General features: G+C 68.2%; 43 protein-coding genes and 1 pseudogene. 23 read left to right on the forward strand and 21 right to left on the reverse strand.

The features are described 5' to 3' along the window. The 4 genes and pseudogenes from DMC61_RS39895 to DMC61_RS39910 form a co-directional block, all read right to left on the reverse strand. Positions 1–128 (reverse strand): annotated as a pseudogene (locus tag DMC61_RS39895) (2-oxoacid:ferredoxin oxidoreductase subunit beta); the annotation flags it as partial. Between the two features lie 1103 nt (positions 129–1231). Then, complete coding sequence (locus DMC61_RS39900; RefSeq protein ID WP_125695606.1) at positions 1232–13639, reverse strand: hypothetical protein; 12408 nt, start codon at positions 13637–13639, stop codon at positions 1232–1234. 131 nt (positions 13640–13770) lie between these two features. Continuing rightward, complete coding sequence (locus DMC61_RS39905) at positions 13771–15048, reverse strand: LuxR family transcriptional regulator (protein WP_125695607.1); 1278 nt, start codon at positions 15046–15048, stop codon at positions 13771–13773. Between the two features lie 19 nt (positions 15049–15067). After that, the gene (locus tag DMC61_RS39910) at positions 15068–16210 is read right to left on the reverse strand and encodes an ester cyclase (RefSeq protein ID WP_125695608.1); all 1143 of its coding nucleotides are present in this window, start codon (positions 16208–16210) and stop codon (positions 15068–15070) included. 82 nt (positions 16211–16292) lie between these two features. On the opposite strand from DMC61_RS39910, the gene DMC61_RS39915 reads away from it, so the two are divergent. After that, complete coding sequence (locus tag DMC61_RS39915; RefSeq protein WP_158634170.1) at positions 16293–16928, forward strand: TetR/AcrR family transcriptional regulator; 636 nt, start codon at positions 16293–16295, stop codon at positions 16926–16928. Between the two features lie 332 nt (positions 16929–17260). On the opposite strand, the gene DMC61_RS39920 is transcribed toward DMC61_RS39915, so the two are convergent. After that, entirely contained in the window at positions 17261–23236 is a 5976-nt protein-coding gene (locus DMC61_RS39920) for a hypothetical protein (RefSeq protein ID WP_125695610.1), read from the reverse strand. A gap of 835 nt (positions 23237–24071) precedes the next feature. On the opposite strand from DMC61_RS39920, the gene DMC61_RS39925 reads away from it, so the two are divergent. The 5 genes from DMC61_RS39925 to DMC61_RS39945 all read left to right on the forward strand — a co-directional run bounded on the left by DMC61_RS39925 (position 24072) and on the right by DMC61_RS39945 (position 38410). Further along, positions 24072–35312, forward strand: a complete 11241-nt coding sequence (locus DMC61_RS39925; RefSeq protein WP_125695611.1) for a hypothetical protein — start codon at positions 24072–24074, stop codon at positions 35310–35312. A gap of 16 nt (positions 35313–35328) precedes the next feature. Next, on the forward strand, positions 35329–35526 hold the full coding sequence (locus DMC61_RS39930) for a hypothetical protein (protein ID WP_125695612.1): 198 nt from the start codon (positions 35329–35331) through the stop codon (positions 35524–35526). 675 nt (positions 35527–36201) lie between these two features. After that, positions 36202–36513, forward strand: a complete 312-nt coding sequence (locus tag DMC61_RS39935; protein ID WP_125695613.1) for a hypothetical protein — start codon at positions 36202–36204, stop codon at positions 36511–36513. Positions 36514–36548: 35 nt separating this feature from the next. After that, positions 36549–37796, forward strand: coding sequence for a nucleotide sugar dehydrogenase (locus tag DMC61_RS39940; protein ID WP_125695614.1), 1248 nt, complete (start codon positions 36549–36551; stop codon positions 37794–37796). Positions 37797–37873: 77 nt separating this feature from the next. Continuing rightward, positions 37874–38410: an EF-hand domain-containing protein gene (locus DMC61_RS39945; RefSeq protein ID WP_125695615.1), complete on the forward strand. Its 537-nt coding sequence runs from the start codon at positions 37874–37876 to the stop codon at positions 38408–38410. Between the two features lie 43 nt (positions 38411–38453). Here the strand turns inward: DMC61_RS39945 and DMC61_RS39950 are convergent, their stop codons facing one another. Genes DMC61_RS39950 through DMC61_RS39975 form a run of 6 tightly spaced genes read right to left on the reverse strand, consistent with a single transcriptional unit; the run spans position 38454 to position 43843 of the window. Beyond that, entirely contained in the window at positions 38454–38855 is a 402-nt protein-coding gene (locus DMC61_RS39950) for a hypothetical protein (RefSeq protein WP_125695616.1), read from the reverse strand. Further along, entirely contained in the window at positions 38788–39732 is a 945-nt protein-coding gene (locus tag DMC61_RS39955) for a Gfo/Idh/MocA family protein (protein WP_125695617.1), read from the reverse strand. Before DMC61_RS39955 ends, DMC61_RS39950 begins: the two co-directional genes overlap by 68 nt. Further along, positions 39729–40778: an Ldh family oxidoreductase gene (locus DMC61_RS39960; RefSeq protein WP_125695618.1), complete on the reverse strand. Its 1050-nt coding sequence runs from the start codon at positions 40776–40778 to the stop codon at positions 39729–39731. Before DMC61_RS39960 ends, DMC61_RS39955 begins: the two co-directional genes overlap by 4 nt. Then, positions 40775–41995: a M20/M25/M40 family metallo-hydrolase gene (locus tag DMC61_RS39965; RefSeq protein ID WP_125695619.1), complete on the reverse strand. Its 1221-nt coding sequence runs from the start codon at positions 41993–41995 to the stop codon at positions 40775–40777. Before DMC61_RS39965 ends, DMC61_RS39960 begins: the two co-directional genes overlap by 4 nt. Further along, on the reverse strand, positions 41992–42810 hold the full coding sequence (locus tag DMC61_RS39970; RefSeq protein ID WP_125695620.1) for a sugar phosphate isomerase/epimerase: 819 nt from the start codon (positions 42808–42810) through the stop codon (positions 41992–41994). The genes DMC61_RS39965 and DMC61_RS39970 overlap by 4 nt, the downstream gene beginning before the upstream one ends. Further along, on the reverse strand, positions 42800–43843 hold the full coding sequence (locus DMC61_RS39975; protein WP_370456453.1) for a Gfo/Idh/MocA family protein: 1044 nt from the start codon (positions 43841–43843) through the stop codon (positions 42800–42802). Before DMC61_RS39975 ends, DMC61_RS39970 begins: the two co-directional genes overlap by 11 nt. A gap of 160 nt (positions 43844–44003) precedes the next feature. Between DMC61_RS39975 and DMC61_RS39980 the strand changes: the two genes are divergently transcribed. From DMC61_RS39980 to DMC61_RS40030, 11 genes are all read left to right on the forward strand, one after another. Next, positions 44004–45137, forward strand: a complete 1134-nt coding sequence (locus DMC61_RS39980) for a DegT/DnrJ/EryC1/StrS aminotransferase family protein (protein WP_125695622.1) — start codon at positions 44004–44006, stop codon at positions 45135–45137. Further along, positions 45134–46255: a DegT/DnrJ/EryC1/StrS aminotransferase family protein gene (locus DMC61_RS39985; RefSeq protein ID WP_125695623.1), complete on the forward strand. Its 1122-nt coding sequence runs from the start codon at positions 45134–45136 to the stop codon at positions 46253–46255. The genes DMC61_RS39980 and DMC61_RS39985 overlap by 4 nt, the downstream gene beginning before the upstream one ends. Further along, a complete protein-coding gene (locus DMC61_RS39990; RefSeq protein WP_125695624.1) occupies positions 46255–46896 on the forward strand; it encodes a class I SAM-dependent methyltransferase in 642 nt (213 codons plus the stop codon). The genes DMC61_RS39985 and DMC61_RS39990 overlap by 1 nt, the downstream gene beginning before the upstream one ends. Beyond that, positions 46893–47816 (forward strand): UbiA family prenyltransferase, encoded by a 924-nt coding sequence (locus DMC61_RS39995; protein ID WP_125695625.1) that lies wholly within the window; start codon positions 46893–46895, stop codon positions 47814–47816. Before DMC61_RS39990 ends, DMC61_RS39995 begins: the two co-directional genes overlap by 4 nt. After that, positions 47813–49102: an NAD(P)/FAD-dependent oxidoreductase gene (locus tag DMC61_RS40000; RefSeq protein WP_125695626.1), complete on the forward strand. Its 1290-nt coding sequence runs from the start codon at positions 47813–47815 to the stop codon at positions 49100–49102. Before DMC61_RS39995 ends, DMC61_RS40000 begins: the two co-directional genes overlap by 4 nt. Before the next feature lie 69 nt (positions 49103–49171). Next, positions 49172–50650: a class I adenylate-forming enzyme family protein gene (locus DMC61_RS40005; protein ID WP_125695627.1), complete on the forward strand. Its 1479-nt coding sequence runs from the start codon at positions 49172–49174 to the stop codon at positions 50648–50650. Further along, positions 50641–51432: a class I SAM-dependent methyltransferase gene (locus DMC61_RS40010; protein ID WP_125695628.1), complete on the forward strand. Its 792-nt coding sequence runs from the start codon at positions 50641–50643 to the stop codon at positions 51430–51432. Before DMC61_RS40005 ends, DMC61_RS40010 begins: the two co-directional genes overlap by 10 nt. Then, positions 51429–52802, forward strand: coding sequence for a CoA transferase (locus DMC61_RS40015; RefSeq protein WP_125695629.1), 1374 nt, complete (start codon positions 51429–51431; stop codon positions 52800–52802). Before DMC61_RS40010 ends, DMC61_RS40015 begins: the two co-directional genes overlap by 4 nt. Next, positions 52799–54262: a class I adenylate-forming enzyme family protein gene (locus DMC61_RS40020; RefSeq protein ID WP_125695630.1), complete on the forward strand. Its 1464-nt coding sequence runs from the start codon at positions 52799–52801 to the stop codon at positions 54260–54262. Before DMC61_RS40015 ends, DMC61_RS40020 begins: the two co-directional genes overlap by 4 nt. Positions 54263–54264: 2 nt before the next feature. After that, a complete protein-coding gene (locus tag DMC61_RS41880; RefSeq protein ID WP_233595106.1) occupies positions 54265–54675 on the forward strand; it encodes a carboxymuconolactone decarboxylase family protein in 411 nt (136 codons plus the stop codon). Beyond that, the gene (locus tag DMC61_RS40030; RefSeq protein ID WP_233595103.1) at positions 54672–56369 is read left to right on the forward strand and encodes an FAD/NAD(P)-binding protein; all 1698 of its coding nucleotides are present in this window, start codon (positions 54672–54674) and stop codon (positions 56367–56369) included. The genes DMC61_RS41880 and DMC61_RS40030 overlap by 4 nt, the downstream gene beginning before the upstream one ends. Here the strand turns inward: DMC61_RS40030 and DMC61_RS40035 are convergent. The 6 genes from DMC61_RS40035 to DMC61_RS40060 all read right to left on the reverse strand — a co-directional run bounded on the left by DMC61_RS40035 (position 56354) and on the right by DMC61_RS40060 (position 61709). Next, positions 56354–56656 carry a hypothetical protein gene (locus tag DMC61_RS40035; RefSeq protein WP_125695633.1) on the reverse strand — a complete coding sequence of 101 codons (303 nt, stop codon included), beginning with the start codon at positions 56654–56656 and terminating at the stop codon, positions 56354–56356. The genes DMC61_RS40030 and DMC61_RS40035 overlap by 16 nt on opposite strands. Before the next feature lie 15 nt (positions 56657–56671). Further along, positions 56672–58099 carry an aldehyde dehydrogenase family protein gene (locus tag DMC61_RS40040; protein WP_125695634.1) on the reverse strand — a complete coding sequence of 476 codons (1428 nt, stop codon included), beginning with the start codon at positions 58097–58099 and terminating at the stop codon, positions 56672–56674. Next, complete coding sequence (locus tag DMC61_RS40045; protein ID WP_158634171.1) at positions 58038–58973, reverse strand: oxygenase MpaB family protein; 936 nt, start codon at positions 58971–58973, stop codon at positions 58038–58040. The genes DMC61_RS40040 and DMC61_RS40045 overlap by 62 nt, the downstream gene beginning before the upstream one ends. Positions 58974–58999: 26 nt before the next feature. Further along, on the reverse strand, positions 59000–59890 hold the full coding sequence (locus DMC61_RS40050; RefSeq protein WP_125695636.1) for a hypothetical protein: 891 nt from the start codon (positions 59888–59890) through the stop codon (positions 59000–59002). 324 nt (positions 59891–60214) lie between these two features. Beyond that, on the reverse strand, positions 60215–60943 hold the full coding sequence (locus DMC61_RS40055) for a hypothetical protein (protein WP_125695637.1): 729 nt from the start codon (positions 60941–60943) through the stop codon (positions 60215–60217). Positions 60944–61091: 148 nt separating this feature from the next. Further along, positions 61092–61709: a LysE family transporter gene (locus DMC61_RS40060; RefSeq protein WP_125695638.1), complete on the reverse strand. Its 618-nt coding sequence runs from the start codon at positions 61707–61709 to the stop codon at positions 61092–61094. Positions 61710–61958: 249 nt separating this feature from the next. On the opposite strand from DMC61_RS40060, the gene DMC61_RS40065 reads away from it, so the two are divergent. Continuing rightward, positions 61959–62645 carry an SDR family NAD(P)-dependent oxidoreductase gene (locus DMC61_RS40065; RefSeq protein WP_125695639.1) on the forward strand — a complete coding sequence of 229 codons (687 nt, stop codon included), beginning with the start codon at positions 61959–61961 and terminating at the stop codon, positions 62643–62645. A 376-nt stretch (positions 62646–63021) separates the two neighbouring features. Here the strand turns inward: DMC61_RS40065 and DMC61_RS40070 are convergent, their stop codons facing one another. Both DMC61_RS40070 and DMC61_RS40075 read right to left on the reverse strand, forming a co-directional pair. Then, entirely contained in the window at positions 63022–63414 is a 393-nt protein-coding gene (locus DMC61_RS40070) for a hypothetical protein (RefSeq protein WP_125695640.1), read from the reverse strand. A gap of 29 nt (positions 63415–63443) precedes the next feature. Further along, a complete protein-coding gene (locus tag DMC61_RS40075; protein ID WP_125695641.1) occupies positions 63444–63878 on the reverse strand; it encodes a hypothetical protein in 435 nt (144 codons plus the stop codon). A 470-nt stretch (positions 63879–64348) separates the two neighbouring features. On the opposite strand from DMC61_RS40075, the gene DMC61_RS40080 reads away from it, so the two are divergent. The 5 genes from DMC61_RS40080 to DMC61_RS40100 all read left to right on the forward strand — a co-directional run bounded on the left by DMC61_RS40080 (position 64349) and on the right by DMC61_RS40100 (position 70058). Beyond that, positions 64349–65914, forward strand: a complete 1566-nt coding sequence (locus tag DMC61_RS40080) for an amino acid adenylation domain-containing protein (protein WP_199750222.1) — start codon at positions 64349–64351, stop codon at positions 65912–65914. Further along, entirely contained in the window at positions 65911–67200 is a 1290-nt protein-coding gene (locus tag DMC61_RS40085; protein WP_125695642.1) for a hypothetical protein, read from the forward strand. Before DMC61_RS40080 ends, DMC61_RS40085 begins: the two co-directional genes overlap by 4 nt. 25 nt (positions 67201–67225) lie before the next feature. Next, positions 67226–67990: an enoyl-CoA hydratase-related protein gene (locus tag DMC61_RS40090; RefSeq protein ID WP_125695643.1), complete on the forward strand. Its 765-nt coding sequence runs from the start codon at positions 67226–67228 to the stop codon at positions 67988–67990. A 656-nt stretch (positions 67991–68646) separates the two neighbouring features. Then, positions 68647–68970, forward strand: coding sequence for a hypothetical protein (locus tag DMC61_RS40095; RefSeq protein WP_125695644.1), 324 nt, complete (start codon positions 68647–68649; stop codon positions 68968–68970). After that, positions 68970–70058 carry a WXG100 family type VII secretion target gene (locus tag DMC61_RS40100; RefSeq protein ID WP_125695645.1) on the forward strand — a complete coding sequence of 363 codons (1089 nt, stop codon included), beginning with the start codon at positions 68970–68972 and terminating at the stop codon, positions 70056–70058. Before DMC61_RS40095 ends, DMC61_RS40100 begins: the two co-directional genes overlap by 1 nt. Here DMC61_RS40100 and DMC61_RS40105 read toward each other — a convergent pair whose 3' ends face one another. Together DMC61_RS40105 and DMC61_RS41280 are read right to left on the reverse strand one after the other, a co-directional pair. Then, positions 70059–76136 carry a hypothetical protein gene (locus tag DMC61_RS40105; protein WP_125695646.1) on the reverse strand — a complete coding sequence of 2026 codons (6078 nt, stop codon included), beginning with the start codon at positions 76134–76136 and terminating at the stop codon, positions 70059–70061. Between the two features lie 103 nt (positions 76137–76239). Next, positions 76240–90813 carry a hypothetical protein gene (locus DMC61_RS41280; protein ID WP_233595105.1) on the reverse strand — a complete coding sequence of 4858 codons (14574 nt, stop codon included), beginning with the start codon at positions 90811–90813 and terminating at the stop codon, positions 76240–76242. Positions 90814–91065: the final 252 nt, after the last annotated feature.

The raw sequence follows: 91065 nt of genomic DNA on the forward strand, positions 1-91065 counted from the left end.
TCACCGCAGCCGGGACACCAGCGGACCTCCTGGTCCGACTTGTAGTCCTTCGCCTTCTGCGGTTCGGTCTCGGTCGGCACAAGGTCCAAGCCGCCGAGGGTGGGGATCCCCAGGTCGATCGCGGTCATCAGGACGTCTCGTACGCCGATTCGGATAATTTGCTGTTCAAGGCGCAGGTATTGATCGATGCGAGAGATTTACGATGCCGCTTCACAGATGAAGGTGTTGCGATCGGTGCGTCATGGCTGTGATCGGGGACGCTCTGGCGCGAGTCTTGGTGCGATTCGTTCACAACCTGAGTCGCCACCTTGCGGACGCCGCGGCAGCCAGTTTGTGACGTCTCACCATTTACGGCTTCACACATGTGCCGCTCCTCGGCTTTTCCAGGACGAACGATTCTCGGCGTTGGTGGGCGCGGCCTGGGGTGGTGGCCGTCAGACGATGATGCGGCATGGTGGCTGCGGCGGCCTGAAACTCTGGACAAAAGTGCAAAGATCATCAATGAATGGACGGTTGGCCTCCATGCGTCACCCGTGCTTTCGATGTTGTCGGAACGACAACTTGGCCTGAAGTGCCTCCGTCCACCGGCGTGGACGCCGAGGCGAGGGATCGAGTCAACCGCTCTCCCTGACAGGCAGGGCCGCGGCCCGTATCGCGCCACCGCTGAAGAACCCCGGCCGTAGTCGTTGGGGTCAGCACCGTGGTCGAGTTCCGCGCCTGTCGGTATGCGGCTTTTCGCCGTTTCGGTGAGGTGGTAGAACCACATTTGCCGCTCGGCGGTCGCCTCAGCCGATTCGACTGCCTCGTCGGCAGCCACTGCGGGACTGGTGATCTCGGCACCTGCCGTACTCGGCTCATCATCCGCTCTCTCAGCTCCTCTCCGCTCGCAGGCCTCGCGGTGTCCTGTTGAGCGGCTCGACGGAAAGCGGGGGCAAGCCGCGACAGTGAGTGCGAAGACGCTGGGTCCCGGCGCCCCGCCGATGTTGGCGCCATGCAGGGAACCCGCGCGGCGGAGGCGATCGATCTCCACCTCGTGCTCACCGGGACACGCTGTGGTGGGTGACCACTGCGCTGATCGCGGTCCTCGTCCTCCACTGACAATTACGTTCCCACCACCTCCGCTCCAGCGTCGGTGACAACCTCCTCCCGACCGCTACGTTCGCCCCGCCGCTCTAGGTACGCGCGACCGGCTTCGAGGACGGAACGACGGTCGGGCCGGGCGAGTGTGAGGTCACCGCGGCCGGCTTGTGGTGATGATGCCGTCGGTGTTGATGGATTGCTGGTATGCCAGGTGGGAGATCCCGACGGGCTCGTCGGGGTCTTCTCTTTTGAAGGTTTTTTCTTTGCTGGTGAAGTCGTAGTGGTCGCTGTAGTCGACGAGGATGGCTCCGTGGGGGTTGGTGGTGGGGTCGAAGGCGTTGTCGAGGGCGATGTAGGCGTTGGCGCCGATGGTGGTGTGTTTGGCGGGGTTGTTTTTGTTGGGGAGGGTGACTTCGATGTCGAGGAGGACGGTGTTGACGCGGGTTTGGTCGATGCCGCCGGTGGGGAGGGTGGCGGAGTTGGCGAAGGCGGTGGAGTTGCCCGCGCCTTCGGCGGTGATCTGCTCGGGGTTGGCCCCGCGTCCGGCGTACATGTTGTAGGCGGGGTAGTGGGGGTGTCTTTGTTTCCAGTGTTTTTCGAGGTCGTGGCGTCCGTCTATCTGGCTGGGGACGATGTAGGTCTTGCCGAAGTGGGCGCCGGCGTAGATGCCGAGGACGCGGCCGTTGCGGAGCGTTGGTTGCCGGTCGTCGGGGACGGTGCCTGGTGGGTGGGTGAGGTAGAGGCCGAGTTGGCCGACGAGGCGTTGTTCGTGGGCGGCGACGTGTTCGGGCAGCACCTGACCGACGTAGACGGGTCGGTCGGGATCGGTCGGGCCCAGGGCTGCTTCGGTGATCGTGCCGGGGGTGGGGTTGGTGGAGGTGCGGACGATGCGGCGGATCTCGGCGGTGATGTTCTCTTCCAGGGTGCGGAAGATCCGGGTGAACGTGGCGGCGTCGGTGCGGGCGAGTTTGTGGTCGTCGGGGTCCGCGGCGATCCTTTTGAGGTTGTTCTTCCCGTTGACGATTTTCGCGGTGATCTTGTCGGCGTTGGCGCGGATCACCGGGTGGATGTCGCCGTCGGGTCCGGCGAAGCGGGGAGCGACTTTGTAGAGGGGGTCGGCGGGATCGCGCCAGTAGAACATGTCGTCCATGCCGTGGATGGGGCGCAGGCCGTAGTGGAAGGCGCGGGAGACGTAGGTGTCGGCCGGTCCTTCGGGGGCGGCGAGCTCGGTACGTCGTCGTCCTTGGTCTTCCCACACGATCCTGATCTCGCGTTGGGTCACGATCCGGCCGGACAGTTCTTCGGCCTGGGCGGGCGAGATCGCCCAGCCGGACATTTTCGCGATCCAGTCCCCGGGGTAGTGCGGGGCCCGGGCGGTGGCCCAGTCTCGGACCAGGCTCTGGGTGGTGATCGAGGTCGGTAGTCCCGCGCTGTCGCGAGTCAGGTCCAGGCCGGGCAGGCGGGTCGCCCGCAAATGTTCCAGCAGCGCCCACAGCGAAGGGTGGCTCCGGTTCTTCTCCGGGTCGAACCCGACGACGAGTTCCCGGATGTCGGCGGGGATCACGAACTCCGGCCCGCTCGTACCGGGCAGGGTCTTGCGCCGCTTCGACGGCCGAATCTGCAGCTGGGACACCTCGCCTCCCGGAGAGGTATCCGCTGTCGCCGCGTTTTGGCGAACCCTGGCCCGCCATCTCGACACCGTGGTGTCCGCGACGAGGCCACCGGAGCGTGCGGCGGCTTGGGCGGAACTCAGTTTCGCCGGTCCGGCGGCGGTGGCGAGCACCCAGGCTTTGACGAGGGCCAGTCCATAGTCGGGGAGCTTGCCGGCGGCGTCTGGGGTGAGTTGCTTTTCCGTGGCGTGGCTGTGGGTGAGGAGGAAGTGTTTGAGGTTGTCGTCGCCTGCTGCCGGGCGCCAGGCGCGTGCGGCGGCCAGGGCAGCCTCGTGGGGAGGTGGTGTTTCGACCGCGTTGACCGCCTCTTGGTGACGTCGCCAGCTCCGGATCGTCACGTTCGAAGCGAGGCCGCCGGCGTGTTCCGCGGCCTTGCTGCCGTTCAGGCTCCCGGGACCGGTGGCGGTGGCGAGTGCCCAGGCTTTGACGAGGGCCACTCCGTACGCGGGGAGTCTGCCGACGGCGTCTGGGGTGAGTTGCTTTTCGGTGGCGTGGTCGTGGGTGAGGAGGAAGTGCTTGAGGTTGTCGTCGCCTGCCTTGGGGCGCCAGGCGCGCGCCGCGGCCAAGGCTGCCTCGCTGAGGAGTGGCGCTTCGGCCGCGCGGACCGCTTCCCACTGACGCCTCCAGCTCTGGACCATCGAGTCCGTGGCCAGGCCGCCCGTGTACGCCGCCGCTTCGCTCGTGCTCAGTTTCGCCGGCCCGGCCGCGGTGGCGAGCACCCAGGCCTTGGCGAGGGCCAGTCCGTAGGCGGGGAGTTTGCCGTCAGTGTCCGGGGTGAGTTGTTCTTCGGTGGCGTGGTCGTGGGTGAGAAGGGAGTGTTTGAGGTTGTCGTCGCCTGCTGCCGGGCGCCACGCGCGCGCCGCGGCCAGGGTGGCTTCTCCAGGCAACCGCCGGTCGACGTCGGGCTGCCGCCAGGTGACTACCGTCGCGCGCACGAACAGCCCGCCCGAGTACGCCGCCGCTTCGCTCGTGCTCAGTTTCGCCGGCCCGGCCGCGGTGGCGAGCACCCAGGCCTTGGCGAGGGCCAGTCCGTAGGCGGGGAGCCTGCCGCCGGCGTCTGGGGTGAGTTGTTCTTCGGTGGCGTGGTCGTGGGTGAGGAGGAAGTGTTTGAGGTTGTCGTCGCCTGCTGTCGGGCGCCAGGTGCGCACGGCAGCCAAGGCCGCCTCACTCGGGGAGGTCTCGACGGCGTTGTCCTTTGCCCACCGGCGTCTCCACACGCGGACCGTGGACTCCGAGACGAGATCGCCGGATCGGCTCGCCACCTCCGCGGCCGACAGTCTTTCCTTGCCGGTGGCGGTGGCGATCGCCCAGGCTTCGACCAGGGCCCGTGCCCGGTCGGGGAGTTTGTTTCTCCTGTTCGGGGCGAGGTCTGCTCTGGTGGCGTGGCCGTGCGTGAGGAAGAAGTCCTTGAGATTGTCGTCGACGGTGATGGGGCGCCACTGGCGAACGGCGGCGAGGGTGGCCTCGCTGGGCGGGGGTCCGGGGTGCGGGGTGCTTACGATGCCGGTGGCCTCCGGGTGAAGGACGAGTGTCTCCGGCCGCGCCTGCCCACCGCCGGGTGAGACGGCGCCGGTGCGGTCGACATGGACGGGCGTATCGAAGAACCTCGCCTTGACGGTGATATGGGACAACGTCGGAACATCCCGGAAAGCGTTCTGGAGAAAGAATTCGGCGGCGGAGGTGAAGTCGCACGCGTACAGCACGACGCTGGTGATCGCGCTCCAGCTCACCAGTTCGACGGGCAGCGCGGCGAGCGTGTGGGCGAGCCGGGTGGGGGTACCGAAAACGAGCGGGCTGCCGGGAAGCAGGAAGTGGCCCTCGCGGTGGTGAAGGGCGAGTGGTAGCTCGCCGGGGTCGCGGTGGCGGGCGAAAGCGGCAGTGATGTTGCGAGTGTAAGCGGGGTCGACGAAGGCGACACCACTGTTCCGTGGCAACTCGATGACGGCGACGGAGTGGATCTTCGCGGTACCGCCCGCGAGGAGGGGCCCGGCGTCGATCGGCGACAGGAGGTGGAGACTTTCTCCAAGGTGGGTTTCGGCCACGGCACGCAGGGCTCGTTGAGATCCGGTGATCCGGTGCCGCCGCATCGACCGGACCAATTCCGTTGTCCGGCGCGGGCCGTCGAGCTCGGCGAACCCCGGGATCTTCCCCACGATCCAGTTGACGCGGTCGTGGATGAAGATCTCATGGGGGGACAGGTCCGCCGACAAGGTGGCTATCCGATCGCCGTGGCCGATCGCCTCGGTGATCGCCTCGGCGGCGAACCTCCTGAGCGCTTCCCGTGTGCCGACGACCCCGTTCTGGATCAGCCGGTCGACGAGTTCGTCGGGGCCTTCGGACTTGTGCGCCCATGCCGCGGCGTAGGCCACCGTCCCGATGGTGGCGAAATCGGCCGGAGTGCCGGCGTCGAGCCTCCTTCCGCGGAACGTCCATCCGGGCTGGAGGGTCAGGATCGCGCGGGCGCGGGCCAGCACACCGGGATCCGGCGGTGTGCTCGTCAACTGAGAAGTTCGCATGACGATCTGCTCGCGGATTTCCCGCACGCGTCCGGAAAGGTTGTATTCGAACGAACGCAGCATCTGCGAATCCACGTCGAGTCCGGGCTCGGTGAGAAGCAGCGCGTCGATCAGTTCGTCGACCCTCGGATCCTTGGCGTGGTCGCTCACTGGGAGAAGGGGATGGCGGCGCCGATCCCTTTCGGCGGCGGCGATGGCCCTCTCAGCCTCCTGGCGTCGTGTCGGTGTCCCGGCGAAACCGGCGTGCTCGCTCAACCGGGCGATCTCTAGTGGCCCGGCCTGCGGATGGTCGATCGCCAGTTGCCAGAGCACTGCATCGAGGTGACCTTCGTCGAAGTACCTCCCGACACCCCGGTAGGTGGGAAGCCACTGCGTGCCATCGTCCTGAGCCTGCCGCACCGCCCTCGTGATGGCCTGCGTGGCCTCGTTCGACGCGACGACGCCTGCCAGGGTCAGGTAACTGGCCAGAGTGGCGACACTGAGAGCACCGTGCTCGGCGACCACCTCGCGGGCCAGTTCGTCGATCTTCTGTCTCCGTGCTGTCGCGGAATCGGAACCGTACACGCGCCGAACGGGGTCGAAGGGCGGCTCACCGCGCTGGGCAGGTGCCTCGCCCTGCAGGTCGCGGGCCAGCTTCTCCAGGAACTGATGAGGACCGGTGATACGTCGCATACGCATATGCGAGATCAGTTCGTACACGCGGTCCGGGCCGCGCAGGGCCGGTTCGGACCGCAGGATGTCGAGAACACGGCTTCGGATGCTGTCAACGTCGGCGGCGTTGAAGATCGACAGGGTTTCGAGCCGATCGCCGTTGCGAGTCGCCTCGGTGATCGCCTCGCCGGCCAGCCGGTTCAATGCTTCGTACGATCCGGTTACGCCTTCCCCTGCCAGCCGGTAGACCAGTTGCCCGATGTCCGCGGTCTTGTCCACGCAAGCCGCGGCGTAGGCCAGCCTGGCGATCGCCTTCACGTCGGCGAGTACGTCGACGTCCAGCGTCCGGCCGGCGAACGTTCCGCCGGAGCGCAGGACCGGCACCGCGGACGGGGTGCCGGACGCGTTTCTCCCGGCCCTGACCACGTTGGTCAGGCTCTCCGGCTTTCCGGTGACGTTGTACGAGCGCAGGCGAGTCAGAATCGCCGCGTCGTCGGCTTCGGGGTCCGCGGCGTGGAGGCCGGCGATCAGCGTATTGATCGCGGGGCGGTGGTCGGGCCGGGTGATCGACAGTATCGGGTGCCGCCGTCGTTCACGCACCGCGGCCGCGATGGCTTGGGTCACCGCCAGGTGCAGCTCATCGCTTTCGGCGAAGCCGGCATCCCCGGCGAGGCGTGCGATTTCGGGCGCGGACAGTTGCTGATGGTCGACGACGAGCAGCCATAAGAAAGCTGTCAGCTCAGTGGGCTCGGCAGGCGAGAAACCTCGCCGATGGTGATATTCCCGTGCTTCTTGACCTCGATGAACAGGATGCCAGGCCAGCCCTTCGTTTTCGACCTGCTCCACCGCGCGGGTGATCACGGGGTCCATGCCGGTCTGTGACGCGGCTTCGCGCTTCAGGTGGTTCACCAAGAAGGTGCGACGGCTGCGAACACCCTGTTCGATGACGATTCTCCTGGCCATCTCTTCGATGGTCTGGCGTCCGAGGGGAAGCAAGTACTGCCCGGCCACCACCGCGGGCGCGGAAGGCAGATCCGGGATGCCTTGGATGTCGGCCGCGAAGCGTTTCAAGTCCTCCTGCGAACCGGTGACATGACGGATCCGGAGATGCTTCACGAACTCGTTCAGCCGCGCCGCCTCCCGCAATTCCGGCGAGCCGAACACGATACCCAGAGCGCGGTCCACCAGGGCGGGTTGCCGGGCGGGATCGGCCACGGACAACGGCCCGAGCCGGTCGCCGTTGCGGGTCGCGTCGTCCACCACGGCGCTGACCAGCGTCAGCATTTCCTCGCGCGGTCCGGTGACCCCCCGCGCTGACAGGTGGTCGGTCACTGCGCCGGCGTCGGCGTCCTTGTCCGACCACGCCGCCGCATACGCGATCCTCTCTATCACCCGGCGGTCCGAATGGACGGCGACGTCCCAGGACCGCCCCAGGAACGCCGGAGCCCGGCCGAGCCGGAGGCCGTCGTCCTCGGCGATCTTGAGCGCTTGCCGGGCATAGCCGCGCAATTCGGTGCGGGAGTTGGTGAATCCTGCTTTCTGCGCCGTCAGCGCCAAGTCCGGGACTTCGGCGTCGGGACGGGAAGTCACCTGCCAGGCCAACCACGTCGTCAGTTCATCGGGATCGTTCGGATCGAACACGCCCTTTCGGGATGCTCCGCGGTAAAGGGGAGCCCACAAGTCACCGGCTGCCTTGAGTTCGTTTCTCGCTTGTAGGGTCAGCGTCCGGTAGTCGTCGCGTCTGACTCCCTCGGCATCCTGCTGTCTGGTGAGCGGTGCCACGTCGTCGACGCTTATGTTGCCGAACTCAAGGAAAAGGGCTTTCGCCGTGTCGACGATTTTCTTCCGGGCGTCGGGAGTGAGCGCGTTCAGTCTTGTGGTCGCGTCGCCGGTCTCGTCGATTTTGCGCTTACGGCCCAGATGGAGGGTATCGGCGGGGAGGGTGCCGTCGTCGGCGGTATGGATCCTGCCGTCGGGGGCGATGAGGATGGGTTCACCCGGCCGGGCGGCGGTGATGGTGACGTGGCCGAGCACGGAGAACGCGGGATCGAGCATGAGCCGATTGAGGTGGGTGACGTGACGGGTGTCCAGGTCGCAGGCCCAGAGCCGGATTTCCTTGACCGCGCTCCAGACGACCAGTCGCGCGGGCAGGCCCGCCAAGCCGGCGAGGAACCGATCCGGTGTGCTGGGAACGACACCGGATCGGTATCCCGGCAGGAAGTAGTAGTCGTTCCGCTGCGCGGCGAAAAGGTCGAAAACGCCCTCCTGCTCGGGGACACGGGCATTGAGGATGTGGCGGCCGAAGGACTCGGTCACGAATCCGGCGCCGTGCCGGCGGGGGATGACACGGACCTCGTGCCCGCCGAAGTCGACCGGGACCCCGAGTTCGGGGCCGCCGGCGACGTGGGGTGTGGCCTGGGCGAGCAGGGCGCGCACGGTGTCCGCGTCTTCGCTCAGGTGGTTCCGCGAGCCGGTGGTGTTTCGTTGGCGCATGAGCCGGACGAGGTCAGGGGTGGTCAGTTCCCGGGAGTCGGGGTGGGCTATGGCGATTTCGAGGGTACGGCGGCGGATGGCTTCGCGATGGGTGGGCAGGTCGGCCGACAACCGCTGGAGCCGGTCACCATGGTGGTCGGCGAGCCTGACGACGGCGGCGACTATCCCGGCGAGGGCTTCCGGTTCGGCTATGACCCCGTTGTCTTCCAGCCGGCGGGCGAGTTCGGATGGGGTATCGGTCTTGTGGGCCCAGACCACGGCATAAGCGAGCTTTTCGATCGTGACACGGTCTTCGGGCACGTCGCTACGCAATGTCCTGCCGTAGAACGTCCCCTTCCGGTTGAGTGTCAAGGTGTTCGCGGCATCGACCTTCCGCGTTTCGTCAGGCGGATGCTCCGCCAGCGCCGCCTGCCGGTCGCGTACCGCTTTGCGGGTTCCTAGCCACGGCCCCAGCACGTTGTGCTCGTAGAGCCGCAGAACGGTGGCGTCGACGCCGAGTTCGGGTTCGGTGATAAGGACGGCATCGATGAGGGCGTGAACCTGCGGCGTGTCCTCTTCGGTCACGACGTGCACCAACGGATGACGGCGGCGGTCCCACTCCGCCGCGGTGATGGCCGCGCGCGCCAGCTCGTGCATGTCATGAGATCGGGTGAGACCGGCTCGCTCGGCCCGGTAGACGAGATCGGACGCGGTGTCATGGGGATGATCGACGGCCAGCAGCCACAACATCGCCTCGCGATGCCCTGGATCGTCCAGCTTGACGACCCCTTGATAGGTAGGACTCCACGACCAGCCTTCTCGCACGGCCTGTTGTTTCGCGGTGGTTATCGAAGCGTTGGTCACCGACCATTCCGCACCAGCCCGTCTCAGGAGTGGGCGCAACGTCTGGTTTTCCAGATCACCGTGTTCTTCGACGATTTTTCGAGCGGCTTCGATGACGGTCTGCTGGTGTCCGAGATCGCCGGGATTCGGCTTGCGCGCTCGGATGGCAGGGGCGAACCACGGAACGGTGGTGTGGGCGGCCAGGTCGTCGAAGGGAGTGCTCAGGAGGGCGTGCGCGAGCTTTTCCAGCGCGGTGTGCGGTCCTGAGATGTGCCGCATCCGCAGGTGCGCCACCAGTTCGCCCACCTCGCCGCGCGCATGCAACTCCGGGGTCGAGCGCAGGACACCGACCGCGCGGGCCAGCACCAGTTCCCGGTCGGCCTCGTCGATGATGGACAGTGTCTCCAGACGGTCACCGTTCGCGGTCGCATCGGCCGCCGCGTCACCGATCAACAGACGGAGGTCGCTCTCCGCGGCCGGGTCACCCCGGGTGACGACCCCAGCGTCCGCCAGCACCTGGCTTAGCCGCTCGATTCCCGCGAATTTGTCCATCGTCGCCGCGGCGTAGGCCAAGGTCCGGATCGAGGCATGATCAGCGAGTATGTTCGCGTCCAGCACGCGGCCCGCGAACCTCTTTTCCGTAGACAACTTCGGCAGTGCGGCCGTTCTGACGGAATTCGCCGACAGCCCGTGTTCTCGCCTGGCGTGGGCGATTTCTTTGTTGATCTCCTTTTCTGCACCATGAACGTTATAGTCACGCAAAGCCTTTTTGACCGACTGGTCGGTCCTGGACTGCTTGGCAGGATCACGGCCGGCGACGAGTGCGGAGATCAGGTCTCGAATTCCGTCGCGGTGCGCAGGGTCTGCGAGCGAGAGAGCCGGATGCCTGCGTCCGTCGCGCACAGCGGCGGCGAGGGCTTGTTCCGCGGCCGACTTGAGTTCCTCGTTGTTCGTGAAGCCGGCTTGGTAGGCGCGATGTGCCAGGTCCAGCGAGGATTCAGTGGGGTGATTGATCGCCAGCAACCAGAGGAACGCGGTCAGCCTGGTCGGTTCGTCCGGGGTGAAGCCCCGCTGCCGGTCGTAGCTTCGCCCCTCGCGACCTGCGTGAATCGGGTGCCATAGCCAGCCTTCTGCCCGCGCCTGCTCGAGCACCGGGTCCAGCGCCTGCTGCCAGAAGGTCTCTCTTTTGACTCCTTCCCGCGACACGGCCGCCAGCAAGGTGAGTTTGTCCGTATTCCCCCAGGTGGACACCACTTCCGAAGCCAACTCGCCGATGGCCGCCTTATCCTCTGGCTTGGCCATGTCGAGAACTCTCTCGCGGAGAACCAGAGGATCGAGAGAAAGCTCTTGGCCGCCGGCCGGTTCGGTGATGTCCTTTCGCCGCACTCGAGCGGCGAACTCCTCGACCGCGTCCTGCGGGCCGGTGATGTGCCGGATCCTCAGATGCTTGATCAGTTCGGACAGCCGTTCCGGTTCACGAAGGCGCGGAGTGCCGGAAACGATGACCAAGGCCCGGTCCATCGCCTCGCTCGCCTGCTCGGTATCCGTGACGGACAGCGTGACCAGCCGATCGCCGGCGCGGTCCGCGTTGGCCACCACGCCTCGCGCCAGCGTCTCCAGTTCCGCCACCGAGCCGGTCACCACGGCCTCGGCGATCAGGCGCGCGGCCAGTTCCTCCGCGGTCGCGGTCTTGTCCGACCAGGCCATGGCGTGGATGATCTTCTTGATCAGACTCCGGTCCGAGGCCACCCCTGTCGCCAGTAGTCGGCCTAGTGCCGCTGGCCCGCGGGGCGGGTCCCCCGGGCGATGACGGCGGCCGTCCTGGTCAGCGGCATCGATCGCCTTTCTGGCGAAAGCGGGCATCTCGGCATAGGGGGTGAAGCCGGCCAGCACCGCCTCACGCACCAGTTCCGGAGCGGAAACATCGGGGCGGCTGGCCGCCTGCCACCACAGCCAGACGGTCAGCTCGTCGGGCTCGGCCAGATCGAATCTTCCAGACCGGGACGCACCCGCGTAGTGCGGAGTCCACAGCTGTCCACTCGCTTTGAGTCTCTCGCGAGCGGCGGACACCGCTGCTGCGACGCTCGGCGCTTTCACCTCCGGGGGGAGTGACTCGCGGGGTACGAGTCGGCTCAGTTGTTGCGCCTCGATGCTGCCGTATCGATGGAGTGCGTCGTCGGCGGCGATGGCGAGTTGCCGTTGGGTTTCGGGGGCGAGGGTGCTGGTGGGAGTGTCGCGTTTGCGTTTGGGGCCGAGGTGGAGGACGGACTCGTCGGGTTCGGGGGAGGTGTCGATGGTGCGGACGTCGCCGTCGGGGTGGACGGTGATGGGTGTGCCGGCGTGGGGGAACGTGAGGGTGGTGGTGCCGAGGGAGGCGTGGAGAAGGGGGGAGAGGTGAGTGTGGTCGGTAGGGGTGAGATAGCAGGACAACAGTTCGATGGTGGTGTCGCGGTTCCAGGTGGCCAGGTGCGGCGGGAGACCGGCGAGTGCGGTGGCGAGGTGGTGGCGCGGCTTGGAGGTGGCGAGGTCGTCGCGGCCGGGCAGGACGAAGGTGTCGTTGTCGCCGCTTTCGACGAGGACTCGGTAGACGCCGGGGGTGGGCTCCGGGAAGGCCGCACGCACGTTGCCGGCGTGGAGATCGGAGACGAAAGCGACTCCACCGCGGCCCGGGAGCGCGACGGTCCGCAACGGCCGAGGGCTGTCCTGGCCGGTGTTGAGGTCGGCGGGATCGGGACGGCTCGGCGGTGCGGAGCCGGCGAGGAAGGCGGCTGTCGCAGAGGAACGCCCGGCCGTGGTGTGCTCCGCGGCCTGGGACAGGGCGGGAAGACCGGTGCTGCCGGGCTTGACCGTTCCGGAATCCGTGGCGGCCACCGCCGCTGGTGAGACAGGCTCCGCCGTCGCCGGTAGGCCGGTGGGTGCCGAGGTCATGGCCGATGCCGGCATCGAGGCCGTGGTGATCTCGGGTCGACTCGGCTGACCGGGGGTGACGGCGGACGGCAGTGCCGCTGTGATCGTGGACTTGCCCGACCCGGGAACACCGGCCGCCGATGCCTGCTCTGCGCGCTCCGTGGCGGCGAAGGGCGGTGCCGTAGCGATCGAAGCAGACGTCGCCGCTTCTGCGGATCCTGTCGGCGTTGTGGCGAATAAGGCGCCGAGAGCATGAGAACTGGTGTAGGCGGGTGTCTTGTCCGCGCGGAAGTCGGTGGCTTCCGTGGCGGTGTAGGGCGGTGGGGGTTCGGCTTTCTCCGGGGTGCCTGTGGTTTCGGTGGTGAACTTTTCGGGACCGGCAGGCTTTCCAGTGCCCGGGTCTGCCTTGGTGTCCGGTTCGTCCTTGGCGGGAATGGAGAAATCGGGCAGGACAGGCGGGTGAACGGAGTCGAGCGCGCCGCCGCCGCCGGTGGATCCGCCGCCGCGGCCGCCGCCGTAGCGGGACAGGGCGCCGAGCGCGCCGAGGGCGGGATTGCCGGCGGGGGCGCCGAGGGCGAGGTTGATCAGGGGTGCGGTGACGATGACGGTGATCATCTGGCCGGTGGCGTAGACGAGGTCGCCTAGGGCGGCGAGGGGGCCGTCGACGGCGGTGGTGACTTGGCCGATGGTGACGCCGTCGGCGAAGAGGCCGCCGGGCTCACGGGACGCGAGTCCGTCACGCAGATCGAACGCGATCTTGCGGATTCCGCCGGCGGCGGAATGGAACACCCCCGCGAACGCCCCGCCCAGTGCGCCCCCGGCCAGTGACGAGGTCAGTGATCGGGTGTCCCAGCCATCACGGTCACCGTCGGCGATCTGGCGGGCTTGGACGCCGAAGTCGGTGCCGCCCATCAACGCGGCGCCGAAAGCGGCGAATCCGCCGGTCTTGAGCGCGAGGTCTTTCGCGGCCTTGAGCAACGCCGCTTTGGTGGCTTGGGACAGGCCGCCGGTGACCGAAAGCTGCCCGAGCCGGGTGACCAGCGCTTTCCAGATCGCGGTCAGCGCCACCCGCGCGGCGGCGATCACCACGCCGGTGAACAGGGCACCGATCAGGGTGGCCAGCAGGTGCAGGACCGACGCCAGGGTGAACGCGGCGAACACCACGAACATCACCTTGGTCTTGTACACATCCGCGGCCGCGTTCTGGGCCATGCGCCCGAGCTCGCCCGAAGACTCCCGCAATCCCGCCACGCCGTCGGAGATCGTGGTGCTCAGGAAACGGGCGAAGAACTCCCCGGTGGCACCCTCCAAGACGTCCGGCACCGCGGTCCCGGCGGCCCGGCACGCGGCCTCGAACACCCCTGCCGCGTCCTCGAACGCCTCCCACGCCTTCCACAACGCGACCAGACCCTGATCGTCACTCTCCGGCCACGAGAGCCCCAGCGTGAACTCCAGGAATCGCCGGACATCGGCAGGAATGTGCACACCACCACTGCTCACCGCGGCGACACCCCTCCTGAAACGGCCCACGAATCATGCCGAAGCCATCATGCGAGGCGCTCGGGACGGTTACCGACAAGTAATGCTCGTTCGGCGGTAACTGGAGGGAATCACCTCGCTGGCCCGTCGGGTCAGTCGATGGTGATCCCAGGAGACAGCAGCTCTTTGCGTCCGGACACGCGGAGCTTGCGGTAGACGCCGGACAGATGGAATTCGACGGTTCGCACGGTCAGCCCGGCCCTCGCGGCGATCTCCTTGTTGCTGAGACCGGCCCGAGCCATGCCGGCGATACGGCGTTCCTGCGGGCTGAGCGTCCCCCGTGTGGGCGTTTCGCCCAATCTGCTCAGCTCAAGGCCGATTTTCTCGGTCGTCCGCCGGTCGCCGATCTGCCGGGACAGCTCCGCCGCGAGCGAAAGCTGGTCCGCCGCGCGGCTGAGTTCCCCGACCGCCATCAGTTCCCGGCCGAACGCCAAACGGACCGCGACGAGCTCGACACGGGCGCCCGCGACCTCGAGCAGGTAAACCGCGTCGGAAAGCAACGCGAGCGACTCGCCTCGATCGGCGACCATCGCCTTCACGTACAGCGCGTAGCCGAGACCGGCGGGGGTGCCGTAATGCTTCGCCGTTCGATGTTCGTCGTCGGCCAGTGAACTCGCCAGGTCCGGGCGACCGCATCCGATGGCGGCGAAAGCGGCCATGGCGCGCCAGTGGAGCACGGTGGGGAGGGCCATGTGCTCGAAGGCGGGCACGTTCCCACAGGCGAGGAAATCGGACAGCGCGCCTTGGCCGCGTCCTTCGGCGAGCCGGATGGTCCCCCGTGCGGCGAGTAACAGCGGGTGGTGGACGGTCGAGCGGCCGATCAGGCCGTCGAGGTCGTTTTCCCTGGCCGACTCCTTGGCCTTCTCCAGTTCGCCCGCCCGGACCAAGGTTTCGAGCTGCCAGGCCAGTGCGACGTGGCGAATACCGCGCGGAATTCCCGGGCCGACGAGGTTTTCGAGAGCGGTCCGGGCGCCGTCGAGGTCACCCGCCAGCCGGGCGATCTGGGCTCGGAGCAGCGGCCACATCAGGGTCGTGGGCGATCCCGCGGAATGAGTGGTCCGGGCGAGGCGGGCGCAATGCGCGTCGGCCGCCGGAAGCGCGCGGGCGATGAGCAGCACCGACATCGCGCGCCATACGCAGCGGAGGTCGTCTCCGCACGGTGCCGTGGTGAGCGCGCGATCGGCCAGCCGGGTCGCCAAGGGCCGGTCGAATCCCCGCATACCGACCGCCATGGCCTTGGCGGCGTGGCAATCGTGGTGCGCGGCCACTCTCGGCGTTTCCGGGGACTCCGCCTGCGCCGGAACCTCCACCGCGTGCGCCTGAACGAAATGCCGGTTCGTTTCGGTGCCGATCACAGAACGCGCTCCCATCGTGGACGAACACCATCGGCTAGCTTTGGACGCTTCCCGGCGCGGGTTTCGCCCAGGGAGACGAAATGACGCCGAGTTGAACGAGAGTGCCGAGCCAATCGGTCCCGACCCAGTCCCGGACGATGCGTCCGTCCTCGAATTCGAGGAAGTCGACGCCCCAGGTCGTGACGGTCCGCCCGGTGGGCGGCCTGCCGCGGAGGCCGCCGGTATCGGTTCCGGTGATGGTCCAGCGGACCGCGACCTGACTGGCGGAGGTGACCACCTGGTCGATGGTGACCTTCAAGTCGGGAAAGGCCGCGTGGTAGCCGCGGATGGCGGCGAGCTTCGCGGCTCCGCCGGTGAGTTCGGGGGCGGCGGGGGAGATGAAATCAGGATGGAAGAGGTCGTCGGCGGCGTCGTACCGCCGGTCGTTCCACAAATCCGTGTACACCCGCCGGGCGACGGTCTCGAGTCCTGAGCCCGTGACCGTAGGGGTTTCGGGAGCCGGTGTTCCGTGGATGCGGCGAGCGTGACGTGCGTAGGCGCGCGGTGCGAGGCGGGGCATGAGTATCCGGGCCGGCGCGGGGGCTCGGCCGAGCATGAGGGACACGACTTCGGGATCGCCTTCGTACATGAGCATCCCGAAGGCGAGCGCCGCCCGGGTCTTGGGCAGGGCGCCGATGCCGTCACGCTCCAGCTCCTGCCATTCGTCCATATCCAGGTGCCGCGCGGCCAGCGGCAGGATCCGGTCCTCTTCGTCGTTCAGGTGCTCGTCCAGAGCCTGGGACAGGAGCCTGAGTGTGTCGGCGAGCCGGCCACGCGTTTCGGTGTCGGCGCGTGCCACCCAGGCGGTGACCTGTTCTGAGACGGCGGTGAGGAGTGTGTGCAGCTGTTCGTGCTGGTGTTCCATCGCCGTCACGAGGGCATTCAGCTGGTCGGGCACCCGATGGTGGAGCTTCGGCCAGAGCAGCCGGTCTTCTCCGGTGTGGTGGTGATCGAGGAGGCGGATCAGGAATCTCAGGTGCTTCGCGACTCTCCGGACCTGGCGACGGTCACCGGCGGCGACGCGCTCGACGGCCGCCGGGGCGAGCCGGAACTCCCGCCGGAACGCCTGATGGGCGACGAGCATGTCGCGCACGTCCACGGCTGTGTCCGGCGGGGGTGGCTGGTGCGGGGTTGGCATGTCATCTCCTTGCCGAGATGCGGTCCAGTAATCCGCTGGAATGCCACTGTATTGAATCAGGGTGTGCTGTACCATCGCAACCGTGACCAAGGGTGCGGCGGGCAAGCCGCGGAGATATCGGTCCGCGCTTCGGGCCCGGCAGGTCGAGCAGACCCGGCAGGAGGTCCTCGACGCGGCGGTGGACCTGTTCGCCCGGAACGGGTGGGCCCGGACCACGGTGGGTGCCATCGCCACGGAGGCCGGGGTCGCCGTCGAGACGGTCTACAGCGGTTTCGGATCGAAGAAGGCCCTGCTGCGCGCCGCCATGGACGTCGCCATAGTGGGCGACGCGGAACCGGTTCCGCTCGTGGAGCGTGAGCCCTACCGCAAGCTGAGCGCGGAGCCGCCGGATCGCAGGCTGCAGGGTGCGATCGCGATCGCCGGGCAGATCTACTCCGGTCCCGTTTCCCGGCTCTGGAGAGCGTTGAACGAGGCGGCCGCCGGTGATCCCGAGGTGGCTGATTGGTGCACCGAGCTCGAAGCGGGGCGGCGGACGACCATGTCCGAAATGCTCGAACTGGTCTACGGGCGCCAAGCGGACGACCGCATCGTCGACATCGTGTGGGGTTTGGTCAGCATCGAGACCTATACGAAGTTCTGCGTCGAGCGTGGCTGGACGACCGAGCAGTGGCGGGATTGGGCGGCCGAGGCCGTTCGACTGTTCGCCGGCCGACCGTGACCTAGGCCGCCGCCCGCTCCCGCAGTGCGAGGAGCAGGGGTAAACGGGCAGGGCCGCTTCTTGATCAACTGCTGACGTTGGACCGATCGTGATCATGGAAGTACCGTCGCGCCAACAGTTTTCTTCCTGTTGCGCCGACGACGGAACGATCGGGGAGAACTCTGTGCTCGACGCTCGCGTGTCTGCCTGGTTCGGGTGTCGCGAAAGCCACTTTCGGGATGCTTGATGTCCTGAAAGTGGCTTTCGCGACATCGAGTGCTGCTGGAGCGCTTCGGGTCGACCCCCACAGGATCGGCTCGCGCGAGCCAATTGACGATCTTCGCTTACGGCCTTCACCGAGGCCCTGGAGCAGGCGCGAACATGAACGGCCTACTGAGCGCCGGTCCTCGGATCGTGAGGGTGAGGTGCCCGAGATCGGGATGGTTCTTCACGAGTTCGGCGAGTTCCTCGCGCAGCGGAGTGGTGGCGGAAGTCCAGATTTCGAGTTTGGTGAAGCTGTCCCAGTTGGTCAGTGTGAGGGCGAATGCGGCGGTGATGTCGAGAAGCCGCTGAGCGTCGGCCAGTGCGAGGGTGCCGTCAGAGCCGGGGACGAGGAAGGCGCCGTCCTCACGAGGGGCGACGAGGCGCAGGACCTCGGCCGCGGGCCGCGCCAAGGCACTGAGCACGGCGGGGGCGTCGGCGTCGGTCACGAAAGCGACACCGTTGTGCAGTGGAACGAGTCTCACTGATTCGCCGGCGACGGGGAACGGGATCGAATACTTTCCGGGTACCGGGCGGTCTGTGCGGACTTGGAGAACGGTCTCGGCATGCTTGAGCAGGGTCTCCTCGGGGCCGAAGATGCCGTTCTCGGTCATGTGTCTCATCAGTGCGAAGAATCGGTGGGGATTGTCGGGGTTGTGCAACGACCGGGAGTCCTCGTACAGCTTTCCGGACGTGGCCAGTGTTCTCGTCAGCTGGAGCACGAGGTCGCTGGTGCGCCGGTAGATCGCCTCGAGATCGGCCTCGGCGGTGGCATCGAGCGCGGCCGGGAGGGAGCCGGGGTTCCCCGAACGCAGGACGAGGGGCCTGGACGGTGACGCGGGATCGGTGCCGAGGGCGGCTTCGGCGATCCCCCGCAGCGTGGTCTGCGGACCGGTGATGTGATGACGCCGCATCTGCGCCGCGAGCTTGTTCACCGGGTACGGCGTCGCGGAATGCCGCAGCTGGGGGAATTTCGCCAGGATGTCGGAGGTACGTTCCCGGATGGCGTGGTGGTGCGTGGACAACGCGGCGGTCAGCGGGACGAGCCGGTCGCCGTGGCGATCGGCGCTTTCGATGACGCGCGCGACGAGCCCGGCCAGCACGTCGTGTGACCCGGTGACACCGTTGGCCGCCAGCCGGACGAGGATCTTGTCGGCGCTTTCGGTTTTGTGCGCCCAGGCCGCGGCGTAGGCGAGTTTTTCGATCATCACACGATCGGTGGGATCACCGGCGTCGAGCTTGTCGTCCATGAACGTCGGATCGGGCGTGAGCGTCAAGCGTTTTCGCGCGGCCGCGATGTCGCCTTCCTCGGGTGGGACATTGGCCAGTGCACGCTGCCGATCGGCGACCGCCACGCGAAGGAAATTCCTCGTACCTCGAAGGTTGAGGTCGTACAGGCGCAGAACGACGGCACCGGGATCGAGCCGGGGTTCGGCGATGAGGACAGCGTCGATCAGTTCGTGAACCGAGCTGTCCTTCATCCGGTCGGCGATGTTGAGGATCGGATGGCGCCGTCCATGCCGCTCCGCGGCGGCGATGACCCGCTTGGCTTCGGTGACGAGGCCCAACCGGCCGCCGAGCCCAGCGTGGAACGCCAGGCGCACGATTTCGATCGCCGTCGCGTTCGGATAGTCGACCACCAGCTGCCACAGCACGGCGGTGCGGTGTTCCGGGTCGGTCGATCCCGCGATCCCCTGGTAGGTGGGTTGCCAGAGCGAACCGTCGGCCTTGGCCAGAGTCACTTCGGCGGTGAGCGCCGGATGCGCCCAAGCATCCGTGGTCACGCCCTTGAAGCTCAGATAGCGAACCAGCTGTTCCCGGTCGATCCTGCCGTGTTCAGTGAGAACTTCTTTCGCCAGGGAGGAAAGGCCTACGGGATCTCTGCCCCAGTTGTGATCGGGCTCGGGCGGCCGGCGGAGACGGGCGAACGGCGCCTCATCGAGTGACGTGAATTCCTGTGGTGTCCGCAGCGCGGTACCGGCGATTTCCTCCAGCCGGCGCTGAGGTCCGGTGATCCGCCGGATACGCATGTGGGCGATCACTTCGTTCAACCGCGTAGGGGTGCGAAGGTGCGGTTCGGAACGCAGGATGTCGAGGGTGCGGGCATGGATGGCGTCGAGCGCTTCGCTGTCCGCGGCGGACAGGGTTTCGAGACGGTCGCCGTTCCGGGTGGCTTCGGCCATCGAATCGGCCACCAGCCGGGTGAGCGTCTCGGGTGATCCGGTGACACCTTCCCTCTCGACTCGGGCGACCAGTCGCCTGGTGTCCGCGCTTTTGTCCGCCCACGCCGCGGCGTAAGCCAGTTTCGCGACCGCAGGCTGGTCCGTGAGTACGTCGGCGTCCAGCAGCCGGCCCGCGAACGTCCCGCTCTCTCGCAGAACAGGCGGTTCGGCCGCACCGGTCGTCTCCGTCGAGTCGAGCCGGGTCCGGACGGCATGCACCGCGTCCGACAGGGGGGTGTAACGGCCGACGACGTTGTGTGCGCGCAGGAGCTTGAGGATCGACCCGGTGGGACGTGTCGATCCACCGCGCTGTGCATCGGTGAGCAGCGCGGCGATCAGCTCGTCGATGGCGGGGCGATGGGCCGGTTCCGTGATCTCCAGGATCGGATGGCGCCGCTGTTCGCGCACGGCGAGGTCGATCAACCGATCGATGTCCAGAAGCACCTGCTCGTGGCCTCTGAAGCCGGCCTGTTCGGCCTGGCGCGCGATCTCCCGCCGGGACTCTCGAGGGTGGTCGATCACCAGTATCCACAGCAGGGCCGTCAGTTCTGCCGGCTCTGTCGAGCCGGAGACCTGGTAGTCCCCGTCGTCGAGTGCTTCCCGGCCGCCGTAGGCGGGGTGCCATGACCGGCCCTCGGATTCGACTTGATCGACGGCGCGGCCGACCACCGCGGAAAGACCGGGCTTGTTGGCGATGTCTTGCCGAAGCAGGGCGAACAAGGTGGGCCTGCTGAGCCGGCCGTGTTCGATGACGACCGCCCGCGCCAGTTCGTCGATGGCCGATTGGTCGCGGGAGTCGGAGGGATCGAGTTTCGCCGCGGGGAAGTCGAGCGGAGCCACGGACACCCCGTCGACGACCACCGCGTCCGGTGGCAGACCCGCGACGGTCTGCTGGGTGAGAACGGCGAGTTCCTTCACGGCTTGGTTCGGTCCGCCGATGCGCCGCATGCGCAGGTGGTTGATCAGTTCGGCCAGCTGTCCCGGATCACGGAGACGTGGCGTGCCGAGGGCGATTCCCAGGGCCCGGTCCATCACCTCGGTCGCGTGCGCGTGGTCGGTGACGGACAGCGGCGCGAGCCGGTCACCGTTGCGGTTCGCGGTGGCCATCACGCCTGAGACGAGTTCCCGCAGATCTGCCAGGGGGCCGTTCACGAACTCGTCGGTGATCAACCGTCCAGCCAGTTCCTCCGGAGTGGCGGTCTTGTCCGACCAGACCGCGATGTAGATCAGCTTCTCGATCAAGGACCGGTCCGAAGCCGTACCGATGTCCAGCGATCGGCCGAGGAAGGTCCGGGCCGGTCGCGGAAGCGGATCCGGCCGGACCGTGGGCGAGGGCGGTGCCGTCGTCCGGGCACGCAAGCGTGCGGCCACCAGCGCCCGGATCCTGTGCCGCTGTCCACTCACGTGGCGCCGCGTCAACGCCGCGGTCAGATAGGCCGGGTCGGCCCGTTGTTCCGGGGTATGGGTGGCATCGCCGAGGATCCGATCGAGCCGTGCCGCGATCGCCGGGCCGTCCTCCGCGCTGTCGATTCGCAACTCCGGGTCACGGCGACCGTCGTCCTCGGCGGCCTTGACCGCGGACACGGCGAACAAGGTGAAATCGGCGGGGTCGGTGACCGTGAATCCCGCCGCCTGCGCCGCCCGCGCGAGCTCGGTGACGGACAATTCGGGGCGCGCGACCGCCTGCCACCACAACCAGACGGTCAGCTCGTCCGGCGCGTCGAGGTCGAACTTCCCGGGGTGGGACGCGCCCACGAATCGGGGGCTCCAAAGCTCTCCGGTCTTCTTCAGCGTCGATTGCGCCTGGACGATCGCTTTCACGGCATCGGAGTGCCTGAGGTCCGTGAAACCCGCGGAGAGCAGATGCGAGGCCAGCACGTCCTCGCCGATGTTCCCATGCAGGCGAAGAATCTCCCCGGCGGCCTCGCGTGCTTCCCGGGTCCTCGGGTCCGTGCCGGCTCGTTCGCCCGCGGGGTCGGTCACGGTGGCCTTGCGTTTGGGACCGAGGTGGAGGGTTTCCGGGGGGTGGGGCTCGGGGGTGTTGACGGCGCCGCTGGGGGTGATGGTGACGGGCCGATCGAGGTGGGCGATGGCGAGGGTGGTGCCGAGGGCAGTGCGGATCGCGGGTGCGAGATGGCCGTGGTGAGCCTGAGTGAGGTCGCATGACCAGAGCTTGATGGTGGTGTCGCGGTTCCAGGTGGCCAGCTGCGGGGGAAGTCCGGCGAGGGTGGTGGCGAGCTGCTGATGTGGCCGCGGGGTGGGGTGATCCCGGTGGCCGGGGAGCAGGAAGGTGCCGTCGCCACCGCTCTCGACGATGACTCGGTAGACACCGGGTTCGGCGCGCGGGAAGGCGTTGAGGACGTTGGCGGTGTAGGTGTCATGAAGGAAGGCGACACCGCCGTTGTCGGGGAGCGGGATGGCGCGTAGCGGCCCCGCCGGGCCGATGCCGGCAGGTGCGGCGCCGTCGAGCCTGCCGATGGCGGGGGAAACCTGTGGTGAGTCGGACGCGCCGAGGAAGGCTGATGTCCCGGCCACGGGAACCGCGGTTTGGACCGTGCCGGCGTGCGTGAGCGGGGCTGCCTCGGGCTGAGCGGTCATCACCGCGGCGGGCGTGTGCGCGGTTTCGCGCGCTTCAGGCGCGGCGGGTTCGATCGCGCCGGTCACGGTAGTGGAAGGCGGGGGAGCCGGTGTGCGGTAAATCGTGCCGAAAGTGTGCGAGCTGATGGCGTAGGCCGGTGCTCCCACCGCGTCCCAGGCGGTCTTTTCGTTGTGGAGGATGGTGAAATCGGGCGACGTGGGTGGGTGAAAGGTGTCGAGACTGATGCCGCCATGGGCGGTGGTCGTGGTACGGCCGCCGCCGTAGCGGGAGAGGGCGCCGAGGGCGCCGAGGAAGGGATTGCCGTGCGGGTCGTGAAGCAGGTAGTTGATCGGCACGGCGGCGATGACGGCGGTGGTGAACTGTCCGAGGGCGTAGGCGAGGTCGCCGAACGCGGTCAGCGGTCCCTTGATCGCCGCGACCACCTCGCCGACGTGGACGCCGCTGCCGGCGGCACGCGGTAGCAGCACGTCGAGGTGCCCGGGGTCGGCCTCCAGCCGGTCCCGCAGGGAGAAAGCGGTCCTGCGGACTCCACCGGCGGCCGCGTGGAAGACTCCGGCGAACGCGCCGCCCAGCGCGCCCCCGGCCAGCGACGAGGTCAAGGACCGGGTGTCCCAGCCCTCACGGTCACCATCGGCGATCTGCCTGGCCTGGACCCCGAAATCGGTGCCGCCCATCAACGCCGCCCCGAACACGGCGAACCCGCCGGTCTTGACCGTCAGATTCTTCGCGAACGTGAGCAAGGCCGTCCTCGTCGCCTGCGACAACCCGCCCCGCATCGACAACTGACTCAGCTGGACGACCAGAGCGCGCCAGATGGCGGACAGCGCCACCCGGGCGGCCGCGATCACCACCCCGGTGAACAACGCCCCGACCACCGTGGCCAGCAGATGCAGGACCGCGGCCAAGGTGAACGCGGCGAACACCACGAACATCACCTTGGTCTTGTAGACATCCGCCGCCGCGTTCTGCGACATCTTCGCCAGCCGCCCGGCCGCGTCGCCCAGACCCGCCACCGCATCGGCGATCGTCATCCCCAGAAACCGGGCGAAGAACTCCGCTGTCTCGCCTGCGGCCTCCCGCGACACCCCGGCCCCCGATGCCCGGGCGGCCGCCTCCAGCACGTCGGCGGCCATCTCGAAGGCCTCCCACGCCTTCCACAACGCGACCAAACCCCGATCGTCGCTCTCCGGCCACGACAACCCCAGCGTGAATTCCAGAAAGCGCCGCACCTCCGGCGGAACGGCCACCCCACCCCCGCCCACAACGGACCCCTCCCCGTACCTGGCTGATCACTCAGCGGACACTTTCCGACACGGACGGCAATATTCTGCTTTCGGCGGGCGCCTGAGACCGGCCATGCGTCAGTCAGGCGGTCTCATCGGAGGGAATTACCTCACGGACCGACCGTGCGTACCCGTCCCGGTCCGGGACCGCCGGCGGGCGTTCCGTTGAGGGTTCTCCTGGGGGCGTGAGCGGCGATGAGGGTTATTGAGGGGTGAGGCAGAGGTGGCGTGTCCGTGGGCTGGTCAGCGGCTCTGCGCGATGCCGGACCTTTCGCACCCACTGTGTGGATTTTGGGGCGTTGGATGACCAGAAATCCACACAGTGGGTGCGTGACCGGACCAATCGCGAAGGGGTGTGTGGAAACAGGGACGTTCAACGTCCCCATTTCCACACGCCCCTCACCCTGAGCGACACCCCGCGCCCTCAGCGGCCACCGGACACCTTGGTCTTACCCCTCAAGAGAGCCGGGCAAAGTCATCCTGACAGTGTCCTCTATGGACAGTCGATAAGGTGCCATGCCACGGGGACGACCCTCTTCACCAAAGCGTGCGCGTTTCACGAGAGCGGCAGGACCTCGGGATCGCCGCCGGGCCGCGGTGGTTCCGTACGGTGACGGAAAGACCACCCGGCAGGTGTGTTCGGCGATTCTCGCTGCCCTTTCAGACTGTCCGGGCACCGGGCCTGGTGGGGGTTCCTCCCACCGATGGCGAGTGCGGCCGTCGTCCGGCGGGCGTCCCCCGATTGCGGGGGAAATGCTCAGGTGAGGACGTGTTCGCTGCCGGAGGAAGGTGAGAGTGGGTGAGCGGCGGTGCGGTGAACCTGCCTCCGGAATTGCAGAAGTTCTTCCAGGTGACGCTGGGGATGCCTTGGCCGGAAAGCAACGACAAGGGCCTGTACGCGATCAGTGATGCCTGGCAGCGGTTCGCGACGGCACTGGACGAGTTCGAGCGGGCGGTGGAAGCCGGCGGGGCCGGCGTCGCCGAGGCGCTCGCCTCCGAGGTGGGCGAGTTCTTTTCGTCCTGGCTGAAGAGTGACGCCGCCTCCGGCCTGGGCCAGTTGCGGACGTCGGCCGCCGAGCTGGAGCGCATGGCGAAGAACAGCGCGGCCAACGTGGTCAAGTCCAAGGTCATGATGGTGGCCATCGCGCTCATGGCGCTGGCCTCCGTGATCGAACTGCTGGTCTCGGTGTTCGGGGCGCTGTTCGTGGGCGTGGTGCTGGCGGGAGCCCGGGCCGCGCTGGCGGCCCTGTGGCGTGCGCTGGTGACCCGGCTCGGTTCCCTGACGATGCGAGGAGTGGGAATCGGGCTGGCCGAAGTCGGTAAGCAGGCGGCGAAGTTCGCGGCGATCGGCGGCGGTTTGTTCGGTGGGCTCGATCTGACGATCCAGGGTGTCCAGCAGGCGGCAGGACTTCGTGCGGACCTGGACGGACACTCGCTGCTGGGGTCGTTCGTGGGCGGGGCGATGGGGGGCGCGTTCGCGGGGATCGTGCACGCGGGCGCGATCTGGTTGCGGGGCACGGCGCAGACCGTGCCGAAGGGCCTGCCGGGAGTGCTGCGCGCGTCCGGGCATTTCTCCTATGGATCGGCGCAGGTGCTGGCGGCGTTGGCGACCGCGCCGTTGATCAACATCGCGACCGGCGCCCCGGGGACCAGCCCGTGGCTGGGGGTGCTGGGGGCGCTCAGCGGGTTCGGCGGGGGTCGCCGTGGCGGGGAGGCCGGTTCACTGGATGACTCGGCACCGGGATTCGAGCTGTCGAAGGCACCGGAGCTGACGATCCCCGATGTCGAGGAGAAACCCGCCGCCGGCAAGGCCGACGCCGGGAGCGAGCCGCCCATCGGCGCCGACGTCGCGAAGTTCCTTGGCGAGGAGGCCAAGCAGAAGTCTTCGGTGATCGCTGACGTGCCGGAAGCCGCACCGCCGTACTCGACGTTCGCGCCACCAGCCTATTCGCCCGCGACGATCGCGGACGGCAGCCCGGCCGCTGCCGCTGTGGGGGAGAGCGCACGGCGGCTCGGCACGCTTTTCACCGCCGAACCCGCCATCGCGGCGGGACCGGTTTCCGTCGGCCGGACGTCGTCACAGGCTGCCGCGATCCCTCTCGCCGCCGCGGTCCCGGCTGCGATACCGTCCATTCAGGACGGTCCGGCCCGCGTCGTCGCCGCGCCGGCCACGGAGACCGCGCGCCTGGGTGCCGAAACCCGGTCAGGCGGTGAGGTGGCCGCGCGGATCGCGGCCGCCGCGGGCGGCAGCGCTCACTCGCCGGTCACGTCGTCAGCCGGACAGCCCACGACCGCGCCGAGCACTGGCGGGGAGCGGTCGGTGACCACTGTGGGCCGGGCTTCCGGTGGCGAGCTCCCGACGCTGTCCGACCGGGCGGCCCCGATGTCGTCGGAGCCCACGCGCCCCGGGGTAGCCGACCGAATGGCCGCCGCCGTGGACCCGAGGGCGACCGCGCCGGCCGCCGCCGACGGCCGGATCGAGGCGACCAGTCCGGAACCGGCTCCCGACAGTCACTCCGCGAAGGCAGCTGAGCCGGAGCGTGCGGTGGTGACGGTCCCGCTGGCGGGCGACGGCAACCTGATGGGCGCCGTGGCGTTCGTGCCGCGTGAGGCCGCGGGTCCGGTCGCCGCCGCGGTGGCGCGCATGGACGTCGAGCCGGGGACGTTCGTGGTCGTGGGCCGCCATAGCGACGGCAGGCTCGAAGTGCCGGAAGAAGCGGGTCCGGGTGCGGTGGCGGAGCTGCCGGCGACGCTGGTGCCGTGGTCGCGGATGTCGCGATTGCTGCTGGTGGCGTGCGATTTGACGCATCCGGTGGTGGAGTCGGTGCAGCGGCAAGTGGACGCGCGGCCGGACGCGCGGGATGTGCGGGTGGTGCCGTATGCGCTGGACGTGCGCCTGCATGTGCGTGCCAACGGGACGATCGTGCCGGGCGAGCGTCCGGCGGACGCGGTGGTGAGCCTCGATCCGGACACCTCCACGGAACCGGCTGTGGTGCGCGCGGAGACGGACCGGGTGCTGGTGCGGGTGGCCACCGGGGCGGACGTCTCGGCGGTGGCCCGGCAGCTCCGTGTGGAGGGGGTCGATCAACGCCCGGTCCTCCGGCTGGAGGGACCGGATTTCCGGTCGTTGCCGGGGTTCGCGCAGGAGCTCAGTGCCGAGCTCGGACGTCCGGTCGACCGGCGGCCCACCGCCGGCCGGTCCTGGGTCCGGCATTTTCCCGACGGCCGGGAGCCGGTGGTGCATTCCCGGCCGTGGTCGGCCGAGGCCGAGGCGACGGCCCGGCGGAACGCGGAGGCCGCGGAGGCCGCGGAGGCGGACTTCGAGCGCGCCTCGGTCGAAGCCGATCAACTGGAGGCCGAGGCACGGCTGCTCATCCAGGAGACCCTGGACGTCATCCAGCGAATGCCGATGGCTAACGCCGTACTGCAAACGGTCGCGCCGGACGGCTACCTCTGGGATGCCGATCGTGACCTGATCGGTCCCGACGGTGACACCTTTGAGCTGGATAAATTCGCCGATGTGGCTGAGCACCGGGTGGATGTCTGGCGGCAGGCTCCGGTAGACCCCGGCCGCAATGCCGACTTTCTCACGCGGCTGAGGCAATGGGGCAGGGCGATCGACGAACTGCGGGAGGAACGGCGGGACTGGGAGCGCCAGGAGATCCGGCGTTACGCGGGCGAGATCGGTCCGCTGCCGATCGGCTCGACGGGCGACCACCACGCTTGGTCCGGGCACGGTTACGTCGGGTTCGCCGTTTCGGCGCGGGCGCGGATCCCCGGTGACGACCGGACGATCGCGCTGCCGCAGGGATGGCGATCGAGCCCGGACAGGTCGGCCTTCCGGTCACCACCGGCCTGGTTCCAGCAGCACGGGTGGGGAGCGTTCGCCGCCACGATCGCCGGGTCGCCCGGCGTCGACGCTCTGCACGTGGACCTCGGACCCGCAGGGCCGGGAACCGCCGAGGTCTTGGTGGACGTCGCGTACCGCTTGGCGCGGCTGGGCAAGATCTTCGAGAGACCGATCTTCGATCTCGCGGTCGCCGCGGCCGGACGTACCCCGCCGATGCTCCGGACGGAGGCCGTACCGAATCCTTACCCCTCGGCACCGGGTGTCACCGAGAGCGGCGGGTACAACGGCGGTCCGCACGATCACATCGAGTTCGGAAACTTCTTCTCGCTCCACGAGGATTCGGTCTCTTTCCGGCTGCCCTACATCGTCCGTGACCCGGGCGCGTTGGTGGCGCTCTCGGACTTGTACCTGGGCCTGCTGGACAGTGCGGCTCAGCCGAGCGTGGTACTCGAACGCCGCGTTCTCGACGAGGACTCGGCCTACCAGGTGGCCGCCGATCCGGCAAGGACGTCGAGCAGCGCACAGTTCCACGATCTGCTGGAGATCCTCCAAGCGGATCCGGCGGCCGAGGCGCGGCTGCTCCGCCTGTTCGCGAACGTCCCGGAAGGACACACCGCCCGATGGGAAGGCGCCGATCCGTCTATCGGACGAGGCAGCGTCCGGGTGTTCCCCGGCCTCGGCGCGGACTTCGGCGGAGTCCTGCGGTCGCTCGAAACAGTGCGGGTCCCGCCGGGCGTCCAGCTGGTCGTGGCCGAGCGGGTATCCGGTGGCTTGCTCAGGCCCGACGGCGGACGGTTGCCGTTCGAAGAGTTCCGGAGGATCTTGGCAGGCCGGGAGCCGGCGGACCGGCTCGGGCAGACTCCGGAAGCGCTCGCGGCCGGAATCGCCCGGGGGCGGCTCGCTCTCGCGGTGTCCCGTTTCCCGGCCGGGCAGGCCCAGAGTCTCGCCGATGTGCTGGGCACGCCGCTGCTGGCCACCGGGGGCCAGGTCGTCCGTGATTCCGACGGCCGGATCCGATCGGACCTGCACTGGACCCAGTTCTGGCCGAACGATCCCACCGCGGTCTGGACTGCCCGCGCTACGGATTTGGGCGACGCGGTGGCCTTGGCACACGGCCGCTTCCCCTCGGACGTCCCGGCCCTGCTGGAGGACTTCCACGCGAACCTCGCGTCGGCCGATCGGCATCTGGCTGCGCTGGCCGGTGAGGATCTTGACGCACTGCTTACGAGACAAGGCGCCCTGCGCGATCGCGCGGACGCCCTTTCCGCCGTGCCCGCCGGAGAGGTTCCCGCGCGGTTCGCGCTCGACAGCGTGGTGGCGGCGGCGGACCTGCGAACCCGGCTGCGGACGCTCCGGGACGCAGCGCTGTCCGAGCTCTTCGAGTACGAACGAGGGCATGGGGTTCCGGCCGGGGGCACGCGCCTCGTACCGAATTTCCGGGCCAGCACGGTCGAGCCGCCGGCGGGCAACGTGCAACTGCGGTTGGCATTCCACGGTCACGATGCCGCCGTCGGCCAGGCCGGCCTAGGCGACGTCCTCGACGTGGCGGGCGGAGCCTGGACGCATGAGCGCGGACCGGAGGGCACCCGGTTCCTGCGTTCACCGCTCCAGCCGACGGAGGAGGTCTTCACACAGCTGGATCAGTTGGCACGGTCGGCCGATGACGGAGCGTGGCCGGCCGGCGGTCTCGGTGCCCAGATCCGGGTGGACGCCGGGCGCCTGCTGACGCGGACCGAACGAGGACGGCTGCTGCGGCTGGTGAAGGCGTTCGAGGCGACCCTCTACCGGTTCGGCGGGGCCGAGCTGTCCTTGCACGAAGTCCGGCCAGTGGTGCTGCCCGAACGCGGCCTGGGACAGGGTCCGGCCGCGCTCGCCGACGACGGAGCCGACGCCGTCGGCTTCGAGATCGACCACGCCGCGGGGACCGAACTCGTCCGGCTGGGGTTCTGGCGCAGCAGCTTCGACCCGACGGTGCTCGTCTCGCAAACGGCGCTGTCGAGGGCGTTGATCCAGGCCGCGAAGGATCCGCTGATCGACCGGGTGCTGGACGGCCTGATGCGGGAACCCCGTCTGGTCAACGATCCGGACGGTTCGGGTTCCCCGCTGGATGGCCTGGCGGACCTGTTCGACCTGATCGAGGTCTCCCAGAAGATCGAGGGACTCATCGTCGTCACCTACGCGCACAGTGCGGACTGGGCCGGTGGGGACCGGACCGATCCGCACGGCTTGTCCCGCCTGGTCCGCCGCGAAAATGTCGCGATCTTCCCCGGCGTGGGCGAATCCGTCGGACAGGTCTTGGAACGGGTGTACTCGCTGGATGCCCAGCCTGGCGCGCACCTGGTAATTGGCACCCCCGGTTCCGCCCGCGGGAGCTTGTCGGCCTGGAACGGGGACGAGCTGACCGCCGAGCACCTGGCCGACGCCCTGAGCTGGTCAGTGCCTGCGTCGGCAGGCGATCGGGTGCCGCCGCTCGGACTGGTCGTGCCGGGCGGAGCCAGAGGAATTGCCGGTCCGCTGGCCGAGCTGCTCGGGACGCCGGTTTTCGCCACCCGCGGCGACGTCCGGGTCGAGAACGGGGCCGCCGTGACCGACCGGGGCTGGCTCGAGTTCGGCCCGGACGGACGATCGCGCGAGACCGGCGAGACGGTACTGACCGCGGCGTTGCTCGCCGGTTCCCAAGGCAGACCACTCCAGGCTGTCTCACTGCCATTCCGCGAAGCGACGGTTTCACGCGGCGATGTGGTGGTGACTCCGCTGCCTGCCCGCGGGGCGCTGGTGGGCGGCGCGGCCTTCGTGCCGCGGGAAGCGGCTGGCGCGGTGGCCGCGGCGGTGGGGCGAATGGATGTCGAGCCGGGAACCTACGTGCTGATGGGACGGCATCGTGCCGGTGCGCTGGAGGTGCCATCGGGCCGGTCGGAGGTGGCGGCGGCGCTGGACGCGCTGCCGGTGTCGATGGTGCCGTGGTCGCGCATGTCGCGGCTGCTGCTGGTGGCGTGCGATCTGACGCATCCGGTGGTGGAGTCGGTGCAGCGGTACGTGGACGCGCGGCCGGACGCGGCGGGCGTGCGGGTGGTGCCGTATGCGCTGGAGGTGCGCCTGCACGTGCGGGCCGACGGGACGATCGTCGCGGGGGAGCGGCCGCCGGACGCGGTGGTGAGCCTCGATCCGGACGCCGTTGCGGAACCGGCCGTGGTGCGCGCGGAGACAGACCGGGTGCAGGTGTACCTCCGGGCCGATTCGGAGGTCGCCGCGGTGGCCGCCCAGCTCCGCGCGTCCGGTTTCGACCGGCGCCCGGTCCTTCGAGTGTCCGGTTTGGGCGCGGACGGACTGCCGAGGTTCGCGCAGGCACTGAGCGTGGAGCTCGGCCGTCCGGTGGACATCAGGACATGGTCCGGCAGGTCCTGGGTGCGGCACTTCGCCGATGAGCCGCCGTACTTGCTTTCCTGGCTGCCCAGGACGGGATACGTCCAGGAGGCCGAAACAGTCGTGCCTGTCGCGGTGGCCGCTGAGCGCGCGGCCCAGGATGCCGACGAAGTCGTGCGGGAGGCGCGTGCCCTCGTCGCGGAGGCGATGGATCTCGCGCTGCTCCTGCCGCCGGATCGGGGCCTGCTGCGGCGAGTCGCGCCGCCTGGGTACACCTGGGACAGGGAGCGGAACCTGGTCGACCGTGACGGAGAAGTTCACGAGGTCAGCGACGCAATCGGCGGATGGCTCGAGTCGTGGCGGATGGCGTCCGCTGATGGCGACCGTACCGCCGTCCTTCGCTCCGACCTGCGGCAGTGGGGTCGGGTGGTCGACGAACTGCGGGCAGGCTGGCGGAGCTGGGCGCACGAGGAGATCACGAGGTACGCGGAGACCTCGTCGCGGCGGTGGCCGCCGCCGGACGAGCTTCTCGCCGAGGTCGCTGCCGGGTACAGCGGGTTCGCCGTCTCGGGCCGCACTCTTCACCCCGACATTCCGGCGGTACTGGTCAGCGACTGGGCGACCGGTGGGGGTGGATCGGCCTTCCGCTCGCCTCCCGGCTGGTTCGGCGACCACGACTGGACGGCGTTCGCGGACATGATGTCCGGGCCGCTCGCGGTGGACGCGATCCACCTCGGTAACGAAGTCGTCGTGGAACAGGCAATGAGACCGGAGTTCGATCGCGCGGTCTACGACCTGGCGCGGCTCGGCAAGATCTTCGAGGGGGTCATCTTCGAACTCGTGGCCGCCGCGGCGGGGCCGGGCGTGGCGGCGAACCGGAGCGCCGTCCTGCCGAACCCGTATCCCACGACGGCGGGCACCGCGGAAATCGGTGGTTACAACGCCAGCCCGCGGGACCTCATCGCTTTCGAAGGACTCTCTTTCGCCGGCGCTCCGTCGGTGACCTTCCGGTTGCCGTTCCCGGTCCAGGATCCGGCAGCGATCGTGGCCCTGACGAATCTCTTCGCCAGACTCTACGACGCCGCCTGGGACGCGCGGCCGCCATCCGAGCTCCTCCTGCGCGATGAGCGCGGGGCGTACGTCGCCGGTGCCGTTCCCGCGACGGTATCCAGGACCGCGCGTTTCCTCGACCTGCTCGAAATACTCCGCCTGTCGCCGGAGGATCAAGAGCCGCTGTTCCGCCTTTTCGCGAAGGTCGAAGATGGGCAGGACCTTGTCCGGAACGCGTCGGACGGCTCGGTGGGACGGGGCAACGTCCGGGTGTTCCCCGGCCCCGGCTCCGAGCTCGGCCGGACGCTCGAACTGCTCGAAGCGCTCTCGACGCCGCGGGACACGCACCTCGTGCTCGCCGAGAGGGCGCCGAAGGGTGACTCACTGCTCCTGGCCGACGGCCGCCTGCCGTTCGAGGAGTTCGTGGCTCGGCTGGCCGAGCGGGACTTGGCGGGCCTGCTCGGGCAGACGGCGGGGACGCTCGCGGACGGGATCGTCCGCGGTCGTCTCGGCGTCGCGGTGTCCTGGCTGCGGCCGGAGCAGGCGCAGAGCCTGGCCGACGGAGTGGGGGTGCCGGTGCTGGCCACGGCCGGCGAAGTGGTCCACCGGTCCGCCGCGGGGATCACCTCGAGCCGGTCCTGGGTCCAGTTCTGGCCGGGGGACGCCGAGGCCGCCTGGGATACGCGGGAACGCACGTTCGACGATGCCCTCGCCGCCGCCCGCGGCAGGTTCCCGTCGGACAAGAAGGCGCTGCTACGCAGCTACTTCGAGGAGCTCCACGTGGTTGAACACCACCTGGACGTCCTGGACACCGAACACCATGGAGACGCTGCGAACGCCTTCCACCTTCTCTTCGTGGACCTGCGCTCACTGGATGGCGCCCCGGCGGGGGCTTTCGCTTCGTCCTTCGCGCTCGGCAGGATCGCGACAACCGCGGATCTGCGGGCCCGGCTACGGGTTTCCCGGCTCGCCGAGACGGTGGAGGCTCAGGCCGAGCTGCGGCTGCTCCGGACCCCGGACGACGGCTCCGGGCGGCTGATCGACGGCCTGGACGTCACCACGCTCGAACCCCCGGACGGCCGGGTCGAGGTGGCACTGGCCCTCCCTGCGGATCGAAATGGTGCCGCGACGGATGGACGAGAGAGACAGGCGATGGACGCCGGCGGCACGCGGTTCGTCCGCTTGCCGATGCAGCAGACCTCGTCCGTTTTCGCGCAGCTGGACTCGCTGGGCAGGGAAGCCGGGGCCGGCAACAGGGCGCTCGGAACCGTGATCCGGGTCGATCCCGGGGAGTTCCTCACATCCGCCGAACGCCGGCGGCTCCTGCGCTTGGTGAAGGGTTTCGAAGCTCAGCTCTTTCACTTCGGCGGTTCCCGTCGGTCGCCGGTCGAGACACGGCCGGTCGTTTTTCCCGAACGCGGCACGACGCAGGACCCGGCCGCGCTGCCGGACGACGGGGTGAACGCGGTCGGTTTCGAGGTCGACCCCGGCACCGGTACCGAACGGATCCGCCTGGGATTTTGGCCCGGCAGCTCCGATCCCGCCGTGCTCGCCGCGCAGACGGCGCTTTCGGTCGCGCTGGTCGAAGCGGCCAAGGACGGCCTTCTCGACGGGCCGCTCGATCATCGCATGCGTGAGCCCCGGCTCGTCGACGATCCTGTCGACCCGGACCTCGGCGAGGCCGCCTTGATCAGCGAGCTGATGGACCTGTTGGAGCTGCTCTCCGTCTCCCGGGATCTGAGTCACCTCGCCGCCTTCGTCTACGCCGAGAGTGCAAGCCGGAGCGAGGGGCCGAGTCCGGCACTGGCGCAGGGGAGGTCTTCTCTGCTTCGGCGGGAGGCTGTCACGCTGGTTCCGGAAGCCCGGGCACTGGCCGTGGAGCGGCTCTACTCCCTCGACGCGCAGCCCGGCGCGCACCTCTTGCTCGGGACCCTCAACGGTGACGGTCCGGCGCTGCGCACGTGGAACGGGACCGAACTCCCGATCGACGCGCTGGCCCGCGCGCTGGCCGAGTCCGTGCCGGGGCTCCTCAGGGGCGCGACGGCCACGAAGCTCGCCTTGGTCGTGCCGCGTGGTGCCCTCGTGCTCGGCGGCCCGCTCGCGACGCACCTCGGCATGACCGTTCTGGCCACCCGCGGCGAAGTCCGGGTCGAGGACGGGGTCGCCGTGGCCGACCGGGGATGGATCGAATTCGGCCCGGACGGCCGCGCTCGTGATACGTCCGAAGTGGACTTGACCGAGGCGCTGCGCGGCCGGGCGATCGAGTCGAGCCGCGCCGCGCGCTCGTTCCCCGTTCCCTTGCCGGACGGCGCGGCCTTCGTCCGGCGGCGTCCGGACGGGCGGCTGGAGTGGTCCGTCGACCGGCGGGAAGCGGTGGTGATGCCGGACGGACTGCCGGGCACGGCGGCGCCGTGGGCGCGGATGTCGGGACGGGCACCGACGACGCGGCTCGTGACGGGAGGCGAGACGTCACAGCCGACGTTGGCCGCCTTGATGGGCCTCGAACCACCTCGGGACGGGGCCGGTCCCGCCCAGTCCGCGGGCACACCGGCACGTCTGCCCGCGATCGCCGCGATCACCGCGGATCAGGTCATCAGGCAGCTGTCCACGGTCGGCCTCGACCGGGGCGACGGCGAACTCACCGGTGTCTCCGCCGGGGCTTTCAACGACGGCGCCGAAGCCCGTGCCTGGGCGAGCGCGGTCGAGCACGAAGATCTCCGGCGGATCTGGACGCCGGGCAGCACCGTGCCCCAGCCCGTGCCGTGGCAGCACCTGACGTGGAATCCGGTGCACCTCCTGGTTTTCGGTGACGGGTCCGGCTTCCTCAACACGCGGGGTGGCCGGTCCGGATGGCTGGCCGGGGCGCAATTCGGCGAAAGCTTGGCCGCCGACGCGGAGTTCCGCCGCGCGGCCGGCGAGTACGCCGCGGCGCCGCTGGTCGTCACCGGATTGTCCGGCGCGCCCGCGCGGATCGCGGAGCAGGTGCTGGCGTTGCAAGCCGCGCTACGCCGGGCCGGAATGATGCGCGACATCTACCTCGCGCCGTCCCACACCGCGCTGCGCCCGGACGGTGGCTTCGAGGTTCCGCCGGGACGGACGTTCACTCTCTTCAGCGCGCCACCCCCACGGCCGGAGGAAGTCCGCGTCGACTATCACACGGCTCGGAACGGGGAACTCGTCATGGCTTCGCTGCCTTCCACCAACCACCTCGACCAGGCGACATGGGCATCCCTGCTCACCGAGGACACCGAGCGCACCTATTACGAATGGTCCACTCGCTACCAGGAGGACGTCGGATACGACACCTACGGGATCGGCGCCGACGGCAGCCGGCTGGTCGTCGAGCGGGAGACCCCGTGGGCCCGGCTCGGGGTCCGGCCGTTCTACTTGGCAGGCGGCGGGAACGCGACGGGTTTCCAGGCGGCGTTGTCACCTCCGGGAGGCGACAACTTCGCGGCGGACCCCCGGTTTCTGCACGACTTGATCGTGTCGCGAGGGCTGCTGGCCGACGTTCCGCCTCGTCGGCGCAACGGCTTGGCGCTGATTTTCTGTTCCGTGGGAAGCGGGGCCGAGGAAAGTGTCGCCGTACGTCTGCTGGACTTGTTACGGCCGAGCCTGGGCGCGGACTGGACAGGATTCGCGGCCACGAACGCGATCGTGCTCCCGGTCCTCGAACACCGGGAGAACCCCTTGGTCCTCGAGAGCGGTGGTCAGTTCGCCGTCTATTCCGCCGCGACGCGGCAGGTCCGTACCTATCGCGGCGCGGAAGTGGGCTGAGCCGCAAGGCCGGGAGTTGATCACCGCTGGTGATGATGGGAAGGAACTCGTGGACCCTCGCTATCTTGAGTTCTGCCCAGAGGGCACTCTCTATTACGACAAGCCGCGTGGTCGGCCCGGATACGAGGAATTCGCGTCGGTGGCGCCGGTGCCCGAGATGATCAGCATCGAAAGCGGCCTGAGCCTGCTGATCTGCAACTTCACTGTCGCGTAAGCGGGTGTCGTGAGTGGCAAAGAGGGTTCTAACCCGAATCGCCACACGCGACCACCTGGGCCGATCTGCGTGTGGGTGGTGCCGGGATCGCGCCGGTCCGGCGGCCGGGGCATCCAGGGGAAGTCGGTGGGTCGTGTCGCGAAAGCCACTTTCGCAACCTTCAACGTTGCGAAAGTGGCTTTCACAACCTACTTGACCATCGGAGAGGCGACTTTGCCGCGACCCTGGCGCGAGGACGGGGGCCTTCATGTACACGCACAGGCCTGATCTGCCACGCACGCGGACAGCCCGCGCTATCGAGTCCTTTGTGGACAGCAGACGGGGCCTTCCTCTTTGAAGCCTGTACGCGACCACGTCCGGAGAACACTCTTGCTGTCAATGCATATCGCGGGAAAAGGTAAAATAGGGCGGCCGGAATTGGACGATCAGACGGCTGCGCGCTTCGTTCACGTTCTGATTCCGATGCAAGCGCGGATGGCCCCGTGAAGCACCCGTTCTCGTGAACGGCACGATCCCGGAAAGCACCCGGAGGATGCCTGTAGCGGCCATCCGGATGATCTTCGCGAAGGCCACCGCAACCTGTGCGCGTGAAAGTGGCGCCACCCGGTCTTTCTCACTCCGAGTGACTGTTAGCGTGCGGAGAGAAGTCAAGATCAAACGGGTGGGAGGCCTTCGATGAATCGTTTCGTCACCGCGATACTCGGCGCTGCGTCGGCGAGTGCGCTGCTGATCGTGTCCAGTCCGCCGGCCCAGGCCGTCGCGGGCGAGGTCGTCGTCTTCTCGACCGAATTCCAGCGCGTGGACAGCTACAAGAACCCCGATGGCTGCACGATCCTGCCGATCGCCGCGCACGTTCTGGTCAATCAGACTTCTTCCGGTGTGGTCGTCCACGGGGATCCGCTCTGTTTGACCCCCGGGGTGCGGGTCGAGCCGGGCTACGGCTCCCACGTCCCGCCGATGAGCGGCTCGTTCTCGATCAGCCGCTGACCGGCCGGGTGACCACGAAATCGAGAAAGGCTCAAGTGTCTGTCGACCTTGTCGTCGTAGGAATCGGTTACGTCGGGCTGCCGTTGGCGGAAGCGGCGGGAACGGCGGGCTTGGCGGTCCTCGGTTACGACATCTCGTCCTTCGTCGTGGCGGAGGTGGCCGCCGGGCGGTCCCACGTGCCCGATGTGCCCTCGAACCGGCTGCGGGCGATGCGGGCGAAGGGGTTCACGGTGACGATGGACCCCGGTGTGCTCAGTACGGCGCAAACGATCGTCCTGTGCGTGCCGACGGGATTGAACTCCGACGGACGGCCGGATCTCGCCGCGGTGCGTGCCGCCGCGGAGACGGTCGCCGAACAGCTGCGGCCCGGCACCCTGGTAGTGCTCGAGTCTACGAGTTTCCCCGGTACCACCGACGAAATCGTGCGGCCGATCCTGGAGAAGCACGGTCTGACCGCCGGGGTGGACTTCGCCCTCGCATATTCGCCCGAACGGGTCGACCCCGGCAATATCCGGTTCGGCGTCCGCAACACCCCGAAGGTGGTCAGCGGCCACACCCCCTCGTGTGCTCGGCGGTGCGCGGAGTTCTACGGGCGGTTCGTCGACACGGTGGTGGTGGCTCGCGGAACCAGGGAGGCCGAGATGGCCAAACTGCTGGAGAACACTTACCGGTACGTGAACATCGCCCTGGTCAACGAGATCGCGATCTTCTGCGACCGGCTCGGCGTCGACGTCTGGGACGTGCTGCACTGCGCCGCGACCAAGCCGTTCGGCTTCATGCCGTTCAGCCCCGGTCCCGGAGTCGGCGGGCACTGCATCCCGGTCGATCCCAAATACCTGCTGGACAAGGCCGAACGGGAAGGCGCGGAGCTCGGCATCGTGCGCGCGGCCCGCTCGGTGGACGACGGCATGCCGGAGCACGTGGTCGAACGGGTGACCCGGCTGCTCGCCGAGATCGCGAAACCTTTGCCGGGAGCGAAAGTGCTCCTGCTCGGTGTCGCGTACAAACCCGACGTGCCGGATACGCGGGAGTCCTCCGCCATCCGGGTCGCGGTCCGGCTGCGTGCCCTCGGAGCCGACGTTTCCTACCACGATCCGGTGGCGCTCGCGGTGCCCGAACTGGGGCCGCCCGTGAGCGATCTCGAAACGGCGCTGTGGACCGCGGACGTGACCGTTCTCCTGGTGCCGCACCGCGCCTACCAGCTCAGCCGGCTGGCCTCGACAGCCCGGCTGTTGTTCGACACGACGGGACAGGTTCCCGGAGAGGAGGTCGTCCGCCTCTGATCGACCCGCCGGTGCCGACGCCGGTGAACAGGTAGCGCAATGCCGACGAAAATTTCCCCTGAACGGAGTGTTTACGCATGACCACCGCCGTCAAGAACGACAGGCTCAAGAAGCGTTTCGAAAAGTGGGACGTCAACGGGAACGGCAAGATCGAGAAGTCCGACTTCGAGGCCGAGGCAGGCCGGATCATCAACGCGTTCGGTGAAGATCCGGCTTCACCGCAGGCGCGCGCGGTCAAGGATTCCTTCGTGGCGATGTACGAGTACCTGGCGAGCAAGGCGGGTGCCGGCCCGAACGGCGCGCTGAGCGAGAAGCAGTTCACCGAGGTCATCGAGGCGCAGATCTTCCAGGAGGGTGACTCGGGCTTCGACCGGGTGGCCCGGCCCACCATCGCGGCGATCGTCGGCCTCTGCGACACCGACGGCGACGGGGAGATCAACCAGCGGGAGTTCGCCAAGTGGCTGGACGCCATCGGTGTCGAGCCCTCGGCCGTGGCGCCCGCGTTCAAGGCCATCGACGTGAACGGCAACGGGAAGCTGACGGTCGACGAGCTCGTGCACGCGGTCCGCGACTACCACCTCGGCAAGAGCGACGTCCCGCTGCTGGGCAAGTAACGGCGGACTGAAACACGGTGGTGAGTGGCCTGCCCCGGGCCACTCACCACCGGCCGCTGAAGCGCACTTCCTGTTCCGGCCGGAGAGCGGCTTCCTCGCCGGTTATGGTCCGCGTGCTGTGGATGAGGATGTTGTAGTGGTTGGGGAAATGGCAGGCGTCGAAGCCGAGTACCGTGCCGACGAGTTCGGAACCGATCCGGACTTCGTCGCCGCGGTCGATCACTCCGGCGCGGCCGATTTCGGCGAAACCGAGGAAGCCGACGTGGTCGATCACCGCTCCGGGTGCGGTGTCCTCGTGGGTCGTGGTGACGAGTTCGTGGATCTCACCGGCGCGGACGCATCGGCTCGCGAACGGCTCCAGGCTCATTCCCCGGTCGTCACGGCGATGTACCAGTACCTTCACCAGCGTGCCGGTGACCTGGCGCTTCGGTCCGTTCTCCCGCATCACGTTCCCTTCGGTAGCATTCATCCACTATGGACAGTCCGGCGAGGCCGCCGTCGTGCCAGGCTCCCTTCCTTCGGATGGCGACGGCGAAATCACGCAGCAATCCGGCGTATTCGTGCCACAGCGACTCCTTGAACTCCGGGAAACCGCTCAGCATGTCCGCGTACAACCGGGTGCCGTCCGTCAGTCGCACCTCGATGTCCTTGGCCTCCCCGGGAAACGACCAGTCGAGTTCCACGACGGCACCGTCGAGTTCGAGGGTCGCCAGCCGGTCGACGCCGTCGGCGTCGCGGGTGATCCGGACGTGGCGCAGCGCCACCGGGCCGAGGAACAGACGAACCAGGTCGAGCGCGTTGGGACCGTTGTCCGCGACGCAGCCGCCGCCGCACCGCGCCGCGTCGAGATACCAGCGATCGCCGCCGACGTGTTCTTCGATCCGCTCCAGGTAGCGGACCTTCACCGATTCGATCGGTGCCGCGTCCACGAGTTCCTCACGCAGGGCGAGGACGTTTGCGTTGTATCGCCGATGAAAGGCGGTGAACAGTGCCACGTTCCGAGCCGCGGCCCTGCTCACGAGATCCTCGCCGTCCGCGAGTGCGGTGGCGAGCGGTTTCTCGACACAGACCGGCAGGCCCGCGTCCAGCACGTCCCGGCACACGGCGGCGTGGACGTCGTTGGGCGCGGTCACGATCACCGCGTCGAGTCCTCCGGCGGCGAGCATCGAACGATGGTCGCGGTACCCGGGGACCGGTACGTCGCGCAGCGCGGCCGGGTCGAGATCGCAGACGGCGGCCAGGGTGAAGTCCGGGGAGTGCCCGACCGCGGCGAGGTAGAAGCGGGAGATGACGCCGAGACCCACGACACCGACGCGGATCATCCGGCCATCCTCGCCGACGCCGCGCGCAGTTCCTCGAAGATCGCGGCGGGGATCGGTACCCCATGCTCACGGAATCTCGCGGCGCGTTCCCCCTCGTGCCAGCCGGGGTAGACCACCGGTGCGCCGGGGTCTCGGGCCGGCCAGCCGCGTACCGCGTCGAAGAGAGCTGTCGCGTCTTCGGAGAAGCCGGTGCGCAGGAGATCCGGGGCGACAGCCAGTGCCATGACGCCGATGTCGTCGTCCTTGTCCCCGTCGGCGGACACGGCCCCGAGTGCGGCACCGGGTACCAGGGCGGCGAGGATTTCGACCAGCATACCGAGTCCGAAACCCTTGTAGGCGCCCGTTTCCGGCTCCCCGCCCAGCCAGAGCAGCCGGGCCTCACCACGATCGAACGCCGCGGCGTCGGTCACCGGCGACCCGTCCTCGGCGGCCAGCCAGCCCGTCGGGATCTCCCGGCCCGCCCGGGCGGCGGCCCGGACCCGGCCGGTGGGGACGACGGTGGTGCTCATGTCCAGCAGGAACGGGTGGGCGTCGCCGGCGGGACAGGCCAGGGCGAGGGGATTGGTGCCGAGCATGGCGGTGGTGCCGCCCGGTGGCGGTGCGATCCGCTGCCCGCCGCAGTTCGAGGCGATCATGCCGATCATGCCGTGGGCGACGGCCCGCGCCGCGTGGTGCCCGGCGCAGCCGATATGCGTCGCCCCGTGCAGGGAGACCATGCCGATCCCGTACCGGGACGCCCTGGCGCACGCCAGCTCCATCGCCTGGGAGGCCGACCACAACCCGAGAGCCCGGCGGGCATCGGCCAGAACGCACGCACCCAGATCGGTGCGGACGTGCATGTCCGCTTCCGGGTCGATCCGTCCCTGGTCGAGCAGCGGCAGGTACAACCGGGTCAGGTTGACCGTGCCGTGCGAGGTCACGCCGGTCAGGTCGCCGTGACACAGCGCCGCGGCGGCGATCGCCGCCCGCTCCGCGGGAAGCCCGCGATCCCGGAAGATCCCGGTGACCAGGGACAGCAGGGATTCGTAGGGCACCAGCACGGTCATGGTCCTCCGGTTCGGCTGAAGCGCACGATGATGTCGCGCACGAGGTGACTGAAGCGGTCGAGGTCTTCGGTGCCGGCGTACTCGCCGGTCGAATGGGCGTTGTTCGCGCCGAGCGAGCCGGGACCGAGCACGGTCGTCCGGGTGCCGGGCACCCCGGCCAGCCAGAGCGCGTCACAGGTGAAGCCGGGCTCGTCGTCCGGCCAGCGTGGTACGAGCTCGTCGAGCAGGGGAATGTCCTGCGTTGGCAGCGCGGGCAGACCGCGTTTGCGCCACCGCAGCCCGGTGATCGCGGCGGCGTCGGCCGCGGTCCGGCGGAACGGCGGCGAATCGCGGAAGCGCGCGCTGAACCCGGCCAGGCCACCGCGCAGTCCGTCCTCCAGCGCGGCGGCCATCCCGGCCGCGGACTCCTCGCGGTCGTAGGGGAGGTTCAACAGGAGCTCACCCCGGCCGTACACCCTGTTGTGCAGGTGCCCGGTGTGCAGGCCCGCCACGCAGACGCGGCCGTGCGGGGCCAGTTCCGCGGCGAGGTGCTGGGCGAGAAAACCCAGCAGCACGGTCGCGTTGTGTCCCCGGTGCGGCTCGTCGTCGATCGCGTCATCACCGTCCACCCGCACGCTCGCGGTCATCGACGCGGAGCATCGCGGCAGGTGCCGCAGCCCGGTCGGTTCGCAGAAGATGTTGAGCTCCCCGTGGTATCCGGCCTCGACGAGGGGCCGGGTGCCGAACGTGCCCATCGCGCCACCCTCCTCGCCGGACACCGCCTGGACGAGCACACCGGCATCGCGGCCGACGGCCGGATCCGCCGCGAGAGCGGCGCGGACTCCCGCCAGGAGAGCCACCGCGGGCCCCTTGGCGTCGATGGCGCCGCGGCCGGTGAACCTGCTGCCGTCGAACCCCGCCGGTTCGAACGGCGCCACCGTGTCGAGATGCACGTTGAACATCACGGCGGGGGAGGCCGGTCCGATCCCCAGGACGAGGCTCGGCTGGCAGGCGAGGAAGTCGGGCCCGAAGTCCCGCAGACCGGCGGGAACGCCCGGAAGTTCCAGTACGGAGGGGTCCGGAGCGGCGAAGTGCCGGGTTTCGAGGCCGATCTCGGCCGCGGCGCGGGCGTAAAGGCGCATCGCGTCCCAGAGCAGGACCTCGTCCGTCGTTTCGAGCGGCCCTGCGGTCGGCAGTTCGAGGAGCCGCAGAAGGAGGTCACGATCCGCTTCGATCACCGGATCAGCCCGGCCATCGCCCGGCCCGCGGAGACGAACCGGGCGATCGCGTCGGCGCTCAGCACGCCCGGCCCGTGCGGGGTGATCGACAGGTGTGGTTCCAGTGACCACGCGCCGCGGTATCCGTTGGCCCGGAGGAGTTTCACACAGTCCGCGACGCGTGCGGCGCCTTCGCCGGGGAGGGTGAAGCCGCGCTCGTCCGCGTCCTTGATGTGCACGTGTTCCACGTGCCGCACGATCTTGGTGAGCAGGTCGAAGCCGTCGTACCCGTGGGCGACGCCGTTCCCGGTGTCGAACAACAGCTTCAGTGCAGGGCTCGCGATCTCGTCCAGCAGGTCGAGCATCCGTTCGCCGCTCGTGCCCGCCCAGCCGGAACAGTTCTCGTGCAGCAGCGTCACGCCGTGTCGTTCGGCACGTTCGGCGAGTGTGGTGATCCTCGCGAAGACCTCGGCACGCCAGCCGGAATCGTCCAGGCCCGCGTTGGGATAGGACATGATCCGGATCCGGTTCGTGCCCAGCGTGCGGGCTCTCGCGGCGAGTACGTCGAGTTCGCGCAGGTCGTCCTGGAAGTCCGTGCTGATCGGCCGGGCCCAGGAACCGATCCGGGAGGCCAGGCAGATCACGCGCACGCCGTTGTCCGACAAGGTGGCCGACACGGCGGCGAACTCTTCGTCCGTGAGGTCCGCGATGGGGACCCGGTCGACACTGCGGAGTTCCATCGCCCGCCAGCCCAGTACGCAAAGCGCCGCGAGCTGCCCGTCGATGCCGTACGCCGCCTCGTCGGTGATCCCGGCCAGCACGGGGTCACTCGGCATGGGGTGCCACCGGCTCGCTCTCGGGGCGGGCGAGCGGTTCCGCGCAGATGTTCTTCGCCACCGAGAGCAATTGCACCACCTCGGTGGCGAAGGTGAATCCCAGCGTCTGCTCGCCTTGCAGCTGGAATTTCCGATAGGCCTGGAGTATCCATTCGGTCATCGCGTCGTCCCTGAGCACGACGTGGTCCGACTGGCCGTTCGAGCGCACGGTCAGCTGCGAATGGTGATCGTCGCTACTCGCGGCGAAGTGGCCGGTCGCGCGGCCGTTCTCGAAGTCCACCGTGACCCGTCGCTCGCGGACCGGCGAGGTGAGATCGGAACGGATCTCCGTGTGCACACCGGTGTTGTGCCGGAGACCGATCGTCGCCCCGCCCATTCGCGGCCGGCGATTTCCGTCCACGTCGAGATCGGAACCGCTCGCGTGGGTGACGCGGGCGTTGCCGGCGAGTCGCAGCGCGAGCGCGACACCGTGCGGCAGTTCGACGTCGAAGGCGGTCGGGTGACCGGGGACGGTGAGCGAACGGCGGAATCGTGGCTTGTTCTGCACGATGTCGATCGTCTTCGGTGCGCCGAACCGGCCACCGCGGATCAGCTCGACCAGCCGCCAGGTGAGTGTGCTGGCGAGCCAGGGTTCGACGACCTCGACATGCAGTTTGTGCTTGCGGCGCAAGCGGATGATCCGGGCCAGGTCGTCGATGTCCCCGGCGAGCGGCTTCTCCACGATCACTTTGCGGAATCCCGAATCGGCCACCTCCGCGATGATCGAATTTCGCTCGGATGGCGGTGTGCAGACATGCACGACCGTGTCCTCGGGATCCATCTTCTCGGCGGCCTCGCCGAAGGTCTTCACGACGAGGAGGCCGGGCCTGGCGGGGAGAGTCCGCCGCGGCTCGCACGCGACGACGGGTGTGTCGTCGAAGAGATCCGGGTGGCCGGTCTTGAGTTTTGTCAAAACCGGGAGATGAAGACCGGCTCCGGCCCGGCCGAGTCCCACGACGAGTGAACGCACTGGGGTGTCTGCTCCTCGGGTCACGTATTCGAAAATCCCTGGCAAAACTGACAGTGAGCGGTGTTTGTGTCAATAGTTTTCCGTTGGGTTGACCAGGAAGTGCGAAACCGACGAGTAGGTGCAAACGCTGTCCTACGCTCGGGAACCGGTTTCCCCATACCACCCGGAGGTGGGTACGCTGGCGGTGTCTTTCTTCACACAATCGACCACATTCGAGCAAGTGTGGCCGGTCACCAGGCGGCACATTGTCGAAGTGATCGAGAATGGCAAATATTCGCACGGCCGCAAGGTCGCGGAGTTCGAGGCCGCGCTCGCCGCCTATACCGGCGCGGGATTCGTGATCGGCGTGAACAGCGGAACCGACGCGCTCGTCCTGCTGCTCCGGGCGGCGGGTCTGCGGCCCGGCGACGAAGTGGTCGTCCCGGCCTTCTCCTTCGGTGCGTCGGCGACCTCGGTCGTGCTCGCCGGAGGACGACCGGTGTTCGCCGACATCGAACCGGACGGGTACGGCATCGACCCGGCCGCTGTGGACGCCGCCGTCGGCGAGCGCACCCGGTTCGTCATGCCGACCCATCTGTTCTCGGGCCTCGCGGACCTGGACGGCGTTCTCCGGGTGGCGCGGGAGCGCGGTCTGATCGTGGTCGAAGACAGTGCGGAGGCCATCGGCATGCGCCACGACGGCAAGCATGCCGGGCTGTTCGGGGCGGGCGGTGTGCTGTCGTTCTTCCCGACGAAGACCCTGGGCGCCGTGGGGGACGCGGGCGCGGTCCTGACCGACGATCCCGGGGTGGCGGAGATCGCCGACGCGCTTCGCCACCATGGCCGCTTCGGGGCCACCATCGGTGACTTCCCCGCGATCGCCACGACGACCGGCCTGGCGGGATTCAACAGCAAGATGGACGACATCCAAGCCGCCGTGCTGCTCGCGAAGCTCGACAGGCTGGACGGCGACATCGCGCGCCGCGCGAGCCTGGCCACGCGGTACACGGAGGCGCTGGCGGGCCTGCCCGGGGTGCGGAAGGTGCCCGTTTCCCGAAGCGACAGCGTCTTCTACGTCTATGTCGTCGAGGTCGACTCGCGGGACGACCTGGCGGAGTATCTGTCGGCGCACGGTGTGCAGACCGAGGTCTACTACCCGGCACCGCTTCACCTGCAACCCTGTTTCGCCGAACTCGGCCACCGGGAGGGTGACTTCCCGAACGCGGAGAACGCCTGCCGTCACACGCTCGCGCTGCCGCTGTATCCGGACATGTCGGACGGCGACGTCGACGAGGTCTGCGGCTTGATCCGCGCCTTCTATCGAGGTGCGCGGACATGACCCTGCCGTTCTTCCCGGAGGATCTCTTCGACGACGACCGGGAGGTGCTGCTCGACGTTGTCGAGCGGATCGGGCGCGCACCGGAGCAGAAATTCATTCTCGGTGACCACGTCGCCAGGTTCGAGGCGGAGATCCGTGACTCCGTCGGGGCGGCCGACGCGATCGCCTGTGGCAGCGGCACCTCGGCGCTCCTGCTGGTGCTGCGCGCGATGGGGGTCGGGCCCGGTGACGAGGTGATCGTGCCCGCCTTCGGATGCGCGCCACTCGCGGCGGCGCCCGCCCTGCTCGGCGCGACGCCGGTGTTCGCCGACATCGACCCGTGGACCATGGTCGTCGACCCCGACGCGGTAGCCAGGGCCGTCACCCCGCGGACCAAGGTGATCATGCCGGCGCACCTGTTCTCGGTCATGGCGGACATGCCCGCGTTGCGCCGGATCGCCACGAACGCGGGCGTGCGGCTGCTGGAGGACTCGGCGGTCGCGCAGGGCGGGACGCTGGGCGGGACCCCGGCCGGGATGTGGGGCGACGCCGGGGTGTACTCGTTCGTCCAGGTCAAGACGTTCGGGATGCCGGGTGAAGGCGGCATGGTCGTCACCGGCGACCCCGGGCTCGGCGAGGTCGTGCGGATGCTGCGCAACCACGGTCAAGACGGGAAGACGCGGTTCCGCTATCACCGCGTCGGGTACAACAGCCGCTTCGACGAGATCATGGCCGCCTTCCAGTCGCACCGGCTTCCCGGTTTCCCCCGGCGGCTGGAACGGCGGGCACGGATCGGCGAGTACTACACCGGACGGTTCGGTGAGCTGGCGGGCTGCGGTGTCCTGGCGCCCCCGCCGGATCGGGACGGCCGGTGTTACTACGTCTATTCGCTGCTGTGCGAACGCCGGGACGAACTGCGCAGGCATCTGGCGAAGCGGGGGATCGGCTCCCACGTCTACTACCGGAGTCCGCTGCCGCGGCAGCCGGCTTTCGAGCCGTTCGTCCGGCCGGGGGACTCCTGGCCGTCGGCGGAGCTGGCCGCGCGGCGGGCACTCGCCATCCCGATCTACCCCCATTTGACGGATCGACAAGTGGAACACATCGCCGACGCGGTGTGCGAATTCGCGAAGGAGCCGTGATGCAGCAGGTCACCCAGAAGCCCACATCGGGTGCGGTCGCCGAGGAATGGCGCCGCCGTGCCGACCGCAGCGGTCTGGCCCGGGTGATGCGTGCTTCGCAGCCCGTCGAGCTCGCGGCCGAGACCACCGCCCGCACCCGTCTTCTCGTCACGGATTTCCTGGACTCGCTCGGCCCGATCGGCACGGCGCTGGAGATCGGCTGCGGGATGGGCAGGATCACTCCCACGATCGCCGAGCGGGCAGGTGCGGTGACCGCGGTGGACATGACCCCGCGCATGCTGGCGCTCGCCGAGGAGAACTGCGCGCGACTGTCCAATGTGGAGTTCGAGCGGCTGCGGGTTCAGCGCCTGCCATGGCAGGACAAGAGGTTCGACGTCGCCGTTTGCGTGTGGGTGCTGATGCACGTGCTGGACGAGGACGAGGTCGCCGAAGCGTGCCGCTCCATCGCCGCGGCGGCGCGGCATCTCGTCCTGATCGAATACGAGGAGGCGGACATCCCGGTCGGGAGGTTTTCGAGGCTGCGGACGGTGGAGGAGTACTTGGCCCTTCTCCCCGGTTCCCGGCTGCTCGAACGGCGTGAGCTGCACTACGGCGGCGATCGCTCGTTCGCCGCGCTGATCGCCTTGGACGGTACGCGGTGACGACCCTGACGGCCGCGCGCGGCAAAGCGTATTTCCGGCTCGCCAAACTCGACATCGTCGACTATTACCTCGGCGTGGCCGTGGTGTGGACGCTGCTCGTGCCCGCGTTGAGGTTCGATCCGGCGGTGCTGACCACCATCGGTGTCTTCCTGCTCGGTGAGGTGTTCGTCATCGCGGCGATGGTCGCGCTCGACGATCTCACGGGCTATCGCGACGGCAGCGACATCGCGAACTACTCGCCGGACGATCCCGGACGCAAGCGGTACCGCAAACCGCTGGTGGCCGGGATGCTCACCGAAGACCAGGTGCTCCGGTTCGCGTGGGTGACGGGGGTCATCGGGGCGGTGCTCTGGCTGGCGGCCGTCGCGATCGCTCCATTCAGTCCATTGTGGACAGTCGCGCTGATCGCGGTCACCTACTTCTTCTCGCTGCAGTACTCCTGGGGAGTGAAGCTGAGCTATCACGGCTTCCAGGAGTTCTTCATCGCGGCGCTCGGCTGGGCACTGGTGCTGGCGCCCTACGGCCTCGCGACCGGTGAGATCACCGGGTTCGCCCTCGCCCAGGCACTGCTCTTCGGCCTGGGGCCGCTGCTGTTCGGTGTCTACTCCAACACCAACGACATCGAGGGGGACCGCCGCGTCGGCAGGCCGACGGTGGCGGCCCTGACCTCACCGCGCGGCAACATGTTCTTCGTGATCGCCGTGTCGGCGGCCGAGCTCGTGCTGATCCTCGCCGCGCCCGCGCTCGGCGGCCCGTGGTGGTTCCCGCTGGCGCTCCTGCCGACGATGGCGGCGCGAGTGTGGCAGGTGTGGCTCGGTTTCGGGGTGGGCGACATCCTCCGCGCGAGGATGCTCGGCATCCGGATCCACCGGATCACCGTGGTGTCCCTCCTCGTGGTGAACCTGGTGGTGATCGGATGACCGATGTCGACGTCGCCGTCGTGGGGGCGGGGGTCGCCGGTCTCGCGGCCGCGTACCGGCTCGCCGGATCGGGGTGCGAGGTACGGGTGTTCGAGGCGGCCGACGTCGTCGGCGGCCGGATGACGACCCTGCGCGAAGACGGTTTCGTGATCGACACCTGTGCCGAGCAGATCGCCGAGCGAGGGTATCGCGAAACCTGGAAACTGCTCGCGGAGCTGGGCATCGAACGCACGGCGGCGCCCAGGATCGGCCGCGGTATCGAGATGTGGCGTGGCCGGGCCCGTGGCGGCGTCGCGCAACCGCGGGGGCTGGTCACCGGGGCCGGGCTGGCGGTGCGCGCGCGTCTTGACGGGGCCAGGGCGATGCGGGGCGCGTTCGACATCGAACGGCCGGAGGTTTCGGGCCTCGGTGACCGCACCGTCGCCGAGTTCGCCTCGCCCTACCATCCGGATCTGCTGGACTATCTGCTGCAACCGGTCGTCTCGGGTTTCTTCGGCTGGCATCCGGCACGTTCGGCCGCCGCGCCGCTGCTCGCGCTGCTCACTTCGGTCGGTTCGCCACGAACCTGGCGGACCTACGAAGAGGGCATGGACACCTTCGCGCGGGCCCTCGCCGAGAAGGTCGACGTCACCACCGGGTTCCGGGTCGATCAGGTCGTGGACGACGGTTCTTCGGCGCGGATCATCGGCGGCACGCGCGAGATCTCCGCCAAGGCGGTACTGCTGGCCGTGCCCGCGCCGGTCGCCGCCGGGCTGCATCCGTGCCACGGCTCCGCTTTCCTCGGCGTGTGCTCGTTCACGCCGGTGGTCAAGGCGCATCTGCTGCTCGACCGTCCGCTCGGCGGCCCCGGTTACGCGCTGACGGTGCCGACCAAGGAGGACGGAACGGTGGCCACGGTCATCTTCGACCACCTCAAGAACCCCGGTCGCGCGCCGGCGGGCCGTGGCCTGGTCACGCTCATGGCCCACCCGTCCGTGGCGCCGGATCTGCTGACGATGGCCGACGACGACGTCGCGAACCGCTTGGCCGACGCCGCCGAACGGTTCGTCCCCGGTCTGCGGTCGGCGACCCGGCGCGCGATCGTCCGGCGAGTACCGGACGCGCTGCCCGAGGCGACCCCACGCGCGCTCGCCTTGCGGGCCGGTTTCGAGGCGAGCCTCGGCCGGGGTGCCGTCGACTACGCGGGCGACTGGGTGTTCCTGAGCCCGTGCAGTGAAGCGGCGGTCCGGTCCGGTCTGCGGGCCGCGCACCGCCTGGCCCCGGTCGTGAGTGGCGTTTCGGGTTAGAACCCGAAACGCCGCTCACGACCATCTGTACCCATTCCGACCCGGAAGGCCCGGATGAAACCTCACGACATGGGAAAGCTGTTCGACCAGTGCGCGCACACGCGGACGGTCGTGCGCCTCGACCGGCCGTTCGACATCGCGCCGGAGCGCGGGATCGCCCATACCGCCGGCCGGCTCGCCGAACTGGTCCGGGACGCGGCGGGCTGGCTGCACGAGGCCGGTGTCCGGCCCGGCGACCGGGTCGCCATCGTCAAACGGAACCACTGGGACTACGACCTGCTGGCGTGCGCGGCGGTGCGGATCGGCGCGGTCCCGGCGAAGGTGTCCGGGCAGTTGCCCGACGACACCCTGGCCATCCTGCTGGAACGCCTCGACGCCGCGGTGGTGGTCACCGACCGCGCGTCCTTGCGCGCACGCCGGGTGCTGCGCGTGGAGGACTTCACCGCCGGGCAGGCGCCCGCGCCACATCCCAGGGGGGACGACGAACCGCTGCTGATCTGCCACACGTCGGGGACGACCGGTGTCCCGAAACTGGTGGTGCACACGACCAGGACGATCATCGACCGGCTGGCCAGGCCGGAATCGGTGCGCTGGCCGGTCATCGGCGTCCGCCGCGACGACGTGGTGGGCAACGCCAGCGCGTTCGCGCACGGCCGCACGTTCTGCTGGACCGCTTCGGCGCTGTGCCTCGCTCCGAGCGAGATCGTGATCCTCAGCGAACCGTCGTCGGCGGCCCGGGTGTTCGGACGGCACCGGCCCACCGTCGTCGAAGCCCTCCCGTCGGCCTACGTGCGGTGGCGTCCGCTCGCGAACGCGCCGGAGAACCCGTTCGGCCGGGTGCGGCGATTCGTCAGCACCTACGACGCGATGCATCCGCCGGTGATCAGGACGATGCTGCGCGCGACCCGGCACAAGCGTCCTTTGTGGATGCAAGGGTACGGGCAATCCGAGACGGGCCCGTTGTCCTTCCGGTTCTTCACCAGGCGCACCGCGGGCACCACTCGCAACCTCGGCAGGCCGCTGCCCGGTCTCGCGAAACTGCGGGTCGTCGACCCGGAGACCGCCGAACCGGTCGCCAGGGGAAGCGCGGGCATCCTGCTGGCTCGCACCCGCGCGCGGTGCGCCGGCTACGTCGGTGAACAGGATCGCTGGAAAGCCAAGACCGACGGACGATGGTGGAACACCGGCGACGTCGGCGTCATCAGCCGGTCGGGCGTGGTGACCCTGCTCGACCGCGAGGTCGACACCGTTCCAGGATTGAGCTGTCTCGAAGCGGAAGACCTCATCGAGGATCGCCTTCCGTCCGTGGAGGAGTGTGTGGTGCTTTCCGCCGCCGGGCGGGAACCCATCCCGGTGGTGGTGACGGACACCGCGCTGGACCCGGAACGGTGGCGGGCGGCGGTGGGCGACCTGCCGCCGTTGGGGGAGCCGGTGGTGCTCTCCTGGGACGACGTGCCGCGCACCGGGACCGGGAAGGTGCGGCGGCGCGAACTGCTGGCGAGGTTGACCGGGACGGCCGACACGAACGGAACGGGACGGTGGACGTGACCACGGCCTACGTTTTCGACAACCTCAGCAGGCACGCCGAGGAACAGCATCGCTGTCTCGCCGAGGCCTACGACCCGGGCACCTTCGCGCGGCTGGAGGAAACCGGGGTCGGGGACGGCTGGTCTTGCCTCGAGGTCGGGGCGGGAGGCAGCGGCGTCGCCCACTGGCTCGCCACCAAGGTGGCGCCGTCCGGATCGGTGCTCGCCACCGACATCGAACCGGGCCACGTCACGCCGATGCCCGGACTGAACGTGGTGCGGCACGACGTCGTCCGGGATCCCTTGCCCCGCCGCGGATTCGACCTCGTCCACGCCCGGCTGGTGCTGCAGCACCTCCCGGAACGGGAAGCCGTGCTCCGAAAGCTCGCGGGAGCGTTGAGACCGGGAGGCTGGCTGCAGATCGACGAGTTCGACATCTCCTACGGCGCGGTTCTGCTCGCGCCCGGTGAGCGGGCGGCCCATCTCTACGAGAAGTTCTTGGCGGCCAAAAGAAAAACCTTCGAGGTCGCGGGCGGAGACGGTACCTGGGGCCGCCAAGTGGCCGCGTCCATGGCCGCCGCGGGGCTGGTGGACGTCGATCCGGTGCCGATGATCTTCCCCTGGCACGCGGGATCACCGGGCGTACGCCTGCTGATCCACCACACGCGGCATCTACGGGACCGGCTGGTCGCCGCCGGGATGACCGACGGTGAGCTGGCCGAGGTGCGCGAGGTGATGGCGGATCCCGGTTTCCGGGCGACGTCGTGCGTCGTCTACTCCGTGCACGGGAGGCGCCCGGAATGACCGGCGCGCTGGACGTCGTGACGGTGGCGGGTCCGGTCGATCTGTCGTTGAACGGCGAACTCGACGTGCAGGCCGCCTGCGGGATCATGCATGTGCACGGCAGGCGATCCGGCGCGCCCGCCCCGCTCGGGCTCGACTACGCCACCTTGGTCGCGGGTGAGCTCGCCGAGCTGGGCACGGCGGCGGTACGGCTGGCCCGGGACCGGGGGATTCCGTTGCGCGGGGTGAGCACCTCGCTGGCACAGGCCGCTCTGCTGGCGATCTCCCAGTATCTCGCGGCGGCGACCACCCAGGACGAGCACCGGGAGGAATACCTGCCCGGCGGCCCGCCCTTCCGTTCGTCCGACGGTGTCGCCTTCGAAATCGAAACGCTCGACCCTGAGGTGTGGAAACGGTTCTGGACCGAACTCGGTGCCGATCGCGCGGCGGTCTCGAAGGGATGGCGGCCGTTCGCGCAGCGGTTCGCGACCGCGACCTGCCCGCTGCCGCCGGGGTTGCCGCACCTCCTCGCCGCCTGCCCGATCGCCCGGTCCGAGTGGGTGGCCGCCCGGACCGGGATGACCCTGGTGCGGGTGGCGGACCGGCCGATGGAGGGAATGCCCGCGTACGTCGTGAGCGGGGAAGGGCGCGGCCACCGGCCGGTGCGCCCGGTGGAGGCGCTCCCGCTGTCCGGTTTGGTGGTACTCGAATCCTGCCGCCGGGTGCAGGGGCCCCTGGCGGGTCATCTGCTGCGGTCGCTCGGCGCGTCGGTGCTGCGGATCGAGCCGCCTGGCGGTGATCCGCTCCGCTGGGTGCCGCCGATGGCGGGGGAGACCTCGGCCAGGTTCCAGGCACTCAACAAGGGCAAGGAAGTCGTCGAGATCGATCTGACCGGACCGGCGGGGCGGCGGCAGCTGATCGAACTCGCGGCCGGGGCCGACGTCTTCCTGCACAACTGGGCACCGGGCAAGGCGGAACGGTGGTCGTTGACCGGGCACGATCTGGCGCGGGCCCGGCCGGGGATCGTGTACGCGCACGCCTCGGGCTGGGGTACCGAGCTGGGGCCGGAGCCGCCGGTGGGCACGGACTTCGTCGTGCAGGCCCACGCGGGTGTGGCGCCGTCCCTGATGACGATCGTCGACGTGTTCGGAGGGATCGTGTCGGCGCACGGGATCGTGACGGCGCTGGCCCGGGGCGCCACGCGGGTCGACTCGTCGCTGTTGTCCGCGGCCCACCGGCTCAACGCGGGCGCCCGGCGGCGCTGCGACCGCCCCCTGACCGTGCCGGTGTGCGACGACCTGGCCGCCCTCGCCGCCGACCCTCGCTTCTCCAGGGCGCTCATCCACGACGAGTGCGTCCTCGTCGGTTCACCGTGGCGGTTCACCTCATGAGCTGGGTGTCGTCCACCGGCGTGGTCCTGCGTGATCTCGTACCCGCGGCCGTGCGCCGTGACTGGGTCCGGCAGGGCCACTGCCCGGACCGGGATCTGTACTCGTTGTTCCGCGACCGGGTCCGCGAGCACCCGGACCGCACCGCGGTGATCGACGACGAAGGCTCCCTCCGCTACGGCGAACTGGATGTCGCCGCGCGTGAACTGGCCGCCCGGCTGGTGAACGCCGGATGCGGCTCGACCGACATCGTCGGGGTGCGGGAACCGAACGGGCGCGCCGCGGTGCTCGCCGAACTGGCTGTCTTCGCTCTCGGCGCCGTCGCGCTGCCGGTACCGCCTGAGTCGGAAGCCCTCCTCGAACGCGCCGGAGTCCGGTTCAGCGTCGGTGACGGTCGGATCGCGGGCGCTACGCGACGCGCGGGCCGGGTCACCCGTCCTCGTCCGGAGGCCCCGGCGCGCATCCTCGTCTCCTCGGGTTCGGAGTCGGAACCGAAGATGGTCGCGTACTCGCACAACGCGTTCGCCGGCGGGCGGGCCAACTATCTCCGAGCCGTCCGCGGCGGGACCGAGGTGCCGCGCGATCTCGTGCTGGTGTCCCTGACGTCGGGCTTCGGCTCGTTCGGAGTGCCCGTCACGCTGTGCCGCGATGGCGGCACGCTGATCCTGACGCGCCGGTTCGAGGCGAGCACCGCGCTTCGGCTGATGGCCGAGCACCGGCCGGCGCACGTGTTCGCCGTACCGACGATGTGGCGCCGCATGGCCGGATTTCCCGGCGAGGTGGACGCCGCGGGGCTTTCGGCGATCGTGTCGAGCGGAGACTCGTTGCCGCCGTCGACGCGAGTGGCTTGCCGTACGCGGTTCGGCGTCGAGATGGTCGACGTCTACGGGTCCTCCGACGGGGTCAACTGCCATACGAGGACGCCGGAGCACGGCGCGGGTGTCCCGGATCCGGCGGTGTGCGAGATCCGGCTCGTCGACGGCGAGATCTGCGCACGGGGCCCGATGACACCGCTGTGCTACGTGGGCGCGCCGGAGCTGGACGCGGAGCACCGGTTCGGCGGTGGCTGGGTCCGCACGGGGGACAACGGCCGGTTCGGCGACGGCGGCAGGCTGTACGTGACCGGCAGGCGAAAGCGGGTGGTGATCCGCGGCGGCTACACGATCAGCCCCGCCGAGGTGGAGCTCGCGATCGGCGACCACCCCGCGGTCGGTGAGGTCGCCTGCGTCCCGGTGCCGGACACCGAGCTGGGCGAACGTCTTTGCGCCTGCCTGACAGTCCGAAAAGGACACTCGCTGACCCTGCCCGAGCTCTCCGCCTACCTTCGCGGCACCGGACTGGCCCGCACCAAACTGCCCGAATCCCTGCTGCTCCTGCCCGAACTGCCGGTGAGCCGTTCGGGGAAGGTCTGTCATCGGACGCTGGCCGGCCTCGCCGCCAGTCGACACGAGGAGAAAGCGTGACCATGCTCGACCCCGGAAAGGGCGCCGCCTTCACGGCGCTCGGAGAACTCGCGAAGGCCGCCGAGGAGAATTCCTCGCTCTCCTCGGGCCTGCGTGAGCTGATCAAGCTTCGCTGTTCCCAGCTCAACGGATGCGAATACTGTGTCCGGCTGCATTCGGCGCATCGCGAGGAGGCTCCCGAACTGTTCGACAACCTGCCGGAATGGCGGACGCATCCGGCGTTCACCGGGCGCGAGCGTGCCGCATTGGCCCTCGCCGAGGCCGTGACCCTGGTCCACGCCGGACAGGTGAGCCGCCCCCTGCTGGAAGCGGCGATGCGCGAGTTCGGCGAGGCCGGGACCAGGGAACTGCTCTGGATCGCGATCGTGATCAACTCCTACAACCGCCTGGCCATCAGTACCCGGTTCGCGTGACGGTCATCTGTGTGATCGGCGCCGGACCGCGGGGCACCTCCGTCGTGGAACGGGTCTGCGCGAACGCGCGAGATCGGGTCGTGGTGCACGTGGTGGACCCCTACCCACCCGGTCCCGGCCGGGTCTGGCGTACGGATCAGCCGGAGCACCTGCTGATGAACACCGTCGCCGGGCAAGTGACGCTCTTCACCGACGAGACGGTGCCGTGTGCCGGCCCCCGGCTGCCAGGCCCCTCACTGGCCCAATGGGCGGGGATCGATCCGGACTCCTACGGCTCACGGGCGCTCTACGGCCGTTATCTGACGTGGTTCTTCCACCGTTTGCGGAGACACCGGCTGGTCGAGGTGGTCGTCCACCGCGACACCGCCGTCGCTCTGGGCCGGCTCGGCGTCGAACTCGCGAGCGGAAGCCGCGTAACCGGGGTGGACGCGGTCGTCCTGGCGCTGGGGCACGAAGGTGCGACCCGGCTTGAGGACGGCCACCTGCCGCCGGGAAACGCGGCCGATGCCGATCTGACCGGGGTGCGGCCGGGGGAGCCGGTCCTGCTGCGCGGTCTCGGCTTGACGTTCTTCGACTATCTGAGCCTGTTCACCGTCGGCCGGGGCGGAAGATTCGAGAACGGCCGGTACCTCCCGTCCGGGCGGGAACCCCGGCTCTACGCGGTCTCCCGGCGAGGGGTGCCGCATCACGCGCGAGGTGTGAACCAGAAAGGCACGGCGGGGCGGCACCTGCCCGCCTTCCTGACACCGGAACGCGTCGCCGCGTTGCCGGGGAAGGCGGCCTTCCGGCGCGACATCTGGCCGCTGATCGATCGGGAGGTCCGCGGTGTCTACTACCGAGGACTGCTTTCGACACGGCTGAGCCGATGGCAGCTAGAGAGGTTCTCGGAGTCCTATGCGGACAGTTTCGGCGACGAGGGGATACTGTCGCGGTACCGGGTGCCCTCCCGCCTGCGGTGGGACTGGGGCCGGATCGGCAATCCTCCCGTACCGGGCCCCGGCCGCGCTCACCGGCCTTGGCTGGCCGAGTATCTCGCCCGGGACGTCGCGAGGGCGAAACGGGGCAACGTGCGCGATCCGCTCAAGGCCGCGCTGGACGTGCTCAGGGATCTCCGCAACGAGATCCGGCTAGCCGTCGATCATGGCGGGATCAGCGGCGACTCGTACCGGGACGAGGTGGTGGCCTGGTACACCCCGCTCAACGCGTTCCTGTCCATCGGGCCGCCTCACGGCCGGATCGAAGAGATGCTCGCCTTGCTGTCCGCGGGCGTTCTCCACGTGCTCGCCCCGGGGGGACGCGTACACCGGGTCGCGGGCGGGTACGCGGCGGGTGCGTCGTGGACCGGCCACGACGTGGTCGCCACGACGTTGATCGAAGCCCGGATGCCGGAGGTCGACCTGCGGGCCACGGTGAATCCGCTGCTGACCGCCATGCGCCGGGCGGGGCAGTGCAGGCCCTACCGCATCGGGGACTACGAGACCGGCGGCCTCGAAGTCACCCGCAGCCCGTTCCGCGTCGTCGACGCGGCCGGTCGAGCACATCCACGCTGGTTCGCCTTCGGGGTGCCGACCGAACACGTGCACTGGGCGACCGCGGTCGGCGCGCGGCCGTGGTCGGCTTCGGTGACCCTGCTGGACGCGGACGCCATAGCGCGTGCGGCGCTCGCCGGGCGCGGCGATCAGTGCTCGTCGTAGTGGTCGCCGTGCCGGGCGTGCCGGTGGCCGTCGTGCACGTAGTCCACGTGATCGCCATGGGGCACGGCGACGTGTCCGCAGCCCTCACCGTGAGCGTGGCCGTGGTCGTCGTGCTGTTCGTGCGCGGGACGCTCGCATTCGTCGAAATGGCCGCTGTGCCCCACGTGCAAGTGTCCATCGTGGACGTAGTCGACGTGATCACCGTGCGGGATGGCGACGTGGCCGCATCCTTCTCCGTGGGCGTGGTCATGCCCGCTGTGCTCCGCGTGCTGTGCCGTCGATGTCATCGTTCGCTCCTGTCGTCAGCCGTGCGGTACGGCTCCCAAGATGGCCTTGAGCTCGGTGAATTCATCGAAGCCGTACTCGCCCCACTCTCGGCCGTTGCCCGACCGTCCGTACCCACCGAACGGAGCGTGCAGGTCGCTCCCCGCTCCGTTGACGCCCACCGTTCCGGTGCGGATACGGCGTGCGACGGCGAGAGCGTGCTCGGGATCGGCGGATTGGACGGCGCCGGACAGCCCGTAGTCGCTGTCGTTGGCGATCCTGATGGCGTCTTCTTCGTCTTCGTAGGTCAGCACGGCCAGGACCGGACCGAAGATCTCCTCGCGCGCGATCCGCATGTCGGGGGTGACGTCGGCGAAGACCGTGGGCTTGACGAAGAAGCCGAGGTCCAGCCCGTCGGGCGCGCCGAGCCCGCCGGTGACGAGCCTGGCGCCTTCCTCGATCCCCGACCAGATGAGGGCCTGGACCTTCTCGAACTGTGCCTTGTTCCCCACGGGGCCCAGTTCGGTGCCCGGCGAGCGGGGATCCCCCACCGAGATCGCCTCGACCGCCTTCTCCAGCAGCGAAATCAGCTCGGCCGCCTGATCTTTCCTGACGAGCACCCGGGTGGTGGCGTTGCAGCTCTGCCCCGTGTTGCGGAAACAACCGTCCACCACGGTCCGCACGGCCGCGGGCAGGTCGGCGTCGGGGAGCACCACGTTCGCCGACTTGCCGCCCAGTTCGAGCGAGACGCGTTTGATCGTGCCGGCGGCGTTCCTGGAGACGCTCACACCGGCGTGAGTCGAGCCCGTGAACGACACCATGTCGACATCGGGATGCTTGGCCAGCAGGGTGCCCGCGCCAGGACCGTCGCCGTGGACGAGATTGAAAACGCCGTCCGGTACCCCCGCCTCCGCGAGGATTTCGGCGAGCAGTGACGCACTCAGCGGCGCCCTCTCACTGGGTTTGAGCACCATCGTGCAGCCCGTGGCCAGCGCGGGGACGACCTTGCAGAGGATCTGGTTCAGCGGCCAGTTCCACGGTGTGATCAGCGCACAGACACCAACCGGCTCCCGCCTGATCAACGTAGACCCGCGCAGGCGCTCGAAGGGGTAGTGCTCCAGCACTTCGATACCGGTCAGCACGTGCCCGAGTCCGGCCGGTACCTGCGCCTTGCCTGCGAGCTTCGCCGGCGCGCCCATCTCCGCGGTGATCGCCGCCGCGAGTTCGGGGGCCCGGCGCCGGTACACCTCGGAAATCCTCCGCAGCAGCGCCGATCGCTCGGCCCGATCGGTCCGTGACCACATCGGGAACGCGGACTTCGCCGCGACCACGGCCCGTTCGACGTCTTGCTCGCCCGCCAGCGCGACCCGCGCGACGATCTGCTCGGTGGCCGGATCGACGACGTCAGCCGTGGTGGTGGAGATCGGTTCGATCCACTTTCCGTCGATGTAGAACTCGGTCACCATCTCGTCCCTTCGACGGTTGTGCGGCGTCGTGCGTCGGCCCGATCTCCGAGAGGTCGTAGCCGGTCGGATAGCCCGGGTACGTGCGCGCAGCCGGCCTGGACGTCAGCTTCGCGGCAGCCCGGGGTGCGTAGCGTTCGAAACACGCGTGCGCGGTCAGGATCGCCGTGTTGGTGGCCGTCGCCCACGATCGTGGCTCCGGAAGACCCAGCGCGCGCCGCGCCTGCTCGTCGAGCCGGGCAGGCAGCACCGGCGACATGAGCCGCGCTATCGGCCTGGGATACCACGAGACGTACAGCCGGAGAATCGCTTCGGAGACCTGCCGGTTGCTCTCGGCATACCGGAAACACCTCGTCTCGTATCTGTTCTTGAATTCGAGAAAAGAGTGGTAACCCTCCGGCAGGGAATCGATGTTCATGAGCCTGCCGATCCGGCGGAAGAAGTAGAAGCTGCCGAGCTTTTCGGCGTCGGTGACCTTCCGCCAGCCCCAGCGGTCGATCCAGTGCACCGGTTCGTAGATGAAGGTCGACAGGATGTAGAGCATGTCCTCGTTGGCGTAGGTGACCCCTCGATGCGCCCGGTTGATCTGCCGGATCGCCTGGCGGCCCCGGGACGACTCGGTCCCGTTCGCCACGATCTCACCCAGCAGGATCCGGGTGTCGTCGTACCGCTTCTGGCTTAAGTGTTCGACATGGCCGCTCCGATGGAGTTGCTCGGATACCGCCGGGACGCAGCAGGCCTTCCATAGCGCGATCTCCAGTCCGCGTCCGTAATCCCAGGGGAACTCCAAGCGGGAGTGCACCCGGTGGATCTCATGGCAGTCCTTCTCCGGGTCCAGGCCGCTCAGGTAGCGAGCGCGCGCATACCGGTCTCTCATGCCACCTCCCCGGCTCTTGCGCCGCTTTAGGTGCGCATCGCCGATCCGGCGACGAGCCGGACGTTGGAGCCTTGGTTCCGCTTCGTTTCGAAACGCCATTCGAACTGGCCGCTGAGCCAGCACCGCAAGAACTCCACGCGGTCGGCCGCCGCGGCGCGCAGGGCCGGATCCGGGAGGCCGGCGATCTTGGTCGTCAGCTGGTCCTCGCTCAGCCGCTCGAAGTCGTCGATCTCGGCCTGGATCATCTCCGCGGCCGTGTCCGCCGCGGTCTGCAGATCCGTTTCTCGTTCTTTCTTGAGAACGACGACCAGATTGTGCACGTCTCCGAGGTTGTACTCCTTCTCGCAGGAGAAGAGGTCGTTCATCCACAACGAAGCCGACGACAGGGAAGCGTCGATTTCGCTGAAGTCGTCCGCGGTGCAGGCGCCTTCGGTGGGAAGCTCCCAGCCCTGTGCCAGTTCCAGCAGGTCGAGATAGGGCATCAAGGCGCAAGAACGCAACTCGATGTACTCCGCGACCCCGGGCGTCCGGTCATCGCGGCGGTTGGCCGCCTCGTGGACGCAACGCCCGAGGAACAGCGAAAAGTGCGCGACGAACTTGGTGCGCCAGGCGACGCTCGACTTCGCGCACGTCCGAGCCCAGATGTCCGCATAAGCGCGTGCGAACGGGGAGCCGATGTGCGTGACCTCGCCGCCGTCCACCGGGAGCCACGAGACGACCTCGTCGCACATCTCACGCAGCCGCGCCGGATCGTTCCGGGCCTCCGACTCGTCGAACACGTCGTCCAGGAGCAGATTGCACGCCATCCACTCGGTCATCAGATCGAGGGTCTCGGCGTCGGCATGGGGGAAGGTCCGGCCGATGAGCATTCCGATCAGCGACTCGTCGTAGCGCTGTTCGTCAGCGTCGGTGGTCACGAGCCCATACCTGCGCACGAATTCTCTGCCGTGTTCCTCCGCGCGCTGCGCGTGAGCGTTCAGTCGAGAGGGAAAAGGCATGGCGAACCGGCGGTACTGCAACGACACGGAATTCCCCTTCGGCTTCAGCGAATGTGAAAAGGACGGTGGAATCGACTCGTGCACGGGCCGGATTCAGGTGGCCGACCCTAGGCTCGGGTGAGATCCGCCCGCCAGCGGATGTTCCAGCGGATGGAACGCCCCTGTGGGCGGGTCCGTTCGCCGCGGACGGTGGGCGCCGAGATCCGTGTCCAAGCACGCGAGATCGGGTCGGGTCGCCTCACCTCACGGGGCGCATGACCGGACCGGGATCGCCAGCACGTACCAATGCACGTCGAGGCCGTAGCGGCGTTCCCCGAGAACCACCGGTACCGGAGGGGTGTCGCGCCGGAGGCCGAGAAGTGTGGCCGGCAGCCTCCGGCTTCCCATGTTCGTTTCGAGCGATCGCCGGTTGACGATCGGCGGCTGGGCGAACCTTTCCAAAGCCAAGCGATCGCCGAAAACAGCCCGGTCGACGGGGTCGTGCAGGACCAGTCCTTGGATCGAGTAGATCCAGCCGACCAGGAACCGGACCTCGGACCCGCCGCATCGCCGGGTCACTTCCGTGAAGCCGGCCTGCCTGGCGGCTCCCGCCGCACCCTGGGCCGCCCATTCCGGCAAGACTCCGCCGTAGTCGAACGAGGCCGTGGAAAGCGGACCGGCCTCGGCCATCTCGTCGTACAACCGGCGGTCGTAGACCTCGTTCCCCGGGGCGTCGAGTACCGGGATGATCCAATCGTTCCCGGGCAGCCGGTAGATCCGCTGCGCGACGGCTTCGAATCCGCCGCCGTCTTCCGCCGGATGTGGTGCGGCTTCGGCGACGACGTAGTCGTCCGAGAGGATCCATGTCCCGATTTCCTCTGTGCCGAGCTTCTCCAGAAAGCCGCCCTCGTTTTCCCACTCCGGCCGTTTCATCTCGAACACACGCTTCGCTTCAAGCGGGTCTTTGTCCCAGCCCGCGGCCAGGTCCAGCATCGCCGAGACGATCGCCGGTGACCGGTGGACCGCGCGATATCTGGCCAGTAGCCTTCGGGCGATCTCTCCGTCATGGTCACGGGTGACTATTCGAGTGGTCCATCGCGAGGGCTTGGAATCCGATTTCATCGATCATCTTTCTGTGCGGTCATGGAGCGAACGCCAGGTACAGCCCCAGCGCGAGGAAAAAGCATCCCGACGACAGGTCGATCGGGAAGACGATCCGGCGGTACAGCCGTTGAAACGGTTCGCTCGAAAAAGCGATCGCGACGAGGCAATACCACGAGAACGCGGACAGTGCCAGCGCGGCCACCGCGGAAATACGTGTCGCCGTTGGCACGGAAAGAGGCAGCACGGTCGTGGTCAACGCGCCGAAGAAGAGCATCGCCTTAGGGTTCGTGACGATAGTGAGCACTCCCCGCAGATACACCCGTGATGCGGCGGGAACGACCTGGCCAGGCGCGGAAGGATCGGTGGTGCGCAAGTCGCGGAGGATTCGCAGCCCCAAGTAGCTCAGGTAAAGACCGCACACCAGCCGCAAGAGGCGGTACACCGCTCCTTGTGCGGGCATCAGATCGCCGAGCAGCAGAACGGAGATTCCGGCCAGCGTCGTACTGCCGGAAGCGACGCCCAACGCGGCCGTCAGGGCGGACTTGCGGGAGGTCGCCGAGGCGGTATGTGCCACGTAAAGGAGATTGGGGCCGGGAGTGATCGCGGCGGCGAAATAGATCCCGACCGTCGCGCCTATCGTGCCGAACAGGGACACGCGACACCCGAAATGGAGGAGGAGTGAGGGAAGCTCGGTGTTAGCGAAGCTGACATTCTCTCATTTTAGGGTTGATTTCACGGTTATCGCCGAATGCCGCGGAACAGTAGGAACTTCACTCGCGAAAGCAGGGACACTCGGGCGATGGACCGTCGGCGCCGTTCCAGGGCGTGGTACGCGAGGTAGGTCCCGGTGGACAAGGCCGTCTACGGTTCGAGCATCTGCGGGAACCAGTGAGGAGCCGGACAGTTGTCGAATGTCGTCATCATCGGTGGTACTTCCGGGATCGGCCGTGAGCTGGGCGAGTACTACGCGGGGCGCGGGCACTCCGTCGTGGTGACCGGGAGGGACGCCGAACGGGCGGAGAAGATCGCCGCCGAGATCGGCGAGACGGTACGAGGCGTCGCCGTCGATCTGGCCGAGCCGCAAGGCATTACCGAAGCGCTGGCCGAGGTCGGGCCGGTCGATCGGCTCGCGCTCGTCGGGATCCAGCGTGACCGGAATTCGGTGAAGGGCTACGACGTCGGCGGTGCCGTCGATCTCGTCACGATGAAACTGGTCGGCTACACGACCGTCGTGCACGCGTTGCTGGACCGCCTCACCCCTGAGAGTTCGGTACTGCTCTTCGGCGGGATGGCGAAGGACCGACCGTACCCGGGTTCCACGAACATCTCCATCGTCAACGCCGGAGTGCTGGGGATGGTGCGCACCCTCGCCGCGGAGGTGGCGCCCGTGCGGATCAACGCGATCCATCCCGGCGTGGTGGGGGACAGCCCGTACTGGGCGGGCGCGACCGACCTGCTCGAAGGCGTACGGGCTCAGACGCCCACCGGCCGGCTCGTGACCATGGGCGAGGTCGTCGACGCCTCGGTGACGTTGCTGGAGAACCGCGGGCTCAACAAGGTGAACCTGACCGTCGATGGAGGCTTCGCCTGACTTCGTCGAACAAACCGACGGGACGTGGCGGTACAGCGGGTCGTGAGTGACGATTCGGGTTCTAACCGTCCTCGCCACTCACGAGGCCGGGGGCACCGCACTCGCGTGCTCGAAGCCGTAAGACGCGTGATCAGCGGCGTAACTCGCGAGTGCCGCTTCCAGACACGCGAGTTACGTGCCTGATCACGCGAATTACGCCTTCGCTCACGCCGCACCTGTGTTCCTAGTCCGTGAAGGCCTCCTTGAGGGACCCAGAGTCCCTCAAGGAGGCCTTCACAGACTTCGGACCAGTAGGTACTCAAGACACGGTTGGCTCTAGCCCGAATCGCCACTCACGACGTTCGTCAATGCGCGACGTACGGCCGACGCTTTGTCGTCACCAGGCGCGGAAGCGCACTTGCTGTTCGGGTTCGAGACCGATGTCTTCCCCCGTGATGGTCCGGAGGTTGTGGATGAGAATGCTGTAGTGGTCGGGAAAGTGAGCGGCGTCGAAGCCGAGCACGGTGCCGAGGAGTTTGGTGCCGATCCAGACTTCGTCGCCTCGTTCGAGCACGCCGGCCCGGTCGATTTCGGCGAAGCCCAGGAAGCCGACGTGGTCGACCGGTGTTCCGGGGTCGGTATGAGTCGTGGTGACGAGTTCGTGGATCTCACCGGTGCGGACGCATCGGCTCGCGAACGGCTCCAGGCTCATGCCCCTGTCGTCCCGACGGTATGCCAGCACTTTGACCAGTGTGCCGGTGACCTCGCGCTTCGATCCGTTGTTCTGCAACGGCGTCCCCTTCGACGTGGTTCGGCGGATCAGAGCGGGCTTACGGATCGGCTCGGAAATCGCCTTTCGCGAAACGGCAGAACTTCGGCTCGGCGATCGCCGAGCGAGCCTTCCTCCGGTGCGGCCGAGACGAGGGACTCGGCGAAGGCGGCGGTGGACAGGCGGGAGATTTCGCGGTGCCGGTGGAGATCCATGACCAGAACACTGTGCTCGCGGGCGGCGGTCTCCTGCCGCCAGATCAGCTTGTCCGCGACGGCGAGATGCGTGTACCCGGATTTCGCGGGCAGGAGGTCCAGCAGATCCTCCGTAGTGGCACCGTCGTAGTCGGGATCGTCCACCAGCCGGACCTTCGCCGAACAAGCGTCTCGCGCCCGCTGGCGAACGAGTTCGCAGAGGTCGTCCCAGGCCCATTGGTCCGCGAAATTCGTGCGGACCACCAGAGTGCCGCGGCCTCTCGGCAGCATGTGGAAACTCCCATCCCATCGTTGGTTCCGGTCGCGGTTCGAGCGGATCGCCGCGGCGAGAATTTGTAGCAGCACGGAGGGTGCGCAAAGGGCGTCCGGCCAGGGAATGCCGAGCAGGTGGAGGGGATTTCTTCACGAACTCCGGCCGCTCGAATATTACTGTGTGTGAGCAACTTTGAAGTCTGTCGGGTGTCTTCTCCATGTCGGGGGAGATCAGTCTCTCGCTGCTGGACCAGAAGCTTCTGAGCACTACAGAGGTCCCGGCCAGGTCGGCCGGGCCGCAACGGCAAAGAGTGCAGTTCTGCCAGAAGTTCGGACATCGGCGGCGGTTACGCCGGGTGACCCGTGCCAGGATCAAGCCGTCCCGAATCAGTGATCTTGCTGGAGTGTCTGCTGAACCTGCCGACCGAACCTCAGCGCCGGCGACAACTTCACTTTGTCGGCGAGTTCAAGAATGAGGCGAATTCATCATGACATCAGTCGTTGATTCCCAGGCGCGATCGACCGACACCCTGCCGGAATCGGTAGGTCTGCCCGCCGGGGATCGTCGGCTTTTCCGGCAGTACGGATGGGGACCGGCTCGCGCGGTTCCCCGCGAAGCGGTGCACAAGGCGATCGAGCGGCAAGCCGCGGTCGATCCGGCGGGGATCGCGGTCGAACACGAGGGCCGGGTTCTCACCTACGGAGACCTCGATCGGCAGGCCGATCGGCTGGCGGCCCATCTCGTCGCGCGGGGCGTGCGGGTGGGGGACAACGTCGCCCTGGTCCTGAGGCGGGGTATCCCGATGGTCGTCGGCATCCTGGCGACCCTGAAGGCGGGGGCCGCCTACGTTCCCCAGGATGGTCGTGTCACCCGTCCGGTCGCCCTGAAGCACATCCTCGCCACGACGCGGGCGCGGCTGGTGCTCACGCAGTCCGACTTGCCGGTGACGCTCCCGAGTGGACAGACCAGCCTCGACATCGACTCGTTCATGGCCCAACGCGGGGACTTCACGCCCGTGAACGTCGATGTTCCGCCCGAGCGCGGTTGCTATGTCCTGTTCACCTCGGGAACGACAGGGATGCCCAACGGTGTCGTGGTCACCCATGCGAACGTGGTCAATCTGCTTCACTCGGAGCCCGGTGACCTGGGGATCCGGCCGGGCACGGTGGTGGGGCAGATCCTCAGCATCGCCTTCGACATGGCGGCATGGGAGATCCTGGGCTGTCTCACCCACGGTGGCACGCTGCTGATCCGCGGCGACGACATCGCGGAGACGGCTCGCCGGGTGGACGTCCTGGTCGCGACGCCGACCATTCTCGCTTCGCTGGATCCGGACCGGTGCGAACGGGTGCGGACCGTCGCCGTCGCCGGGGAGCCCTGCCCGCGGCCGCTGGCCGACAGCTGGGCGCGGACGAAGACGTTCTACAACGGCTGCGGGCCGACCGAGGTGACGATCGTCAACACGATGCAGGCGCACCGGCCCGACGCCGACCTGCTCACCATCGGCAAACCCTTGCCGAACAACACCGTCTACGTCCTCGACGAGGCCGGCCGGCCTTGCCCGATCGGGGAGATCGGCGAGATGTGGGCGGGCGGTGCCTGTGTCTCGGCGGGCTACCTGGCCAACCCCGACCTCAACGCCGCGCGCTACGCGCCGGACCCGTTCCTCGGTGGCGGCCGGATGATGTTCCGCACCCGGGATCTGGCGCGCTGGACGTCCGACGGGCAGCTGGAGCACTTCGGGCGCACCGACGACCAGGTGAAGATCCGTGGCTTCCGGGTGGAACTCGACTCGGTGTCCGCGGTACTGGAGCGGGTGCCCGGGTGCACGAGGGCGGTCACGCTCAAACTCGACAGCCGGACCCTGGTGGCGTTCGTGCAGCCCGCGACGGTCGATCCCGAGGCCGCCCGGCGCGCTGTCGCCGAGACGCTGCCCTACTACTGCACACCGGAAGTCGTCTACCCGGTGCCAGAGCTGCCCATGACGTCGCGAGGCAAGATCGACAAGCGGCTGCTCACGGACCTGGCACGGAACAAGGAGAACGCAGGATGACCGCGCTGGGCGAGCACACGGGGAAGGTCGTGCTCCCGGAACCGCTCCCGCCGCTGCGCCGGATGTTCAAACATCCGATGCTGATGCACCACAATCGGCTGGCCGTCTCGGTCCTGGTGATCAACCTGGTGGTACTGGGCTTCGCGCTACCCGGGGGGATCACCCCGGACTTCGCGGCCGACGCCTCGTTGGCCAACTTCGCGCTCGCCGTGCTCATCCGGCGTCAGCGCCTGATCAACCTGCTGTTCCGGCTCGCCACCGCCGCGCCGGTGACCTGGCCGCTGAAGGTGCGCTGGACGCTGGGCAAGGTCTATCACTTCGGCGGTCTCCACGTCGGGGGCTCCGTGGTCGGATCGCTGTGGTTCGCGGTCTTCGTCGTGCTGGCCACGGTGCAGGGCGCGCCGACGGCGGTGCTGGTGCTGGCCTACACCTTGACGGCCTTGCTCGCCGGGATCCTCGTCACGGCGATGCCGAAGATGCGCGTCAAATCCCACAACCGGTTCGAATTGACGCACCGTTTCGGCGGATGGCTGACCCTGGTTCTGCTGTGGGCGCTGGTCATGACCCGGATCGTCCACAGTGGAGAACCGCTGCTCACCGCACCGCAGTTCTGGGCGCTGATAGTGCTCACCGTGGCCATCGCGGCACCGTGGACCCGGTTGCGCCGGGTCCCGGTCTCCATCGAACGGCCTTCGTCGCATGTCGCGCTGACCCGGTTCACCCACGGCCGCAAACCCTTCGCCGGATCGTCCACCGCGATCAGCCGGTCACCCCTGCGGGAATGGCACTCCTTCGCCAACATTCCCGCGCCCGACGAGCACGGTTTCCGGCTGACCATCTCCCGCGCGGGAGACTGGACGGGCAAGTTCATCGACGACATGCCGTCGCATGTGTGGGTGAAGGGCATCACGACGGCGGGTGTCGCCAACATCGAGACCCTGTTCCGCAAGGTCGTCTACGTGGCGACAGGCAGCGGGATCGGGCCCTGCCTGCCGCACCTGCTCGCACAGGAGGTTCCCGCGCTGCTGGTCTGGGCGACCCGGAACCCGCGGGTGACCTACGGGGACGGACTGGTCGACGAGATCCTGGCCGTGCAGCCCCACGCCCGGATCTGGGACACCGGAGCGCACGGGAAACCGGACATGGTCGAGCTGGCTTACGCCGCGTACCGCGATTTCGGCGCCGAGGCGGTCATCTGCATTTCCAACAAGAAACTCACCTGGCAGGTCGTCCATGGTCTCGAACGCCGGGGGATCCCGGCCTACGGCGCCATTTGGGATTCCTGATCCGGCCAACCACAAAGGACACATCATGCGAGTGAGGTTCGAACGCGCCGGGCGAGTGGTCTGGGCACATCTGGACCGCCCCAAGGTTCTCAACGCGCTCGACACCGCGCTGATGGAGGAACTGGTCGGCACCCTGAAGCCCCTGGACGAGGATCCGGAGGTCGGCTGCTTCGTGATCACGGGATCGGAGCGCGCCTTCGCCGCGGGCGCCGACATCTCCGAGATGGCGGGCAAGACCGTTTCCGACATGGTGTCGGAGGACTACTTCGGGGGCTGGGAAGCCTTCGCCGCCCTGCGCACGCCCAAGGTCGCGGCCGTCTCCGGGTTCGCCCTCGGTGGCGGCTGTGAGCTGGCGATGATGTGCGATCTCGTGATCGCCGCCGACAGCGCGAAATTCGGCCAGCCCGAGATCACCCTCGGGGTCATCCCCGGTATCGGTGGCACCCAGCGGCTCACCCGGCTGGTGGGCAAGGCGAAGGCGATGGACCTGATCCTCACCGGACGGCTGATCGACGCGGTGGAGGCCGAACGCATCGGCTTGATCTCCCGGGCGGTCCCGGCGGACACGCTCCTCGCCGAGGTCACCGAAGCCGCCACCCGGATCGCGGGGTACGGCAAGATCGCCGCGATGGCGGCCCGTGACTGTGTCGACCGGGCGCTGGAGACGGGGCTCGCGGACGGTATCCGGTACGAGCGCCGCGTGTTCCACTCGCTGTTCGCCACCGCCGACCAAAAAGAAGGAATGCAGGCTTTTCTGGAGAAGCGGAAGCCGTCTTTCGAAGGGCGTTGACGCTCGACCGACCTGTGTATGGGTGGTTTCGGGATGGGGGCGGTCCGGCGGCCGGGGCATTTCACGGGGCTCATCTTGCTGTGTCGCGAAAGCCACTTTCGGGGCGTGTGGTGTCCTGAAAGTGGCTTTCGCGACGCGTGATGCTGCCGGGATCGTTGGGTTGGGGGTGGTGGTGTTGTGAAAGCCACGTTTGCAACCTTCAGCGTTGTGAACGTGGCTTTCGCAACGTGCGCTGGGTTGATCGAGGCTGTGGCGACCGCGGGGGCTCATTGTGTGGTGTCGCGAAAGCCACTTTCGGGGCGTGTGGTGTCCTGAAAGTGGCTTTCGCGACGCGTGATGCTGCCGGGGCCGTTGGGTCGGTGGTGGTGTTGCGAAAGCCACGTTCGCAACGTGAACCGCGCTGACCAAAGCCGCGGCGACCATGTCCAGCGGCAGACCACGTGACAGACCCGGTAGGTGACCAAATACGAGTCCGCCAGAAGCCGAATCGCCATTCACAACCTCCGCTTACGCGACTTCAGCAGGACCCTGATCCATGTTCGTGAGGGAATACCCCTTTCTTCGGAAACCTTCGAAATCGGGATGAGCACGTTTCGTTCAGCTCCGGTTAATCCGCGGCGGGGCACGGGGAAACGTTCCCGCGTCATGCTGGTGGCATGACCACGTCGTTGCTTTCCGCGAACGTGCCCGAGCTCGAGCGGTACGCCCGTCATCTCGAATCCGTGACCTCCGCCGACTTGACCGGAGTCGCCCGGGGCATTTCCGGCCTCGGCGGTGGTCAGGTCGGGGCGTTCGGGGTGTTCGCCGCCCAAGCGCTCGGTGTTCCCTGCCGGGTGGCCCTTTCCGGGCTCGGCGACCAGGTGACCGACCTCGCCACCCGCATCTCGGAGCTCGCCGGCGCGGTCCGCGAAGCCGCACACGACGTCGAACGCACCGACGAGGAGAACGCGGCCGAGTTCGCCCGTTTCGCGTGGCGCTGATGGGACAGCTGCAGATCGACCCGGCCACCTGGTCGGCCGGAGCCGGGATCGTCGACACCGGCAACTATCTCGCGACGACCATCAGGCAGGCGCACGACCGCGATCAGGCGGTGGTGGCGGCGGAACTCGGGATCGGCGTCGTCGCGCTGACCCTCGACACCGCCGCCATGGTGCTCGACCCACTGGGCAAGCTCATCGCGGCCGGCCTGGGCTGGCTCATCGAGCACGTCGCCTTCCTCCGGGCACCGCTGGACCTGCTCGCCGGGGACCCACCCGAGATCAAGGCCATGGCGGACCGGTTGCACCGGCACGCCGAAGACGTCCGTCTCGCCGCCGAGGACCTGGACAAGGCCACCCGGACCGCGACGGGCGACTGGGAAGGTGAGACGGCGGAGTCGTTCGCCGAGGTGCTGTCCGCCTTCCGCACCCGGCTGGGCTCGGTCAGCGAGTCGATCGAAACGGCCGGGTACGTGGTGGAGACGACCATGGCGGTGATCGCCGCGGTCCGCGCGCTGGTGCGGGACATCATCACCTCGGTCCTCGGCGACATCATCGCGACCGTGGTGGTGGCCCTCGCGCTCGCGCCGTTCACCTTCGGCGCGTCGCTGGTCGTGGGCACCACCCGCTGCGTCGTGCTCGCGGCGCTCGGGGTCGCCAGTACGCTCGCGAAGATCTCGCTGTTACGGGGTTTCTGCGGCCGTTCGGCGGACCGGCTCGACGAACTGGCCACTCCCGCGGTGAGCCCGCGCCCGCCGGCCCCCTCCAGTTCCGCGCTGGCGAACTTCGAAGCTCCCTGGCTGAAGAAGCACGAACAATGGCTCGCGGGGCCCGGACTCGCCGACCCGAGGCGCAAGGCACGATTCCTCGAACACTGGATGCGGCAGCACCATCCGGAGACGTTCCGGGTGCTGAAGTCGCTCAGTGACGCGAAGAGCAGCTCGAACTACGTCGGCTTGGCCGACAAGGCCGCGATCACCTTCGGACGTCAGATGACCGACATCCGCAGCCAGGCGGAAGCGGCCTGGCTGGAATCGGAGAAGCAGTGGAACGCCGCGCATCCGGACGCCGCGACCGCACCAGGGCGGTGATCACGGCTCCGGATCCGGTGCGCGCAAGCCGATCTCGCGCAGGCCATCGGCGTCGGTCCGGAACGAGACGAGCTCGGAAGCCGTCCTTTCCCTGGTCCACTCCGCCCGCGCGGCACCCCGATACTCCGGGGTGATCCGCCAGGTGACCTGGGCGCGAACCCGGTACAGCGGGCCGGTCGTCTTCCCGGTCTGTTCCGAGACGACTCCGCTGGAGCCGACGCCCGTGGTGTTCATCCAGCCCAGCACCGGCCCGACCGCCCGGACCTCCGGAAGGTCGACCAGCGAGGTACCGGGGATCAGCCCCTCCGCGATGCTCTTGCCCGCCGTCGCAGTCTTCGGGAAGAGACTCGCGTTGAGCGTGCCGAACAAGGTGCTCCACATCGGCCCGGTCGCGGTGTCCTGACGCACCGACCGATCCTGCACCTCGGTGACCGCGATCTCGGCGGCGTCCCTGACCGAAGGCCGAACCCATGCTTCGGCGAGTTCCGCGCGGATCACCAAGGCCGACAACGGATTCCGCTGAGTGAAGCCTGCCGCGTAGAACGGGTCCGCGTCCAGCCCTTCGATCCGGTGGCCCTCGCTCGTCAGTGCCTGGGGGAGCGCGGCGGCGAGAACCTCCGGAGAGGTCTCGTTCGCCACGACGTCGCGTGCCGCGGCCGCTTCCGACGGCACCCGGGGCAGCGGAGCGCCTGCCTCCTCCGCCACCCGCACACCTTCGACGATGTCCGTCACGACGGCGGCGACAGCGCCACCCAGGGGGTTGACGTAGGCCTTCGCGGGCAAGGACCGGATGACACCACCGGGAATCTCTTCGCCGATCTCCGCGACGAGGGTGCGGCTTCGCACCGAATCCGGCAGCAGAAGGTCCGGTGCCCGGTACAGCGTGGGAGTCCCGGTGAAGAAGTCGGTCAGGCCGCCGGTGAACGAACGGACGGCCCGGCCCAGACGCGCCGTCCGGCGCAGCTCGACGGTGAACTCGACGTCGTGCCGGTGGACGGCCGCGTCACCGGAAAGGGTCGCGGTCGCCGTCGTCTGGGTCTTGGCCGTTCCCGTCGTGGTGAGCGTTGTGTTCCCGGACAAGCCGCTCTGGCCTGAGGGATTGATGCCACGGATCAGCTTGTGCGGGAGGTACAGCGGCATGCGGAAGGCGAAGTTGGCGCTGTGGGACACGGTTTCGGCGTGGACCTGGTCCTGGGACTTCGCGTGGCGTGCGGTGAGCACGTCCGACCAGCCCTCCGTGGTCCGCTCGAAGAGACCGGGCAGCACCCGGGCCTTGAGGACGAGCTCGATGTCGATGGCGCCGAGGGGACCCGCGAAGGAGTCGTTCCAGTTCCGTCCACCGGCTACCAGCCGCGGCATCAGCTCCTCCAGCCGCCGGGGCGCCAGATCGGGCAGGACCTGGGCGAGCAGGGCGTCCACGGCTTGCCGGTCACCGGCCCCGAAGACCAGTTGCCCGACCCTCGCGCCTGCCCACGAAGCCAGGCCGAACCAGGACGGTGGCGCGGCGGCGGGGGTGACCAGCTCGGACAACCCCCGCTCGATCGACCAGATCAGCTGCCGGGTGGTCTCCGGCCGCACTGACATCGCGTCGCCCGTGTCGTAGGCGTGGGGCGGCCGGTCGTCCGGAGGAGACGCGGGGACGGGATCGTCGGTCTTCAACCCGATCTGGCCGATCTCCTCGGCCGGGACCCAGAGCTGGACGGTGTCGCGCCGGTGCGCCTCGGCGCGGACCGGGGCGCCCGTGGTTGTCGAGTCGTAGGGGCCGACTCCGAAGTGCCGATGCTCATGGGCGGAGAGGTGCACGGTGGCGTCGTAGGTGACCAGATAGGCGTCACCGGAGTAGGTCGTGCGCCGGGAGCGTTCGTGTTCGGCGCGATCGGTGACACCGTGGGAATCGCTCCCGAACCGGCCGTATCCCAGTTGCGGGAAGGAGTACAGGTTGCCTTGGGAGTTTCCCGCGATACCCGCCCGGCCGTTGCCGTAGGTGTAGCCGCCCCGGGTTCGCTGGACACCGTGCGAAAGGATGGTCCCGGTGCTCGCGGTGAAGGTCAGGGTGACTTTCCGAGGCGGCCCTTCGACGCGCGGATTGAACAGCTCGATCGCCAGGCCGGCTTCGCCCAGCCGTTCCCCGAAACCGACGAAGTCGCCCTCGCTCCGGCCATAGCGGTGCAGGGGCATCCGGTAGGTGCCGGTCACGACCTGGTCGAGGTCGGCGGCCAGCCGGTCCCTTCCGGCGAACATGTGGAGCTGGTGTTGCGCCAGGTGCTGGCCCTTGAGACCGTCGAACATCTTGTTCGCCAGATAGCCGGCGATCCCGGGTGGCAGGTCGAGGCCGTGGACGGCGAAGTGATCCGGCAGCGCGCCCGGTGTCCAGTCCCGCGGAGCGGTCGGTGTGGCGCTCTCGACCCTGGCGAAGGGGGTGTTTCCGTCGGCGCCGGGTGACTCGAACGACGTTCGCCCGCCCACCGTCGTTTCGGCCAGTCCGCCGGAGACGAGGAAGGTCGTCGACCGGGCACCTTCGCGGATCGTCACCTGATATCCGACGTGGCGGGAATGACCGGTGACGCCCGCGGCCGACCAGCCGTGTCCCTGTCCCGATTCCTTCGTGACGCCAAGTTGTTTCGACACGTTGCCGAACGACCGGTTGGCGCCCCCGGACAGCTCGTAGCTGCGCACCATGGCCGCCGAACCGGCGCCGATCACGAGACCGCCGCTTCCTCCGGCCGTGACGGCCCCTTCGACCGAGGCGGTCTGCTCGATCTTGCGTTTGCCGGAGACCTCACCGCTCAGACCGTCACGGGGTGCCTCCCGGACGTCGTCGCCGTGGCGGTGCCCGGACGGCGCCCCGACGGCACGGACGAGGACGTGGACGAGTTCGGAGGAGCGGTTGGTGAGGTGATGCGTCTCCCGCACCAGCAGGAACGACAGGCCGTCGCCGTTGAGGTCGGCCGAGCGCGACTTGAAGCCGTCGGGGGAGACCAGGCTGTCCAGCAGCGCGATGTTGTCGGCTGAAGAGCTGTGTCCGGTGCGGCCGTCCTCCGTGCGCAGCACGCCTTCGGGCAGCCGCCTGCCGAGTTCGGCGCGGACGTTCTCGGCGCCGGGGAATCGTGTCTCCGCCGCGCCGAGAACCTTGCGCGGGTCGAAGGTGGCGGTGGTGACGCCGTCGGTGGCGGCCGGTTCCGCCACCACCGCCCACGTGGTCCGGCCCTCCGGGACGAACTGCTGCCCGCGCACCTCGCGGCCGTCGTCGAACCGGACGCGGATGTCGTAGGTGACGTCGCTGATTCGCGCCCGCAGTTCCCCGGTGGAGGACCAGGTCGTCGACGCGGTGGTCTCCTCGGTGCGGGTCGTCTCACGGTTTTCGGCGGCGGACCGGAAGCCGCTGACGTCGAACCGGAAATCGAGCCGGTCGCCGAAGATCTCGCTGGGCCGGTCGTGGATGCTCCAGAGGAACCCGAACCCCAGCGAACCGTTGACGTCGAACGGACTTCGAGACGTGACCGTGGCGGAGGTCTCGGCGCGGTGACCGCGGCCCTGGGCGCTCACCGTGCCCTCCTTGGCGGTGTCGCCGTCCGATCGTGCCTTGGCGATGTGGTCATGGGCGTCGGACATGACGGCGGACAGTTCGACGACAGCGGTGAGCGCGCCGCCGGTCGCCTGAGGAAGGCGCAGGCTACGCGAGAGCGTGCCACCACTCAGAAGTCTTTCGCCCGCTTGGGACAGCGTCGCGCTGCCGCTGAGGGACCGGAGGTCGGTGCGCGGCGCCGAACCGGGCGTGTTCATCGCCGCGGCCCAGGCGGGATCGTGCCTCAGCAGGTCCCCGATCGCGGTGAACAGCCGGTGATCGCCGCTGAGGAAGGTGGCCCGCGGCCCGGCGGGCTCACCGGATCCGTCCGTGACCGGGCGCAGGTCATGCAGCGCTTCGGGCACGCTCAGCCCGACACCGCCCGGTTGGGTTCCCAGCGCGCTCTCGTCCGGCACGCCGGGCCGGGCGAGGGTGATGGTGTGCTTCAGGTCGAACGACTCGCCCGTCCACTTGTCCGGCGGGGTCACCGACGACGAGGTCTGCAGTTCGTCGGTGGCGGTGGTTCGCCAGCCGGGCGACGAGGTGACGCCCTTGACGCCGATCGAGGGATCGACGGTCCGCCACGTGAGCGGCGGGGTCGCGACCGGGGCCGAGACACGGTCGGCGAGCGCGCCCTGCCGTCGCGGGGCGGAAGCGGCGTCCTGGGTCGCGGTGCCGTAGGCGCCACCAGAGACCATGTTGGTCGCTCGTGCCGGATCCGGCGAGCCGACGGTGCCGCCGCCCGTGGTCGCCGCCGTGTTGTCGGCCGGACCCCCGCGGACGACCAGTTCGACGACGTCCGGCCCGTGCCCGTCCGTCACGACATAGCCCTCGTGCGCGAACAGCTTGAAGTTGTCCCGCAACGTCAGGTCGGTCAGCGCGTCCAGGATGCGTTCCGTCCGCGCGGAGGGAACGTCGGCGGCCGTGAGCAACTGTCGTACGTCCGCCCGGATCGCGGTTCCGTCCACCGATTCGGCGACCACGCCGTTGGTACGCGCGAGTGTGCGCACGTGTTCGGTCTTCGCGGACTGTGGCGGAGCGAGGGGCTGCAGTTCGACGTCGGGCGCCAGAAAGGATTCGAGGGCCGTACTGGACGAACTCGAACCGGCGTGATTCGAAGGCCCGGCCTCGTGCCGGCTGTTGGAAGGCCCCGCTTCGGTCTCGGGATACCACTCGGACCGGCTCGCCGGGGCCCCGCCCGGCATCCCCGTGGTCCGCCGGGTCCCGAGTTCGTCCGCGAGAATCGAGGAACTGGCGACCGCCGTCTTGGAATCGGTGTGGTGGATCTTTTCGGCGACGACGTCCTCGACGTCGTTGATCAGTTCCCGCAGCTGCCATACGGGAGCGGTCGCGACGCCGTCCAGGATGACCGGGATCCGGTGGTGCCGCGAAACGATGTGCGCGGCCTGCGCGTAGATCTCCTCCGCGTCGGTCTGGCGGAGCTTGCCCAGTTTCCGCCGGGCGCGTTCGGCCTCGGCCGCGACGCGATCGCCCCGGGTGTAGGCGGGCGGCGGTGGTTCTTCGCGGGGCGAGGGGATGAGCAGCTGATGGCCTGGCGGCAGAGTGTCGCTGTAGGCGGGCAAGTACTGCTTCGGCCCTTCGTTGTTCGCAGTTCGCCCGCCGGAACCGCCTGCCGCGCCGAGGAAACCTCCCCAGACACCGCCTTTGCCGCCGGTCGCCAGATTGGCGAAGACGTTGCCTGCCGGGGTGGCGATCACCTGGCCCGCCACGTCGCCCAGCTTGCCCGCGATCAAGGTGCGGGGAGCGAAGACCTCTCCGGTTTTCCGTTCGCTCCGGACGAGTGCGCGGACGCCTCGCGACGCACCGTAAGCGACCCCGGCCGCGGCACCTCCGCCCATGCCGCCGAGCGTCGAGTAGCCGACCGAAGACCAGTCGATCTCGTCCCGGTCGGAGAACAGCATCTGTCCTATTTGGACACCGAGGTCGAGGCCGCCCATGAACGCGCCGCCGGTGCCCGCGAGTATGGCGACGTTCTTGGCCAGATGCCCGGTCGCTACGGCGAGTTGCTTAACGGTGAGGCTCGTCATGCTCGAGATGAGCTTCTGCAGCACCGCCCGCAGCCCGACCTGTGCCGCCGCTTTCACTGCTGGGACGAGGAAGAAGAGCAGGGAAGAGAGCAAGGTGATGACGGTGGTCAGGGCCAGTGCCGCCATCGCGACGAAGATGATCTTCGTCTTCTGGACGTCGAGCGCCGCCGTCTTGGCCATGTCGGCGAGGTCTTCGCTTCGTTCGGCCAGTTCGGCCAGTGCCGCCGAGACGTCACTCCGCAGCCGCGTCGACCCGGCCCGTGCGACGTCGCCGTCCATGGCGTCGTCGACCAGCCTCGCGCCGGCCGCCACCGCGTCTTGGTATGCATTGAGGGCTTCAGCGAAGTCCTGCCACGCGCTTTGGATCGAGCGCAGGCCCGACTCGTCGGACTCGGGCCATTCCATGCCCAGGCCGATCCGGAAGAAGGACTGCAGCTCCGGCGGCAACCGGACGCCCCCGCTCACTGGGCACCTTCGACGCGCGTCACCTGTTCAGGTAAGCACAGCCTTACCTAATTGTATGGCTTTTGTGGGCAGGGTCATGATCACCGGGCCCGGGGCGGGGATTTCACGACTCGGAGTAGTACTTGGCTGCATCGAACGCGTCCTGCAAGGCGAGGAAAGCGTTGTCGCGCACTCGATCGTGTGCCAGCATGGGTGTCAGGAACGCCGCGAGATCACCCGGGTCGAGTTTGAGCAGATAAGGCGTGTCCCCGGTCCCGTCCTGCCGTTCCCGGTCGAGATAGGCCTGGTAGGCCAGGGCGGTGAGCAGCACGTTGTGCACGGGGAGCCGGCTGTCCAGCTGGTCCAAAGACAATCCCGCGGGCGGCAGGAGGTGGCGCAGCATCCGCGCCCGCCAAGGAATGAGCACGTGCCCCGGAAGATCCCGGGCCAGCTCGAACAGCCGGATCAGGTGGTCCGCGGCCTGTGCCAGCGATCCGTGGTCGACCGCTGTGTGGTCGAGGTCCACGACGTCGTCGTAGTCGGGTGGCGTCTCACGGTGAAAACGCAGGTCTGGCTCTTCGAAGCTGTACGGCGGCGGTGGCTCCTCGTGCGAATCCCGCAGGTATCCGGTTCCCGTCTCCGCGGTGAAAACGCCGAACCCGGTGCGACCCCACAGGTACCGGCTGGTCAGCCGGACGTTTTCCGCAGCCAGCCGCGCTTCCTCGAGGTAACTCCACGAGGCTTCGGGCTCGTTGCCGTTGGCGATGTACCGGCTCAGCGAAGCGAGCAGACCGTTGTGGAACTCTTGCCGGATCCGAGGTGAGACCCCGCCCTGTACTCCGGGAGCCGTCGCTCCCAGCATCGCCTCGGCCTGCCTGCGGGCCAAAAGCACGCGCTCGGCGGACGGCTGGTCCCGCTCCGCTTCCAGCCGCAGTTCCGCCTCGGCCTCGGCGAATTCGTCCGTGTATCTCGCCAGGGTTTCCTCGGCCCACTGGGTCAAGGCATCGTAAGCGTGCAGCCGCTCGAACCGCGCGCGGACGCTCTCGGCCGGCTTCCTGCCGTCGTGCCCGCGGGCCAGTTCCCCCGCGACGGCTTCGACCGCCGACTGCCAGAGCTCGCGCTGCCGGGCGCTGACCGGTCCATAGCCCGGCTCAGGCAGGGGACGTTCACCGAGCAGCCTTTCCGCCTGGTCAAGGAGAACCGGGTCCCGTAGAGCAGCGGCTTCGGGCAGCTGCCACGTGAACTCCTCGATGAGTTCCCGCAGACGCGGTGGGTCCGAACGCGGACCCAGTTCGGCGGCACCCGTGAGCACGGGGGCGGCCTGCTCGGCAGGCACCGCGTCGGGCGGGCGCACCTCGGGTGAGGGCGCCGACTCGGTCCGCAACTCGCTCAGCTCTTGGGAAGGCAACGTCGTGTAGTACGGCGCACCTCTGACCGCTCCCCGCGCTGCTTCGGCGTCCTGGCGAAGCCTGGCGACCTCAGGGGCCTCCCAAGCCTCCAGGGGCGAGGCGCCCCGCGCCATCGCCTCGGCGAGCATCACCACCAGACCTTGATGGAGCTGGTTACGCGCGACATCGTCGGCTCCGGGAACGGCGTGCGGCATGGACCGCGCCAGCCGCCTGGCCCGCGACAGGCCTGCCTCGACCTCAGGCTGCCCTGCCCGCGCCGACAGCCAGTCGCGGGTCTCGCGGATAAGGCCGCCCCACGCGGTGCTGGACTGGGGTCCTGAGGGCTCTGCGGCACTCGACGTCATCACGGGCTCATCGCCTCCCTCCACGTAGGGCGCGTCGGGGACTCGTTCGCGCAACGACGCGAGGGTCTGACGTAGACCGGCGACGTCCGAGTGCTGCCAGGCTTCCCGCAGTGACGCGCCACCGAGCAATGCGTCCGTCAAGAGGGTGACGAGCCCCTCGTGAAGGAACGCGTGGATCTCCTCGTCGGCCCCATCGACGTAAGGCAGTTCTCCCACCAGGTGCTCGGCACGGTCGCGAATCCGTGAGACGGCCTCGGGATCGGTCTCTCCCCGCTCCGTCATCCGATCGTGCGCGGCACCGATGCGTTCGGACCACTCGACCATCGCGGTGACTTCTGCCGAAGCCGGTTCGTCCTCGATAACCGACGGCACCGGTGACCCGGGAGGGGCGTCCGATTCCGCGTCGTCCTGCTCGAAAAGGGCGTCACCAGTGGCCGAGGACGCGTCGTCGTCCGAGAAGCCCTCGAAGGTGGGGTCCAACCGGATCCGTATGCCGCCCGGCCGAGGCAGCGTCACCGCGTCGCTGGGAGTGCTCGGTCCTGCTTCGGCGTCGTCCGGTTCGAATCCGCCGAGGCCGTCGACCAGCGGCTGCGGCGGACTGGGTACCGCCCCCGGTGCGACGGCTTCGAAGAACGCGCCGCCGGACTCGATGGTGCGCTCGCCGTTCCGGGCCACCGCCACGACTTCCGAAGCCCCCCATATGGTGGTCGGCACGGCCTCGCTTCCCCAGGCTTCACGGATGCCGTAGGCGACCGTTCGACCGGTGCCGATCAGGTTGGCGGAGCACTGGCCCAGAACGACGCCGGCGTTCGGATCGGGTTGGGCTCGACGGTAGATCTCACTGGCGAAGATGGCGCGCGCGGCCGGAGCGCCACTCAAGGAAACGACGTCGCCACGGCGGTAGGGATTCCCTGTCGCGAGCGCGAACTGTAGCCCGGCGGGCGAACCGTGACCGCTGGTGAACCAGGGATCGCGGCCGGCCCAAGGCGCTCGGTAGGGAAGAGGAACACGATCGACGCCACCGCGACCGTCCGGGCGGGAGACTTCCCTGATGTAGTACTGCTGCTGACCGCGTGACTCACCCAGAGCCGCGAGTGCTTCGGCGGCGCTGTCGAAGTCCTTGCTGGGAAAGAACTGACCGAAGGTTCCGAGGCGTTCGTTGGCACTCTCGAAATTCACGATGTCTTTCGGGCGAGGTGTCCTCGGCTCGGCTACCCGGAAGCCCGGCCCGGTCAGTCCGAGGCGGCCTCCGGACCGGAAGGTCAAGGTACCCCTCGGCGCATAGGCGGAGCGGGCGTACCCGCCTCGCGCCATTCCGGCGGCGAAAGAAGCCAGCCCCACCGTGCGGCCTCCCCAGCCGACCAGGAGGTAGGAAAGATCGGGGTCCGCTCCGAGTCCTTGGCGAAGTGCCGGATCGTCACGGAGAACGTCGGCCAGGGCGACCGGGCTGACCACACCCGCCTTGCCGTCGCGACGGGTCGCGAGATAGCCGCGAGGAGCGCGTGGTGCAACGATGAGTACCGGCGCTCCGTCCCACGGTGCGCGGTGACTGCCGCCGTCACGATGCACGTAGGTCGAGAGGGTTTTCGTTGTGCTGTTCGCGGTCCAGCGCTGGAGGCGTCGCAGAACGCTTTCATCACCAGGAGTACGGACGAGCCGTACGGCCAGGGTGCCATCCGGCCGGTGCAGATCAGTGGTCAGGAGATCGCCGGTACGTAACCGGGAAACCGCCGCGTAGTGGGCTTCGTCGCCGGGTTCGCCCTTGATCCCGTACACCGGCGGATACAGGCCGGCTTCGTGCAGGCTCCCTGCCATGTCGAAGCCCAGGCCGCCGATGTCGTTGCGGGAACCGGAATCCGTCGAGTGGACGACGACCGGTCGGCCCGGCCTCAATGCGAGCTGTGTCCTGAACTCGGCGTTCGAAGCCAACAACCGCCCTATGGCGCGTCCCCCGAGTGCGATGTCATGGCTGCCGCTGATCCGTGCGAGCGCGTGCCGTGGGTCGCCGTCGAGAAAGACGTGAATCGGTTCCCTGTCACCCCATGGGCCTCGAAGTGGCGGCGTGGCTTCGGTGAATATTTCCGCTCTGGATGCCGCGTTTCCGGAGTGGGAAGAGATCGCGAAAACGGAGTCTTTGGCGAGAAAGTGAAGGTCGGAGACCGAGGGCGATATTTCGGAGAACCTGCCTCCTTGGTCGATCCCGAGCACCCCGAAGTCGCGTTCGAAGGTGAGCTTGCCGCTGTGTTCGAACGCGTGCCAAGGGCCGGTCAGCTCGCTCAGCCGGGCGAGGAACCGCCGGTTGAGTGCCGGGTCCGCGCCGCCTGGACGCGTTTCGTGGGTGGCGATGATCAACGGTGGCCGGACCGCACCGCTGGCGGCCCTGCGGAACGAAGCGACCGAGAAGACCTTCTCCGCCATCGCTTCGGGCTCGATCCGTACCGCTGCCTCGCCGGTGGGATCGGTGGCGACGTAGTTGCCGTCTTCGCTCTCGAAGATCAGATGGAACGGCCGTGTCGTTTCACCGTCGGTGAAGTCTGCCCAATCCTGCACGGATTCCACCCGTGACGCAGTGCCGTCTTCCTGCGTCGAGTGAACCGCTACGACTCGTTCCGCATGATCGGTCGACGCGGCGGCGGCCGAGACCAGCACTTCTCCGCGGTCCACCGATCCGGCGAAACCGATGCCGTAGTCGCGTCCATGCGCGTCGGTGAGCTCATAGTGTCGCGAGTCCGGCGGATCGGCGATCACCTCGTCGCCGACTTCCGGACTCGTCTCTTCCACGAGGTGGGGGAACAGTTTCTCGTGTGCCCGCGCGTGCGACGAGTCCGCCCAGCGGGCGAACTGTTCCGGAGTCTGCCGGGCGAGGTTCCCGTATTTCGCGTCGCCCACCACGAAAACGGGACGTTCGTCTTCCATCGCCGCGCGCAGGTGAAGCCAGTGGTTCGGAGTCTTGAGGAACGTTCCACCTTGAGCGGTCACCTCTTCCCAGAACGCGGTCCGCGATTCCGGCGTGCCGAGCGCGTCGCCGAGGCGGACCGTCCGGGGGGCATGACCGACGGCCTCGTTCGCCCCGAACATCGTGCCGTCCGGCTCGAAGCCCAGGTGTGGCTGAAGCCGCGCGACATAGGAACTCTGGTCCACGCCGGTCAGGCGGCGTGAGCCGCGATCGACGACCAGGGGAGAGGTCAAGGCGAGACTTGTCAGCCAATCGCCGGGAACGACCTTGCGGGTGAGCACCGGCACCGACACCGCCCGGAGATCGGCCGCGGCCAGTTTCTGCATCGTGCGCCCCCAGCGGTCGGTCAAAGCGTTCCAGTCCCGCTTGGTCGCCGGGGCCGCCTGATCCGCGGATACCAAGGTCATGGCGGCCGTTTCGAGGGATGTGAACTCGGCACGGGCGTCGGCGATGCGTTTCCGGACCATCTCCTCCAGCGTCCGGCCGAACGGGCGGTCCCGCTTGCCGCGCACGGCCGGATCCACCCGTTGCAGGTCGTGGCCGGTCGCGTCCGCCACGGCGCGGCCGAGGTGCAGCAAGCCGGCGATGGTCGGCACCCGGCCGCGGACGGCCGCGTGGATCGCGGCCGGGGTACAGGTGTTGAGGAAATGCTGTTCCTCATGCCCCGTGCCGGCGAACAACGACTCCGTCAAGGCGGCCGGATTCCGCACCAGCCCCCGATACAACGGGTCGGCGATCACCGCGTCCCGGGATGAAGCGCTCATGTTCACCAAACCGAGCGAGGCGAGACGCACGGCCAGGTGGTCGCCGGGTGAGACGGTCAGTCCCGCCAGCAGTGAAGTCGGTGTACGGGTCGGGTCCTGGCCTCGTTCGATGAAGGTGTTCAGTTCGTCGAGCACCTGCGTGAGCCGGGCCGGGGTGATCGGTTGAATCACCCGCCGGTCCATGGCTACGCCGCGGGTCCGGCCCCCCGAACCGAGATCCTGCTGTCGCACCGGGACCAGGGAAGCGGCCAGCAAGGTGTCGTTGACCAAGGTGCGGACGCGATTCCGGAGTTCGGCGTCGCCGAGAGCGGCGGTCCTTTCGTTCAGGATGATCAGTTGTGAGCGGGTCGCCGGCGGCAGCGGCTGATGTTCGAGCCTGCCTCCGGCGGCGAGTTCGCTGAACTCCGCCAGCCGGCCGTCGAGCTCGGCCCTGGTCATCCGCAGGCCCGGCAGCCCCTGGGTGGCCGAGTCGTAAGCCTTGACCGTGAGATTTTCGGCGGTGGATCGGACGGCGGCCACAGACGTCTCGACCACGACATCGTGACGACCGTCCGAGACCCCGTTCGCGGTGCTGTCCCCGACCTCGGCGTGGATCTCGATGTCTTCCAGACGTATCGGAGACGAGGCGGCCAGTTCTTCGGCCAAGGCCGCGCGGAGCAGAGAGCGCACCTGCTCGGCCCGCCGCTGGGGTGCGATTCCCTCCCCGCCCGGGGGCAGGTCCTTCCCGCTGTACGCGGTCACCGTGATCGCCGGACCGGGCAATCCCCACTTCGCTCGAAGCGCCGCCGCTTGGGCGACCGCGTGCGCGGTCTCCCGGACGGCCGAGCGGTCGATGGAGGTCAGGGTCGCGGCCGTTTCGGCGAAGGACAAGGTGAGGGCCGGTACGCCGGCGGGACCCACGGCTCCCTCTCTGGGGAGGGGCACGGGGGAGGTGTCGCCGAGGTCCTTGGTGCGTTCACCGGTGCGTTCGATGACGTCGAATTCGGCGCTCAGCTGCGCGGCGAACGATTGCGGATCCGGCACGATCTCCGGCAGGACCAGCGCCTCCGGTAGCACGAGGCTTTGACGTGTGGGCCCTAGGTGGAGGGTGTTGTCGATGCCGGGGTCGGTGGTGGTGATCCCGCCGCCGGGGGCGATGTGGATGGGGGCGTGAAGGTAGGCGGGGGCGAGGGCGAGGTGGTTGAGAGTGGGGTTGTCGAGGGCGAGGCTGGTCAGGTGGCTGTGCTGGGTCGTGGTCAGGTCGCAGGCCCAGAGGTTGAGGGTGTGCTGGGTGGACCAGTTGACGGGGAGGTTGGTGATGGTGGTGATGAGGTTCGCGGGGGTGTGGGGTGGTTGGTGGGGGAGGTGGTAGGTGTCGGTGGTGGTGTTGTGGCGTACGAGGACGTTGACGGTGCCGGGTGTGGGCTGGGTGAAGGCGTTGGTGAGGTTTGTGGTGTAAGTGGGGTCGATGAAGGCGTAGCCACTGTTGTGGGGGAGGGGGATGGCGTGGGTGATGGTGTTGTCGTGGGTGCGGATGGGGATGGTGTGGATGCCGGGTAGGGGTTGGTCGGTGCGGACGGACAGGATGGTGGTGGCGATGTCGCGGAGTTTTTGCTGAGTGCCGGTGATGTGGTTGACGCGCATGTGGCGGACGAGTGTGGTGGTGGCGTCGGGTGGTGTGAGGTCGAAGAGGTCGAGGTTTTTGAGGACGAGTGCACCGGTGCGTTGGAGGATGGCGTCGCGGTCGTTGGGTAGGTTGGTGGAGAGGGTTTCTTGGCGGTCGCCGTTGGCGGTGGCTTCGTCGATGATGCGGGTGACGAGTGGGGTGAGTCCGTTGTCGGTGTTGGTGATGCCTTCGCGGGTGAGTTGGTGGACGAGTTGGTCGACGGTGGCGGTTTTGTCGGCCCAGGCGGCGGCGTAGGCGAGTTTGTCGATCCAGCCGAGGTCGTTCTCGTTGGCAACGTCCAGGCGACGACCGAAAATCCGGCCGTCCGGCTCCAGCCTCATGGCAGCACGACCAGTGGCCACGTCGGCGTCGGACCGCTCTGCCGCCAGCCTTTCCCGCACCGCGTCCTCGAATGGCTTGGTATTGCCACGGACGTTGTACTTCCGCAGCTGGGCCACCAGGTTGCCGGCGCTGAGGCCGAGCCCGTCGGCGATCACGGCGTCGATCAGTGGGATGGCCTTCGGGTCACCGAATTTCAGGATCGGATATCGCCGCTGCTCCAGAACGGCGATATCGATGGCCTTTGTAGCGTCCAACCGGAGATCTTGAACTCCGGAAAAGCCCAGATGCTCGGCGCGGCGGGCGATTTCCGTCACGGTATCTTGAGGGTGGTCGACCGCAAGGCGCCATAGCACAGCGCTGAAGTCATTCGGCTCGACGAAGTCGTATTTCGTTTTTTCCCGCCCGCGGCCCCGGTATCGGGGGTGCCATAATGACCCGGCTTCGTATGCCTCGGTCACCGCTGCGGAGATGACGGAATTAGTGCCCTTTTTGGCGAGGACGTTCTTGCGGTAGAGGTGCATGACCAGGATATTGTTGCCGAGAGAGCCGTTCTCGTCGACGACTTGCCGAGCCAGTGCTTTGATGATCGGCGCGTCGACCGGATCGTCAACGTCGAGCTTGGCCCTGGGCATCTCGGCGTCATCGAAGACAAGCGGGGCGCCTTCGGAGGGAAGAAGAACGTCGACGGGATCAAGGTGGATGATATTCGATGCTTCGGTTTCGGATTCTTGGAGTAATGTGCGCGCGAATTCTTCGAGTTCTTCTTGGGTGCCGGTGATGTGCCGTGTACGCATATGCCGGACCAGGAGTGCGGCCCGGTCTGGCGTCGCGGTGGTGCGGATGGTCGGCGTCGCGGTCAAAATTGCCTGTACGCGGGCACGGGCGGCGTCTCGGGTGTCGCCGTTCGCCGACAGGGGGAGCAGCCGGTCGCCGTTGCGCTGCGCTTCTTCGACCGAGTCGGTGACGACGCGGCGAAGCTTCTCTTCTGATCCGGAGATTCCCTCGGACCGCAGGAGGTTGGTTATCTCGTCGGGGGTGGCGGACTTGGTTTGCCATGCTGCGGCGTAGGCCAATTTGTCGATGAGAGCGTGGTCGGCCCGGTTGTCGGCGCTGAGGTTCTTGCCCAGAAACAATTCAGGTCGCCGCGGCGGGGCAGTCGAGCCAGACTCTTTGGCTGCCGAAAGCAGTTCGGTATCATTCTCCAGGACGTTTCTCCGCTGGGTCACGAGAGCCTTGAACTCCGTGCTCGCTCCGGACACGTTCGAGCGTCGTAAAGCGGCGACGACCGTGCCGGAATCCCTGTCGTCGCTGTTCGCCAGCAATCGATCGATCAACGAAACGATCCGATCGCGATCAGCGGGTTTTGAAAGTGTCAATTTATGCTGCCGGCGACCGTCCTGTTCGGCGATCCTCATTGCCTCTTGGACGCCCTGCTCGAGTTTATGGTGACCGATTGTGAAGCCGGCCACGGCCGCGCTATGTGCGATCGCAACGGTGGAAGAGTCTTGGTTTTCGATCACTTGCCGGTAAAGCCATACGGTCAGATCGTTCGGGTTCTCCAGGTCGAACGTGTCACTATTGCGCCTACCGCGATAAAGAGGCCACCAAAGTGCCTCGGCGTCCTCGAGTTTTGAACGTGCCGCCTTGAGGAGTCTCCTGACCTCGGTGTCGGGCAGTCCTGACGGAAAGGCGTTGCGAAGCGTGGAATTGAGTAGATACCTTATTGCCAGGTCGCCGTACCGGAGTACGATCATCTCGGCTGTGACCGCGGCCTCGGCCGAGGCCGCCGCCCCGGTTTCGCGTGCACTCGCATCGATCCTGTTCATGTCGATGGGATTCAGCGAGAAGGCGCGGGAGGGATGTGTGCGGGACGTCTGAAGGCTGGAGAGGGCTACGCTTTCGAGGTCCTTCTGTGTGCCGGAGATGTGGCGCATCCGCATGTGTTTGACCAGGACTTTACGCTGTTCCGGAACGGCAAGCGTCCGGATCTGAGGCGTGGCATCGAGAATGGCGTCGGTGCGGGAGCGGATGGCGTCGTGGCGGTCGAGATCGTTGAGCGACAGTGGGATGAGGCGGTCGCCGTTCAGATCCGCGCTGTCGATCGCTTCGCCGACGAGCTCCAGGAGGGTGGCAGGTGAACCGGTGATACCCTCATCCAGCAGAATCTCGGTGATTTCTTCGGCGTTGGCGGTCTTTCTTTCCCACACTGTGGCGTAGACGATCTTGTCGATGAAGGCGCTGTCCTCGTCACGGTCGATATCCAGTTCTTTCCCCAGAAAAGCGCCGGTCGGCCGCAGTACGGGCAGTCCACGCTCTTGAGCGGCCGCGAGAACTTCGGAATCCTCCCGAAGTTCTCGTTCGCGTAGTCTCACGAGGGAGGTGAGCGCGCTCGCGTTCCCATGCACGTTCAACCGCTTCAGGTCCTTGACAATCTCCGAGGGCGCGCGATCTACGCTGTTGGCGAGGAACTGGTCGATCAACGTGGTGATCTGATCGCGGTTCTTCGAAAGAGACAATTCCGGATATCGGCGTCCGTCGCCCTCGGCGAGCTTGATCACCGCCCTGATGTCGACCAAGAGTCGGCTGTGCGGCGCGGGAAACCCGGACTCGTGTGCGCTGCGGGCGATCTCAGTGGCGGTAGAGTGCCCTTCGGAAGTCACCTTGCGATACAACCAGGCGGCGTAATCGTTGATCTCGCCCTTGTTGAAGTGCTCCTGGTTTTGTGTGCCTCGGTAGAGTGCGCCCCACAGATAACCGGAATCCAGGAGGGTTTTTCGCTCGTTCTGGAATTGCTCGCGCAAGCGGGCGTGAAAGACTCGCTCGGGGAAGACGTCCGAGCGCACATAGGTGAGAAGATGCCGGATATCGAGGTCGCCGTGCTCTTGGAGGACGTCTTTGACCTCTTTCGCGATCTTGTCCGCGGTTTGCGGGTCGTCAGGGTCGGCCACGGTGATGAGGGTTTCGTCGAGCTTGCGTTTGCGGCCGAGGAACAGGGTGTTGACGACGAAGGGGTTCCGGGTGGTGATGCGGCCGTCTGGGGTGACGTAGATCGGGGTGTCGAGGTGTGCGGGAAGGATGGCGAGGTGGTTGAGGGCGGGGTATCGGCGAATGTGGCCGGCGAGTTGGTCGTGTTGGGTCGAGGTGAGGTTGCAGGCCCAGATCTTGAGGGTGGTCGAGGTGCTCCAGCTGACGGGGAGCGTGGCGATGGTGTTGGCGAGATCCACTGACTGGTGCGGGATTCGGTCGTCGATGCGGTCGGGCAGGTAGTAGGTGTCCTCGGTCGTGTCATGGTGGGCGAGAAAGTTGACTACGCCGGGTTCAGGCACGGGAAACGCCGCGTTGATGTTGGGGGCGTAGATGCTGGAGACGAAAGCCACGCCGCCGTTGCGGGGAAGGGGGACGGCTTCGACGATCTGATCGGCGTAAGTGCGGATGGGGACGGTGAGGGCGCCGGGGAGGGGTTGGTCGGTGCGGACGGACAGGATGGTGGTGGCGATGTCGCGGAGTTTTTCCTGGGTGCCGGTGATGTGGTTGACGCGCATGTGGCGGACGAGTGCGGTGGTGGCGTCGGGTGGTGCGAGGTCGAACAGATCGGGGTTTGTCAGGACGAGTGCGCCGGTGCGGTGGACGAGGGCGTCGTGGTCGTCGGGGAGGTCGGCGGAGAGGGTTTCGTGGCGGTCGCCGTTGGCGGTGGCTTCCTCGACGATGCGGGCGACGAGTGGCCTGAGTCCGTCGTCGGTGTTGGTGATGCCGTCTTGTTCCAGCCGGTGGACGAGCTGGTCGGTGGTGTCTGCTTTGTGGGCCCATGCGGTGGCGTAGGCGAGTTTGTCGATCCACGGCAGGTCGGCTTCAATCGCTATGTCCAGGCGTCGGCCCAGGATCCGGCCATCCGGGCGCAACGTCGACAACTCGCGTCCGACGGCGACGTCCGCATCGGAGAAACCGGCTTCTCTGATGGCTTTCACTTCAGCAACGAACATTTCATCGCTGCCATGGACGTTGTAATCCCGTAGGTGACTGATCAGAGCGTCAGTGGTCAGCCCAGGATGATCCGTCGACAAGGCGGCGATCAACGCTCGCAGACGGGGTTTCTCCGCGGGATCGGAGACGGCCGTGATCGGATGCCGTCGCTGATCGTCGACCATGGTGGCTATGGTGCTGTGCGCGGTGGTCACCAGTGCCTCGTTCCCCAGGAAGCCCGCGTACTCGGCGCGCTGCGCTAGTTGTGCCGGACTTTCCTGCGGATGGTCGGTCGCCAAACGCCACAGCAAGGTGGTCAGGTCGGCCGATTGCTGCGCGGCCCGCTGCCGCTCTCGGCCACGATAATTCGGATACCAGGAAGAGCCCGCAGCCGTGATATCGGTCTTCACGGCATCGATCAAGGCGAAGATCCCGGCTTTGCGCTCGACGTTCTCCTTGGCCAACAGGAGAGCCAGCGTATCATTGCTGATGATGCCGTGAGTGTCGATGGCCCTTCCGGCCAATTCCCTGATCAGGGATATGTGAAGTGGATTTTCGTGGTCCAACTTTTGCCGGTTGAACGGGTCGGGGCCAGTGAGATCGATCGTGGCCAAGGACAGTTCGGGAAGCGCGAAGGCGGCAGGCTCCGGCGCGTTGTCGGCGTAGGCCTCCAGTTCTTCCTGCGGGCCGGTGATGTGGCGCATCCGCATATGCTTCACCAGGGTTTTGACCCGGTCTGACATGTCGGGGTCGAAGAATATGGGTGTGGCTTGATATATGGATTCCAGGCGTGCCTGGATGGCGTCATGGTGGTCAGGGTCGGTGATCGACAGCGGCTGGAGCCGGTCGCCGTTGCGCGTGGCTTCATCGATCGCGGAGGCGACGAGACGCTGGAGTGTTTCCGCCGACCCGGCAATGCCTTCTCGCTGGAGCTGGGTGACCAGTTCATCGACGTTGGCTGTCTTGCGCTCCCAGATCAGGGCGTAGGCGGCGCGGTCGATGATCTCATGGTCGGCATGGTTGTCCGCGTTGAGTGATCGCCCCATGAAGAGCCCGCTCGGCCGCAGGTCGGGCAGTCCTCTGGCCTGTGCTGCCGCCAACAGGGCGGGATCATTCTTCAATTCGCGTTCACGCTCGGCGACCAGATCGGAGATCTGCTTTTTCACCCCGTGTACGTTCAAGCTGCCGAGTTCCGCAACGTACCGCTTGCGATCGTTGTAGCCCCGATTGGCGACCACTCGATCAACGAGTCGTTCGATCCTCGCGCGGTGCTCCGGGTTCGCCAAGGAGAGGTAAGGACGTCGGTGTCCGTCGCCCTCGGCGACCACGGCCGCGTTCTTGATGGCGTCGCGAATCTGCGTATCGCTCGCCGAGAACCCGGCTTCGGCCGCGCGGCGTAGCGTTACGGTGGTGAGCTCGTGAGGGTAGGTGATCGCCATCCGGTACAGCCAGGCGCTCAGATCTTCAAGAGACTCCGGCGTGCCCTTGTCCTTGTTATGTCGCCCGCGATAAATCGGGCGCCAAAGACTACCCGATTCTTTGGCGATTTCCAGCTCTCTGGCGAAGCTCTGTCTCAATTTCGACTCGAACCGGCCTGCCGGGAAAATATCGTCAGGGGCGAGAGCAAGCAAGTTCCTGGACGGAAGGGCTCCATGTTCTTGAATGATTCTTCTGGCCGTTTCGGCGAGTCTTTCAGCCGTCTCCGGCGCGTCGGGATCGGCGGCGACGGTGCTTCCGTCGCGACGGTGTTTGGGTGCGAGGTGAAGGGTGCCGGGCAGGTGGGGATCGGTGGTGGTGACGGTGCCGTCGGGAGGGATGTAGAGAGGAGTTCCGCTGTGAGGAAAGGAGAGTTCGACACCGAGAGTGGTACGGGCGATGGGTGCGAGGTGATGGTAGGCGGTCGTGGTGAGGTCGCATGCCAGGAGGTCGAGCCGGGTATAGGTGCCCCAGCGCGCGACGGCTGGAGGGAGTTGGCGCAGGGTCTGGACGAGCTGGTCGGGCCGGTGGGGGATGCCCTGTACGTGTACGCCGGGTAGCTCGAAGACGCCGTCTCTGTGTTGGGTGACGAGCCGGAAGAGTCCGGGCGTGGCTTCGGGGAAGGCGCTGGCGACGTTGGCGGCGTAGGCAGCGGGGACGAAGGCGACTCCGCCGTTGTCGGGTAGCGGGATCGCTCGGACCGGTCCGAGCGGGGAGGCGATGGTGACGCTGTGGGCTGGTTCGGACGGGATGGGTTCCGTAATCGTCGTCGCGGTGGCCTGGGCCGCGTGCGGCGGGTGGGAGGTGGAGCGCGCGACGTCGAGCACAGCCCCGGATGCCGGTATCGGCTCCGTGAGAAAAGAGCGTGTGCCCTGGGACAGCGCCGGTTCGGTGGCGCGGTTGTGGCCGCCGGGCTGTGAGTCGCTGGTCGTGTCGGGTCGTGCGGCGGTGATCGGCTGTGGTGCTGGGTTGGCTGCGGTGTTCGAGGTGAGGGTGGCGCGGTCGGCCGATGCGCGTGAGGTCTCCGGGCCCGTGCTTCTGATCTGCCCCGGGGTGTCCGGACGTGCTTCCGCCGCGCGGGTGTCGGCGATGGCGGCGGCCGGGTGAGAGTGCTGGACGAGCTGGGGAGTGGCTGTGACGGCTGGGCTTTCGCCGGACGTTCCGTGTACCGCTTTGGTGCTTGTCTCCGGTGCGGTCACCGCGGGTGAAACCGTCGGCGATGCCGATGTGCCGGAGCCCGGTGCCGCCGAGTGTCCCGTTGCGACTGTCGCGGGTGTCGCCCGCACGCCGTTCTGCGTGGGGGCGGCGGAGACGGGGCTAGTGCTCGCCTGAGTGGTGGCGCCGTTCGCGGTCGTCACGGCGCCACCAACTGCGAGGAGAGGGGTCGCCGTGGAGGTGGTGTAGAGGGTGCCGAGTGCTTGAGGGCTGGTGGTGTAGGCGGGCGTCTTCTCCGGGCGAAGGTCCACCCCGCCGGCGACGGCTGTGTACGGCGGCGGCAGTTCGGCTTTCTCCGGGGCCTGAGTGGCTTTGGTGCCGTGGGAGTCGCTGTCCGTGGTGGGCTTCCCCGTGACGGCGGGTTTTTCCGCCGCGCCCGGTTTTTCCGTGGCGCTGGGTTTTTCCGTGGTGGGGATGGTGAGGTCGGGGATTTCGGGTGGGTGGATGGCGTCGAGGGCGGCGCCAGTGGCAGGGGCCGTGCGTCCGCCTCCGTATTTGGAAAGTGCTCCCAGCGCGCCGAGGGCGGGGTTGCCGACGGGGGCGCCGAGGGCGAGGTTGACCAGGGGCGCGGTGGCCACGGTGGTCACGAACTGGCCGGTGGCGTAGGCGGCGTCGCCGAGGGCGGCGAGGGGTTTGTTGATGGTGGTGATGATGTCTTGGGCGGTGACTCCGGCGGTTTGTTTGACGAGTGTGTCTAGGTGGGCGGGGTCGATGGTGAGGCGGTCGCGGAGGTCGAAGGCGGTTTTGCGGATGCTTCCGGCGGCGGAGTGGAAGATTCCGGCGAAGGCGCCGCCGAGTGCGCCTCCGACGAGGGAGGAGGTGAGGGATTTGGTGTCCCA

This window comes from Amycolatopsis sp. WAC 04169 (assembly GCF_003947535.1).
Classification (GTDB): Bacteria; Actinomycetota; Actinomycetes; order Mycobacteriales; family Pseudonocardiaceae; genus Amycolatopsis; species Amycolatopsis keratiniphila.

Excerpts from the sequence above, each read along its gene's own strand:
- DMC61_RS39905 (WP_125695607.1), bottom strand. The coding sequence starts at position 15,048 with ATGGGAGCGCGTTCTGTGATCGGCACCGAAACGAACCGGCATTTCGTT.
- DMC61_RS39910 (WP_125695608.1), bottom strand. The coding sequence starts at position 16,210 with ATGCCAACCCCGCACCAGCCACCCCCGCCGGACACAGCCGTGGACGTG.
- DMC61_RS39935 (WP_125695613.1), top strand. The coding sequence starts at position 36,202 with ATGAATCGTTTCGTCACCGCGATACTCGGCGCTGCGTCGGCGAGTGCG.
- DMC61_RS39945 (WP_125695615.1), top strand. The coding sequence starts at position 37,874 with ATGACCACCGCCGTCAAGAACGACAGGCTCAAGAAGCGTTTCGAAAAG.
- DMC61_RS39950 (WP_125695616.1), bottom strand. The coding sequence starts at position 38,855 with ATGCGGGAGAACGGACCGAAGCGCCAGGTCACCGGCACGCTGGTGAAG.
- DMC61_RS39955 (WP_125695617.1), bottom strand. The coding sequence starts at position 39,732 with ATGATCCGCGTCGGTGTCGTGGGTCTCGGCGTCATCTCCCGCTTCTAC.
- DMC61_RS39960 (WP_125695618.1), bottom strand. The coding sequence starts at position 40,778 with ATGACCGTGCTGGTGCCCTACGAATCCCTGCTGTCCCTGGTCACCGGG.
- DMC61_RS39970 (WP_125695620.1), bottom strand. The coding sequence starts at position 42,810 with ATGCCGAGTGACCCCGTGCTGGCCGGGATCACCGACGAGGCGGCGTAC.
- DMC61_RS39985 (WP_125695623.1), top strand. The coding sequence starts at position 45,134 with ATGACCCTGCCGTTCTTCCCGGAGGATCTCTTCGACGACGACCGGGAG.
- DMC61_RS39990 (WP_125695624.1), top strand. The coding sequence starts at position 46,255 with ATGCAGCAGGTCACCCAGAAGCCCACATCGGGTGCGGTCGCCGAGGAA.
- DMC61_RS40000 (WP_125695626.1), top strand. The coding sequence starts at position 47,813 with ATGACCGATGTCGACGTCGCCGTCGTGGGGGCGGGGGTCGCCGGTCTC.
- DMC61_RS40005 (WP_125695627.1), top strand. The coding sequence starts at position 49,172 with ATGGGAAAGCTGTTCGACCAGTGCGCGCACACGCGGACGGTCGTGCGC.
- DMC61_RS40015 (WP_125695629.1), top strand. The coding sequence starts at position 51,429 with ATGACCGGCGCGCTGGACGTCGTGACGGTGGCGGGTCCGGTCGATCTG.
- DMC61_RS40020 (WP_125695630.1), top strand. The coding sequence starts at position 52,799 with ATGAGCTGGGTGTCGTCCACCGGCGTGGTCCTGCGTGATCTCGTACCC.
- DMC61_RS41880 (WP_233595106.1), top strand. The coding sequence starts at position 54,265 with ATGCTCGACCCCGGAAAGGGCGCCGCCTTCACGGCGCTCGGAGAACTC.
- DMC61_RS40035 (WP_125695633.1), bottom strand. The coding sequence starts at position 56,656 with ATGACATCGACGGCACAGCACGCGGAGCACAGCGGGCATGACCACGCC.
- DMC61_RS40040 (WP_125695634.1), bottom strand. The coding sequence starts at position 58,099 with ATGGTGACCGAGTTCTACATCGACGGAAAGTGGATCGAACCGATCTCC.
- DMC61_RS40045 (WP_158634171.1), bottom strand. The coding sequence starts at position 58,973 with ATGAGAGACCGGTATGCGCGCGCTCGCTACCTGAGCGGCCTGGACCCG.
- DMC61_RS40055 (WP_125695637.1), bottom strand. The coding sequence starts at position 60,943 with ATGCTGGACCTGGCCGCGGGCTGGGACAAAGACCCGCTTGAAGCGAAG.
- DMC61_RS40075 (WP_125695641.1), bottom strand. The coding sequence starts at position 63,878 with ATGCTGCCGAGAGGCCGCGGCACTCTGGTGGTCCGCACGAATTTCGCG.
- DMC61_RS40080 (WP_199750222.1), top strand. The coding sequence starts at position 64,349 with ATGACATCAGTCGTTGATTCCCAGGCGCGATCGACCGACACCCTGCCG.
- DMC61_RS40085 (WP_125695642.1), top strand. The coding sequence starts at position 65,911 with ATGACCGCGCTGGGCGAGCACACGGGGAAGGTCGTGCTCCCGGAACCG.
- DMC61_RS40090 (WP_125695643.1), top strand. The coding sequence starts at position 67,226 with ATGCGAGTGAGGTTCGAACGCGCCGGGCGAGTGGTCTGGGCACATCTG.
- DMC61_RS40095 (WP_125695644.1), top strand. The coding sequence starts at position 68,647 with ATGACCACGTCGTTGCTTTCCGCGAACGTGCCCGAGCTCGAGCGGTAC.
- DMC61_RS40100 (WP_125695645.1), top strand. The coding sequence starts at position 68,970 with ATGGGACAGCTGCAGATCGACCCGGCCACCTGGTCGGCCGGAGCCGGG.